The 112,576-nt window shown below is 66.4% G+C and carries 102 protein-coding genes and 1 other RNA gene (1 of these 103 cut by a window edge); 62 read left to right on the forward strand and 41 right to left on the reverse strand.

Annotated elements, in window-relative coordinates; genetic code table 11:
- Window positions 1-15 precede the first annotated feature (15 nt).
- A complete protein-coding gene (gene htpG / locus D7Y61_RS00005) occupies window positions 16-1,908 on the reverse strand; it encodes a molecular chaperone HtpG (protein WP_180864440.1) in 1,893 nt (630 codons plus the stop codon).
- Between the two features lie 606 nt (window positions 1,909-2,514).
- Here htpG and rsmD point away from each other — a divergent pair.
- The 6 genes from rsmD to D7Y61_RS00035 all read left to right on the forward strand — a co-directional run bounded on the left by rsmD (window position 2,515) and on the right by D7Y61_RS00035 (window position 7,327).
- Window positions 2,515-3,093: a 16S rRNA (guanine(966)-N(2))-methyltransferase RsmD gene (gene rsmD, locus D7Y61_RS00010; RefSeq protein ID WP_180864441.1), complete on the forward strand. Its 579-nt coding sequence runs from the start codon at window positions 2,515-2,517 to the stop codon at window positions 3,091-3,093.
- A gap of 26 nt (window positions 3,094-3,119) precedes the next feature.
- Entirely contained in the window at window positions 3,120-3,629 is a 510-nt protein-coding gene (gene coaD, locus D7Y61_RS00015) for a pantetheine-phosphate adenylyltransferase (protein WP_180864442.1), read from the forward strand.
- A gap of 59 nt (window positions 3,630-3,688) precedes the next feature.
- A complete protein-coding gene (locus D7Y61_RS00020) occupies window positions 3,689-4,180 on the forward strand; it encodes a hypothetical protein (protein ID WP_004153167.1) in 492 nt (163 codons plus the stop codon).
- A 132-nt stretch (window positions 4,181-4,312) separates the two neighbouring features.
- Window positions 4,313-4,594 carry a YfhL family 4Fe-4S dicluster ferredoxin gene (locus tag D7Y61_RS00025; RefSeq protein ID WP_004153175.1) on the forward strand — a complete coding sequence of 94 codons (282 nt, stop codon included), beginning with the start codon at window positions 4,313-4,315 and terminating at the stop codon, window positions 4,592-4,594.
- Window positions 4,591-6,321 (forward strand): gamma-glutamyltransferase, encoded by a 1,731-nt coding sequence (ggt, locus tag D7Y61_RS00030; RefSeq protein ID WP_180864443.1) that lies wholly within the window; start codon window positions 4,591-4,593, stop codon window positions 6,319-6,321. The genes D7Y61_RS00025 and ggt overlap by 4 nt, the downstream gene beginning before the upstream one ends.
- A 118-nt stretch (window positions 6,322-6,439) precedes the next feature.
- The gene (locus D7Y61_RS00035; protein ID WP_019338337.1) at window positions 6,440-7,327 is read left to right on the forward strand and encodes an MBL fold metallo-hydrolase; all 888 of its coding nucleotides are present in this window, start codon (window positions 6,440-6,442) and stop codon (window positions 7,325-7,327) included.
- An 85-nt stretch (window positions 7,328-7,412) separates the two neighbouring features.
- Here D7Y61_RS00035 and D7Y61_RS00040 read toward each other — a convergent pair whose 3' ends face one another.
- The gene (locus D7Y61_RS00040) at window positions 7,413-7,706 is read right to left on the reverse strand and encodes a PsiF family protein (protein WP_180864444.1); all 294 of its coding nucleotides are present in this window, start codon (window positions 7,704-7,706) and stop codon (window positions 7,413-7,415) included.
- Window positions 7,707-7,763: 57 nt separating this feature from the next.
- On the opposite strand from D7Y61_RS00040, the gene D7Y61_RS00045 reads away from it, so the two are divergent.
- On the forward strand, window positions 7,764-8,198 hold the full coding sequence (locus D7Y61_RS00045; protein WP_430543685.1) for an ArsR/SmtB family transcription factor: 435 nt from the start codon (window positions 7,764-7,766) through the stop codon (window positions 8,196-8,198).
- Entirely contained in the window at window positions 8,170-8,649 is a 480-nt protein-coding gene (locus D7Y61_RS00050) for an SRPBCC family protein (RefSeq protein ID WP_180864445.1), read from the forward strand. The genes D7Y61_RS00045 and D7Y61_RS00050 overlap by 29 nt, the downstream gene beginning before the upstream one ends.
- A 62-nt stretch (window positions 8,650-8,711) precedes the next feature.
- Here the strand turns inward: D7Y61_RS00050 and upp are convergent, their stop codons facing one another.
- Entirely contained in the window at window positions 8,712-9,344 is a 633-nt protein-coding gene (gene upp / locus D7Y61_RS00055; protein WP_005409099.1) for a uracil phosphoribosyltransferase, read from the reverse strand.
- Between the two features lie 216 nt (window positions 9,345-9,560).
- On the opposite strand from upp, the gene D7Y61_RS00060 reads away from it, so the two are divergent.
- Genes D7Y61_RS00060 through D7Y61_RS00075 form a run of 4 tightly spaced genes read left to right on the forward strand, consistent with a single transcriptional unit; the run spans window position 9,561 to window position 15,196 of the window.
- A complete protein-coding gene (locus D7Y61_RS00060; RefSeq protein ID WP_219627747.1) occupies window positions 9,561-12,092 on the forward strand; it encodes a TonB-dependent receptor in 2,532 nt (843 codons plus the stop codon).
- A complete protein-coding gene (locus D7Y61_RS00065) occupies window positions 12,092-13,207 on the forward strand; it encodes a phytase (RefSeq protein ID WP_180864447.1) in 1,116 nt (371 codons plus the stop codon). Before D7Y61_RS00060 ends, D7Y61_RS00065 begins: the two co-directional genes overlap by 1 nt.
- A 14-nt stretch (window positions 13,208-13,221) precedes the next feature.
- Window positions 13,222-14,571 carry a purple acid phosphatase family protein gene (locus D7Y61_RS00070; protein WP_258010166.1) on the forward strand — a complete coding sequence of 450 codons (1,350 nt, stop codon included), beginning with the start codon at window positions 13,222-13,224 and terminating at the stop codon, window positions 14,569-14,571.
- Window positions 14,572-14,581: 10 nt separating this feature from the next.
- Window positions 14,582-15,196 carry an inorganic diphosphatase gene (locus tag D7Y61_RS00075; protein ID WP_180864449.1) on the forward strand — a complete coding sequence of 205 codons (615 nt, stop codon included), beginning with the start codon at window positions 14,582-14,584 and terminating at the stop codon, window positions 15,194-15,196.
- Window positions 15,197-15,215: 19 nt separating this feature from the next.
- On the opposite strand, the gene D7Y61_RS00080 is transcribed toward D7Y61_RS00075, so the two are convergent.
- Window positions 15,216-15,800: a hypothetical protein gene (locus D7Y61_RS00080; RefSeq protein WP_180864450.1), complete on the reverse strand. Its 585-nt coding sequence runs from the start codon at window positions 15,798-15,800 to the stop codon at window positions 15,216-15,218.
- A gap of 109 nt (window positions 15,801-15,909) precedes the next feature.
- On the opposite strand from D7Y61_RS00080, the gene D7Y61_RS00085 reads away from it, so the two are divergent.
- Both D7Y61_RS00085 and D7Y61_RS00090 read left to right on the forward strand, forming a co-directional pair.
- Window positions 15,910-17,325, forward strand: a complete 1,416-nt coding sequence (locus tag D7Y61_RS00085; protein WP_180864621.1) for an FAD-binding domain-containing protein — start codon at window positions 15,910-15,912, stop codon at window positions 17,323-17,325.
- A gap of 139 nt (window positions 17,326-17,464) precedes the next feature.
- Window positions 17,465-18,160, forward strand: a complete 696-nt coding sequence (locus D7Y61_RS00090; protein WP_010484399.1) for an OmpA family lipoprotein — start codon at window positions 17,465-17,467, stop codon at window positions 18,158-18,160.
- A gap of 177 nt (window positions 18,161-18,337) precedes the next feature.
- On the opposite strand, the gene D7Y61_RS00095 is transcribed toward D7Y61_RS00090, so the two are convergent.
- A complete protein-coding gene (locus D7Y61_RS00095; protein ID WP_005409107.1) occupies window positions 18,338-19,369 on the reverse strand; it encodes a LysR family transcriptional regulator in 1,032 nt (343 codons plus the stop codon).
- 147 nt (window positions 19,370-19,516) lie between these two features.
- On the opposite strand from D7Y61_RS00095, the gene D7Y61_RS00100 reads away from it, so the two are divergent.
- The 6 genes from D7Y61_RS00100 to D7Y61_RS00125 all read left to right on the forward strand — a co-directional run bounded on the left by D7Y61_RS00100 (window position 19,517) and on the right by D7Y61_RS00125 (window position 27,326).
- On the forward strand, window positions 19,517-19,744 hold the full coding sequence (locus D7Y61_RS00100; RefSeq protein ID WP_049414419.1) for a hypothetical protein: 228 nt from the start codon (window positions 19,517-19,519) through the stop codon (window positions 19,742-19,744).
- A complete protein-coding gene (locus tag D7Y61_RS00105) occupies window positions 19,741-20,511 on the forward strand; it encodes an SDR family NAD(P)-dependent oxidoreductase (protein ID WP_180864451.1) in 771 nt (256 codons plus the stop codon). The genes D7Y61_RS00100 and D7Y61_RS00105 overlap by 4 nt, the downstream gene beginning before the upstream one ends.
- Window positions 20,512-20,602: 91 nt before the next feature.
- The gene (locus D7Y61_RS00110; RefSeq protein WP_180864452.1) at window positions 20,603-21,826 is read left to right on the forward strand and encodes an efflux RND transporter periplasmic adaptor subunit; all 1,224 of its coding nucleotides are present in this window, start codon (window positions 20,603-20,605) and stop codon (window positions 21,824-21,826) included.
- A 112-nt stretch (window positions 21,827-21,938) separates the two neighbouring features.
- A complete protein-coding gene (locus tag D7Y61_RS00115; protein ID WP_180864453.1) occupies window positions 21,939-25,109 on the forward strand; it encodes an efflux RND transporter permease subunit in 3,171 nt (1,056 codons plus the stop codon).
- A gap of 64 nt (window positions 25,110-25,173) precedes the next feature.
- On the forward strand, window positions 25,174-25,911 hold the full coding sequence (locus D7Y61_RS00120; protein ID WP_008265682.1) for an SDR family oxidoreductase: 738 nt from the start codon (window positions 25,174-25,176) through the stop codon (window positions 25,909-25,911).
- Window positions 25,905-27,326, forward strand: coding sequence for an efflux transporter outer membrane subunit (locus D7Y61_RS00125; RefSeq protein ID WP_180864454.1), 1,422 nt, complete (start codon window positions 25,905-25,907; stop codon window positions 27,324-27,326). The genes D7Y61_RS00120 and D7Y61_RS00125 overlap by 7 nt, the downstream gene beginning before the upstream one ends.
- An 81-nt stretch (window positions 27,327-27,407) precedes the next feature.
- Here the strand turns inward: D7Y61_RS00125 and D7Y61_RS00130 are convergent, their stop codons facing one another.
- Entirely contained in the window at window positions 27,408-27,884 is a 477-nt protein-coding gene (locus tag D7Y61_RS00130) for a hypothetical protein (RefSeq protein WP_180864455.1), read from the reverse strand.
- 5 nt (window positions 27,885-27,889) lie between these two features.
- Window positions 27,890-29,095, reverse strand: coding sequence for a PAAR domain-containing protein (locus D7Y61_RS00135; RefSeq protein WP_180864456.1), 1,206 nt, complete (start codon window positions 29,093-29,095; stop codon window positions 27,890-27,892).
- 246 nt (window positions 29,096-29,341) lie between these two features.
- Here D7Y61_RS00135 and D7Y61_RS00140 point away from each other — a divergent pair, with 246 nt between their 5' ends.
- Window positions 29,342-29,605, forward strand: coding sequence for a hypothetical protein (locus D7Y61_RS00140; protein ID WP_180864457.1), 264 nt, complete (start codon window positions 29,342-29,344; stop codon window positions 29,603-29,605).
- Between the two features lie 19 nt (window positions 29,606-29,624).
- Here D7Y61_RS00140 and D7Y61_RS00145 read toward each other — a convergent pair whose 3' ends face one another.
- The 6 genes from D7Y61_RS00145 to D7Y61_RS00170 all read right to left on the reverse strand — a co-directional run bounded on the left by D7Y61_RS00145 (window position 29,625) and on the right by D7Y61_RS00170 (window position 33,577).
- Entirely contained in the window at window positions 29,625-30,479 is an 855-nt protein-coding gene (locus tag D7Y61_RS00145) for an endonuclease/exonuclease/phosphatase family protein (RefSeq protein WP_180864458.1), read from the reverse strand.
- 137 nt (window positions 30,480-30,616) lie between these two features.
- Window positions 30,617-30,862 (reverse strand): hypothetical protein, encoded by a 246-nt coding sequence (locus D7Y61_RS00150; protein WP_180864459.1) that lies wholly within the window; start codon window positions 30,860-30,862, stop codon window positions 30,617-30,619.
- Window positions 30,863-30,886: 24 nt separating this feature from the next.
- Window positions 30,887-31,126 (reverse strand): hypothetical protein, encoded by a 240-nt coding sequence (locus D7Y61_RS00155; RefSeq protein ID WP_258010158.1) that lies wholly within the window; start codon window positions 31,124-31,126, stop codon window positions 30,887-30,889.
- A gap of 87 nt (window positions 31,127-31,213) precedes the next feature.
- Window positions 31,214-31,918, reverse strand: a complete 705-nt coding sequence (locus tag D7Y61_RS00160) for a PA1136 family autoinducer-binding transcriptional regulator (protein WP_180864461.1) — start codon at window positions 31,916-31,918, stop codon at window positions 31,214-31,216.
- Window positions 31,919-31,923: 5 nt separating this feature from the next.
- Window positions 31,924-32,796, reverse strand: coding sequence for a glyoxalase III HchA (gene hchA, locus D7Y61_RS00165; protein WP_180864462.1), 873 nt, complete (start codon window positions 32,794-32,796; stop codon window positions 31,924-31,926).
- Between the two features lie 70 nt (window positions 32,797-32,866).
- A complete protein-coding gene (locus D7Y61_RS00170; protein ID WP_345776211.1) occupies window positions 32,867-33,577 on the reverse strand; it encodes an AraC family transcriptional regulator in 711 nt (236 codons plus the stop codon).
- Window positions 33,578-33,671: 94 nt separating this feature from the next.
- Between D7Y61_RS00170 and D7Y61_RS00175 the strand changes: the two genes are divergently transcribed.
- Window positions 33,672-34,364, forward strand: a complete 693-nt coding sequence (locus D7Y61_RS00175; protein WP_180864463.1) for an alpha/beta hydrolase — start codon at window positions 33,672-33,674, stop codon at window positions 34,362-34,364.
- A gap of 99 nt (window positions 34,365-34,463) precedes the next feature.
- Here D7Y61_RS00175 and D7Y61_RS00180 read toward each other — a convergent pair whose 3' ends face one another.
- Window positions 34,464-36,476: an esterase/lipase family protein gene (locus D7Y61_RS00180; protein WP_180864464.1), complete on the reverse strand. Its 2,013-nt coding sequence runs from the start codon at window positions 36,474-36,476 to the stop codon at window positions 34,464-34,466.
- Between the two features lie 153 nt (window positions 36,477-36,629).
- Here D7Y61_RS00180 and D7Y61_RS00185 point away from each other — a divergent pair, with 153 nt between their 5' ends.
- The gene (locus D7Y61_RS00185; protein WP_180864465.1) at window positions 36,630-37,091 is read left to right on the forward strand and encodes a methyltransferase family protein; all 462 of its coding nucleotides are present in this window, start codon (window positions 36,630-36,632) and stop codon (window positions 37,089-37,091) included.
- Between the two features lie 278 nt (window positions 37,092-37,369).
- Complete coding sequence (locus D7Y61_RS00190) at window positions 37,370-39,388, forward strand: hypothetical protein (RefSeq protein ID WP_180864466.1); 2,019 nt, start codon at window positions 37,370-37,372, stop codon at window positions 39,386-39,388.
- A gap of 549 nt (window positions 39,389-39,937) precedes the next feature.
- Here D7Y61_RS00190 and ssrA read toward each other — a convergent pair.
- Window positions 39,938-40,291: a transfer-messenger RNA gene (gene ssrA / locus D7Y61_RS00195) on the reverse strand.
- Between the two features lie 345 nt (window positions 40,292-40,636).
- Between ssrA and D7Y61_RS00200 the strand changes: the two genes are divergently transcribed.
- Window positions 40,637-41,068, forward strand: coding sequence for a GNAT family N-acetyltransferase (locus D7Y61_RS00200; RefSeq protein ID WP_180864467.1), 432 nt, complete (start codon window positions 40,637-40,639; stop codon window positions 41,066-41,068).
- 141 nt (window positions 41,069-41,209) lie between these two features.
- Window positions 41,210-41,782, forward strand: a complete 573-nt coding sequence (locus D7Y61_RS00205) for a hypothetical protein (RefSeq protein ID WP_180864468.1) — start codon at window positions 41,210-41,212, stop codon at window positions 41,780-41,782.
- 92 nt (window positions 41,783-41,874) lie between these two features.
- On the opposite strand, the gene smpB is transcribed toward D7Y61_RS00205, so the two are convergent.
- Window positions 41,875-42,378, reverse strand: a complete 504-nt coding sequence (smpB, locus tag D7Y61_RS00210) for an SsrA-binding protein SmpB (RefSeq protein WP_180864469.1) — start codon at window positions 42,376-42,378, stop codon at window positions 41,875-41,877.
- Window positions 42,379-42,435: 57 nt separating this feature from the next.
- Between smpB and D7Y61_RS00215 the strand changes: the two genes are divergently transcribed.
- Window positions 42,436-42,861 (forward strand): type II toxin-antitoxin system RatA family toxin, encoded by a 426-nt coding sequence (locus tag D7Y61_RS00215; RefSeq protein WP_180864470.1) that lies wholly within the window; start codon window positions 42,436-42,438, stop codon window positions 42,859-42,861.
- 3 nt (window positions 42,862-42,864) lie between these two features.
- Window positions 42,865-43,122, forward strand: a complete 258-nt coding sequence (locus D7Y61_RS00220; RefSeq protein WP_180864471.1) for an RnfH family protein — start codon at window positions 42,865-42,867, stop codon at window positions 43,120-43,122.
- Window positions 43,123-43,158: 36 nt separating this feature from the next.
- Here D7Y61_RS00220 and D7Y61_RS00225 read toward each other — a convergent pair whose 3' ends face one another.
- Complete coding sequence (locus D7Y61_RS00225) at window positions 43,159-43,551, reverse strand: outer membrane protein assembly factor BamE (protein WP_057496829.1); 393 nt, start codon at window positions 43,549-43,551, stop codon at window positions 43,159-43,161.
- A gap of 103 nt (window positions 43,552-43,654) precedes the next feature.
- On the opposite strand from D7Y61_RS00225, the gene fur reads away from it, so the two are divergent.
- A complete protein-coding gene (fur, locus tag D7Y61_RS00230; RefSeq protein WP_108749330.1) occupies window positions 43,655-44,062 on the forward strand; it encodes a ferric iron uptake transcriptional regulator in 408 nt (135 codons plus the stop codon).
- A 58-nt stretch (window positions 44,063-44,120) separates the two neighbouring features.
- Here the strand turns inward: fur and D7Y61_RS00235 are convergent, their stop codons facing one another.
- On the reverse strand, window positions 44,121-45,365 hold the full coding sequence (locus tag D7Y61_RS00235; protein ID WP_180864472.1) for an SGNH/GDSL hydrolase family protein: 1,245 nt from the start codon (window positions 45,363-45,365) through the stop codon (window positions 44,121-44,123).
- A 97-nt stretch (window positions 45,366-45,462) separates the two neighbouring features.
- On the opposite strand from D7Y61_RS00235, the gene D7Y61_RS00240 reads away from it, so the two are divergent.
- Entirely contained in the window at window positions 45,463-46,380 is a 918-nt protein-coding gene (locus tag D7Y61_RS00240; RefSeq protein WP_180864473.1) for a LysR family transcriptional regulator, read from the forward strand.
- Window positions 46,381-46,458: 78 nt separating this feature from the next.
- On the opposite strand, the gene recN is transcribed toward D7Y61_RS00240, so the two are convergent.
- Window positions 46,459-48,120: a DNA repair protein RecN gene (gene recN, locus D7Y61_RS00245; RefSeq protein WP_180864474.1), complete on the reverse strand. Its 1,662-nt coding sequence runs from the start codon at window positions 48,118-48,120 to the stop codon at window positions 46,459-46,461.
- A gap of 115 nt (window positions 48,121-48,235) precedes the next feature.
- Here recN and hrcA point away from each other — a divergent pair, with 115 nt between their 5' ends.
- From hrcA to dnaJ, 4 genes are all read left to right on the forward strand, one after another.
- A complete protein-coding gene (gene hrcA / locus D7Y61_RS00250; protein WP_008266321.1) occupies window positions 48,236-49,300 on the forward strand; it encodes a heat-inducible transcriptional repressor HrcA in 1,065 nt (354 codons plus the stop codon).
- A 63-nt stretch (window positions 49,301-49,363) separates the two neighbouring features.
- Entirely contained in the window at window positions 49,364-49,879 is a 516-nt protein-coding gene (gene grpE, locus D7Y61_RS00255; RefSeq protein ID WP_180864475.1) for a nucleotide exchange factor GrpE, read from the forward strand.
- Window positions 49,880-50,061: 182 nt separating this feature from the next.
- The gene (gene dnaK, locus D7Y61_RS00260) at window positions 50,062-51,984 is read left to right on the forward strand and encodes a molecular chaperone DnaK (protein WP_049446494.1); all 1,923 of its coding nucleotides are present in this window, start codon (window positions 50,062-50,064) and stop codon (window positions 51,982-51,984) included.
- Between the two features lie 154 nt (window positions 51,985-52,138).
- Entirely contained in the window at window positions 52,139-53,263 is a 1,125-nt protein-coding gene (gene dnaJ, locus D7Y61_RS00265; protein WP_180864476.1) for a molecular chaperone DnaJ, read from the forward strand.
- 106 nt (window positions 53,264-53,369) lie between these two features.
- On the opposite strand, the gene D7Y61_RS00270 is transcribed toward dnaJ, so the two are convergent.
- Window positions 53,370-54,167 (reverse strand): AraC family transcriptional regulator, encoded by a 798-nt coding sequence (locus tag D7Y61_RS00270; RefSeq protein WP_180864477.1) that lies wholly within the window; start codon window positions 54,165-54,167, stop codon window positions 53,370-53,372.
- A 72-nt stretch (window positions 54,168-54,239) separates the two neighbouring features.
- On the opposite strand from D7Y61_RS00270, the gene D7Y61_RS00275 reads away from it, so the two are divergent.
- The 3 genes from D7Y61_RS00275 (at window position 54,240) to D7Y61_RS00285 (ending at window position 58,043) form a co-directional block, all read left to right on the forward strand.
- On the forward strand, window positions 54,240-55,439 hold the full coding sequence (locus D7Y61_RS00275; protein WP_180864478.1) for an MFS transporter: 1,200 nt from the start codon (window positions 54,240-54,242) through the stop codon (window positions 55,437-55,439).
- 574 nt (window positions 55,440-56,013) lie between these two features.
- Window positions 56,014-56,922: a pyridoxal kinase gene (pdxY, locus tag D7Y61_RS00280; protein WP_180864479.1), complete on the forward strand. Its 909-nt coding sequence runs from the start codon at window positions 56,014-56,016 to the stop codon at window positions 56,920-56,922.
- Window positions 56,919-58,043 (forward strand): prephenate dehydrogenase, encoded by a 1,125-nt coding sequence (locus D7Y61_RS00285; RefSeq protein WP_180864480.1) that lies wholly within the window; start codon window positions 56,919-56,921, stop codon window positions 58,041-58,043. The genes pdxY and D7Y61_RS00285 overlap by 4 nt, the downstream gene beginning before the upstream one ends.
- A 272-nt stretch (window positions 58,044-58,315) precedes the next feature.
- Here D7Y61_RS00285 and D7Y61_RS00290 read toward each other — a convergent pair whose 3' ends face one another.
- The 5 genes from D7Y61_RS00290 to D7Y61_RS00310 form a co-directional block, all read right to left on the reverse strand.
- A complete protein-coding gene (locus tag D7Y61_RS00290) occupies window positions 58,316-58,510 on the reverse strand; it encodes a hypothetical protein (protein ID WP_100441541.1) in 195 nt (64 codons plus the stop codon).
- 70 nt (window positions 58,511-58,580) lie between these two features.
- On the reverse strand, window positions 58,581-60,353 hold the full coding sequence (locus D7Y61_RS00295) for an ABC transporter transmembrane domain-containing protein (RefSeq protein WP_180864481.1): 1,773 nt from the start codon (window positions 60,351-60,353) through the stop codon (window positions 58,581-58,583).
- Entirely contained in the window at window positions 60,346-60,942 is a 597-nt protein-coding gene (locus tag D7Y61_RS00300) for an IMPACT family protein (RefSeq protein ID WP_180864482.1), read from the reverse strand. Before D7Y61_RS00300 ends, D7Y61_RS00295 begins: the two co-directional genes overlap by 8 nt.
- Window positions 60,943-60,982: 40 nt before the next feature.
- A complete protein-coding gene (locus tag D7Y61_RS00305; protein WP_180864483.1) occupies window positions 60,983-61,984 on the reverse strand; it encodes a hypothetical protein in 1,002 nt (333 codons plus the stop codon).
- Window positions 61,981-62,499: an RNA polymerase sigma factor gene (locus tag D7Y61_RS00310; protein WP_258010168.1), complete on the reverse strand. Its 519-nt coding sequence runs from the start codon at window positions 62,497-62,499 to the stop codon at window positions 61,981-61,983. Before D7Y61_RS00310 ends, D7Y61_RS00305 begins: the two co-directional genes overlap by 4 nt.
- Window positions 62,500-62,746: 247 nt before the next feature.
- On the opposite strand from D7Y61_RS00310, the gene D7Y61_RS00315 reads away from it, so the two are divergent.
- Window positions 62,747-65,587, forward strand: coding sequence for a bifunctional diguanylate cyclase/phosphodiesterase (locus tag D7Y61_RS00315; protein ID WP_180864485.1), 2,841 nt, complete (start codon window positions 62,747-62,749; stop codon window positions 65,585-65,587).
- 19 nt (window positions 65,588-65,606) lie between these two features.
- Here the strand turns inward: D7Y61_RS00315 and D7Y61_RS00320 are convergent, their stop codons facing one another.
- Entirely contained in the window at window positions 65,607-66,200 is a 594-nt protein-coding gene (locus D7Y61_RS00320; protein WP_180864486.1) for a TIGR00730 family Rossman fold protein, read from the reverse strand.
- 183 nt (window positions 66,201-66,383) lie between these two features.
- On the reverse strand, window positions 66,384-67,880 hold the full coding sequence (locus tag D7Y61_RS00325) for an aminotransferase class III-fold pyridoxal phosphate-dependent enzyme (protein WP_180864487.1): 1,497 nt from the start codon (window positions 67,878-67,880) through the stop codon (window positions 66,384-66,386).
- Between the two features lie 210 nt (window positions 67,881-68,090).
- Between D7Y61_RS00325 and queA the strand changes: the two genes are divergently transcribed.
- The 6 genes from queA (at window position 68,091) to fabV (ending at window position 75,725) form a co-directional block, all read left to right on the forward strand.
- A complete protein-coding gene (gene queA / locus D7Y61_RS00330) occupies window positions 68,091-69,158 on the forward strand; it encodes a tRNA preQ1(34) S-adenosylmethionine ribosyltransferase-isomerase QueA (protein ID WP_258010159.1) in 1,068 nt (355 codons plus the stop codon).
- Window positions 69,159-69,261: 103 nt separating this feature from the next.
- Window positions 69,262-70,392: a tRNA guanosine(34) transglycosylase Tgt gene (tgt, locus tag D7Y61_RS00335; RefSeq protein ID WP_180864488.1), complete on the forward strand. Its 1,131-nt coding sequence runs from the start codon at window positions 69,262-69,264 to the stop codon at window positions 70,390-70,392.
- 133 nt (window positions 70,393-70,525) lie between these two features.
- A complete protein-coding gene (gene yajC, locus D7Y61_RS00340) occupies window positions 70,526-70,870 on the forward strand; it encodes a preprotein translocase subunit YajC (protein ID WP_180864489.1) in 345 nt (114 codons plus the stop codon).
- 61 nt (window positions 70,871-70,931) lie between these two features.
- Window positions 70,932-72,788 carry a protein translocase subunit SecD gene (gene secD / locus D7Y61_RS00345; RefSeq protein WP_180864490.1) on the forward strand — a complete coding sequence of 619 codons (1,857 nt, stop codon included), beginning with the start codon at window positions 70,932-70,934 and terminating at the stop codon, window positions 72,786-72,788.
- Between the two features lie 16 nt (window positions 72,789-72,804).
- Window positions 72,805-73,785 carry a protein translocase subunit SecF gene (secF, locus tag D7Y61_RS00350; protein WP_071305791.1) on the forward strand — a complete coding sequence of 327 codons (981 nt, stop codon included), beginning with the start codon at window positions 72,805-72,807 and terminating at the stop codon, window positions 73,783-73,785.
- A gap of 680 nt (window positions 73,786-74,465) precedes the next feature.
- Window positions 74,466-75,725, forward strand: a complete 1,260-nt coding sequence (fabV, locus tag D7Y61_RS00355) for an enoyl-ACP reductase FabV (protein ID WP_180864491.1) — start codon at window positions 74,466-74,468, stop codon at window positions 75,723-75,725.
- 114 nt (window positions 75,726-75,839) lie between these two features.
- Here fabV and D7Y61_RS00360 read toward each other — a convergent pair whose 3' ends face one another.
- From D7Y61_RS00360 to D7Y61_RS00370, 3 genes are all read right to left on the reverse strand, one after another.
- Window positions 75,840-77,909 (reverse strand): EAL domain-containing response regulator, encoded by a 2,070-nt coding sequence (locus tag D7Y61_RS00360; RefSeq protein ID WP_180864492.1) that lies wholly within the window; start codon window positions 77,907-77,909, stop codon window positions 75,840-75,842.
- Window positions 77,910-78,000: 91 nt separating this feature from the next.
- On the reverse strand, window positions 78,001-79,185 hold the full coding sequence (locus D7Y61_RS00365) for an NAD(P)/FAD-dependent oxidoreductase (protein ID WP_154263250.1): 1,185 nt from the start codon (window positions 79,183-79,185) through the stop codon (window positions 78,001-78,003).
- Window positions 79,182-79,730 carry a YaeQ family protein gene (locus D7Y61_RS00370; protein WP_180864493.1) on the reverse strand — a complete coding sequence of 183 codons (549 nt, stop codon included), beginning with the start codon at window positions 79,728-79,730 and terminating at the stop codon, window positions 79,182-79,184. The genes D7Y61_RS00365 and D7Y61_RS00370 overlap by 4 nt, the downstream gene beginning before the upstream one ends.
- A 122-nt stretch (window positions 79,731-79,852) precedes the next feature.
- Between D7Y61_RS00370 and D7Y61_RS00375 the strand changes: the two genes are divergently transcribed.
- Window positions 79,853-80,731 (forward strand): pseudouridine synthase, encoded by an 879-nt coding sequence (locus D7Y61_RS00375; protein ID WP_180864494.1) that lies wholly within the window; start codon window positions 79,853-79,855, stop codon window positions 80,729-80,731.
- A gap of 6 nt (window positions 80,732-80,737) precedes the next feature.
- On the opposite strand, the gene D7Y61_RS00380 is transcribed toward D7Y61_RS00375, so the two are convergent.
- The gene (locus D7Y61_RS00380; RefSeq protein WP_180864495.1) at window positions 80,738-81,226 is read right to left on the reverse strand and encodes a YaiI/YqxD family protein; all 489 of its coding nucleotides are present in this window, start codon (window positions 81,224-81,226) and stop codon (window positions 80,738-80,740) included.
- Between the two features lie 301 nt (window positions 81,227-81,527).
- Between D7Y61_RS00380 and D7Y61_RS00385 the strand changes: the two genes are divergently transcribed.
- From D7Y61_RS00385 to D7Y61_RS00400, 4 genes are all read left to right on the forward strand, one after another.
- Window positions 81,528-81,737, forward strand: a complete 210-nt coding sequence (locus D7Y61_RS00385) for a cold-shock protein (RefSeq protein ID WP_004153307.1) — start codon at window positions 81,528-81,530, stop codon at window positions 81,735-81,737.
- A gap of 186 nt (window positions 81,738-81,923) precedes the next feature.
- Window positions 81,924-82,613, forward strand: a complete 690-nt coding sequence (locus tag D7Y61_RS00390) for a glutathione S-transferase family protein (protein WP_180864496.1) — start codon at window positions 81,924-81,926, stop codon at window positions 82,611-82,613.
- A 32-nt stretch (window positions 82,614-82,645) separates the two neighbouring features.
- Window positions 82,646-84,211 carry a protein adenylyltransferase SelO gene (locus D7Y61_RS00395; RefSeq protein ID WP_180864497.1) on the forward strand — a complete coding sequence of 522 codons (1,566 nt, stop codon included), beginning with the start codon at window positions 82,646-82,648 and terminating at the stop codon, window positions 84,209-84,211.
- A 350-nt stretch (window positions 84,212-84,561) separates the two neighbouring features.
- Complete coding sequence (locus tag D7Y61_RS00400; protein WP_180864498.1) at window positions 84,562-85,098, forward strand: adenine phosphoribosyltransferase; 537 nt, start codon at window positions 84,562-84,564, stop codon at window positions 85,096-85,098.
- 92 nt (window positions 85,099-85,190) lie between these two features.
- Here the strand turns inward: D7Y61_RS00400 and dbpA are convergent, their stop codons facing one another.
- A complete protein-coding gene (gene dbpA, locus D7Y61_RS00405; protein WP_180864499.1) occupies window positions 85,191-86,567 on the reverse strand; it encodes an ATP-dependent RNA helicase DbpA in 1,377 nt (458 codons plus the stop codon).
- An 85-nt stretch (window positions 86,568-86,652) separates the two neighbouring features.
- Complete coding sequence (locus tag D7Y61_RS00410) at window positions 86,653-87,732, reverse strand: YeiH family protein (RefSeq protein ID WP_180864500.1); 1,080 nt, start codon at window positions 87,730-87,732, stop codon at window positions 86,653-86,655.
- A 102-nt stretch (window positions 87,733-87,834) separates the two neighbouring features.
- Between D7Y61_RS00410 and D7Y61_RS00415 the strand changes: the two genes are divergently transcribed.
- Both D7Y61_RS00415 and D7Y61_RS00420 read left to right on the forward strand, forming a co-directional pair.
- Complete coding sequence (locus D7Y61_RS00415; protein ID WP_180864501.1) at window positions 87,835-88,713, forward strand: LysR family transcriptional regulator; 879 nt, start codon at window positions 87,835-87,837, stop codon at window positions 88,711-88,713.
- A 268-nt stretch (window positions 88,714-88,981) separates the two neighbouring features.
- Window positions 88,982-90,865 carry an ATP-binding cassette domain-containing protein gene (locus D7Y61_RS00420; RefSeq protein WP_180864502.1) on the forward strand — a complete coding sequence of 628 codons (1,884 nt, stop codon included), beginning with the start codon at window positions 88,982-88,984 and terminating at the stop codon, window positions 90,863-90,865.
- Between the two features lie 237 nt (window positions 90,866-91,102).
- Here D7Y61_RS00420 and D7Y61_RS00425 read toward each other — a convergent pair whose 3' ends face one another.
- Both D7Y61_RS00425 and D7Y61_RS00430 read right to left on the reverse strand, forming a co-directional pair.
- Entirely contained in the window at window positions 91,103-91,564 is a 462-nt protein-coding gene (locus tag D7Y61_RS00425; protein ID WP_019661289.1) for a c-type cytochrome, read from the reverse strand.
- Window positions 91,565-91,573: 9 nt separating this feature from the next.
- Window positions 91,574-91,963, reverse strand: a complete 390-nt coding sequence (locus D7Y61_RS00430) for a c-type cytochrome (protein ID WP_180864503.1) — start codon at window positions 91,961-91,963, stop codon at window positions 91,574-91,576.
- A gap of 205 nt (window positions 91,964-92,168) precedes the next feature.
- Here D7Y61_RS00430 and D7Y61_RS00435 point away from each other — a divergent pair, with 205 nt between their 5' ends.
- The 3 genes from D7Y61_RS00435 to D7Y61_RS00445 are packed head-to-tail and all read left to right on the forward strand — an operon-like array spanning window position 92,169 to window position 99,921.
- A complete protein-coding gene (locus D7Y61_RS00435) occupies window positions 92,169-93,320 on the forward strand; it encodes an efflux RND transporter periplasmic adaptor subunit (RefSeq protein WP_180864504.1) in 1,152 nt (383 codons plus the stop codon).
- A gap of 56 nt (window positions 93,321-93,376) precedes the next feature.
- Window positions 93,377-96,838 carry an efflux RND transporter permease subunit gene (locus D7Y61_RS00440; RefSeq protein WP_258010169.1) on the forward strand — a complete coding sequence of 1,154 codons (3,462 nt, stop codon included), beginning with the start codon at window positions 93,377-93,379 and terminating at the stop codon, window positions 96,836-96,838.
- Window positions 96,835-99,921 carry an efflux RND transporter permease subunit gene (locus tag D7Y61_RS00445; protein ID WP_180864506.1) on the forward strand — a complete coding sequence of 1,029 codons (3,087 nt, stop codon included), beginning with the start codon at window positions 96,835-96,837 and terminating at the stop codon, window positions 99,919-99,921. Before D7Y61_RS00440 ends, D7Y61_RS00445 begins: the two co-directional genes overlap by 4 nt.
- Before the next feature lie 182 nt (window positions 99,922-100,103).
- Here the strand turns inward: D7Y61_RS00445 and D7Y61_RS00450 are convergent, their stop codons facing one another.
- The 6 genes from D7Y61_RS00450 to ykgO all read right to left on the reverse strand — a co-directional run bounded on the left by D7Y61_RS00450 (window position 100,104) and on the right by ykgO (window position 104,664).
- On the reverse strand, window positions 100,104-101,324 hold the full coding sequence (locus D7Y61_RS00450) for a TraB/GumN family protein (protein ID WP_005409278.1): 1,221 nt from the start codon (window positions 101,322-101,324) through the stop codon (window positions 100,104-100,106).
- 4 nt (window positions 101,325-101,328) lie between these two features.
- The gene (locus tag D7Y61_RS00455; protein ID WP_180864507.1) at window positions 101,329-101,859 is read right to left on the reverse strand and encodes a GNAT family N-acetyltransferase; all 531 of its coding nucleotides are present in this window, start codon (window positions 101,857-101,859) and stop codon (window positions 101,329-101,331) included.
- Between the two features lie 13 nt (window positions 101,860-101,872).
- Window positions 101,873-102,760, reverse strand: a complete 888-nt coding sequence (locus D7Y61_RS00460) for a carbon-nitrogen hydrolase (RefSeq protein WP_180864508.1) — start codon at window positions 102,758-102,760, stop codon at window positions 101,873-101,875.
- A gap of 225 nt (window positions 102,761-102,985) precedes the next feature.
- Window positions 102,986-104,023: an agmatine deiminase family protein gene (locus tag D7Y61_RS00465; protein WP_180864509.1), complete on the reverse strand. Its 1,038-nt coding sequence runs from the start codon at window positions 104,021-104,023 to the stop codon at window positions 102,986-102,988.
- A gap of 39 nt (window positions 104,024-104,062) precedes the next feature.
- A complete protein-coding gene (locus D7Y61_RS00470; RefSeq protein ID WP_227837998.1) occupies window positions 104,063-104,362 on the reverse strand; it encodes a hypothetical protein in 300 nt (99 codons plus the stop codon).
- A gap of 176 nt (window positions 104,363-104,538) precedes the next feature.
- Window positions 104,539-104,664 (reverse strand): type B 50S ribosomal protein L36, encoded by a 126-nt coding sequence (gene ykgO, locus D7Y61_RS00475; protein ID WP_005409283.1) that lies wholly within the window; start codon window positions 104,662-104,664, stop codon window positions 104,539-104,541.
- A gap of 197 nt (window positions 104,665-104,861) precedes the next feature.
- Here ykgO and cmk point away from each other — a divergent pair, with 197 nt between their 5' ends.
- The 8 genes from cmk to galU all read left to right on the forward strand — a co-directional run.
- Window positions 104,862-105,539: a (d)CMP kinase gene (gene cmk / locus D7Y61_RS00480; protein WP_180864510.1), complete on the forward strand. Its 678-nt coding sequence runs from the start codon at window positions 104,862-104,864 to the stop codon at window positions 105,537-105,539.
- 198 nt (window positions 105,540-105,737) lie between these two features.
- On the forward strand, window positions 105,738-107,423 hold the full coding sequence (gene rpsA / locus D7Y61_RS00485; protein ID WP_180864511.1) for a 30S ribosomal protein S1: 1,686 nt from the start codon (window positions 105,738-105,740) through the stop codon (window positions 107,421-107,423).
- A gap of 87 nt (window positions 107,424-107,510) precedes the next feature.
- On the forward strand, window positions 107,511-107,816 hold the full coding sequence (locus D7Y61_RS00490) for an integration host factor subunit beta (protein WP_005409286.1): 306 nt from the start codon (window positions 107,511-107,513) through the stop codon (window positions 107,814-107,816).
- 77 nt (window positions 107,817-107,893) lie between these two features.
- Window positions 107,894-108,178 carry a lipopolysaccharide assembly protein LapA domain-containing protein gene (locus D7Y61_RS00495; RefSeq protein ID WP_180864512.1) on the forward strand — a complete coding sequence of 95 codons (285 nt, stop codon included), beginning with the start codon at window positions 107,894-107,896 and terminating at the stop codon, window positions 108,176-108,178.
- 6 nt (window positions 108,179-108,184) lie between these two features.
- On the forward strand, window positions 108,185-109,363 hold the full coding sequence (gene lapB, locus D7Y61_RS00500; protein ID WP_180864513.1) for a lipopolysaccharide assembly protein LapB: 1,179 nt from the start codon (window positions 108,185-108,187) through the stop codon (window positions 109,361-109,363).
- A gap of 3 nt (window positions 109,364-109,366) precedes the next feature.
- Complete coding sequence (locus D7Y61_RS00505; RefSeq protein WP_180864514.1) at window positions 109,367-110,356, forward strand: MraY family glycosyltransferase; 990 nt, start codon at window positions 109,367-109,369, stop codon at window positions 110,354-110,356.
- Between the two features lie 3 nt (window positions 110,357-110,359).
- Complete coding sequence (locus tag D7Y61_RS00510; protein ID WP_180864515.1) at window positions 110,360-112,273, forward strand: polysaccharide biosynthesis protein; 1,914 nt, start codon at window positions 110,360-110,362, stop codon at window positions 112,271-112,273.
- Window positions 112,270-112,576, forward strand: partial view of a UTP--glucose-1-phosphate uridylyltransferase GalU gene (gene galU / locus D7Y61_RS00515; protein ID WP_135273268.1) — the 5' portion only. It continues 572 nt past the right edge of the window; 307 of the gene's 879 nt are visible here — the first part of the coding sequence; its start codon is at window positions 112,270-112,272; its stop codon lies beyond the right edge, outside the window. The genes D7Y61_RS00510 and galU overlap by 4 nt, the downstream gene beginning before the upstream one ends.

The following is a 112,576-nucleotide window of genomic DNA, read 5'->3' on the forward strand; positions in this document are numbered from 1 at the left end:
CCGCTACCGGGTCGATCAGGCCGACAGCTCCAGCAACAGCTTGTTCAGGCGCGCCACGTAGGCACCCGGGTCCTTCAGGCTGTCACCGGCGGCCAGTGCGGCCTGGTCGAACAGCACCCGGCCCAGGTCGTCGAAACGTGCGCCGTCGGCCTCGGCATCCAGCTTGGCGATCAGCGGATGGCCCGGATTGATCTCCAGCACCGGCTTGCTGTCCGGCACCTTCTGCCCGCTGGCTTCCAGGATCTGGCGCATCTGCAGGCCCAGATCCTGCTCGCCGATGGCCAGCACCGCCGGCGAATCGGTCAGGCGGTGCGACACGCGCACTTCGGCCACGTCATCGCCCAGCACCGTCTTCAGGCGCTCGACCAGGCCCTGCTTGTCCTTCGCCGCCGCTTCCTGCTCCTGCTTGTCGGCCTCGCTTTCCAGTGCGCCCAGGTCGAGGTCGCCACGGGCGATGTCAACGAAGCCCTTGCCGTCGAAATCGGTCAGGTAGCCCATCAGCCACTCGTCGATGCGGTCGGTCAGCAGCAGCACTTCCACGCCCTTCTTGCGGAACACTTCCAGGTGCGGGCTGTTGCGCACCTGGCTGTAGCTCTCGCCGGTCAGGTAGTAGATCTTGTCCTGGCCTTCGGCCATGCGGCCGATGTAATCGGTGAGCGACACGCTCTGCGCATCGGCCTCGCCCCGGGTGGAGGCGAAGCGCAGCAGGCCGGCCACCTTCTCGCGGTTGTTGTAGTCCTCGGCCGGACCTTCCTTCAGTACCTGGCCGAATTCCTTCCAGAAGCTGGCGTACTGCTCGGGCTTGTCGGTGGCCAGCTTGTCCAGCATGTCCAGCGAGCGCTTGGTCAGCGCAGCCTTCATCGAATCGATGACCGGGCCGGACTGCAGGATTTCGCGCGACACGTTCAGCGAGAGATCGTTGGAATCGACCACGCCCTTGATGAAGCGCAGGTACAGCGGCAGGAACTGCTCGGCCTGGTCCATCACGAACACGCGCTGCACGTAAAGCTTCAGGCCCTTGGGCGCATCGCGGTGGTACAGGTCGAACGGCGCGCGGCCGGGCACGTACAGCAGCGAGGTGTATTCCAGCTTGCCTTCGACCTTGTTGTGGCTCCACGCCAGCGGGTCGCTGTGGTCGTGCGCCACGTGCTTGTAGAACTCGGTGTACTCGGCTTCGCTGATTTCGGTGCGCGGGCGGGTCCACAGCGCGCTGGCACGGTTGACGGTTTCCCATTCGACCGCAGCGCCTTCTTCGCCACCTTCCTTCGGCATCTGGATCGGCAGGCCGATGTGGTCCGAGTACTTCTTGAGGATGCTGCGCAGGCGCCAGCCATCGGCGAAGTCGTGCTCGCCGTCCTTCAGGTGCAGCACGATGCGGGTGCCGCGGTCGGCCTTGTCGACGGTGGCCACTTCGAAATCGCCTTCGCCGCGCGAGGTCCAGCGCACGCCTTCGCCTGCAGCCAGGCCGGCGCGGCGCGAGGTCACTTCCACTTCGTCGGCAACGATGAAGGCGCTGTAGAAGCCGACGCCGAACTGGCCGATCAGCTGCGAATCCTTCTTCTGGTCGCCGGACAGCTGGCGCAGGAAGTCGCCGGTGCCGGATTTTGCGATCGTGCCGAGATGGGCAATGGCTTCGGCGCGGCTCATGCCGATGCCGTTGTCTTCGATGGTGATGGTGTGGGCGGCGGGGTCGAAGCTGACGCGCACGCGCAGCTCGCTGTCACCTTCCAGCAGGGCAGGTTGGGTCAGGGCCTCGAAGCGCAGCTTGTCGGCGGCATCGGCAGCATTGGAGACCAGCTCGCGGAGGAAGATTTCCTTGTTGGAGTACAGCGAGTGGATCATCAGCTGCAGCAGCTGCTTGACTTCGGTCTGGAAGCCAAGGGTTTCGGTCTGGGTGGTCTCGGTCATCGATAAGGCTCCATGTGCAATGCCGCGCCAGCGCGTGCGGCCTCGCCAAGGGGTATGGCTGATTGTCCCGAAATCAAGGGGTTGGTCGGCCGGGCTGCGCCCGGCACCCGCTCAGTGCAACTGCAACTGCGAAAGCCAGGGCCAGAGCGGCATTCCGTGGGATGGCGGGGCACTGTGGGTTCACGGGGACGGCGCAAGTACGTCCATGTAGCCTTGGTCGCCGCATCCATGCGGCTCACACCCCGCGAACCCACAGTGCCCCGCCTTCGACAGTTGGCCGGTGCCTGTTGGTGGGTGCCGACCGTTGGTCGGCACATCTGTCAGATATCGATACACCAAAAGGGGTCAGATCCTTCTTCCTGCGGAAAACGGATCTGACCCCACCTCCATGACGGGCATCGGATTGCGTCTGGGGCAGAGCCCCCTGAGTCAGGGGGCGGCCGCGAAGCGGCGGGGGTATGGGAGTTGGTAAGGGGGGCCCGCGTTTCGCGCAGCGAAGCGTGGGAGCGGCAGCGCGCATGCGTTGGCGCGTACCCGGGCGCCGCCCGGCCGAACTACAATCCCGCTCATGCTGAATTTCTCGAACAACCCCCGCCGGGGGCGCCGGTGAGCGGCCGTAGTGGCAATGACGGCCAGGTCCGCATCATCGGCGGGCGCTGGCGCAACACTCGCCTGCCGGTGCCGACCCTGCCGGGCCTGCGGCCCAGCAGCGACCGCGTGCGCGAAACCCTGTTCAACTGGCTGATGCCCAGGCTGGCCGGTGCCCGTGTGCTGGACCTGTTCGCCGGCAGCGGCGCGCTGGGCCTGGAGGCCGTCTCGCGCGGCGCCGCCCACGCCACCCTGGTCGAGCGCGATGCCCAGCTGGGGCGCAACCTGTCCGCCGCGGTGACCAAGTTGCAGGCCGCCGACCAGATCACCGTGGTGCAGGCCGATGCCCTGCGCTGGCTGCAGGGCGCACCGGCACAGCAGGCCGATCTGGTCTTCATCGACCCACCGTTTGCCGATGGCCTGTGGCAGGACGTGCTGGCCCAGCTGCCGCGGCACCTGGCCGCCGATACCTGGCTGTACCTGGAATCGCCGGCCGGCCACGCGCCGGTGCTGCCGCCGGACTGGCTGCTGCACCGCGAGGGCGGCACCCGCGAGGTGCGCTTTGCCCTGTACCGCCGCGCCGCTGCTACACTTTGACCTCATCTGAACATCTGCAACCGCCCATGACCGTGGCCAATCGCCGCATCGCCGTTTACCCCGGCACGTTCGACCCCATCACCAACGGTCATATCGACCTGGTGAGCCGGGCCGCGCCGCTGTTCGAAAAGGTCGTGGTGGGTGTGGCGCAGAGCCCGTCCAAGGGCCCGGCGCTGGCGCTGGAGCAGCGCGTGCAGCTGGCGCGCGGTGCGCTGGGGCACCACAGCAACGTCGAGGTCATCGGCTTCGATACGCTGCTGGCCCATTTCGTACGCTCCGTCCAGGGTGGGGTGCTGCTGCGCGGCCTGCGCGCGGTGTCCGACTTCGAGTACGAGTTCCAGATGGCCAGCATGAATCGCCATCTGATCCCGGAAGTCGAGACCCTGTTCCTGACCCCGGCCGAACAGCACAGCTTCATTTCGTCCTCGCTGGTCCGCGAGATCGCGCGCCTGGGCGGCGACGTGTCCGGTTTCGTACCGGCCGCGGTGCTCGAAGCCCTGCGCAAGGTCCGCGAAGCGAAGGCGGCACAGCAGTAAGTCCGCAGTACCTGCACCCCATTACGTACAACACCACGCACCATTCCGGGAGGAAACCCATGAACACCACCATGCGCGCGATGCTGATCGCTTCGTTGGCCCTGGCCTTCACCGCCTGCAAGAAGGAAGAGGCCGCTCCGGTCGACGAGGCCAAGCAGGCCCTGGTCGCGCCGTCCAAGGACGACGATGCAGGCTGGAAGAAGTACCTGCAGGAAGTAGCCATCCAGAACATGGGCAACATCACCAACAGCCCGTTCCTGTACTACCTCTCGCCGGAATCGGACCCGGACTTCCAGGCCAAGTACGAGCGCCAGACCGAGAGCGCGACCCAGGCCGTGGCCCGTGGCGTGCAGCCGGGCAACATGCTGGCCTTCGGTTCGTCGGCCTCGGGCAAGATGGCTGACATGATCCAGGCCGTGTTCAAGGACGTGTCGCCGGATTCGATGAAGGGCGTGCGCGTCGTCTTCATCGGTCAGTCGGCCGACAACGCCCGCGTGCAGGCTGCCATCCAGCCGACCGGTGCCGAGTACATTTTCGTCGAAGCCAAGTAATACCGAGCCATGGCGGCCATGCTCCGGCATGGCCCGGGCGGCACCCTGCAAGGGGGCCGCTGATGACCTGACCGGCCCGCGCGCCCGCGCTGGCCGGTCCTTTGTCCCAGGGCGCGGGCGAGGAGTATCGCCGTGTCGCTGAAAATCAACGAGCTCTGCGTCAACTGCGACGTATGCGAGCCGGCCTGCCCGAACCAGGCCATTGCGATGGGTGAAACCATCTACGTGATCGACCCTGCGCGCTGCACCGAATGCGTGGGTCATTTCGACGAGCCACAGTGCGTGGTCGTCTGCCCGGTCGAGTGCATCGACCCGGATCCGGAGATCGTGGAAACGGAAGACCAGCTGCTGGCCAAGCTGCGCCAGCTGCAGCACGATCACCCCGAACTCTACGCGGAGCCCCCATCCGAATGAAGACGCTGATCGCCCGCCCCCTGTTGCTGCTCGGCCTGCTGCTGAGCCCGATGGCCTGGGCCGACAGCCCGGCCCGTGCCGAGCGCCCCGATGGTGCGGCCATTGCCAGCGGCCACGCGCTGGCCACCCAGGCCGGCATCGACATCCTGGCGCAGGGCGGCAATGCCTTCGACGCCGCGGTGGCGGTATCGTCCACGCTGGCGGTGGTCGAGCCGATCAGTTCCGGTCTGGGTGGTGGCGGCTTCTTTCTGCTGCATGATGCGGCCACCGGCAAGGACGTGATGCTGGACGCGCGCGAGACCGCACCGGCGGCGGCCACGCCGCAGGCCTTCCTCGACAAGCAGGGCAACCTCGACCGTGACCGCTCGGTCAATGGTGCCTGGTCGGCCGGCATCCCGGGCCTGCCTGCAGCGCTGGTCGAACTGTCGGCCAAGCACGGCAAGCTGCCGTTGTCGGCTTCGCTGCAGCCGGCGATCCGCATCGCGCGCGAAGGCTTCCCGGTGTACGACCGCATGGCCAAGGGCTATGCCTCGCGCCGTGAAGTGATGGAGCGCTATCCCGGCACGCGCGAGGTCTACCTGCGCAACGGCAAGCCGATCGCCAGCGGTGACCTGTTCAAGCAGCCGGAGCTGGCACAGACGCTGGAGCGCCTGGCCGCAGGTGGCTTCGATGGCTTCTACAAGGGCCAGACCGGAACGCTGTTGCTGGCCGGCGTGAAGCAGGCCGGCGGCAAGTGGACCGCTGAAGAGCTGGCCGGTTACCGCGTGAAGCAGCGCGAGCCGATCGTGTTCAACTACAACGGCTGGAAGATCACCACCGCGCCGCCGCCGTCGTCCGGTGGCATCGCGCTGGCCAGCATGCTGCAGATCCTGGAAGGCTGGGATATCAAGAAGATGGACCCGGCGCACCGCACCCACCTGGTGGTGGAGTCGATGCGTCGCGCCTACCGTGACCGCACCTTCTTCCTCGGCGATCCGGACTTCGTGCAGATCCCGCAGAAGGTGCTGACCAGCAAGGACTACGCACAGGGCCTGCGGGCGACCATCCATCCGGAGAAGGCCACGCCCAGCGACCTGCTGTCGGGCAACCCGACGCCGCTGGAAGACGACGAGACCACGCACTTCTCGATCATCGACCGTGACGGCAACCGTGTCGGCGCCACCCAGACCGTCAACCTGCTGTACGGCTCGGGGCTGATTCCCAAGGGCACCGGCGTGCTGCTGAACAACGAGATGGACGACTTCGCGCTGAAGCCGGGCACGCCCAATGCATTCGGCGTGATGGGCTATGAAGCCAATGCGCCGAAGGCGGGCAAGCGCATGCTCAGCTCGATGACCCCGACCTTCATGGAGAACGCCGACAAGGTGGTGGTGCTGGGCACCCCGGGGGGCAGCCGCATCATCACCATGGTGCTGCTGGGCATCCTCGGCTACGACGACGGCCTGGATGCGCAGCAGGTTGCCGCGCTGCCGCGCTACCACCACCAGTGGCTGCCGGACCTGATCGAAGCCGAGGACGATGCGTTCGACGCGGCGACAGTGAAGCAGCTGCAGGCGATGGGTCACAAGATCGACCTGCCTGGCAATGTGGCCGCCGGTGGCCGTGGTTCCAGCCATGTGTGGGGCAACCTGCAGACCGTGGAATGGGACCGCAGCACGAACAAGCTGTTCGGCGGCAGCGACCCGCGCAACCCGGTGGGCAGTGCGCAGGTCGTGCCTGCCCGTTGATCTGGTAGTGCCGGCCGCTGGCCGGCAATCTGGCGCATTACCGAAACCCCGCCAACCGGCGGGGTTTTCCGTTTCCCTTCTAGCGATTATTTAACGAGCCGGCGCCGATAATCGACACATGAAACTCTGGTCTATTCGTGGAAACTCGCAGCGCCTCGATGGCGGCGCGATGTTCGGCAACGCGCCGCGCGCGTTGTGGGAAAAATGGGCGGCACCGGACGAGCTCAATCGCATCGAGCTGGCCTGCCGTGCGCTGCTTGCCAGCCCGCTGGAAGGCAAGACCGTGCTGTTTGAAACCGGTATCGGCGCGTTCTTCGACCCGCGCATGCGCGAGCGCTACGGCGTGCAGGAAAGCCAGCACGTGCTGATCGATTCGCTGCGCGAAGCCGGCTTCGAGCACGAGGATATCGACGTGGTGGTGCTCAGCCACCTGCACTTCGATCATGCCGGCGGCCTGCTGGCGGCATGGAGCGAAGGGCGTGAGCCCGAGCTGCTGTTCCCCAACGCAACCTATGTGGTCGGCGCGCAGCATTGGCAGCGCGCCGTGCAGCCACATCCGCGCGACCGGGCCAGCTTCATTCCCGAGCTGCCGGGCCTGTTGCAGGCCAGTGGCCGGCTGGAAGTGGTGGACGGGGAGTACTCGAAGGCGCTCGGCCGTAGCGTACGCTTCAGCTACAGCGACGGGCACACGCCGGGGCTGATGCTGGCCGAGATCGTCGGTCACGCGCATGCCGGCGAAAGTGCGCATGGTGGCGTGGTGTTCTGTGCCGACCTGATTCCGGGGCGCTCATGGGTGCACGTGCCGATCACAATGGGCTACGACCGCAATGCCGAGCTGCTGATCGACGAGAAGCGGCAGTTCCTTGAAGACAAGCTGGCGCGCAACGTGCGGCTGTTCTTCACCCACGATCCGCAGGTGGCGTTGGCGCAGCTGGGCAGGGATGACAAGGGACGTTTCGTGACCCTGCATGAACAGGGCGAGCTGAAGGCACGCGCCCTGGGGTAATGAAAAGGCCGGGCAATGCCCGGCCTTTCACAGACGGCGGTAGCTCCACGCCATGCGTGGATGGCGTTTTATCCGGATGCGACCATTACGACGCCTTCAGGCAGCTGCTCATGAAGGTCTTGCGTGCATCACCCGCCAGTTTCTTCGCGCCGGCCTCGGCGTTGCACTTGCGCATGCGCTCCTGCTGCGGATTGGCCGCCTTGGTCTCGGCGGCGTGGCCGCTGAGGCAGGAGCTCTGTGCAGTCTTGTAGGCATCCCCCTTCAAGCCCTTGTTCTTGGCTGAGCATTCGGCCATGCGCTGCTGCTGCGGCGTGGTGGCATCGGCAGCCAAGGGCAGGCCGACCAGCAGGACGGCGGCCAGCAGGAAAGAGGCTTTCATCGGAAGCTCCAAGGGTGGCGGGTGCGCGGAGCATTCGCTTCCAGCCTGCAAGGCCACGTGAAGAATCACGCCATCGCCGCGCCTGCTTGCCGCAACGTTCAGATTGGCGTATTACTTAGCCATATGGGTAAGTATGATCCAGCCATTCAAGACGTCTTCCAGGCATTGGCCGACCCGACCCGGTGCGCGATCGTGGCTGTGCTGGGGCATGGGCCGCGCACGGTGTCGATGCTGGCCGAGCCCTTCGAGATGGCTTTGCCCTCGCTGATGAAACATCTGGCCGTGCTGGAGCGCAGCGGCGTGGTGCGCAGCCACAAGCGGGGGCGCGTACGCACCTGCGAACTGGTGCCGGCGCGGCTGGGCGAGGCCGAGCGGTGGCTGGCCGAACAACGTGCCGTATGGGAAGCGCGCGCCGACCGCATGGTCGATTTCGTTGAAACCCTTCACCGACAGGAGCAGGCCCATGGCCGTAGACGCAGGCAACAACCCTGACACCGACCTGGTCATCAGCCGTGTGCTGAATGCACCGCGTGCCGCCCTGTGGCGGGCCTGGACCGATCCGGAACTGCTGCGCCAGTGGTGGTGCCCGACGCCATGGACCACCGAGGTACGCGCATTCGACCTGCGCCCCGGTGGGGCCTTCCACACCTTCATGCAGGGCCCCGATGGCGGCAGCAGTGACAATCCGGGCAGTTTCCTGGAGATCGTGCCGCAGCAGCGCCTGGTGTTCACCTCGATGCTGGGCGCAGGCTGGCGACCGCAGTCACCGTGGCTGGGTTTCACCGCCATCATCACGATGGAGGACGAAGGGCAGGGCTGCCGCTATACCGCGCGGGTGATGCACCCGGACAAGGCCCTGCGTGACCTGCATGAGCAGCTGGGCTTCTTCGACGGCTGGAACACGGTCATCGGCCAGCTGGAAGCGTTCGCGGCCGGCCTGTAGTACAGCGCTTGGGGTCAGAGCCCTTTCGGCACGAAAGGGCTCTGACCCCCCGGTTCACCGGATCAGCCGACGCGGGTACCGAAGATGCGGTCACCGGCATCGCCCAGGCCGGGCAGGATGTAGCCCTTGTCGTTGAGCTGGGCATCAATGGCCGCGGTGTAGATCTCCACGTCCGGGTGCACGGCCTTGACCGCCTCGATGCCTTCCGGCGCAGCCACCAGGAAGATGCCCTTGATACGGCGGGCGCCGGCACGCTTGAGCATGTCGATGGTGGCGATCAGCGTGCCACCAGTGGCCAGCATCGGGTCCAGGATCAGCGCATCGCGCTCTTCCAGGCGGCCGGTCAGGCGCTCGAAGTAGGGCACCGGCTGCAGGGTTTCCTCATCGCGCTGCAGGCCGACCACGCTCACGCGGGCGGCCGGGATCAGCGACAGCACGCCGCTGAGCATGCCCAGGCCGGCGCGCAGGATCGGCACCACGGTGATCTTGGCGCCCGCAATGCGCTGCACGGTAACCGGGCCGGCCCAGCCGGGCAGGGTGTGCGGCTCGGTGTCCAGATCGGCGGTGGCCTCGTAGGCCAGCAGCGTGCCCAGTTCGTTGGCCAGTTCGCGGAAATCCTTGGTGCTCAGCGCGGCGTTGCGCATCAGGCCGATCTTGTGCTGCACCAGCGGGTGGCGCACTTCGACGATCTTCATGGTCGGGAAGGGGAGTAAGGAGAGAGGCCGCCATTTTGCCGGATTGCCCGCCCAACCCCAAACCGGCGCCGGGGACGGCCTGCATGGAATGCGCAGGCGCATGTCACGGCCATGCAACCTTGCGGACATACCGTGCAGACCCATTCTTAACAGGAATGGGGATTCCCAGTGCATATCAAGACTCCGTTGGCCGTTGCCATCACCCTGACCCTGGCGATGGGGGTTGCCGCACCGCTGCAGGCCGCCGGGCAGCAGGCGGTCGCCGCCACCGGCGCGGTGGCCACCGATGCGGTGGACCTGGACCGCATCGAGGTGCGCGCCCAGCTCGAATCGCAGATCCGCGCGGTCGACCTCAAGCGCAGCAGCGACGCCATCGAAGACGCGGTGTCCTCCGATGCGCTGGGACAGTACCCGGACAAGAACGTGGCCGAGTCGCTGCAGCGACTGCCGGGCATCAGCGTGACCCGCGACCAGGGCGAGGGCCGCTTCGTGGTGATCCGTGGCCTGGACGCCAATCTCAACAGCGTCAGCGTGGATGGCATTGCCGTGGGCACGCCGGAGGATTCCAGCCGTGCCGCGCCGCTGGACGTGATTCCGTCCGACTCCACCGAGCGTCTGCGCGTGGTGAAGTCGCCGACCCCGGACATGCCCGGCGATGCCATCGGCGGCGCCGTGCTGGTCGAGTCGGCCTCGGCCTTCGACCGTGACGGCCGCAGCCTGCGTGGCAAGATCGAAGGCAGCCACCAGCAGCTGTCCGGTGAAACCAGCCCCAAGGCCGCCTTCAACTACAGCGAAGTGTTCAACGACACCTTCGGCGTGGCACTGGGCGTGAACTACCAGAAGCGCACGTTCGAATCGGACAACACCGAAGTGGAGTACGACGATGTAAGCGGAAACAAGGACCTGACCACTACCCGTCCGGGTGAGATCACCGCGATCAATCTGCAGCACCGCAAGTACGAGATCGAGCGCAAGCGCATCGGTGCCAACCTCAACCTCGACTGGCGCCCGAATGAAGACAGCAAGTACTACCTGCGCACGCTGTACAGCCAGTTCGACGATGCGGAGACCCGCCAGCGCGTGATCTTCAACTTCGATGACGCGAAGATGGTCAAGACGGGCACCGACCAGTACCGCCTGGACGGCATGCCGAAGGATTCGATCGACAAGCGCATGCGCTATCGCACCAAGAAGGAGAACACCTTCGCGGCCAGCCTGGGCGGCGAGAACACGCTGACCAACGCCGTGGTCGACTACAAGGTGGGCTACACCCGTACCGAAGAGCGGGTGAATGACGAGATGGAGGCGCGCTTCAAGCTCAACGGCAAGGCCTTCAATGGCACGCTTGACCAGAGCAGCCGCCTGCCCAGCTACAGCTTCGACAATCCGCAGTGGCTGGACAACAGCAACTACGCGTTTGACCGCTTCGTGCTCTCGCCCAAACAGGTGAACGACAAGGAGCACAGCGCGCAGGTCAACGTGCGCTTTGACGGTGACAGCAGCAGCATCAAGTTCGGCCTGCTGGGCCGCTGGCGCGACCGCGACGTGAATGTGGATGAGCGCGAACTGCGTGTCGGCCCGAAGGTGGCGCTGTCGAGCTGGAGCACCTCCTCGCCCGAACACCGCCACGGCAACCTGGGCGACGGCATGGACTCGGCGGCGATGCGCGCGTTCTGGGCGGCCAATGGCAGCCAGTACAGCGCCCGCCCGCAGGACATTGGCGGCAACGCGATGACATCGCTGGAAGAGGACTACGTGGCCAGCGAAGACATCTTCGCCAGCTATGCGATGGGCACCTGGGATGTGGGCGCGCTGCGCATCATCGGCGGTGTGCGCGTGGAAAACACCCAGTTCAAGGCGGTCGGCAACCAGGTGGACGTGGCCGCCAACGGCCGCAGCTTCACCGTCACCCCTCGGGTGGCCGACAGCAGCTACACCAACGTGCTGCCGGGCCTGCACCTGCGCTATGACGCGGCCGACGACTGGGTGCTGCGCGCCTCGGCCAACAAGACCGTATCGCGTCCCTCGTTCGGTGACATTTCACCGCGCGTGGGCTACGGCCGGGGTGACGAGGAAGTGCGCCTGGGCAACCCGGAACTGGACCCGTACGAGTCGAAGAACATCGACCTGTCGGTGGAGAAGTACATCGGCAGCAGCGGCATCGTCTCGCTGGGCCTGTTCCACAAGTCGATCGATGGCTACATCGTGGAAACCGTGCGTACCAACGACCCGGCTTACGGCGGTTTCGACGTGACCCAGCCGATCAACGGCCGCAAGGCCACCGTGCGTGGTGCCGAGTTCAACTGGCAGCAGCAGCTGGCCTTCCTGCCTTCCGGCCTGGATGGACTGCTGGTCGGTGCCAGTGGCACCTGGCTGGACACCACGTTTGATGCCGGCATCAAGGACCGCCCAGGCGAGGACTTCACCCTGCCGCGCGCTTCCAAGCATGTCTACAGCGCACACATCGGCTATGAAAAATTCGGTGTGAGCACGCGGCTGGCAGCGGTGTACCGCAGCGAATACCTGGACAGCATCGGCAAGGGCCGTGCGTTCGACATCTACGTGGCACCCAACACCCAGCTGGACTTCTCGCTGGACTACAAGTTCACCCCGCGCATCAGCATGTACTTTGAAGCGCAGAACCTGCTGGACAAGCCGCTTGAGCTGTACCAGGGCACGCGCTCGCGCACGCTGCAGATGGAAGAGTATGGCCGCACCTACGCGCTGGGCCTGAAGGTGGCACTGTGATGGGGCGTCGCATCACCGTCATGGCCGCGGCGCTGGTGGCTACCCTGCTGGCTGGCTGCACGCCGGCCACCGGCAACGATCCGTCCGTGGCCAAGCCCGAGGCGAAAGCCACGGCCGAGCGTGCGGTGACCACCATCGCCGAGGCATTCCTTTCGCCGATGACGCCAGCCGACAACATCGATTCGCCCGCCGCCTGGCGTGCACCTGACGGAAAGCTGTGGCTGATCGCCACTGCCAAGGCCACCGACAAACTGGTGGTCTACGACGGCAGCAGCGGCCAGCACCTGCGCGACGTCGGCAGCAGCGGCACCGCACCGGGGCAGTTCGACCGCCCAAACGGCATCGCGGTGATCGACGACCTGCTGTGGATCGTGGAGCGCGACAATCATCGCGTGCAGGTATTGAGCCTGCCGGACTTCGCACCGCTGGCGACGTTCGCTGCGGACGACCTGCGCAAGCCGTACGGGCTGTGGGTCGACCGCCGTGCCGATGGCTACAGCGTCTACGTCACCGACTCCTGGGACAACGGCGAGGATGCGCAGGGCCGTGACATCCTGCCGCCGCTGGCCGAGCTGGACAAGCGCGTGCGCCAGTACCACGTGACCCGCGATGGTGCGAAGGTCGAGGCGAAGCTGGTGGCCAGCATCGGCGATACCACTGATGCGGGAGCACTGCGCGTGGTCGAGTCGATCTGGGGCGACCCGGATAACGATCGCCTGCTGATTGCCGAAGAGGACGAGAGCTACGCCAGCGAGTTCAAGGTCTACACCCTGTCAGGTCGCTTCACCGGTACCACCTTCGGCCGCGACGTGTTCAAGGCCCAGGCCGAAGGCGTGACCCTGCGCACCTGTGGCAAGGACGGCTGGTGGATCACCACCGAACAGGGCAAGCAGCGCAGCGTGTTCCATCTGTTCGACCGGCATACGCTGAAGCCGGTCGGTGCGTTCCAGGGCAATACCGTGGCCAACACCGATGGCATCTGGATGATGCAGCAACCCAGCGCGCGCTTCCCGCACGGTGCGCTGTACGCGGTGCACGACGACCAGGGCGTGGTGGCGTTCGACTGGGAGAGCATCGCCAAGCAGTTGGCGCTGCCGCTGGAGTGTGGCGCATGAGCGGGCCTTGGGTGATGCGCACGCTGGCCATTGGCCTGCTGTTGGCGTTGCCGTCACTGTCGTTCGCGGCGGTCGAGCCGAACACCCAAGTGCCGGTGGGCAGTCGGCACTACGCGGCAACAGCGGTGCCAGACCGCATCGTGGCTTCGCCTGCAGTCGATCCCAGCCACGGTTTCGCCGTGGCCTGGCGCACCGATGGCAGCGTGCAGGCGCCGCTGCTGGAAGTTGCCCCGGCCGCTGATTCACCGGCCATCGAGGGCATCCGCCAGGTGCGCGCAACGACCCGTTCGCTACAGACCGAGAATGGTCTGTCGCATCATCATCGCGCCGACATCAGCGGCCTGCAGCCGGATACCCAGTACGTCTACCGCGTGCAGGGCAACGGCAGCTGGAGCGCCTGGAACCAGCTGCGTACGCTGGCTGCCGCCGACCAGCCGCTGACCCTGCTGTACTTCGGTGATACCCAGAACAAGAACGTCAGCCATGTCAGTCGCGTGGTGCGCGCCGCGCAGAAGGCCGCACCCGAGGCACGCCTGAGCCTGTTCGCCGGCGATCTGGTCAGTGGTGGCGACGGTGTCGATGACAGCGAGTGGGGCGAGTGGTTTGCCGCCACCGGTTGGTTGGCGCAGGAAACGCTGGTCGCGCCGGCGATCGGCAACCACGAGTACTTCGAGGAGTTCGAGGACACGCCGCAGGAGCGGCGCGTGCTGGGCAGGCACTGGCCGGTGACGTTCGCGCTGCCGGGCAATGGTGCTGCCGCCGCACAGCAGACCAGCTACTGGTTCGATGCGCAGGGCGTGCGCGTGGCGGTGGTCGATGGCACTTCGGCACTCGACCTGGGCACGGCCAAGGCGCAGGCACAGTGGCTGGACAAGGTACTGAGCGGCAATCCGCAACCGTGGACCCTCGTGCTGCTGCACCAGCCGTTCTACTCGCCGCGCGAAGGACGCGAGAACGCCGCGTTGCGTGACGTGCTGCTGCCGGTGGTACGCCGCCACAACGTCGATCTGGTGCTGCAGGGCCACGATCACACCTACGGCCGTCGTGGCGAAGGGCAGGCCGCGACGCCACAGTATGTGGTGACCGTGGCCGGACCGAAGCAGTACCGTCTCTCTGACGAGGCACGAAAGACAATGGATCCGGTGGCCGAGGACACCCAGCTGTTCCAGGTGCTGCACATCGACCCGCAGCACCTGCGCTATGAAGCACGCACGGTGACCGGCCGGCTCTACGATGCCTTCGAACTGCGCCGCGACGCCAAGGGCGGCAAGCAGCGCACGGAGCTGACAGAAGGCCGCATCACGCCGCGCGACTGCCCGCGTGCGCAGACCGCCAAGGGTCGTGCCGATCGTTGCTGGGAATGAGGAGACGCCGATGACCACACCCCGCCGCATCCTACCGCTCGCCGCCATCGGCGCTGCCCTGTTGTTGCTGGCCAGTGCGGTGACCGCTGCCGATTCCGTGCTGCATCCGTTCCTTTTGGCGCAGCCGAAGCAGGCACCGCAGGAAGTGAATCTGGCGGTGGAGATTCCGGCCGGCAGCTTCACCAAGTACGAGATCAAGGAAGACGGTCTGGTGCATGTGGATCGCTTCCAGTCGATGCCGGTCGCCTATCCAGCCAACTACGGTTCGATGCCGCGGACGTTGGCTGGCGACAACGATCCGCTGGACGCCTTGGTGCTGACCCGCGAACCCCTGCATCCGGGCGTGATCGTGCGCTTCCGCCCGATCGGCTACCTGAAGATGATCGACGGCGGCGAGCACGACGAGAAGATCATCGGCGTGCCCACCGATAAGGTGGATCCGAGCTACGCCGGCATCCGCGATCTGGACGATCTGCCGGAGATCGAGCGGCAGCGCATCGAGGCCTTCTTCCGGGTCTACAAGGACCTGCCGGCCGGTCACAACCCGGTGCAGCTCAACGGCTGGGGCAATGCTGCCGAGGCGCGTGCGTTGATCAGCGAAGCCATGCAGCGCTTCGAAAAGTAGATCCACGCCATGCGTGGATTCAGCCCAGCAACGTCTCGATGAACGACCCGGCCTGCAGGTGGTCGCCCAGTACCCGGGTCACCGCCTGCACGGCGGCCTGCTGGTGTTCGGTGCGGATGCCGCCATCGTCATCATCGTTGTAGAGATCATCGCCGGCATCAAGGTACACCGTGCCTGCAGCAGCCAGGGCAGCCATCAGGGTCGGCACGTCGGCGGCGATCTCGCCGGCATCCAGCAGTCCGGCACCATGGTGGCTGAACAGCACGCGGCCGTCATCCAGGTCGAGGATGAACGGATCGGCGCCGCGATCGGCAATCACCAGCCAGCTCGATGGCCAGTTGTCGATCGGCTCGCCGCTGATGCCATGCCAGCGATAGCCGGCCTGGTGACTCCACAGGCGCCGCAGCGGCGGTATCCAGACATCGAGGCCCGGAAGGGTGATGCCGGCGTTGCCCACCTTCGCATTGATCTCATGACCCAGTGGTCCGACCTGCGCGTAGAAGCGCCCCAGCACTGGTGGTAGCGGGAAAGGTCCTTGCCAGTCACCTTCGTGCTGGGCCAGTAGCAGGCCGAAGCGGGCGAATGGGGCATGCAGATCATCCATGGCAGGGTCCAACGAGGAGCGACCCGGCAGCCTAGCAGACGGCGTCTGCGTGCAACGCCTTCACCGCCGCTGGCTATCATGTCCGCCTTGAACAACGAAGGCGGTGTCTGTGTCGGTAGCGTTGGTATGGTTCCGCCGTGATCTGCGGCTGCAGGACAATCCGGCCCTGCAGGCCGCTCTGGATGCCGGTCACGACGTGGTGCCGGTCTACATCCATGCGCCGCACGAAGAAGGCGAGTGGGCGCCGGGTGCCGCCTCCGATGCGTGGCGCCACCGTTCACTGGCCGCATTGGATGCGGATCTGCGCGCGCGGGGGTCCTCGCTGGTGCTGCGCAGCGGTGACAGCCTGCCGACGCTGCAGGCCCTGATCGAGCAGACCGGCGCCGAAGCCGTGTACTGGAACCGCAAGTATGAGCCTGCGACCCAGCCACGCGATGCCACCATCAAACGCACACTGCGTGAGCAGGGCATCGACGCGCAGAGCTGCAATGGCAGCCTGCTGTTCGAGCCATGGGACATCGCGACCCAGCAGGGGCAGCCGTACAAGGTATTCACCCCGTACTGGCGCAACGTGCTCAGCCATTGGCGGTTGCCAGCGTTGCAGGCCGCACCGGACGAACTGCCGGCGCATGAGGTCGACAGCCGCGCGCTGGACGCGCTGCAGCTGGCGCCCGCAGTGGACTGGGATATCGGCTTCTGGGAGCACTGGCAGCCGGGCGAAGCGGGTGCGCTGGAAGCACTGTCCGTCTTTGAAGACGGTGCCCTGCGTGGGTACCGCGAGCAGCGCGACCTGCCGGACCGGGTCGGCACCTCGCGGCTGTCGCCGCACCTGCATTTCGGCGAAATCGCACCCTGGCGGGTCGCCCATGTGCTGGAAGGGCTGCGCAGTGCCGGCACCGACGCCGACATCGATGGCTACCTGCGCCAGCTGGGCTGGCGTGACTTCGCCTATCACCTGCTGCATCACTTTCCGAAGACGCCCACCGACAACCTCAATCCGCGCTTCGATCGCTTCCCATGGGCAACGCCCAGTGACGCGCAGCTGCACGACTGGCAACGCGGCAACACAGGCGTGCCCATCGTCGATGCAGGCCTGCGCGAGCTGTGGCACACCGGCTACATGCACAACCGGGTGCGGATGATTGTTGCCAGTTACCTGTGCAAGCATCTGCGTGCGCACTGGCTGCATGGCGCGCGCTGGTTCTGGGATACCCTGGTCGATGCCGACCTGGCCAACAACACGATGGGCTGGCAGTGGGTGGCGGGAACCGGTGCCGACGCCGCACCGTATTTCCGTGTGTTCAACCCCGTGACCCAGGCCGAGAAGTTCGATCCGCAGGCGCGTTACATCAGCCGCTGGGTGCCCGAGCTGGCGGCGTTGCCGGTGAAAGCGCGCTTCGCACCGTGGCAGCATCCGTTGCTGCTGGCAGAGCATGCCCCGGGCTATCCGCGTACTCCGCTGGTGGATCTGGCTGCAGGCCGCGACGCCGCACTGGCGGCTTACCGCCAGTCGGGGGCAGGGTAAAGGGCGGCCTGAGCGATCCGGTCAGTTAGCTGAACGCGGGCCTGTCATCGGGCGGGATCATCATCCCGACATCGCATTGGGCTGTTTATTCTCTTTGCGCCCGCAGGCCGCCGGCCGACCGGAAACCAAGGAGAACCTCATGATCCGCAACACCACCCGCAACGTCGCACTGGCCCTGATGAGCGCGGCCGTCCTGTCGGCCTGCGCCACCGGCGGCTCCTACGTACAGAGCGACCAGTACGGCAACCCGACCGAGCAGCAGAACCGCACCGGCCGCAACGCCCTGATCGGCACCGCCATCGGTGTGGCAGCCGGCCTGCTGACCGGCGACAGCGCCACCGAGCGCCGTCAGCATGCCCTGATTGGTGCCGGTATCGGCGCACTCAGCGGTGCCGCCGTCGGCCAGTACCAGGATCGCCAGGAACGCGCGCTGCGCGAGCGTACTGCCAACACCGGCATTGATGTACAGCGCCAGGGCGACAACATCATGCTGAACCTGCCGGACGGCATCACGTTCGACTTCGGCAAGTCGACCCTGAAGCCGCAGTTCTACGGTTCGCTCAATGGCGTGGCGGGCACCCTGCGTGATTACAACCAGACCATGATCGAAGTGGTCGGCCATACCGACAGCATCGGCAGCGATGCGGTCAACAACCGCCTGTCCAAGGAACGTGCCGACTCGGTCGCGCAGTACCTGATCGGCCAGGGCGTGCAGAGCGTGCGTATCGAAACGCTGGGCGCCGGCAAGTCGTACCCGATTGCCGACAACAGCACCGATGCCGGCCGCGCAAAGAACCGCCGTGTCGAGATTCGTGTGATTCCGCTCAAACAGTAACGTGTAGCGTTACTGTTTGAGCCGGTCCGGCCATCGGCCGGAACGAAAATGCCGCCCTTGCAGGCGGCATTTTTGTGGGTGCCGAGCGTGCTCGGCACACCGATAGCCCATGTGGAGACCCGTGCCGACCAAGGTCGGCATCTACCAGGAGCGGGTTACAGGTGGCATCGCTGCAGCTCACGCCGCCGAAGCGGCCACCTTCTCCAGGATCCGCTTGCCGCTGCTTTCCAGTGCTGCGTCTTCCTTTTCCTTCTGCTGCTGCGCCAGCTTCGCGCCCGGGCACTGCGCCAGCATGTAATTGGCGTCAAAGTTGAGCTTCTCGACCAGGAAGTCGACGAACGCACGCACCTTCGGCGAGACCAGGCGGCCACCGGCGAACACCGCGTTGAAATCCACTTCCGGGCCGGTCCAGCCAGCCAGCACGCGGCGCACCATGCCGGATTCAACGAACGGCTTGGCCATCACGTCGCCCGTCAGCAGCAGGCCTTCGCCGCACACCAGCGCGCCATTCAACGCAGACATGTCGTTGGCGGTCATCAGTGGAGTGACCGGGAAGTCGCGCAGTTCGCCGCCGTTCTCGCCCAGCTGCCACGTGAAGCGCGGCGAGTTGCCGGTGTGGTACGGCTTGCGCATCGCCAGGATGCGATGGAACTGCAGCTCTTCGGGGTGCAGCGGTTCGCCGTAGCGTTCGATGTAGGCCGGGCTGGCGAACACCTGCGTACGCAGGCTGCCGAGCTTGCGTGCGACCAGATTGGAATCGGGCAGGGCACCCACACGGAGTGCTAGATCCGCCTCACCGGCAATCAGGTCCAGCTTCTCGTTGCCCATGTGCATGTCCAGGCGGATTTCCGGGTACTGCGCATGGAACTGGCCCAGCAGCGGCGCGATCCAGGTGATGCCGATCGAATAGGGCACGGTGAAGCGCAGCCAGCCGCGCGGGCCGGACTGCAGCTGGCTCACGGCGCTCTCGGCTTCTTCAAGCTCGCGCGCAATGCGCTGGCAGTGCTCGTGGTAGATCGAACCGGCTTCGGTCAGGCCGAGGCGGCGCGTGGTCCGGTGCAGCAGGCGCGCGCCCAGGCGCGTTTCCAGCTCCTGCACTTTGCGGCTGACCGTGGTCTTGGGCAGGCCGAGCGATTTGGCAGCGGCAATGAAGCTGCCTTGCTCGACCACTTTGACGAAGATCAGCGTCTCATTGAGATCGTGGGACATGGTCGGGGATCCTGGACGTCGGGGATGGGACAATCGTGACAGAACGATTGGACCGGGAGCGGGATGATTATTCCCCTTAATCAGGACTAATCAAGTAAAGGTTTGAGGTCTATCGTGGCGCCATTCGTTAATTGGAGCCCGTCCGCCATGAGCCTGCGCAACATTCTTGCCCGACTCCGGAACGCCGGCCAGAACACCCTGGACCTGGCGATGACCGTTGAAGCCCGCCCGAGTTCCTTGGTGCACAAGGACTTCCGTGAGTTTACCGCGCCCATGCGTCAGCAGCGTGGCGGTGCCATCCGCCTGGTCCCGCACAAGGGCGACCGGCTGCGTCGAATCGGGACTATCCCGGATTTGGGAGGAAATGTCCCGTGAATGGGATGCTGACGCCCGAAGTCCTGGTCCTGGGCGGCACCGGTGCGGTAGGCCAGGGCGTGGTCGGTGCGCTGCTGGAGGCCGGCAGCCCGGTGCTGGTGGTCGGCCGCGATCCAGGTCGGCTGGCGGCGCTGCACGAGCAGTTCGCCGATGAGCCGGGCCTGGAGACGCTGCTGGGTTCGCTCAGCGACGACGGCTCGGCACGCGTGCTGGCCGAACGCATCGCGTTGCGCCCGCGTCCGTTGGCAGCGGTCATCGCAGCGATGGGTGGCCCGTATCGCCGCGGCCGGGTGATCGACCGCAATGGCGACGAACTGATGGGCGCGATGCAGGCTGATCTGATGCCGCACGTGCACGCGGTGCGCCATCTGCTGCCGCTGCTGCAGGACAACGTACACGCACGCCGCTACGTGATGATCGGCAGCCCGGCCAACGCCAAACCGTGGGCCGGCTACGGCGAGACCTCGATCACCACCGCTGCATTGCGCATGTACGCGCAGGTGGTGCACCAGGAAGCACAGGCACTGGGCATACGCGCGCAGATGCTGGAAGTCTGCAGCCCGGTGTGCACCCCGGCCAACGCCGCCAATGCCTGCATCGAGTGGCCCAGCTCGCTGCTGGTCGGTCGTCGCGTGGTCTCGCTGCTCGACGGTTGCCGCGACAACCGCGCCATCGTCCGCTGTGACAGCAGCGATGCCGAACTGCCGCGCGGCCTGCTGCACCTGGACGCACCCCCTTTGTGGCGCGATACCGCAGGCGTTGCTTGACCTCGACCTTGGTTGAGGTAGCAGTATTCGCCGCCGATTTTTGCAACACGTTCTCATCTAGCTGTACCACCCCTCCGTACGGATGCATGCCATGACTTCCCCCAACACCCAACCACATCGCTTCGGCCATCGCATTGCGATGGTCGGCGTGTCGATCCTCGCCGCAGCTGTACTCGCGGCCTGCAGCGGCGGCCATGCCGAAGAAGCCGGCGCACCGCCTCCGCCGCAGGTCAGCGCCGCGCCTGTGCTGGTCAAGCAGGTCAGCCAGTGGGACGAATTTAGCGGCCGCGTCGAAGCGGTGCAGAGCGTTGAACTGCGTCCGCGCGTGTCCGGCTACATCGACAAGGTCAACTACGTCGAAGGCCAGGAAGTGAAGAAGGGCGAAGTGCTCTTCACCATCGACGCGCGCAGCTACCAGGCCGAATATGATCGTGCCGCCGCTGAGCTCGCTCGTGCCCGCACCCAGGCTACGCTGGCCCGCAGCGAATCCGAGCGCGCCAAGCGCCTGTCCGAGCAGCAGGCGATCTCCACCGAGACCGCCGAGCAGCGCCGCGCCGCCGCCGACCAGTCCGGCGCCGCCGTGCAGGCGGCGCAGGCTGCACTGGATGCGGCCCGCCTCAACCTGGAGTTCACCAAGGTGCGCGCACCGATCGACGGCCGTGCCGGCCGCGCGATGGTCACCGCCGGCAACCTGGTCACCGCTGGCGACAGCGCCAGCGTACTGACCACGCTGGTCTCGCTGGACACGGTGTTCGTCTACTTCGATGCCGACGAAAGCACCTTCCTGCGCTACGCCCAGATGGCACGCAAGGGCGAGCGTCCGAGCGAGCGTGACAGCGAGCTGCCGGTGAAGGTCGGCCTGTCCGGTGAGGAGGGCTACCCGCATGCGGGCAAGGTCGACTTCCTCGACAACCAGGTCGCCCGCAGCACCGGCACCATCCGCGTCCGCGCACTGCTGGACAACGCCGACCGCCAGTTCACGCCGGGCCTGTTCGCCCGCGTGCAGCTGCTCGGCAGTGGCCAGTTCCAGGCCCTGCTGATCGACGAGAAGGCCGTGCTGACCGACCAGGACCGCAAGTACGTGTACGTGGTCGACAAGGATGGCAAGGCCCAGCGTCGTGACATCCAGCTCGGCCGCAGTGCTGACGGCCTGCGTATTGTCGAACACGGCCTGGCCGCCGGTGACAAGGTGATCATCGACGGCGTGCAGAAGGTCTTCATGCCGGGCATGCCGGTGCAGGCCAAGGCAGTGGCGATGCAGCCACAGGCCGTGCCGGCACCGGGCCGCGATGCCACTGCCGCGCTGAACCACTGATCCGCGTCCCCGCTTAGCTGCCGGCGCCAGCGGCGGCCTTCCCTGCCTTCGTCATCCCGGCGAGGGGCAGGGAGGCTGTTGCCCGCTGTCAGCCTTTCCCAGGAATTCCTCCATGGACTTTTCCCGTTTCTTCATCGACAGGCCGATCTTCGCGGCGGTGCTGTCGATCGTGATCTTCGCCGCAGGCCTGATCACGATTCCGATCCTGCCGATCAGCGAGTACCCGGAAGTGGTGCCGCCGTCGGTGGTCGTGCGTACGGTCTATCCGGGCGCCAACCCCAAGGTCATCGCCGAGACCGTTGCCACGCCGCTTGAAGAGGCCATCAACGGCGTCGAAGGCATGATGTACCTGAAGTCGGTCGCCGGTTCCGATGGCGTGCTGCAGATGACCGTTACCTTCCGTCCGGGTACCGACCCGGACGCGGCGGCGGTGAAGGTGCAGAACCGCGTGGCGCAGGCGCAGGCGCGCCTGCCCGAGGACGTGCGCCGCCAGGGCGTGACCACGCAGAAGCAGTCGCCGACCTTCCTGATGGTGGTGCACCTGACCTCGCCGCAAGGCAAGTACGACACCCTGTACCTGCGCAACTACGCGCGCCTGCACGTCAAGGATGCGCTGGCGCGTATTCCGGGCGTGGGTGACGCGCAGATCTTCGGCGGCGGCGACTACGCCATGCGTGCCTGGCTGGACCCGGACAAGGTGGCTTCGCGCGGCCTGACCGCCAGCGACGTGGTGCGCGCCATGCGTGAGCAGAACGTGCAGGTGTCGGCCGGCCAGCTCGGCGCTGAACCGCTGCCGGACAGCAAGTTCCTGACCCTGATCAATGCCCAGGGCCGCCTGAAGACCGAAAAGGAATTCGGCGACATCGTGCTCAAGAGCGGCACCGATGGCGAGATCGTCCGCCTGGCCGACGTGGCGCGCCTGGAGCTGGGTGCGGGTGACTACACCCTGCGCTCGCAGCTGGACGGCAAGAACGCGGTCGGTATCGGTATCTTCCAGTCGCCGGGTGCCAACGCGCTGGAAATCCGCGACCAGGTCATCTCGACGATGGACGAGATGCAGAAGGCCATGCCGGCCGACGTGAAGTATGAAGCGGTGTATGACACCACCATCTTCGTGCGCGACTCGATCAAGGCTGTGGTCTCCACGCTGCTGGAAGCCATCGCGCTGGTGGTGCTGGTGGTGATCCTGTTCCTGCAGACCTGGCGTGCCTCGATCATCCCGTTGATCGCGGTGCCGGTGTCGGTGGTGGGTACCTTCGCCGCGCTGTACCTGCTGGGCTTCTCGATCAATACGCTGAGCCTGTTCGGGCTGGTGCTGGCGATCGGCATCGTGGTCGACGACGCGATCGTGGTGGTGGAGAACGTCGAACGCAACATCGAAGAGGGCCTGTCGCCCACCGCGGCGGCACACCAGGCCATGCGTGAAGTGTCCGGCCCGATCGTGGCGATCGCGCTGGTGCTGTGCGCCGTGTTCGTGCCGATGGCGTTCCTGTCCGGTGTCACCGGCCAGTTCTACAAGCAGTTCGCGGTCACCATCGCCATCTCCACGGTGATCTCGGCGATCAACTCGCTGACCCTGTCGCCGGCCCTGGCCGCGCGCCTGCTGAAGGCCCATGGTGCGCCGAAGGACGGCCCGAGCCGCCTGATCGACCGCCTGTTCGGCTGGGTGTTCCGTCCGTTCAACCGCTTCTTCAAGTCCAGCTCGGAGAAGTACGAGCGTGGCGTGGCCCGTATCCTTGGCCGTCGTGGTGCGGTGTTCGTGGTCTACGCGGTCCTGCTGGTGGGTACCGGCGTCATCTTCAAGCTGGTGCCGCCGGGCTTCATTCCGACGCAGGACAAGCTGTACCTGATCGCCGGCGTGAAGCTGCCGGAAGGTTCGTCGATCGCACGTACCGATGAAATGCTGCGCAAGGTCGCCAAGATCGCCCAGGAAACCGACGGTGTGGCTCACACCATTTCGTTCCCGGGCCTGAATGCGCTGCAGTTCACCAATACGCCGAACACCGGTGTGGCGTTCATTCCGCTCAAGCCGTTCGCCGAGCGCCATGGCCGTACCGCCGCCCAGATCAACGCCGAGATCAACCAGAAGATCGCCGGGCTGCAGGAAGGCTTCGCGTTCTCGATGATGCCGCCGCCGATCCTCGGCCTGGGCAACGGCAACGGCTACCAGATGTTCATCGAGGACCGCGGCAACCTGGGCTACGGCGCACTGCAGAATGCCGTGCAGGCGATGCAGGGCACCGTTGCGCAGACGCCGGGCATGGCCTTCCCGATCTCCAGCTACCAGGCCAACGTGCCGCAGCTGGATGCCGAGGTGGACCGCGTCAAGGCCAAGGCGCAGGGCGTGCAGCTCACCGAACTGTTCGACACGCTGCAGACCTACCTGGGTTCGGCCTACGTCAACGACTTCAACCAGTTCGGCCGTACCTGGCAGGTGATCGCGCAGGCTGACGGTCCGTTCCGCGAGACCGTCGAGGACATCGGCAAGCTGCGTACCCGCAATGATCGCGGCGAGATGGTGCCGATCGGTTCGATGGTCACCATCAAGCAGACCTTCGGCCCGGACCCGGTGCTGCGCTTCAACGGCTACCCGGCAGCGGACCTGGCCGGTGAAGCCGACCCGCGCCTGCTGTCTTCGGCCGAGGCGATGACCAAGCTGACCGAGATCGCCGGCAAGGTGTTGCCGGTGGGCATGACCACCGAATGGACCGACCTGAGCTACCAGCAGGCCACGCAGGGCAAGGCCGCCTTCATCGTGTTCCCGGTGGCGATCATGCTGGCCTTCCTGGTGCTGGCCGCACTGTACGAGAGCTGGTCGCTGCCGTTGGCGGTGATCCTGATCGTGCCGATGACCCTGCTGTCCGCGCTGTTCGGCGTGTGGCTGACCGGTGGTGACAACAACGTGTTCGTGCAGGTCGGCCTGGTGGTGCTGATGGGCCTGGCGTGCAAGAACGCGATCCTGATCGTCGAATTCGCCAGAGAGCTGGAGATGGGTGGCAAGGGCATCGTTGAAGCTGCACTGGAAGCCTGCCGCCTGCGTCTGCGCCCGATCGTGATGACCTCCATCGCGTTCATCGCCGGCACCGTACCGCTGGTGCTCTCGCACGGTGCAGGCGCCGAAGTGCGCTCGGTGACCGGTATCACCGTGTTCGCCGGCATGCTGGGCGTGACCCTGTTCGGCCTGTTCCTTACCCCGGTGTTCTACGTGGCCCTGCGCAAGTTCGTCACCCGCAATGGTGGTGGTCAGCTGGTGCAGCACGGCGAGCCGACCATCCACCACTGACATGGAACCCCACCGCCGCCGGTCGCTGGCCGGCGGCGGCTTTCCCCTCACAAGGCATGAATCCATGAACTCCCATCAGAACAAGATCGCGCTGGTCACCGGCGCTACCCGTGGCATCGGCGCCGAGACCGTGCGCCAGCTGGCCCAGGCCGGCGTGCACACGCTGCTGGCCGGGCGCAAGCGCGAGACCGCCGTGGAGCAGGCGCTGAAGCTGCAGGCCGAGGGCCTGCCGGTGGAAGCCATCCAGCTGGACGTGACCGATGCCGCCAGCATCGCCGAAGCGGTCGAACAGGTACGCCAGCGCCATGGCCGCCTCGACATCCTGGTCAACAACGCCGGCATCATGATCGAGAACCCCGCGCAGGCGCCGTCGGAACAGTCGCTGGATACCTGGAAGCGCACCTTCGACACCAACGTGTATGCGCTGGTGGCCGTGACCCAGGCCTTCCTGCCGCTGGTCAAGCAGGCCAAGTCCGGCCGCATCGTCAACGTATCGAGCATGCTCGGCTCGCAGACCCTGCACGCCGACCCGGCGTCGGGCATCTACGATTTCAAGATCCCGGCCTACAACGCCTCCAAGGCAGCGGTGAACAGCTGGACGCTGAGTCTGGCCTACGAACTGCGCAACACCCCGATCAAGGTCAACACCGTGCATCCGGGTTACGTGAAGACCGATATGAACGGCGGCAACGGCGAAATCGAAATCAGTGAAGGCGCACGTTCCAGCGTGGAAATGGCGCTGATCGGTGAATCCGGCGCCAGTGGCAGCTTCACCTACCTGGGCGAGGTGCTGCCATGGTGATCCGCACGTTGGCGATGGCCGTCTCCAGCCTGGTGCTGGCAGGCTGTGTCAGCGTCGGCCCCAATTACAAGGCGCCGGTACAGGAGCCCGTGGTGCTGCAGGGCGCGCAGCAGCCGGTGTTCAGCACCACCTCGCCGGTTGCGAGCTGGTGGGCGCAGTTCGATGACCCGGTGCTGGAAGAACTGGTGCACGGCGCATTGTCGGACAACCTGGATCTGCGCGTGGCCGTGGCCCGCGTCAGCCAGGCCCGTGCGGTGTTCGTCGAAAGCCGTTTCGACCAGGCGCCGCACGTCACCGCAGGCGGCAGCTACGACCGCCGCAAGCAACCCGATCCGCAGCTGGGTGGGCAGCGGGTGTTCAGTGAAAGCTACCAGCTCGGCTTCGACGCCGGCTGGGAGCTGGATCTGTTCGGCCGCAAGCGCCGTGCTGCAGAAGCCGCGCGCGCCGACCTGGATGCCGAGCAGGCCAACCTGGCCGATGCACAGGTGCTGGTCGCCGCCGAAGTGGCGCGCAACTACTTCGAGCTGCGCGGTACGCAGAAGCGCATCGCGGTGGCCCAGCACACCCTGGTCAACCTGCGCGATACGCAGAAGCTGACCGAGGCGCGCTGGGAGCTGGGCGCTGGCAGCGAACTGGACGTGCAGAGCAGCCGTGCACGGCTGAAGGCGATCGAGGCGGACATTCCGCTTCTGGAAGTATCCGAGACGCAGTCGCGCAACCGGCTGGCGGTGCTGCTGGGCCAGCGCCCGGAAATGCTGACCGCGATGCTGGCACCACATGAAGTGCCGGCGTTCGCCAAGGCGTTGCCGCTGGGCGATACCCGCGAACTGCTGCGCCAGCGCGCCGACGTGCGTGTGGCCGAGCGTCGCCTGGCGGCGGCGACCGCGCGCGTGGGCGTAGCGACCGCAGACCTGTTCCCGCGGCTGTCGTTGTCCGGTTTCGTCGGCTTCCTCGGTGGCGAAGCCAGTGGCCTGGTCAATGGCAACAACAAGGCCTGGTCGCTGACCCCGTCGCTGAGCTGGGCCGCGTTCGACTTCGGCACCGTGCGTGCACGCCTGCGTGCCAGCAAGGCTGAGGCCGAGGGTGTGGCTGCGCAGTATGAGCAGGCCGTGCTGTTGGCGCTGGAAGACACCGAGAACGCGCTGACCCGCTATTCCAAGCAGCAGGCACGGTTGGCCATCGTGGTCGAGCAGGCGCAAGCGGCACGACGCGCCGAATCGCTGGCGCAGATCCGCTATCGTGAGGGCTCGGAGGACTTCCTGACCCTGTTGGATGCGCAGCGCACACAGCTGGCGGCGGATGATGCATTGGCGGCCGCCGAGGCCGAAGTCAACGTCAGCGTGGTTGGCGTGTACAAGGCGCTGGGCGGCTGGGGCCAGTCGCCGCAGCCCCCCAGCGTGGCGGCCGCGCGCTGAGTCAGGCGCTCTACGCCTGAGGGCATCGGGGCCGGTACGGGCGCTGCGCCCGTGCCGGCCTTTCCGCCGTGACCGTGCCGGTCACGGCGCCTGCCGCAGCTGGCAGGCGGCCAGGTCCTTCTGCCGCTCGCGTGGCGTATCCCGCAGGGGCAGCACACGGCGTTCAGCGCCTTGCCCCACGACGCAGAACAGGCCGCGGTACCAGCGCCGCGACGGACCGTCGCGGCCGGGTACGGATGACACCAGCACCACGCCATAGGCCTTGCCGGGTGTCAGGGCGACGCCGCGCAGCGCAGGTTGCTCATCCAGGCGCAGGCAGTGGCCCGGCGCCAGTGCCTGGCTGGTGCCATCAAGCTCGGCGGTGGCCAGCGGTTGCTCACGGCCACCACTGCGCTCGAACAGCTGGACGTGGTCCACGGTCACCGGCGCACGCTCATCGCCCGCCGATACGCAAGGCGTCCCTTGCTGATCCTTCACCTGTGCCGGTGCATGGCGCGTGGTTGCCGCACCTGCCAGGGCAGGCATGCACAACAGGGCAAGCAGGGGCAGGGTACGCATTGTGCTCATTCCTTGGTGTTGGGCAGGTTGGACACTGCGGTGGGATCGGCCAGGAAATCGGACAGCATCGGGGCCAGCGCTGAGGCTACGTTGGAGGCTCCCACCCGCGTGGCGATGGTGGCCTGGTAGGCCTCGCTGGTGAACGCTGCCACGAAGTAGTCGGCCAGGATGTCGCCCTGCTGCTCCATGTTGAAATCACACAGGCGCTTGTCGTTCGACGGCACGTAGTCGTATTTCATGTTGGGGCGGAACATGCGGACCCATTTGATGGAATAGCCCAGCTGGTATTGCCACACATGCACCATCTCGTGGATGAACCAGTGCTGCTTGTCCACGCCCAGTGCCGAATAGTCGTCTTCGTGAACGCCCTTCGGGAAGTACATCTCGCCATTGGGCGTGACGGCGGTGTTCTTGTCCTGGAATCCGAAGAACAGCCAATATCCATGGTTGTGCACCTTTACCCGGGCATAGTCGACGCTGCTGCCGAATACCTTGCGTGCGATGTCGATCTCGCCGGCAGTCAGGCTGCGCTCGTGCCCCTTGGCCTCGACCTCCACCACGGATTCGCCGAAGGCTTCTTCGGTCGTTCCGGCGCCGTCCACCGCGAAGCTGACCGTATCCTCGGCACCGTTGACGGTGCTGCAGCAGGTGGCTGAACCACTGGGCTCGCTCAGCGTTGCGCGTACGATGCGCACCGCAGTGTCAGTCTGCACGCGGGCGGTGGCACCGTTGCTGTCGGTGGTCCCGCGCACCTGCTCGCCGTTGTCCAGTTCCAGGGTGTAAGGCACGTTGGGCAGCGGTTCCCTCGACGGGGTCAGGAAGCGCAGGGCCTGATCGAACCGGCCGCTGCCGAGCTTGCCTGCCAGGCCCGTGGCGATGCCGGCCACGCTCGCCACCTTGCCCGCAACCGCCGCCGCCGAGCCTCCCGCCGAGCCGCCGCCGCCGCCCTGTTCGAGGAACACGTGGGACTGCTGGCTGGACATCAACGAGCATCCGCATGCGCAGAGATCGCCATGGCGCGCGACGGGCTGCCCGTCAATGATCACCGTGCTGTCGCCGGACACGATGCGCGTGGGGCCATGGCGCTTGCACAGGGCTGGATCGCCGATGCGCGCCACCGGTTTGCCGTCGATATCCGTCATCGGAGACCCCTGCAGCACCTGGCCACCGCTGCTCAGGGGATCACCCAGCACAATCCAGTTTCTTGCCATCGAGCACGCTCCCTGTGAATGAGGCGGGGGTTCCTTGCCGGGCTCATGCTATCGCGCAAACCACGAACTGACATTCATGAACAGGCCGCTATCCTGAGGCCCGGCGGCTCGCGGCGTGCAGCTGACGGTCCACGACATCGCTGCACCTTGAGATGTGGTGCCCGTCACGGTTATGACGCATCTGACTCTGCCTTATTCCGGGCCCGCCCTGTAATTAGTGGAGGCAGTCTCTTGGGAGGGCGGGCGATGAGCGATGACAAACGCGATACCCAGCGCATGCTGTTCGGTGATCCGGGCCCGCCCGGCGCGGGGCTGTCGGTGGCGGTCGTGGTCCTGATGGTGCTGGCGACGATGGCTGCCGCCGTTGGCTTCATGCGCCTGCAGGATCCGATGCTGGGGCTGGGCCTGATCGGCATCGCCGTGTTTCTCGCCGTCGGCGCCCGCATCTGCCAGGCGCGCGACCAGCATCAGGCGCTGTACAGGCTGTTGTCGCGGCAGCCGCGGCCCTAACCACGGCTGCCGTGCAGGTTCAGTGCTTCGGCCAGTCCAGTTCGACCACAAGCGGGAAGTGATCCGAAGGCAGCACACCGCCGATGCGGCGGTCATCGGTCAGGAAGCTGCGCGCGTGGAAGCCGCGCACCAGCACCCAGTCCAGCTGTGAGGTGGCGTTGCCGGTGAAATCATGGAAGGTGAGCCGCGGCCCCTGCGGAGCCTTCACCTGGGTGCGGGTGTCCTGCAGCAGGCCGGTGAATGCCTTGTACGTGTCGCCGCCTGGCTCGCTGTTGAAGTCACCGGTCAGCACCACCGGCAGGCCCGCCGGAAGCGTGGCCAGATGCCTGCCGATCAGTTTGGCGCCCTTTACCCGCCGCGGCTCATCCTCGTCGCGGTAGGGCAGGTGGGTATCCATGAAATAGAAGCGGCGGCCATCATCGATGCGCCGGAACAGGGCCCAGGTAACCATGCGCGGATAGAGGTTGCCCCAGGTGATGCTGCCGGGTACGTCGGGCGTGTCGGACAACCAGAAGTTGCCAGATGCCTCGATGGCCAGCACCTTGCTGTCGTAGAACACACCCATGTGCTCGTCGCCGCTGCCACCGCGTCGGCCTTCGCCGAACCAGCGGTAGCCGGGCAGATGCTCGGACAGGTAGTCGGCCTGTTCCTTCACCAGTTCCTGGGTGCCGATCACCGCCGGATGCGCATCAAGGATGACCTTGACCATCGCCGCGCGGCGGTCGGGCCAGCGCTTGCCCGGCTCGGTGTCGGCCGGGGTGCGGACATTGAACGACATCACTTTCAGTGGCGCCGGTGCAGCAGCCCAGGCGACGGCAGGCAGAGCAAGCGCCAGCAGCGCGCACAGTGCAGGGCGACGGAAACGCGACAACATCGTGGAATCCCTCCATTCCATGAAAACGGTTTCACGCAGCATGCCATGGAAGGCGAGGGCAGCGGTATGCCCGGATGGGCGGCTGGAGATGCCGGGCGGACCGTGGAGATTCCGCCCGGCAGACCGCGCAGGTGCGATCAGGGATCGTAGATCATCCCGTTTTCGTCACGGTTGTAATGCCCTGTGACTTCGCGGGTGCCATCGTCGTAGATCACGTACGACGTGCAGCGCTGGTGGAATACGTTGCCAGCAATGCGGAAGGGCACGCATTCCTCCTGGACCTCGACGACTTCGGCCGCCATCGTGGTGCCGACCGCGGCCAGTGCAGCCACGGCCAGCACGGCGGCAAACGCACATGCCGGAAAACCTTGATGCAGTCTCATCCTCACGCTCCTTGTCGATGGGGCTTACATCAGATAGGGATTGCCGTACTCGTCGACCCAGTACTCGCTGAGGAAGATCTCACCGTCCGCGTCGGGCATGGTCACGATGCAATGCTGGTGGAAGCGATAGCGCTCCACTTCAAACGGTTCGCAGCGGGTTATGCTGCCGGGCGGGGTCGGCACCCCCGCGCTCGCCGTGCCGGACGACATCATTCCAGCGAACGTCACAATCAGTGCAGCCATCGAAGCCAGTTGCAGTTTCATCAGCATCATCCTTGCTTTCTGCAATCGCGCACATGCGCATGGCGTGTGTAGCACGCGGGCCGTATCGTCGGAAGTGCCTCGCCCCGATCAGTCTTCGATCTCGCCTCGGCGACCGGCAGCGCGCACCGCCTGGGCGGTGGTTGCGACGCCCWGGCGCTGGCGCGCACGACGCAGGTGGTTTTCCACGGTACGTGCCGACAGCCCCAGCGTGGCCGCGATGTCTGCCTGGCGACGTCCGGCAGCGACCCAGCGCAGCACTTCCCGCTCGCGTGCGCTCAACCTACTTCCAGCAATCCCGGCGGGAGCTTCAGCCAGCCGGCGCGCGGCCCGGAATGCTGCAGTTGCAGCAGCTTCCAGTAGAAGGCGAGCACTGCCTGAGGCATCGATCGACGTACCGGCAAAGCTGATCGCACCTTCCAGGCCAGTGATGCCGAACACGGGCACCTGCAGGCCATGCAGGCCTTCGCCACGCGGCTGTTTCACCACCTGGTAGCGCTCGCCGCGTGTGCCCTGGCGCTTGCTCCAGAAGAACGGCGCATCGCTGTCCAGCACATGCCGATTGACCGGGCAGGCGTGCAGGTAGCGCGCAAGGTCGGTATCGCTGCCATCGCCGAACCAGTCGCCCTCGATCCAGTACACCCGTTGCGTGCCGCGCTCCAGGCCGGTGCCGGTGGCGAACACCAGCACGCGATCATAGCCGAGCGGTGCAGAGATGCTGCGCAATCCCGCACCCACCGCACTCAGTGCGCGGGCGCGTTCCAGTTCCAGCAACGCCTGCACCAGATCGCTCATCCCGGTCAGCGCCCGGCCAGCACGTCGAGCAGTGTTCGTGCGGCCAGCTTGCCCAGCGCATTGCCGGCCAGCGGGCTGTCGCCGGTCAGCAGCAGTCGGTCCTGCAGCACGCTGCCATCGATGCCGTCGTTGACGATCTGCACGCCCTGCTGTGCCAGGCGCTCACCGAAGAACCACGGCAACTGTCCAGGCATGTAGCCGATCTCCGGCGTCTGCCGGTCCATCGCATCGGGGAAGGCGCAGATGCGATAGCCGCGGAACAGCGAACCACCATCGGCCTCGTCGACGCCCGCAGCGAGCAGTGCGGCCGGGCCGTGGCACAGGGTGATGATGTGGCGTTGCTGGGCCATCGCCCAGTGCAGGACGGCCTTCACCGCGCGGCTCTGCGGCAGTCCGATCAGGGCGCCATGGCCGCCGGGGATGAACACCGCGGCATAGTCCGAATCCGCATCGAGTCCGGCGACCACTTCGTACAGCGGCAGCGGCTGGCGGAAGCGCGATGCGTAGCGCTCGTACAGACCGGAAATTTCCTTGTCCTCGCGCGGGAAGGCCCACCACTCGAACTTGGCGGGGTTGCCCGACAGCGTGGCCACGTCGATGTCGAAACCGGCCTTGTCGAGGTGGTACATCGGCAGTAGGGTCTCCACCGGGTGATTGCCGGTGGAGAAAAGATGGCCATTGGCGGTGGGCAGGTAGCGCTCGTCCGCCGCGATCATCAGCACCTTCCAGCGGCCGTCACGGCGCGCGTCGGGATAGTCGGCGCCGGACAGATTGCTCTTCGCTGAAGTGAACTGCGACAGCGAGTACGGCGACGGGAAGAAGGCGTCGCGCTCGGCCGGATCGGGGCTGGGCTGGCGGCTGGGCTCTGGCGTGTTCATGAGGACCTCCTGCGGGGAATGTGAGGCCAGCATAGGAGGGTGGGTGCGCACGCGCGATGAGGGATTTCCCTCAGTCGGATGTCACCGGTGCCTGCTGGCGCCAGGCATTCGGACTCATGCCGAACGCCCGGCGGAACGCACGGCTGAATGCGGGTTCGGACAGATACCCGACGTCTCCGGCAATCTGCGACACCCGCCGATTACCACTGCGCAGCATCTGTGCGGCCAGCTGCAGTCGTGATTCAGCGAGATAGCGCATCGGTGACATGCCAGTTGCGAGGCTGAATCGTTGCGCGAAATTCGAGCGGGACTGATTCAGGCACGCTGCGAGTGACTCGACGGTCCATGCGTGTGCGGGCCGGGCCTGCATCAACGCCAATGCTCGTCCGATCACCGGGTCAGCCAAGGCGTGCAGACGCTGGCAGTTGTGTGGACCGGACGTTCCCAGCCAGTAGCGCAGGGTCCAGACAAACAACAGGTCGAGCAGGCGTGACAGCATCAAGCCGCTGCCGAGCGTAGGCCGGGACGCTTCAGCCTGGATCGCGGCCAGGGTTACCGCCATCCAGTCGGCCGAGTTGGCAGGAAATCCATTTGGCATCCGGTCCACCCCTGGGACATGCAACCAACCGGGCAGGGCATCGAGCAGCAGACGGCTGCCCGGGCCATCGAACCCGAACGATGCTGTGGTCAGGCGAGCCGGCCCCTGCGCGTCGGCGGCGCAGGCGATGCGATGCGTCCGGCCATGCGGCATCAGCAGCAGCTCGCCTGTCTGCAGCGGCACGACGGCGGGTGCGATCCGTAGTCTGGTCGGGTGGCTTCAGGCAGCGCGGGCTGCTGCCAGCCAACCATCCCATCCAAGTGAGGAGTCCTGCAAGATGAGCAAGCCAAGCATCATTCTGGTCCATGGTGTCTGGGGCAGCGCCGCGCATTGGGCCAAGGTGATCCTGGAGCTTGATTGCCGAGGCTTCCACGACCTGCATGCCGTGGAACTACCCCTGACATCGCTGGCCGACGACGCGGAACGCACCCGCCGCATGATCCGCCAGGTGCAGGGGCCGGTGGTGCTGGTCGGCCATTCCTATGGTGGAGCCGTGATCTCCGAGGCCGGAAACGAACCCAACGTGATGGGGCTGGTCTTCATCGCCGCGTTCGCGCCGGATGCGGGCGAGAGCCCCGGCGGCATTACCCAGCAACAGTTGCCGCAGGCGGCAGCCAATCTGGCACCGGACAGCGACGGCTACCTGTGGCTGCAGCCCGACAGATTCCACGAGAGCTTCTGCCAGGACCTGCCGGCCGACGAGGCGCGGGTAATGGCGGTCACGCAGAAGGCGCCGCTGGCGAGCACGTTCGGCGATGCCATCAGCGATCCGGCGTGGCGGCACAAGCCTGGCTGGTACCAGGTCTCCAGCGCTGACCACATGATCCACCCTGACAACCAGCGGCGGATGGCGGCGCGCATGCAGCCGCGTGCCACCATCACGCTGGATGCCAGCCACGCGTCGCTGGCATCGCAGCCGGTCGCGGTGGCTGACCTGATCGCCGAAGCTGCGGCCGGCGGAGAAGACTGAGGAATTTGCGCCCGCCGCATTTCCGGCAAGCCCGTGCGCCGCCGCTGTGATGCGGCCGCGCGGGATACGCAGCGGCCGTGAGGATGTGGGTTACTTGTTCTAGCGGTCGTGCTCCTGCATGTCCTTATGCAGGATGCGGCGCAGCTCGACGATGGAAGGGGTGGCTTCCTGCACGCTGTGCCCGGACACGATCACCTTCTCCGAGTCCGCATGCGGCAGGTGCGAGCTCCAGTACGGCACCAGCCCATCGTCGGTCTTCTCCAGCGGGCCGTCGGTCTTGGCGCGCGCGATGATGGAGTGGTAGTGGACCTTCGGTGACATTGGCAGGTCGGCCACGGCACGGACGAACGGATCATCCTTGTCCAGGTTCTGGATGCTGTTCATCTGGTAGCCGTGCTTGCCATCATTGCGATCGATCTGGCCATCCTTGGCGATGGTCGCCACATCCTCCAGCACGGTCAGCGGCAGCCGCACCAGGCGGCCGATCCAGCGGCCCAGCCGGGTGCCGGCGACATCGGTGCCGCGGTGCGGCGTGGCGATGAACACTACGCGTGATACCTCCGGTTCCGGCAGGAAGGTCAGTACCGGCGCGCCCTTGGTGCGCAGCAGTTCGCGCTGTGCGGGTGTCATCTGCGCGGTAGCCAGCAGGGTCTCGACCAGATGGTCGCCAGAGGAGGAGACCATCAACCGTGCGATCACGCCCCCCATGCTGTGCCCGACCAGCACCATGTCATGCGACGCCTGCGCCTTGCCGCTGGGGTCGAAATGCTTGAACACCTCATCCAGCGTGTGGCGCATCGCATCGTGGCTCATCGCGATGGGCATGTTGGTCGGGTAGTAGAACTGCCAGACCTGGAAGTCCTGGCGGATCTCGTCGTCGCGCATCAGCTCGTTGGCCACGTTGACCCAGGCTTCAGGGCTGCTGGCCAGGCCATGGATCATCAGCAGCACGCGGCGATTCGGATCATAGGGCTGCATCATGTACAGGTGCGGCGAGTCGATGCCGCCCTTGCTCCCGAACAGCGACCGCAGCGACTGGTGGCTGAAGTTGGAGCGGGCCAGCCACAGCGCGTAGCCCGCAGTGAAGTTCGCCGCCAGCGGTACCTGTTGCCCGTGCAGGGTGACCTCGGTGACCTGGTAAGGGTCATGGATCTCCAGTTCCGGCTCGTCGTCGTGCAGCACTTCCCACAGATTCTTTCCGGAGAAGCGCAGCAGCACCGTCATCGACGGCGACGGCATCTCGCTCCAGCGCTGTGTGGCCGAAGCGCTGGCCTTCGCCGCAGGCGTCTCCGCCGGCGTAGTGCTGGCCGTGGCGCCGGCGGGGTCAGTCATCACCGCCACCAGTTCAGCGCCGAAGCCATCGCGGCGGTGCACGCTGCGCAGCGTGCCGGTGAACGACAGCGACGCCGCAGGCACCAGCTCGCTGGGGGTGCGCGTGTCCAGGGGTGAGGGCTCACCAGAGGGCGCCAGCACGAAGGTCCAGCGCCCCAGCTGGAAGTGGCTGGTTTCGCTGTGCACGCGGCCAGTGGCATACGCGTTGTACAGCTGCACGGAGGCTTCCTGCACGGCCAGGTTGTAGTAGTCGCGCACCTGTGTCTGGCGGTCTTCGAAGCCGCGCTGGTTGGCGGTGCGCTCGGTGAAGAACAGATAGCCGTAGGCCTGCCGCGCGACCTGCATCCATGCGTCCAGGCGCGGTTGGAAGTCGGCATCCAGCTCGGTGATCGTGGTCTTCGCCCGGCCGGAGGCGGAGTACTCGCGCTTGGGCGCCGGCAAGGTCATCGCGTACTGCAGCCACAGCTCGGCCAGGCTCGACCGCTTGTCTTCCTCGCGCACCACGATGCTGGCTTCCATCGCTTCGATGCAGGGCAGGCCAGGCTTGGCGCAGACGCTTTCATCGAGGCCAGCCACACGCAGGGTTTCCATCGTCGCCGAGCTGAGCTTGCCGGTGGTGAGGATGTCGCCGCGCTTGAGCGCGATGTACTGGCCGGGCGTGACCGAGGCCACCTGCACCGATGGCCCGAACTGGCGCAACGTGGCGCAACCGCCCAGGGTGAGCAGCACGGTGATGATGAGGGTCGTGCGGCCGATGAAGCCCAAGCCCGTGGTTGCCATACGATCCTCCTGCGCGGTGGCGCCACTCTAGCGGCCGGCATGTCAAAGCGGAAGATACCGGGCGGTCGGTTTGTGCCGCGGAAGCACTGCCAGCCGGGCGATTCAGGCATTCCCATGTGACACTGGAGTGAATGGACGCATGCCGGAATCGCGATGACGTGGCTTGAGACCCGTGTTCCACCGCCGCTGGTGATGCTGCTGTGCGGGGCGACAGGCTACCTGGCCAGCCGCTACTGTCCGGGCACGGCGTTGCCGCTACCGATGCCCGCGCTGCTGGCGGGAGGGGTGATGGCCGTCGGCGTGGCACTGAACCTTCTGCCGAAGCTGGCGTTTCAGCGCGCTCGAACCACGGTGAACCCGTTGCGTCCCTCCGCGTCGAGCGCGCTGGTCACGCACGGCGTGTACCGCTATTCGCGCAATCCAATGTATCTGGGCCAGGCGATTGTCCTGGCCGGCGGCATGCTGTACCTGCGGAATTTCGTCGCACTGCTGGCCGTACCGTTGTTTGTGCTGTACATCACCCGGTTGCAGATCGTGCCGGAAGAGCGGGCATTGTCGATCCGCTTTCCGGAGGCGTACCGGCGGTTCCGCCAGCGTGTCCGGCGCTGGCTGTAGTGCGGGCCGGGCTGGCATGAAGTGGTCTGGCGTTCGCTGGGGTGTGTTCCCGGCGCCCTTGCGTTCCAGGGATGACGCCCGCAGCAGCAGCCAGTAATCTGCGCCCTCCCATCCAACCTCCGAGTGCAAGCGTGAAACCACCCGTCGGGAGGCTTGTACTCGCAAGCGCACTGGTACTGGTTTTCATCCTGGTTCCCATCTGGTCCCTGGTCGGTCCCGGCGTGTGGGGCTGGCATGTAAGGCAGCCAGCAGCCTGGCAGGGCGCCCTGGAGTCATCCGTGCTCTTTTTCGCGTTGTATGGAGCGCTGAAGCTGATCCGGGGTGCTGCTCTCTGGATAGGTCTTGCCGCTGTTTCCGCCCTCTATGCCAGGCACCATGGTGTGGATGTGGCAATGCTGGCCAGCTACATCTATCTGGAGGGCATCTTCGCCTTGGGTGGATGCCTTGTTGCCCTGGCTGGAGGGGTCTCCCAGCGCGATCCGGCCCAACAGGTCATTGTCGGCATGACCGGCCTTGTGGCCTGCTCGCTTCTGCTGTGGGTGGCTTCATTGTCTGGCGCGGGGAGCATGCAGGCACTCGCTGGGATCGCCGCCGTGGTACTTGGGGGCATGTTGATCCTGCGGCGTGGTCCGTGGCTGGGAGGGATGCTGCTGTCGGGCATCCGGCATGGGGCTGAGCGCACACCGGCAGTCACGGCCTTGATTGCGACGCTGATGCTGGTGCTTTTTGCGAAGGCCTCTGTTTCCTCGGATTTCGATTCCAACTGGTATGGCCTGGCGGCCGACCGCGCATTGATCGCAAGTGGCAACATATTCCGCAGCGAAGGTCTTGTAGCCCCCGTTCACTACTATCCCAAACTGATTGAGCTGCTCCAGGTTCCCTTGGCGGCCATCGGCAGCATTCCCGCCATCATCGGCTTGAGCATAGGCTGCTGGCTGGCCACCCTGGGGGTTGCGTCACAGGTCCTGCGCGAGCTGCGCGTGGGCCGCGTCTTGCGCTCTCATGTTGTTGCGCTGCTTGCAACGCTTCCTGCGTTCGCCAACATTTCAATCACGGCCAAGGGAGACGCCTTGGCGGCCTTGCTGCTTGCTGTCGCACTGTTGGCCGTGCTTCGGCTTGGCAACAGGGGCGGTGTTGGTTGGTTCTGGATCGCGGTGGCTGCGTCGTTGTTGGCGAGCCAGGCCCGGCTGTCCAACATTCCCTACACGTTGGCCATCGGCGTGTTGGCGATTCCCGCGCTCGTCCGCTGGCGGCGCCAGCGACTTCGCCGGAGGCAGCCTGCCGCTGCGATTGCCACAGGGGTGCTGCTTGGCGCGATCGTGCTGGTGGGATTGATCACCGCGCGTACATGGTGGCTGGCGGGAGTGCCTGTTGTTGCGCCCAATGCCGCGCTCGATCTCTTTGCCGCCTGGGGCATGCCGCTGCAGTCCCCGGTGGGCCGCCTCCCGACCAGTGACCTGCTTGTCTATCTGCCTCCGGGAAAGGCCCTGTTGGCGTACCTGTTCGATCCACGGCAGTACCCGCTGCTGCAGATCCTGTGGACGGGCAATGCATGGCTTGGACTGCCATTGGTGGCGATGATCCTCGGCTGGCGGCGACCTGTTGCCTGGCAGCGCGCCGTTCCTGTATTTCTGCTGGGACTGCTGTTCTTCCCGATGCTGCTGGGGAATCGCTACATCGAAGCATCGGGTGCGGATGGAAATTACTTCATCACGCCCTTGCTGAGCCTGATGATGTTTGCCGGCTTCCTTCTCCAGCAGACAGCGTGGAAGTGGCGGGCCTGCCCCGGCGTGAGCAGGACCATGCGTGCCTTGATCTTCTCGATCGCGGTAGCGTCGGCATTGATGTGCCTGGTGACCGGCGCCTGGGGTCCAGGCACCCGGGCCTTCGATACACGTCTTGATCGCCCCATGCTGGACACGGCCTCGCGGCGTGCGGCAGCCTGGCGCGACATCGGCCTGGAAGCGATGGCCCAGCGGCTCTCCCAGGAAGCGCCGCGCACGCGCGCTGTGGGGGATGTAGGAGGGGAGGCTTTCTGGCTGCCAGTTCGGTACGAGCCCATCGACATCATCGCGCTGACACGTCCCTCTCTGGTGGATACCCCGGAGCACACGCTGGAATTCCTGGGGGACATCGCTGCTGAGTACCTTATCGTCCGCTCACCCGGTTCGGCAGGTGGCCAGGAGCGGGATCGGATTCTGCGCACTGCGGTTGATGCACTTGCTGCGGACGGGCGGGCAACGCGCATCATGACCGAAGGTCCGTACGAGCTCTGGAAGGTGAGCCCGGGGCGATGAGCGCCAGGGCTGTCCGCGGCTGGCACGGATTCCGGGGCCGGGATGTTGAATTCACACCGCATTGGCCTATGCTCCGCCTCAGGAGCATAGGCGTTCGGATGTCCGCATTCCTGATCACGCCATCCGCAGACTTTCTGCACTTCAAAGGAATGAATCGAATGAACCAGACCGGCCCCGACGCTCAGACTCCGCCCGCCATAAGTACTGTTCGCGCTGGGCGGCGCCTTCATCCTCTTTGCCATCATCGCGTTTGCGATGATGGATCTCGGCCCCGTTGGGGGCGTCATGATGTTCCTCATCATCCTGGCTGGTGCAGGAATGATCTGGCAGGGGACAAAGAACCTGAAGCGCGACAAGGTGTAGCGCCGTTCAAGCATGTTTTCCCGGCCGGCGCCGCACGGGTCGCGGCGGGCCTCTTGCGCTGTTCCAGTTCGGCGGACATGCCGTTGCCCTGGCTTCCCGGCGTGTGCCGGCGAAGAGAGGAAACAAAAAAGCCGGAACTCCTTTACGGGAGATCCGGCTTCTTGCGGCCTCGACAGGCCATACAGATGGTGGAGGTGGGCGGAATTGAACCGCCGTCCGAAGGCACTCCATCCCCAGCACTACATGCTTAGCTCACCGTTGGATCTCGTTCCCGAACAGCACGGTGTGCAAAGCGCATCCGGGAACCAGCCTGTTGTGTTCTAGTGCCGGACTGACAGGCAGCCGTCCAGCGCGATTCCATGATAGTGACTCTACACCGCGAGCATGGACACAAGCGGTTTCGAGGCTTAGGCCTTAAGCGGCCAGAGCGTAGTTGTCGTCGTTGGCAACTAGAGTTTTGCAGCTGGATTTACGAGGAAAGCTACCCCCTCGGCATGCGCCAGGCGACTTCACAACCCCCGTCGAAACCAATGCACCCCCGGTTTCTTCAAGCATTGCAAGGCGTGTGGGCCGGTACCGGCGAAAAACGCTGGAACTGGCCCTGCCCAACGTCGGCAACAGTACAGCATCCTGCCTGAACAGTCACGTCCTCTTCGCCGTGGTTCCTTGACGTGTCAGGGATTGCCCTGGAAGGGTCGCGGTCACGACCTTGCTTCCACACGGCCGGATGCATGGGGGGCAAGTGTCGCTCTGTTCCGATCATTCGCGGTGATCATCTGTGTTGGAGCCAGACCCGAACAGCCTCTGGGAACGCAGCGGGCCGGCAGGGCCGGGGGCCAGGTCGATACCATCCGAGTTCTGATGCGCAGCCAATGGAGGGGCGCCATGAAGCTTGAAATCGTAGTCACGGATGTGCCTGGCACCGAGGTGCTGGAAATGATTGGCACAGGCCTGGATCAGTTCAATCTGGACGCAGCGGGCTACGCAGACCGTCGCACGCTGGCGGTGCTGGTCACGGACCCGGTCACAGGTAAAGTGGTCGGAGGCCTTACCGGACGGACCTCGCTGGGGCTTTGGTTCGTGGACCTGTTCCATCTACCGCAGGCATATCGCGGCAGCGGCATCGGGTCGCGTGTACTGAAGGCTGCGGAGGATGAGGCCCGGCGCCGCGGGTGTCGCTCCGGCGTGTTGTACACCATCAGCTTCCAGGCGCCGGACTTCTATGTAAAGCATGGGTGGACCGTGTTCGGCGAAGTGCCATGTGACCCGCCGGGCACCTCCAGGGTGTTCCTCAGCAAGGACCTGTCGATGGCCTGAGGGCCTTGGTCACGATGTGCGTGCTGTCAATCCACAACTTGTTGTAGAGCCGCCGTCATAGCGGATTGCTAACTTCGTCGGCGCGAATTTGCGACACACTGGCGACGACCATCCGAGCCAGGACAGACACGGAGACCATGGGTGACTGATGCAAGCCAACAACGCAGCCTGCGACAGCTGGTCGGGCCGGTCGGTGCCGACTACCAGCGGCGCGCGTTGCCGCCCGGCTGGGTCTGGGCGGTGCTGGCAGTGTTGCTGGCGGCCACCTGGCTGACCGAGCTGCCGGCCACGGCAGCTGCGGCGCTCGTCGCCAGCGCGGTGGTGGTGCATTGGGCGCAGCGCGGCCGCATCCACTGGCTGGGGTGGCGCCTGCCGGGCCTGGCAGTGCTGGCGGCCCTGCTGTGGGGGCCGGAAGTGCTCTCGCAATGGTTCGAGCATGGGCTGGCCCTGGTCCTGATGTCCTTGGCCAGCCTCAGCATCGGCGTGCATGTGTGGCAGTCGCGACAGATGGCGCGCCAGCTGCAGGGTGCGGCCGATGCACTGGATGATGCCCAGTTGCTGTCGTTGCTGCCGGATGATGCTGCCGAACTGGCCCGCAGGTGGCGGGCGGGTGATGATCGCCATGCACCGGAACTGGCGGTCGTGATGCATCTGGCGGTGATGCACGCGGCGTTGGCGCCGCGGATGCGCAGGCAGGGCATTCTGGCGGGGTGACCCGCCTTTTGTAGAGCCCGGCATGGCTCGGCTCTACAAAAGGCCAAGGCAGCCGAGCATGGCTCGGCTCTGCAGGATGATGCGCAGACGCCTTACGCGTCGCGGTTGCCGCGACGCATCACGCGCTGCTTCTCGATCGCCCAGTCGCGGTCCTTGGCGGCATCACGCTTGTCGTGGGTCTGCTTGCCCTTGGCCAGCGCCACTTCCAGCTTGATCTTGTTCTTGCTCCAGTACATCGCCGTGGGCACGATGGTGTAACCATCGCGTTCGACCTTGCCGACCAGCTTGTCGATCTCGCTCCGGTGCAGCAGCAGCTTGCGCTCACGCCGGTCGTTGGCCACCACATGAGTGGAGGCCTGGATCAACGGGGTGATCTGTGCGCCGATCAGGAAGATCTCGCCGCGCTTCACGTAGGCGTACGCGTCGATGATGTTGCCGCGCCCAGCGCGGATCGACTTCACCTCCCAGCCCTGCAGGGCCAGGCCCGCCTCGAAGCGCTCTTCGATGTGGTACTCGTGGCGGGCACGCTTGTTCAACGCGATGGTTTTGTTGGCCGTCGCGTTCTTTGCTTTATCCTTGCCGCTGTTCTTGCTCATTTCCGTATTGTCTCCGATTCGGGCCCGCCCGGTCGATTGCCGAAACGTCCTGTATTCATGCCTACTATCCGCCGCAGCGCCCTGGTCGAACACTCGGCCGCGCGCATGTTCGACCTGGTCAACGACGTCCAGGCCTATCCGCGCCGCTTCCGCTGGTGCTCGGCCGCCCAGATCCTGGAGCAGGGCGAGGACCGCCTGGTGGCACGCCTGGACCTGGGCCTGGGTTCGTTCAGCACCTGGTTCCAGACCGAGAACACCCTGCAGCGCCCGCACAGCATCGACATGCAGCTGCGCGATGGTCCGTTCAAGCGGCTGCACGGCCGCTGGGAATTCCATGTCCTGGCCGAGGATGCCTGCAAGGTCACCCTCACCCTGGAATTCGAACCCAGCTCGCGCCTGCTGGGCCCTGCTTTGGCGATCGGCTTCCAGGGGCTGGCCGATCGCATGGTCAACGATTTCGTCCGCGTCGCCGACGAGGCCTGAGCGATGATCGAGGTCGAGGTGGTGCTGGCCTGGCCGCAGCAGGTGCTGTCGCGCCGGCTGCAGCTGGATGAGGGCGCGACCGTGGCCGATGCCATCGCTGCTGCTGGGCTGGAGGGCAGTGCAGACTGTCCAGCGGTGGCCGTGCATGGCGTACTGGCGCGCCCGCAGCAGACGCTTCTGGATGGCGACCGCATCGAGCTGTTGCGCCCGCTGCTGGCCGATCCCAAGGACAACCGCCGGCGGCGCGCGCGCGGCGGTTGATGCCCGCAACCCGTACCTGGGGACGGGCAGGGAGCCTCAGCGGCCCTTCTTCTTCTTGTCCTTCGGCAGGTTGCGGCCGAACTGGCGCACGGTCTGCTGGGCCAGGGCCTTGTCGTTGCCGGGGAAGTAGTCGCCTTCCCAGCGGGTCACGTTGTCATTCTCGAAGAACACGGTGAAGTTCTTCACTTCGGTACGGCCCAGGCGGTTCACGCGCTGGCTGGACGTGTAGTCCCAGCGCTGGGCGTGGAACGGGTCCGGAATGGACGGGGTGCCCAGCAGTGCGGTGACCTGCTGCTTGCTCTGCCCGACCTGCAGCTTGGCCACGGCATCTTCCCGGATCAGGTTGCCCTGATAGATGGGTTGCTTGTAGATGATGCCGCAGCCCGTGGTGGACAGGGCGACGGCGGCGACCAGCAGGAGATTGCGCATCGGGAATGGCGGTTGGGGAAATCGATCCGATGATACACTCCCGGCGTGCCACCGCGACCCAATCCGAGGCAGCTGGCGCTAAATCGCCAATGAACGGAGACCTATGGAAACCCACGACCTGCGAAAAGTCGGCCTGAAGGTGACCCATCCACGGATGCGGATCCTGGCGCTGCTCGAACAGCGCAATGCCCAACACCACATGACCGCCGAAGACATCTACCGCCAGCTGCTGGAGCATGGCGATGAAATCGGCCTGGCCACGGTCTACCGGGTGCTGACCCAGTTCGAGGCCGCCGGCCTCGTGCTCAAGCACAACTTCGAAGGCGGCCAGGCCGTCTACGAGCTGGACCGCGGCGGTCACCACGACCACATGGTGGATGTGGACAGCGGCAAGATCATCGAGTTTGAAAGCCACGAAATCGAAGAGCTGCAGCGCAAGATCGCGGCCGAGCATGGCTACGAACTGGAAGAGCATTCGCTGGTGCTGTACGTGCGCAAGAAGCGCAAGTAAGCCGATCCGACCAGCCGGATGCGACGAAACCCCGGGCCTGCCCGGGGTTTTTCGTTGCTTACGGTCGATCCACGCCATGCGTGGATGTCCCCAACAGGACTTCCAGGTCCACCGCTTCTGCCATCGCCCAGTTCCCCACATCCCCCGGATGCAGGTGGTCGCCGGAATCGTAGGCAGCGGCCAACCGCGAGGGATCGGCGGGGTCGCGCAGCGCGGCATCCAGATCGATCATCGCGTCGAACGGGCTGTCCGAACGCAGCCAGGCATTGAGCTGCCAGCGCAGGGTGTCCTTCTCCGGCCGGTAGTAGTTTTCCAGCGGCGTACCGGGCAGGGCGCCGGCGAACGGCGGCAGGGTGGCACCGACGATCCGGACGCCACGGCGATGGGCCTGCTCGGCCAGGGCCCGATAGCCCGCCTGCAGCTCAGCCAGCGTGGGCCGGGCCTGGTTCCGGGCGAACGCGGTGCCCGGCCAGCTGATGTCGTTGATGCCGATCAGCGCGATCACGCTGGCCACGCCAGGCCGATCCAGCGCATCGCGCTGGAAGCGGGCCAGTGCGGATTCCCCCATGCCGTCGCGCAAGAGGCGGCCACCGGAAATCCCGGCATTGACCACCGCCACCCCGTGTGGAACCAGGCGTGCGGCCAGGTGGTCGGTCCAGCGCTGGTCCCGGTCGAGACTGGCACCGGCGCCGTCGGTGATCGAATCACCGATCACCACTACGCTGCGCGCACTGGCCGGTGCCTCCACCTCGATACCGGTAAGGAACAGGCGGGCGGTCGTGTCGCTGGCCCCTTCAAGACCGGGGGCCAGGATCTGGTTGCCGGGGGCGATCCAACTGGTCTGGCGACCGTCCCAGTGAAAGGTCTGCAATGACGTCTGTTCCGGCACGAAGATGCTGACCATCAGGGCCTGCCGGTTGCTCGTGGCCAGTGCCAGCGGGTCACTCAGCCGTTCCTGGCCGGGTTGGATCAGCACACCGGGCTGGCCACCGAAGCTGAGGGCTTGCGGGGCCGCATCTGCCCGCGCTGCCACGCTGGCCGCGCCGATCCGCAGCGGTCGGGTGCCATGGGCATTGCTCAGCCGCACCCGCAGGCGCGGGCCGCCCAGGCTGATGCGCGCGGTCTGGCGGAAGGTCTGGTCGTGCAGCGACGCCGGTATCAGTGGCGGGAACAGGAAGTCCGCTCCCCAGACCGGTTGTGGGCTGGCCTGCCAGCTCGCCACCCAGTGCGGGGCAGGGGCGGCGCTGGCCGCGCTGGACAGGGCAATCAATGCGGTGGTGGCGAGCTGGCTGAAGCGGTTCATCGGGCAATCCCGGGTGGAGGGAAGGCCATGGTGATTCCGCACTCATCTGTGAACTAGACTGCGCATGGATAATCATCTGTGAGCTGGATTCATCAATATGGCGCGATCCGACATCAACCGATCCGGCGAACTGGAAGTGTTCGTACGGGTGATCGAGACCGGGGGCTTCTCGGCGGCAGCGCGCACGTTGGACATGACCCCCTCGGCGGTCAGCAAGCTGGTGGCGCGCCTGGAGCAACGGCTGGGCACCCGCCTGCTGCAGCGTTCCACCCGCCAGCTGCAGCTGACGCCCGAAGGCTGCGCGTTCTACGAGCGCGGCCTGCGCGTGCTGGCCGACCTGGACGAAGCCGAGCGCTGCGCCAGTGCTCACGCCGAGCCGCGCGGGCGGCTGCGGGTCAATTCCAACGTACCGTTTGGTCAGCATTTCCTGCTGCCGCTGCTGCCTGCGTTCCTCGAGCGCAACCCTCAGGTGGGCGTGGACCTGACCCTCAACGACGAGGTGATCGACCTGCTCGAGCAGCGCACCGACGTGGCGGTACGGGCCGGCCCGCTGAAGAGTTCCAGCCTGGTGGCGCGGCGCTTGGGCGCGACGCGGATGATGATCGTGGTCGCACCGGCCTATGCGCAGCGGCACGGCCTGCCGGCCGATGTCGAGGCACTGCAGTCGCACAACCGTCTGGATATTGGCCATGCGCGGGCGATGCAGGGCTGGCCGTTGTTGCAGGATGGCCGCGAACGGATGGTGCTGCCCAGCGGTAACGCCCGCGCCAGCAACGGTGATGCGCTGCGCCAGCTGGTGCTGGGTGGGCTGGGCATGGCGCGGCTGGCAGCGTTCCAGGTGCAGGCCGACATTGCGGCCGGGCGCCTGCTGCCGGTGCTGGAAGACGCCAACCCGGGTGACCTGGAAGAGGTGCACGCGGTGTTCCTGGGGCAGGGCGGCTACCTGCCGCTGCGCGTGCGCGCGTTCCTGGATTACCTGGTGGAAAGCGTGGATCTGGCGCGGCCGTTGGGGTGAAACGGGTTGCCGGCCAGCGGCCGGCACTACCGCGCGCGGTGTAGATCCACGCCATGCGTGGATAACCGCGAACAGGCCTCAGACCTGCAGCAGCTTGCGCGCAGCGGCGCGCGCCTCCTTGCTTACTTCCACGCCGCCGAGCATGCGCGCCAGCTCTTCTTCGCGCGCCTTGCTGTCCAGCTTCTCCACGGCGCTCTGTGTCATGCCCTCCACCGGGGCCTTGCTGACGCGGTAGTGCGCGTGGCCCTTGGAAGCGACCTGCGGTAGGTGGGTCACGCACAGCACCTGGCGCTTCTCGCCCAGCGCGCGCAGCTTCTGCCCAACGATGTCGGCCACCGCGCCGCCGATGCCGGAATCGACTTCGTCGAACACCATGGTCGGCACGGCATCCAGATCCAGTGCGGCCACTTCGATGGCCAGCGAGATACGCGACAGTTCACCGCCCGAAGCGACCTTGCGCAGGGCGCGTGGCGGCTGCCCGGCGTTGGCCGCGACCAGGAATTCCACGCGCTCGGCACCCTGCGGGTCGGGCTTGCCGCTGTCCTGCGGTTCCAGGTCGATCAGGAACTGGCCGCCGCCCATGCCGAGCTCGGCGATGATGCCGGTGGTGGTGGCCGACAGTTCGGCAGCGGCGCTGCGACGGCTGGCGGTCAGCAGCTCGGCCTGCACGCGCCAGGCCGCAGCGGCTTTGTCGATCTCGCCGGCCAGGCGCTGCAGGCGCTCGTCGGCGCCGCGCAGCTGTTCCACTTCGGCATGCATGCGCTCGCGCTGCGCGCCCAGCTCATCCATCGGCACGCGGTGCTTGCGCGCCAGGTCGTGCAGGCGGCCAAGGCGGCGCTCGTTCTCTTCGAACTGCTCCGGGTCGGCATCGAGGTCGTCGTGCACCCGGTCCAGCAGCGACAAGGCCTCGTGCAGCTGGATCGAGGCGTTCTCGATCAGGCCGTCCACCTCGCCCAGGCGTGGGTCGTGTTCGATCAGGCGCGACAGCTCGTGGCGCACCTGCTGCAGCAGGTCCAGCGCGGAACTGCCGTCGTCGCCGTTGAGCTGGTTGCTGGCCGTCTGGCAGGCGCTCAGCAGGGCGCTGGCGTGGGCCTGGCGGCGGTGGCTGGCGCCGAGTGCGGCAATCGACTCCGGCTCCAGGTCCTCGCGGTCCAGCTCGCGCAGCTGGTGCTCCAGGAAGCCGATCCGGTCACTGACGTCGCCCTGTTGCGACAGCGCCAGCGATTCATCGACCAGTGCCTGCCAGGCCGCGGCGGCGCGGCGTACCTGGCGGCGTTCGTTCTCGTTGCGTGCATAGGCGTCGAGCAGGGCCAGCTGCGACGGGCGCGTCAGCAGGGCCTGCTGTTCGTGCTGGCCGTGGATCTCCACCAGCAGCGCGGCCAGGTCGGCCAGCTGCGCCAGGGTCACCGGGCGGCCGTTGATCCAGGCCCGCGAGCCGCCGTCGGCGCGGATCACCCGGCGCAGCTGGCATTGCTCCTCATCGTCCAGCTCATTGTCGGCCAGCCACTGGCGCGCGGCCTGCAGCTGCTCCAGTGCGAACTCGGCCGAAAGCTCGGCGCGCGCGGCGCCATGCCGGACCACGCCGCTGTCGGCGCGCAGGCCGGACAGGAAGCCCAGCGCGTCGACCATCAGCGACTTGCCGGCGCCGGTCTCGCCTGAAACGACGGTCATACCGGGCCCGAACTCCAGTTCGGTGGCGCGGACAACGGCGAAATCCTTGATCGAAAGATGTCTGAGCATGGGTAAGGGGGTATCAGCAGCCGCGCAACGCTAGCACGCGGGCGAGGGACGTCCAATGACTTGCCAAGGTGATGCGCCGCCATTATCTAGTGTCCGTGTCTCACAGGTTGATTCCATGCACGGTTCTCCCGACCAGCTTGCCCCGCGTGCGCGCCATCTGCTGCGCACGCTGATCGCGCGCTACATCCAGGACGGTGAGCCGGTCGGCTCGCAGACACTGGCGCGCGTGGCCGGGCTGGAGGTCAGCCCGGCCACCATCCGCAACATCCTCGGCGATCTGGAAGACCTGGGGCTGCTGGCGTCTCCGCACACCTCGGCCGGGCGCATCCCGACCGCACATGGCTACCGGGTATTCGTCGACAGCCTGCTGCAGATGCAGCCGCCGGGCGAGGGCGAGCTGGCCCGGTTGCGCCAGGAGCTGGCTGGCGGCGGCAGCACCCAGGCCCTGCTCGGCAGCGCCTCGGAGCTGCTGTCGGCGATGAGCCACTTCGTCGGCGTGGTCAGCGCGCCGCGGCGCGAGCAGTTCGCCTTCCGCCAGATCGATTTCGTGGCGCTGGACGGGCGCCGCGTGCTGGCGATCCTGGTGTTTGCCGACAACGAGGTGCAGAACAGGGTCATCGAGACCCGCCAGGAGTTCGCGCCGGGCCAGCTGGAGCAGGTCGCCAACTACCTCAATGCCCATTTCGCCGGCCTGCCGATGGCCGAGATCCGTACCCGCCTGCTGCTGGAGCTGCGCGACGCCCGCTCCGAGCTGGAACAGCTGCTGGCGCACAGCATCGAGCTGGCCGAGCAGGCCCTGCAGCCAGCGGCCGACGACATGCTGGTGGCCGGCCAGACCCGTCTGATGGGGGTGCAGGACCTGTCCGACCTGGAGCGCCTGCGCGAGCTGTTCGAGCTGTTCTCCAGCAAGCGCGAGATCCTGCAGCTGCTGGAGCGGACCATCCAGGCCCCGGGCGTGCGCATCTTCATCGGCGAGGAGACCGGGATGATGCCGCTGCAGGGGGTCTCGCTGGTCACTGCGCCTTACACCGCCAACGGCCAGGTGCTGGGCGTGCTGGGGGTGATCGGTCCCAAGCGCATGGCCTACGACCGCATGATCCCGCTGGTCCAGGCCACCGCCGATGTGCTCGGCGCGGCCTTTTCGCCGGCCGGCCGCACGCCGGGAACATCCGACGCTTGAAACGCAGCATCCCGCCCACACTAGGGTGGGTGGAGGCGGAGATTGACCGCCAGGGACCCAGACATGAACCACGAACATCCAGATATCGAATCCCAGCAGAGTGCCGCCGATGCGGCCGCCGCCGCCGGCGTCAGCGACGAAGTGGAGCGCCTGCGCGCCGAAGTTGAACAGGTCAGGGCCGATGCGCTGCGTGAGCGCGCCGACCTGGAGAACCAGCGCAAGCGCGTTGCCCGTGACATCGAGCAGGCCCGCAAGTTCGCCAACGAGAAGCTGCTCGGCGAGCTGCTGCCGGTATTCGACAGCCTGGATGCCGGCCTGAAGGCGGCTGGCGACGACGCCCACCCGTTGCGCGAAGGCCTGGAGCTGACCTACAAGCAGCTGCTGAAGGTTGCCGGTGACAATGGCCTGGTCCTGCTGGACCCGACCGGCCAGCCGTTCAACCCGGAACACCACCAGGCCATCAGCCAGGTGCCGGCCCCGGGCGCGGCCCCCGGCACCGTCGTGACCGTGTTCCAGAAGGGCTACCTGCTCAACGAGCGCCTGCTGCGGCCGGCGCTGGTGGTGGTGGCCGCCGATTGATTGACCGGGCCGGGTGATGCCCGGCCCCGGTCGTGCCAGGCCGTGCCTGGCAAGGTTTTCCAGGCGCTGAACACAGCGTTCGGGAGATGGCTTGAATGTTCCACGAGCCTCCCCCACATCGTATTCATCCACCGGCCGAGCGGCCGGACTGACCCCAACAAGCATCCTCAGGAGTCTCCCCCATGGGCAAGATCATTGGTATCGACCTCGGCACCACCAACTCGTGCGTGGCGATCATGGACGGCGGCAAGGCCCGCGTCATCGAGAATTCGGAAGGCGATCGCACCACCCCGTCGATCGTCGCCTACACCAAGGACGGCGAAGTCCTGGTGGGCGCCTCGGCCAAGCGCCAGGCCGTGACCAACCCGAAGAACACCTTCTACGCGGTGAAGCGCCTGATCGGCCGCAAGTTCACCGACGCCGAAGTGCAGAAGGACATCGCCCACGTCCCGTACGGCATCCTCGCCCATGACAATGGCGATGCCTGGGTGTCGACCAGCGACGGCAAGAAGATGGCCCCGCAGGAAATCTCGGCCAAGGTGCTGGAAAAGATGAAGAAGACCGCCGAGGACTTCCTCGGTGAGAAGGTCACCGAAGCGGTCATCACCGTGCCGGCCTACTTCAACGACAGCCAGCGCCAGGCGACCAAGGACGCCGGTCGCATTGCAGGCCTGGACGTCAAGCGCATCATCAACGAGCCGACCGCGGCTGCGCTGGCCTATGGCCTGGACAAGGGCGACAACAAGGATCGCAAGATCGTGGTGTACGACCTGGGCGGCGGCACCTTCGACGTCTCGGTGATCGAGATCGCCAACGTCGACGGCGAGAAGCAGTTCGAAGTGCTGGCCACCAACGGCGACACCTTCCTGGGCGGCGAAGACTTCGACAACCGCGTCATCGAGTACCTGGTTGAAGAGTTCAACAAGGACCAGGGCATCGACCTGCGCAAGGATCCGCTGGCCCTGCAGCGCCTGAAGGACGCCGCCGAGCGCGCCAAGATCGAGCTGTCCAGCGCCCAGCAGACCGAAGTGAACCTGCCCTACGTCACCGCCGACGCGTCGGGTCCGAAGCACCTGAACATCAAGCTGACCCGCGCCAAGCTGGAAGCGCTGGTGGAAGACCTGATCAAGAAGTCGATCGAGCCGTGCCGCGTCGCCCTGAACGATGCCGGCCTGCGTTCGAGCGACATCAGCGAAGTGATTCTGGTCGGTGGCCAGACCCGCATGCCGAAGGTGCAGCAGGCAGTGACCGAGTTCTTCGGCAAGGAACCGCGCAAGGACGTCAACCCGGACGAAGCCGTGGCACTGGGTGCGGCGATCCAGGGCGGCGTGCTGGGCGGCGACGTCAAGGACGTGCTGCTGCTGGACGTGACCCCGCTGTCGCTGGGCATCGAGACCATGGGCGGCGTGTTCACCAAGATCATCGAGAAGAACACCACCATTCCGACCAAGGCCTCGCAGGTGTTCTCCACCGCCGAGGACAACCAGTCGGCCGTGACCGTGCACGTGCTGCAGGGTGAGCGCGAACAGGCCCGCTTCAACAAGTCGCTGGCCAAGTTCGACCTGTCCGGCATCGAGCCGGCCCCGCGCGGCCTGCCGCAGGTGGAAGTGTCCTTCGACATTGACGCCAACGGCATCCTGCACGTGTCGGCCAAGGACAAGAAGACCAACAAGGAACAGAAGGTCGAGATCAAGGCCGGTTCGGGCCTGTCCGAGGAAGAGATCGCACGCATGGTCGCCGACGCGGAAGCCAACCGCGAGGAAGACAAGAAGTTCCAGGAGCTGGTGCAGGCCCGCAACCAGGCCGACGCCCTGATCCACGGCACCCGCAGCGCCATCACTGAGCACGGCAGCAAGGTCGGCGGCGAAGTGATCGGCAAGGTCGAAGCGGCGCTGGCCGATCTGGAAACCGCGATGAAGGGTGACGACAAGGCACAGATCGAAGCCAAGTCGAAGGTGCTGGAAGAAGCCGGCCAGTCGCTGTTCGCCGCCGCTTCGGCCGACCAGGGCGGTGCCCCGGGTGCCGACGCCGGCAACGCAGGCAAGGCGCAGGATGACGTGGTCGACGCCGAGTTCACCGAAGTCAAGGACGACAAGAAGTCCTGATCCGGACCGACGCGGGACGCTGGCCACCAGCGTCCCGTTGTCGCATCAGGGTCCTGACCGCCACCCGGCGTGTCGGGGCGCCCGACGCAAGAGCGGACCTGGTTCCGCTCTTCCGCTTTGACGAATCCCGACTTTCCGGAATGCGATCCACGATATGAGCAAGCGCGATTACTACGAAGTGCTGGGCGTTGCCCGCACCGCCACCGACGAAGAGCTGAAGAAGGCCTATCGTCGCTGTGCGATGAAGTTCCACCCGGACCGCAACCCGGGTGATGCGGCGGCCGAAGCCTCCTTCAAGGAGTGCAAGGAAGCCTACGAAGTGCTGTCCGACGGCGGCAAGCGCCGCATGTACGACAGCCATGGCCACGCCGCGTTCGAGCACGGCATGGGCGGTGGTGGCCCGGGCGGCCCGGACATGAACGATATCTTCGGCGATATCTTCGGCAACATCTTCGGTGGTGCCGGCGGTGGTCCGCGCCAGGCGCGTCGCGGTGCCGACATCGGCTACGTGATGGAGCTGGACCTGGAAGAAGCCGTGCGCGGCGTCGAGCGCCGCATCGAGATTCCGACCCTGGCCGAGTGCGGCGACTGCGATGGCAGTGGCTCCGAAGACGGCAAGGTCGAGACCTGCAACGTCTGCCATGGTCGTGGCCAGGTGCGCATCCAGCGCGGCATCTTTGCCATGCAGCAGGCCTGCCACAACTGCGGCGGCCGTGGCCAGATCATCGCCAAGCCCTGCAAGACCTGCCACGGCAACGGCCGTGTCGAGGAAGACAAGGTGCTGTCGGTGAAGGTGCCGGCCGGCGTCGACACCGGCGACCGCATCCGCCTGCAGGGCGAGGGCGAGGCCGGTCCGGCCGGTACGCCGCCGGGCGACCTGTACGTGGAAGTGCGCGTGCGCGAGCACGCCATCTTCCAGCGCGATGGCGACGATCTGCACTGCGAAGTGCCGATCCGCATCTCGCAGGCCGCGCTGGGCGACACCGTGCGCGTGGCCACTCTGGGCGGTGAAGCGGAAATCCGCATTCCGGCCGAGACCCAGACCGGCAAGCTGTTCCGCCTGCGCGGCAAGGGCGTGCGTTCGGTGCGCAGCCGCAGCGAAGGCGACCTATACTGCCGCGTGGTGGTGGAGACCCCGGTCAACCTCACCAACGAGCAGCGCAAGCTGCTGGAGCAGTTCGAAGCCACCTTCGTCGGCGAGGAAGCGCGCAAGCATTCGCCGAAGTCGGCCACCTTCATGGATGGCGTGAAGGGCTTCTGGGACCGGATGACGTCCTGAGTTGTCAACGCAAGCGTTGAACGGTAGCGCCGGGCCATGCCCGGCGTTTTCGTTTGCGGGCGCCGGCTGCATTCCGCCGGCATGGCCCGGCGCTATCGGGAAATGCTCACCGGAAGAATGCCGCCGGCGTCTGCCCCAGCTGCCGCTTGAACATGCTGGTGAACGCGCTGGGGCTGTCGTAGCCCATCGCCAGCGCGACATCGATGACCTTGTCACCGACCGCCAGCCGCTCCAGTGCCGCCAGCAACCGTGCCTGCTGCCGCCACTGGCCGAAGGTCATGCCAAGTTCGCCGGCGAAATGGCGCTGGATGGTTTTCACGTCCACCTCCAGTGCCTGCGCCCAATCCTGCAGCGTGGCGTCATCGCCGGGGTGCTTCTGCAGATGCTGGCAGATCCGCTGCAGGCGCGGATCGGTGGGAGCGGGCAGGTGCAGCGGCAATACGTCCATGCGATGCAGCTCGTCCAGCAGCAGGCGCACCACGCGGCCATCGCGGCTGTCTTCGATGTGCTCGCCCTTGATGAGCGTGGCCGCCTGCAGCAGTTCGCGCAGCAGTGGTGCCACCTGTACCGCGAACGGTTCGGCCGGCAGTTGCGGCGCGAATGACGGGTCGATGTACAGGCTGCGCATGTGCACGGCGGCAATGCAGTCCACCGCGTGCACCATGCCTGCCGGCATCCAGATCGCACGGGTGGAGGGCACCACCCAGCGACCGACTTCCGAGCGCACCACCATCAACCCGGAGATGGCATAGACCAGCTGGTGGCGCTGGTGCTTGTGGCCTGCGATATGGGTGCCGGCCGGGTACTGGGTAACCCGGTAGGTGACCGGGCGGTGCAGCGGCACATCGCGCCAGGGCGCAGCCGGGTCGACGTCGCCGGCAATGTCCTTTTTGCGATAGGCCATGACCCGAACGCGGCAGAAGGGAAGGGAGGGCAACCGTAGCATGCGTGGCTCGCCCCCAACCTGACTGCGTCCATGTCCGCCTTGGCTTCTCCCGCAACGACCTCACGCCCGGTGGCTCCCGGTGTGCTGGCTGCCATTTCCACCTCGCATGTCGTCAACGACATGATGCAGTCGCTGATCCTGGCGATCTATCCGGTGATCAAGGGCGGCTTCAACCTCAGCTTCACCCAGATCGGCCTGATTACGCTGACGTACCAGCTCACCGCATCGATCTTCCAGCCGCTGATCGGCGCAGCGACCGACCGCCGCCCGGCGCCGTACTCGCTGCCGATCGGCATGGCCTCGACCCTGTGCGGCATGCTGCTGCTCGGCTTCGCACCGAACTATGCGGTGGTGCTGATGGCCGCAGCGATGGTCGGCATTGGTTCGGCCATCTTCCACCCGGAAGCCTCGCGCATCGCGCGCCTGGCCTCGGGGGGGCGCCATGGCTTCGCGCAGTCGGTGTTCCAGGTGGGCGGCAACTTCGGTACCGCGCTCGGCCCGCTGATCGCTGCGGCGGTGATCGTGCCCTATGGCCAGCATGCCGCGTCGTGGTTTGCCGGCGCCGCCCTGATCGGCATCGCACTGCTGACCTATGTCGGCCGCTGGTACGCGTTGCATCTGGGCGCGCCACGCCCCGCCAGCACGGCTGCGATGGCACCGCGACACCCGCCTCGCACCGTGGCCAAGGTGCTGGCGATCCTGCTGGTGCTGATCTTCAGCAAGTACTTCTACATGGCCAGCATCGGCAGCTACTTCACCTTCTACCTGATCCACCATTTCGGCATTCCGGTGGCGCAGGCGCAGCTGCACCTGTTCGCGTTCCTGGTCGCATCCGCAGCCGGTGGCTTCCTGGGTGGGCCGCTGGGCGACCGCATCGGCCGCAAGCCGATCATCTGGACCTCGATCCTGGGCGTGGCACCGTTCGCACTGATGCTGCCGCATGCCGATCTGTTCTGGACCACGGTGCTGGCGGTGCTGATCGGCTTCGTGTTGTCCTCGGCGTTCTCGGCGATCGTGGTGTATGCACAGGAAATGATGCCGCACCGCATCGGCATGGTGTCGGGGCTGTTCTTCGGTTTCGCGTTCGGCATGGGCGGGCTGGGCGCAGCAGTGCTCGGCCTGCTGGCGGACAAGACCAGCATTGAGTATGTCTACCAGTTGACTGCGTTCCTGCCGTTGCTCGGCATCGTGGCGGCGTGGCTGCCGCCGTCGCGACCTGCTGTTCACTGAGGGAGGGCGGGTTTGCAGGGCTTGCAGCCCTGCACCTGCTGAATCAACGTCAACGTCAAAAGCCCGCATTCCGTGGGATGGCGGGGTGGGTCCGGTTGCGGGGGACGCCGTAAACCCGTCCATGGGGGCTTGGCCGCGGCATCCATGCCGCGGACACCCCCGCAACCGGACCCAACCCGCCTTCGACGGTTTCTTGCGATCTGTTGGAACAGCCATCTGCTCTGGTGGGTGTCGACCTTGGTCGACACGGTAGATCTGACCCCTTTTTTGTCTATCGATACCTGACAGATGTCTCGACCAAGGTCGACACCTACCAACAGCCGTGCGGAACAACAGCCGCAGTTGCCAACAGCCGCATGAACCTGTCGAAGGTGGGGCGGTGTCGGAGTGCGGGGTGTCAGCCGCATGGATGCGGCTGCCAAGCCCCCATGGACGGGTTCACGGCGTCCCCGCACTCCGACACCGCCCCGCCATCCCACGGATTGCTCGCTTTGGCTTTTGCCGTTGCCGTTGCATTGAGCAGGTGCAGGGCTGCAAGCCCTGCCGAAAACCCCCTTGGGCGTAGAATGCGGTCATGAGCGAATCCCTTGATAACCACCTGGTCCACGGCCGCCGCCAGCGGCCGGATGGCCCGTCGCCGATCGATGTCATCTCGGTCCAGTCGCAACTCGTCTACGGCCACGCCGGCAACAGCGCCGCCATACCGCCAATGCGCGCCCTCGGTGTGCGCGTAGCCGAAATTCCGACCGTGCTGCTCAGCAACGCGCCGTTCTACGACACCACCCGCGGCCGCGTGCTGCCCGCCGACTGGTTCGCCGACCTGCTGCTCGGCACCCATGAGCGTGGCCTGCCGCAGCGGGCGAAGATGCTGGTCTCCGGCTATTTCGGCAGCACCGCCAACGGCGCCGCGTTTGCCGATTGGCTGGACGAGATCCTGCCGGCCTGTCCGCAGCTGCGCTACTGCCTGGATCCGGTCATTGGCGATACCCACACCGGCCCTTACGTGGAGCCGGGCCTGGAAGCGATCTTCGCCGAGCGCCTGCTGCCGCATGCGTGGCTGGTGACGCCGAACGCGTTCGAACTGAACCGATTGACCGGCATGCCGGCATTGGCCGAAGCCGATGCCATGGCGGCGGCGCGCACGCTGCTGGACCGTGGCCCGCACTGGGTGATCGCGCACAGCGTCGGGGGTACTCCTGGCGAACTGGTGACGCTGGCCGTCGGCCGTGACGAGACCTGGCGCTGGACTTCGCCGCTGCTGCCGGTGGACGTTGCGGGCACTGGCGATGTGCTGATGTCGCTGGTGGTGTCGTTCCTGCTGCGTGGCGAATCCATGCAGCAGGCCATCTCGCGTGCGATTGCCGGTACCCATGCCGCATTGGAAGCGACCTTGGACAACGGATTCGAGGAGTTCGATGTGATCGCTGCGGCGCCTGCGGCGTTGGCCGAAGGCACGCGCTTCCGCGCCGAACGCGTGGCATGAGCGGCCCGCAGGAACGCACGCCGCGCACAGTCGGCATTGTCGGTAGTGCTGGCGCCTACGGGCGTTGGCTGCGCCGTTTCTTCCAGCAGGACATGCAATTGCAGGTGATTGGCCATGACCCGGCCGATGCCACCTCGCATACGCCGGAACAGCTGCTGGCGCAGGCTGACGTGCTGGTGTTCTCGGCACCGATCAGGCACACGCCCGCGTTGATCGCGCAGTACGTGCAGCAGTCGGCCGGGCGCGAGCGCGACCGGCTGTGGCTGGATGTGACTTCGGTAAAGGATGCGCCGGTGCAGGCGATGCTGGCTTCGCAGGCCGAAGTGGTCGGCCTGCATCCGATGACTGCGCCTCCCAAGGCGCCGACCCTGAAGGGCCGGGTGATGGTGGTCTGCGAAGCGCGCCTGCAGCACTGGCAGCCGTGGGTTGATGCGCTGTGCACTGCCCTGCAGGCCGAATGCGTGCGCGCCACGCCGCAGCATCACGACCAGATGATGGCGCTGGTGCAGGCGATGGTGCATGCCACCCACCTGGCCCAGGCCGGTGTGCTGCGCCAGTACCAGCCGCAGCTGGGCGCTCTGGCCGCGATGATGCCGTACCGCTCGGCGTCATTCGAACTGGATACCGCGATCATCTCGCGCATCCTGTCGCTGAACCCGGCGATCTATGAAGACATCCAGTTCGGCAATCCATACGTTGCGCCGATGCTGGAACGGTTGGTCGGTCAACTGCAGGACCTGCAGGCCCAGGTCGGGCAGGGCGACGATGCTGCGCGGGGTGCATTCCGCGAGCAGCTGCTGTCGGCCAACCGCAGCGCCTTCGGCGAACAGGCACTGGCCGAGGGCAACTACACCTTCGAGCGGGTGGGGTATCTGCTGGCCGACCTGACCGAGCGCAACGCGCTGTCGGTACATTTGCCGGAGGACCGGCCGGGTTCGCTGCGTGAACTGCTGAACGTCTTCGAGCAGCACCGCATCAGCCTGGCGTCAATCCATTCCTCGCGCACGCCCGGCGGCGAAGTGCATTTCCGTATCGGATTCGTTGCAGGCAGCGACCCGATGTCGATCGCTGCGGCGGCAGCGGAAGTCGATGCCAGCGGCATCGGACGCGTGCTCGGCTGAGCACATTCATCCACAGGCGGTGTGGATGATTTCTGAGCAAACATGTGGATAACCACGTGGAGCCCTTGGCAGCCAAGGCTGTCAAGATGGTTGATCAAAAAATGATCACGCATTTTTGTAGAGGCGAGCCATGCTCGACTGCCCTTGGCGAAAAGTGTGTCGACCAAGGTCGACACCTACCAGCCTTGGCGAAAAGTGTGCCGACCAGGGGCGACACCTGCCAGAGCAAGGCGATGCGAACTCCGGTAGCGCCGGGCCATGCCCGGCGAACCTCAGATCGTCAGCCTCAGCTCTCCACCACTGGTGGTGAACTCGCGGCCATTGCGCACCAGCAGGCGACCGTCGTCCAGCTCATAGCGGGGCGTCGCTTCGGAATGATGCCCGCTGCCATTCGCCTCGGGCTTGAACTCGATGATGATGTGGCTTTCGCCTTGACTGTCGACGGCGGGGAACTGACGGAACGACATCTGGCACCTCCTTCAACGGTTGCTGTTGATGCGTCGCCAGCTTCGCCCCGCCGATGTTAGCCGGCCGTCATCAATCGATGAACTGCAGGCGTGCCAGTTCAGCGTACAGACCGCCTTCGGCCAGCAGCTGTGCATGCGTACCTTCGGCTACGATGCGCCCCTGGTCCATCACCACGATGCGGTCGGCCTTGAGCACGGTGGCCAGCCGGTGTGCGATGACCAGCGTGGTACGGCCGGCCATCAGCCGCTCCAGCGCCTGCTGCACGCTGTACTCGCTCTGCGCATCCAGCGCACTGGTGGCTTCGTCCAGCAGCAGGATCGGTGCGTCCTTCAGCAGTGCACGCGCGATCGCCACGCGCTGCTGCTGGCCGCCGGACAGGCGCGCGCCGCGCTCGCCCAGTTCACTGTCGTAGCCCTGTGGCAATGCGCGCAGGAAGCCGTCGGCCTCGGCGGCGCGAGCGGCATCCTCGACCTCGGCGTCGCTGGCCTGCAGGCGGCCATAGCGGATGTTGTCGCGGGCGCTGGCAGCGAACAGCGTCGGTTGCTGCGGCACCAGCGCAAGCTGGGCGCGCAGCGCGGCCGGATCGACCCTGCGGATGTCAGTACCGTCCACGCAGATGGTGCCAGCGGCCGGATCGTGGAAGCGCAGCAGCATCGACAGTACCGTGCTCTTGCCCGCGCCCGACGGGCCGACCAGGGCCACGGTCTCACCCGGACGCACATGCAGGTTGAAGTGGTCCAGTGCAGCCTGGTCCGGCCGTTGCGGGTAATGGAACACCACGTCGTCGAACAGGATCTCGCCGCGCAGCGGCTGTGGCAGCGCCTGCGGTTGCGCCGGCGCGCGGATCTCGATGTCTTCCTGCAGCAGCTCGCCGATGCGGCCCATGCCGCCGGCCGCACGCTGCAGTTCGTTCCATACTTCAGCCAGCGCGCCGACCGAGCCGCCGCCGATCAGTGCGTACAGCACGAACTGGCCAAGCGTACCGGCGCTGAGGCGTCCGTCGATGACATCATGCGCACCCAGCCAGAGCACGCCGACGATGGCGCCGAACACCAGCAGGATGGCGCTGGCGGTGACCAGTGACTGTGCACCGATGCGACGGCGGGCGGCCTTGATGGCATCGCCCAGTGCGTGGTCGAAGCGGCCACGTTCGTACGGCTCGCGTGCGTGGGCCTGTACCGTGCGCACCGCACCCAGCGTCTCGCTGGCCAGGCTGTTGGCATCGGCGATGCGGTCCTGGCTGTTGCGCGCGACCGTACGCAGCTTGCGAGCGCCGATGATGATCGGCAGCACCGCCAGCGGAATGCCCAGCAGCGACCACGCCGCCAGCCGCGGGCTGGTGACGAACAGCATCGCCAGGCTGCCGATGACGGTGACGGTGCTGCGCAGGGCCACCGACATGGTCGAGCCGACCACGCTGCGAAGCAGCTCGGTATCGGCAGTCAGGCGCGAAACCAGTTCACCGCTGCGGCTGCGGTCATGGAAGCCGGCGCCGAGATGGATCAGGTGCGCATACAGCTGGCTGCGCAGATCAGCCACGACCTTTTCGCCCAGCAGCGAGACGAAGTAGAAGCGCGCGGCGGTACCCAGCGCCATGACCACCGCCACCAGCATCAGCAGGGCGAAGGCACGGTTGATCTGGCCGCCGCTGCTGAAGCCGTGGTCGATCATCTGCTTCACGGCTGGAGGCAGGCTCAGTGTGGCGGCCGAGGACACCGCCAGCGCCAGCAGCCAGGCGATGAACAGCCCGCTGTGCCGGCGCACGAAGGGCCACAGAGTACGCAGGCTGCCGAGGCGGCGCAGCGGCGGGGTCGAGGCGGGAGCGTCGTCCTTGTCAGTCATCCTGGTCGTCGTCTTGTATGCGGATACGGTCACGAGTGGCGTCGCGCAGTCGGATTTTCAATGCGTGGACCTGATCGGCCGGCAGTTCGATCCGTAGGCACACGCCATTGGCATCGAACTGCTCATCGCGCTTCTCTGCGGAGAAGGCGGTCAGGGTGGCGTGCAGGGTGCCCAGGTCCTCGAAGCCGGCCAGCAGTTGCAGGCGGGCCATGGCAACCAGTGGCAGGCGCGGCGCGGTGCGCAGGCACTCGGCGGCGGCACCGCCATAGGCACGTACAAGGCCACCGGCACCGAGCTTGATGCCGCCGAACCAGCGTGTCACCACCACCACCACCCGGTCGAAGCCCTGGCCATCGATCGCTGCCAGGATCGGCCGCCCGGCGGTACCGGCAGGCTCGCCATCGTCGCTGGAACGGTAGTCCTGCCCATGGCGGTAAGCCCAGCAGTTGTGGGTGGCGTCGGCTACCGCGACCTGCTGCAGGAACATCATCGCGGCTGCAGCGCCGTCGACCGGCGCGGCATGGGCGATGAAGCGGCTGTGTTTGACTTCCAGCGTATGGCTGACAGGCTGGGCGAGGGTATCGAGCATTGCCGCCATTCTACGGGGTTGCCGGGCATCCCCGTCGGCTTCAGTCGTCCAGCAGCGGGCGCAGGTCGTGCGGCAGGCGTGCTTCCGGATACTGCTGCATGTAGCGCTCCAGGCTGGCGCGGGCAAGATCACGCTGGCCGTCGTCGCGGCGTGCGCGGATCTTCTGCAGCCACTGCCGGCGTGGCAGCCGCGCATCGGTCTCCACTTCGGCCTGCACTGCATCCGCACTCAGTCCTGCATCGCTGCGGCGCATGACGCCGGGTGCGGAGCGGACCGAGGGGGCAACGCGCTTGCTCGCTGTCATTTCGATGCGATCGAGCACCGGGGCCTGTTCTGCGTCGGCTGCGCTGGCCAGTGGCGCTGCAGCGCTGCGTGCCTTCATCGTCCCGGTCACGGCCGGGGCGGATGAAGGCGCTGGCGCCGAATACGCCGCGGGTGCCGGTGGTGCGGGCGGCGCAGGCGGCGGCATTGCCGCAAAGGATGTATCGGTGGCAGGTTCCGCGACGCGTGCGCGGGCGGCGTCTGCCTGTTCCTTCTGCGGTGCCGATGCTGGCGCTGGGATGGCTTGTGCGGGAGTGGGTCTGGCCGCGCGGGCGACGGCTGCTGCCGGTGCCGCAACAGGCGCCGCCTCGGCGGCTGCCGGTGCAGCGGCCGACGGATCGGGGGGCGGCAGTGCGGCGTCCGCAGCGCTGTTCCCGGCGGTCTGATCGGCGGCGGCGATGTCGGCAGCAGCAGGTGCCGCCGCGACGGCGGCTTCACCAGCAGGAACCGTTGGCGGCTCCGGACGCAGCTGCCAGGCGATGCCGATGGCGAACACCATCGAGGCGGCGATGCCGAACACCGCCGGCCAACGCGGACGCGTGCGACGCGTGCGTGGTGCGTCCACCAGGATATCGGCACCTTTGGCCGGAGCATCCACAGCGGCCCGGGCCGCTGCCAGGATGGCGGCGTCCAGCGCGGCTGGCGGTGCCTGTTCGGTGCGGCGGCCGAGCAGGTGGGCCAGCTCGCGTTCTTCCGGCGTCAGGGGTTCGTCTCGGTTCATGCGTTCAGTCCCGCACGCAGCTTGTCCATTGCATAGCGCAGCCGCGATTTCACGGTTTCCCGGCCAACGCCGGTGATCTGGCCGATCTCCTCCAGGCTCAGTTCCTGATCCAGCCGCAGCTGCAGCACTTCGCGCTGCTCGGGCGGCAGTTGCTCCATCGCCCGCTGAATGCGGCGACGTTGTTCGAATTCGGAAAGCTCCGCTTCCGGGGTCTGCCCATCCTCGATCGCCGCCAGGCGCAGATCGGCGTCAGCCGGAGCGGCAGGGCGGTGCCGCGCTGCACGCCAATGGTCGTTCAGGCGGTTGTGGGCGATGCGGAACAGCCAGGTGCTGAAGGCCGCTTCAGGCTGCCAGCCAGCGCGCGCGCTGATCACCCGTTGCCACACGTCCTGGAAGATCTCCTCGGCCAGCGCGGTGTCGCGCAGTTGCCGCAGCAGGAAGCCGAACAGGCGCTTGCGATGGCGCGCATACAGGCTTTCGAACGCGCGCAGGTCGCCGGCGGCCCAGGCCAGCATCAAGGCTTCATCGGTTGGCAGTGCGCTGGCTTCCACGGCGTACAGGGTAAGGCCTGCAGGCGGTGGCGCATAGCCGGTGGCGGTGGCGGGCAAGGCGAGGCTCATGGCTTGGAAGGGGCGACGGACAGCAGGAAAAACGCACCGGCGCACGATTCGGGGTTGATGGGCTTCCATTGCCCCCCGGGTGGCGCGCTATGCTCGGCGGCTCAGGGGAGGTGCTGCACAGACGGCGCCAAGAGACGGTCATTTGTCCACGCATGCTGAACCGGCGGAAAAGCCACCACACGAGGTCGTGCTGAGCACGGCGCTGGTGCGCGCGTTGCATGCGCTGCTGCCGGAAACGGCAGTGGTCCGCGTTGGCTGGGACGACCCGCAGCTGGGCGCGGGGCAGGGCGGTTGGCCAACGGTGGCCGATGGTTGCGGGGCTGTGGAACCGGGTATCGGTGATGGCCAGCACGGCTGGGAGTACGACGGCGCACGGCTGCTGCTGTCGGTGACGGGTGCGGTGCCGCCACCGGCATGGTGGGGGCTGGCCCGGCAGGCGATGGAGCTGGCCCTGCAGCGAGGCCGCCAGGCCGGGCAGATCAAGGCGCTGGAAGAAGCCGAGAGGCTGCAGCAGGCGCTGTTCCAGATTGCCGATCTGGCCGGTGCCGACCTGGAAATGCCCGAGATGCTGCGTCACGTGCATGGCGTGCTGGGGACCCTGATGTACGCGGAGAACTGCTACATCGTCGAGTACGACGACGTGCGCGACCAGATCCGCTTCCTGTACTTCGCCGACCAGGTGGACGACTTCATCGCCGATCCATCGCAGGCCCATGACGCGGGCGAGATGCCGCGCAGCCTCACCGTGGCGCTGCTGCGTCACGGCAAGCCGCTCAGCGGCCCGTCGCGTGAGCTGCTGGCGCGGGTGGTCGAGCAGGAACATGACCCGCAGCGCGGCCCGGAAAGCCTGGACTGGCTGGGCGTACCGATGCTGCGCGATGGCCGCGTATGCGGCGCCATCGTGGTGCAGAGCTACGAACAGGCGGCCCGTTATGGCGAGGCTGAACGTGCGTTGCTGGGCTTTGTGGCCCAGCACGTGCAGACCGCGATGGATCGGCGCCAGGCGCAGGTGCGGCTTGAGCAGCAGGTGGAGCGGCGCACCCAGGAACTGCAGCGTGCCAATCGCAGCCTGCAGGATGAGGTGGCCGAACGCCGCCGCGCCGAACAGCTGCAGACCGCGCTCTACAACATCGCCGAAATGGCAATGTCGGCCGACAGCCTCGCCCAGTTCTACGGCCAGGTGCACGGGGTGGTCGGGCGCCTGCTCGACGCGCGCAATTTCTACATCGCGCTGGTCAACCCGGCTGGCAATGGCCTGGACTTCGTGTACTCGGTGGACGAACACAACGCCAGCCGTGCTCCGCGTCCGTTCAGCCGGGGCCTGACCGAATACGTGGTGCGCAACCGGCGTCCGTTGCTGGCTTCGCGGGAGCAGATCGATGCGCTGCTGGCCAGTGGCGAGGTGCGCGAATCCGGAGCACGCTCCCACTGCTGGCTGGGTGTGCCGCTGCTGCGCGACGACGAGGTGGTCGGCGCGATCGTGGTGCAGAGTTACAGCGAAAACAGCACCTTCAGCGTGCATGACCAGCGCCTGCTGACCTTCGTCGCGCAGAACATTGGTACCGGCCTTGCCCGCCAGCGTGACCAGCAACGGCTGCGCTCGGCGCATGCCGAGCTGGAAAAGCGCGTGGAAGAGCGCACCCGCGAGCTGGCCGAGGTGAACGAGAAGCTGCTGGGCCAGATCGGCGAACGCCTGCGCGCCGAGCAGCGCCTGACCCACCAGGCCATGCACGATGCCCTGACCGGCCTGCCCAACCGCCTGCACCTGCTGGATCGGCTGCAGGATGCGCTGGCCCAGGCCCGGCGCGAGGGTGGCCCGGTGTTCGCCGTGCTGTTCCTTGACCTGGACCGCTTCAAGCTGGTCAACGACAGCATTGGTCATGCTGCGGGCGACCGCATGCTGGTGGAAGTGGCCAAGCGCATCGTCTCCATGGCTGGCACCGAGGATGTCGTCGCGCGGCTGGGAGGCGATGAATTCGCTGTGCTGCTGCAGTGCCCGCAGGGCCTGGCGCAGGCCCTGGACTTCGGCCAGCGGCTGTTGCTGGCGCTCCAGGAATCGATGTGGGTTGCAGGGCGCGAACTGTTCCCGTCCGGCAGCCTCGGCATCGCCTTGTGGAATCCGCGCTACCGCACCGGTGAGGAGTTGCTGCGTGATGCCGACGCCGCGATGTACCGGGCCAAGGCGCAGGGCCATGATCGCTGCGCGATCTTCGACGAGGACATGCGCGAAGAGGCCATGCGCAGCCTCGACCTGGAGGCCGATCTGCGCCGCGCCATCAACAATCGCGATTTCGTGCCGTTCTACCAGCCGATCGTGCGCCTGTCCGATGGCGAGGTGATCGGGCACGAGGCACTGCTGCGGTGGCAGCATGAGCGCCGCGGCCTGCTGCTGCCGGGGGCGTTCCTGGAGCTGGGCGAGGAGAGCGGCCTGATCGAGCAGGTCGACTGGCTGATCTACGAACAGGTCATCGCAGGCCTGGGCGAAGGCGGCCAGGGCTATGTCTCGGTGAACGTGTCACCCCGCCACTTCCGTTCGGCCGAGTTCAGTGACCGTTTGTTCGGCCTGCTCGATTCCTGCGGCGCCGATCCACACAGGCTGCGCCTGGAAATCACCGAAGTGGCGCTGCTGGATGACGGTCCGCATACGCTGCGCATCCTGCAGGGGCTGCGCGAGCGCGGCATCCAGGTGCAGCTGGATGATTTCGGCACCGGCTTCTCCGCGTTGTCCTACCTGCATCGCTTCCCCATCAGCACGCTGAAGATCGACCAGAGTTTCATTGCCGGCCTGCATGGGCCGGAAATGCAGAGCACCCGCGCGCTGGTGGAAGGCGTGCTGTCGCTGGCGCGCACCCTGGGCATTGAAACCACCGGCGAAGGCATCGAGACCGAGGCGCAGCGGCAGACCCTGCGCGAACTGGGCTGTGATTACGGCCAGGGCTATCTGCTGGGGCGGCCTGCACCCTGGGTGCACGCGGCGGCCTGAGCCACCGCGTGCAGCGGTATCAGCGCAGGGCGGCGCGACGCTTCTCGTCGATCCACTTCGACGCCTGTGCCGGCTGGTAGTTCTGCATCCAGGCCAGCATCTCTTCGATGTCCGATCCGTACCACAGGTCCAGGCGCTGGTCCGGATGCAGGAAGCGCTCCTCCACCATGCGATCGATCATGCCGATCAACGGGGCGTAGAAACCCTCCACATCCAGGAACGCACACGGCTTGTTGCCGATGCCCAGCTGGCGCCAGGTCAGCATCTCGAAGATCTCTTCCATGGTGCCGAAGCCGCCGGGCAGGGCGACGAAACCATCGGCCAGGTCGAACATGCGCGACTTGCGCTCATGCATCGAACCGACGATTTCCAGTTCGGTCAGGCCGCGGTGGGCCACTTCCCAGTCGGCCAGCTGGCGCGGGATCACGCCGGTAACCTCGCCGCCAGCGGCGAGCACCGCGTTGGCCACGGTGCCCATCAGGCCGACGTTGCCGCCGCCGTAGACCAGGCGCAGGCCGTCGCGGGCGATGCGGTCACCCAGCGCAATGGCGCGTTCGGTGTAGGCCGGCTTGCTGCCAGCATTGGAGCCACAGTAGACGCAGATGGACTTCATGGGGGTTCCTGTCTCTTGATGCGGAAACGAAAACGCCCCGCCGGCAACCGTGTTGGCGGTTGCGGGCGGGGTGTCGGCGGATTATGGGGCCTTCCGTAGAGCCGAGCCATGCTCGGCTGCGCTTCGTTCAGATCGCGGTAAAACCCCAGCCGAGCATGGGCTCGGCTCTACAAAAGCTGGGGCTTACGCCGCCGCAGCCTGCTCGCGGCGCGGGCCTTCACGCAGGGCGCGTCCAACCATGCCCACCAGCAGGTCCAGCTCCTCGCTGTCCATGCCGAAGTGCGGGGTGAAGCGCAGCGAGTTCTCGCCACCGTGGATCACGTTGATGCCGTGCTGGCGCAGCCATTCCTCGGTGGAATTGGCGCCATAGCACTTGAACTGCGGGGCCAGCTCGCAGGAGAACAGCAGGCCGGTGCCCTGCACCTTGGTGATCAGGCCACCCAGCTCGCTCTTGAGCTGTTCCAGCTTGCGCACGGCCTCGGCACCACGCTCGGCGATGTTGGCACGCACCTGCGGGGTCAGCTGGGCCAGGGTGGCGCAGGCCACGTCCAGCGCACGCGGATTGCTGGTCATGGTGTTGCCGTAGATGCCCTTGCGGTACAGCTGCGCGGCATGCTCGGTCACCGCCAGCACCGACAGCGGGTACTGCGCCGCGTTGAGCGCCTTGGAGTAGGTCTCCATGTCCGGCGGATCCAGGCCCTCGAAGCCCGGGTAGTCGACCACCGACAGCACACCATGCGCGCGAAGGCCGGCCTGGATCGAGTCGAGCAGCAGCAGGCTGCCGTGCGCACGGGTCAGTTCGCGGGCAACGGCATAGAACGACGGCGGTACCGAACGGCCCGGGTCGCCTTCGCCCATCACCGGCTCCAGGAACACCGCTTCGATGAACCACTGGTTGCGTGCGGCATCCTCGAACACCTTGCGCAGGCCGGCCTCGTCATAAGGCGCCACGGTGATCACCGAATCCTCGCCACGGTAGCTGGCCAGGTGCTGCATGTAGCTCTTGCGGCTGGAATCGGAATACAGGGCCGGGCGGTCGGTGCGGCCATGGAAGCTGCCTTTGACCACCACGCGCTTGATCGCGGCGCCGGCGTGGCGCGCGCCCGGGTCGGTCTGCAGCTTGGCGTTGACATCGGCGATGCGCGCAGCCAGGCCGACCGCTTCGGAACCGGAATTCAGGCACATGAAACGGGCGAACGGGCAGCCGCCACGGCGGTGGCCGATCTCGGCGCGCAGGGCGGTGATGAAGCGCTGCTGCGACAGACTGGGGGTCATGATGTTGGCCATCACCTGCGGGCGTGCCATCGCCTCCAGTACCGCGTCCGGGGTGTGCCCGAAACCGAGCATGCCGTAACCGCCGGCGTCATACAGCACCGCGCCCTTCAAGGTCACGACCCACGGGCCGCGCGCGGCCAGCGCCACATACGGCGTAACTGCGTCATCGGCGTAGAAATTGACGAAACCGTCCTGCATCGCGTCGATCTGCGCCTGTTCGTCCTGCGCCAGCAGCGGCCCCAGGTCGGCCTGCACGCGCGCGAATTCCTCAGCGGCGGCGTCCACGGCGGCGATCAGCTGCGGATGGTTGGCGGACAGCGCGGTCAGGGTAGCGTCGTCCAGGCCGGTGGTGAGGCGGGTGCCGGGCTGGCTGCGCAGTGGGGCGAGGCGTTCGATGAAGCTCATTGCAGATCTCCTGAAACAATGGGTCGCACGGGTCTTCAAAAGCAAAACGCGCGTCATCACGCGCGCTTGGGGCAGGCTCGTGCAGCGGACTTCCGGCTCGATGCTAGCACTTGTTTTTTTGCGCGATAACCCCGCAAGAACCTGCTGCATAGCAGCATTTTGCGCGACGTTCGCCGCGAAGCGCGCCGGCTCGCAGACGCTGGACGTACAATGCGCGCCATTGTCGACCTGTTGCCGCCCACCGCCTTGAAGAAGTCCGATTTCCATTACGACCTGCCGGCCGAACTGATCGCGCAGGCTCCCCTGGCCGAACGTTCCGCCAGCCGACTGATGCTGGTGCCACCGGCACCGGTCGCCTTCACCGATCTGCAGGTGCGCGACCTGCCGTCGCTGCTGCAGCCGGGCGACCTGCTGGTGTTCAACGACACCCGGGTGATCCCGGCGCGCCTGTTCGGGCAGAAGGCCAGCGGTGGCCGCGTGGAGATCCTGATCGAGCGCCTGCTCGGTGGCCGGCAGGCCCGAGCGCAGGTCGGCGCCAGCAAGTCGCCGAAGGCCGGCAGTCGCATCGCCCTGGACGCCGGTGGCGAAGCCGAGGTGCTGGGCCGCGACGGCGAGTTCTACGTGCTGCAGTTCCACGTGCCGGAGTCGCTGGAGCAGTGGCTGCTGCACGCCGGCCGCCTGCCGCTGCCGCCCTACATCCAGCGCGAGCCGGGCGTGGACGACCGCGAGCGCTACCAGACCGTGTTCGCGCGCGAAGTGGGCGCGGTGGCCGCGCCGACCGCCGGCCTGCATTTCGACGAACCGCTGCTGGCCGCATTGAAGGAGAAGGGCGTGGAGTTCGGCCACGTCACCCTGCACGTTGGCGCGGGCACCTTCCAGCCGGTGCGCGCCGATGACCTGAAGGACCACGTGATGCACCGCGAGTGGCTGAACGTCGGCGCTGAGCTGGTGCAGCAGGTACGGCGCACGCGCGCGGCCGGCGGCCGGGTGATCGGCGTGGGCACCACCGTGGTGCGCGCGCTGGAAAGCGCGATGCGTGACGGTGAGCTGCTGCCGTTCGCCGGCGAGACCCAGATCTTCATCACCCCGGGCTACCGCATCCGCAGCGTCGACGCGATGGTGACCAACTTCCATCTGCCGGAAAGCACGCTGCTGATGATGATTTCCGCGTTCGCCGGCAAGGAAAGGGTGTTCGAGGCGTACCGGCACGCGATCGAGCAGCGCTACCGCTTCTTCAGCTATGGCGACGCGATGCTGCTGTTCCCGCAGGCGGGCTGAGGAGGCAGGGCGCCTTGGGAGGGCAGGCCCCTGTGGGGGCGCACCTTGGTGCGCACGCCGTCTTGGGAGACAATAGGCAACTATTTGCCTGAACGACCGCTCCATGTCCCGACTGCAGTTCCAGCTCAAGACCCGCGACGGCCGTGCCCGCCGTGGCCGCCTGACCTTCCCGCGTGGCACGGTGGAAACGCCGGCCTTCATGCCGGTGGGTACCTATGGCTCGGTCAAGGGCATCCTGCCGGACCAGGTGCGCGCGCTGGGTGCGGAAATCATCCTGGGCAACACCTTCCATCTGTACCTGCGCCCGGGCCTGGACATCATCGCTGACCACGGCGGCCTGCACGGCTTCTGCCGCTGGGACGGCCCGATCCTGACCGATTCGGGTGGCTTCCAGGTGTTCTCGCTGGCCCATCGCCGCAAGATCACCGAGCAGGGTGTGACCTTCGCCTCGCCCACCGACGGCGCCCGCGTGTTCCTGGGCCCGGAAGAGAGCATGAAGATCCAGAAGGTGCTCGATTCGGACGTAGTGATGATCTTCGACGAGTGCACCCCGTACCCGGCCACCGAGGAGGTCGCGCGCCGTTCGATGGAGCTGAGCCTGCGCTGGGCCCAGCGCAGCCGCAACGCGCATGACGAGCTGGGCAACGACGCGGCGCTGTTCGGCATCGTGCAGGGCGGGGTGCATACCGACCTGCGCAGCCGCTCGGCCGACGCCCTGCAGGCCATCGGCTTCGACGGCTACGCCATTGGCGGCCTGGCCGTGGGCGAGCCGGAAGACGAACGCAACGCCATGCTGGACCACCTGGACCCGGAGCTGCCCAGCGACCGCCCGCGCTACCTGATGGGTGTGGGCCGGCCGGAGGACCTGGTCGAGGGTGTCGCACGTGGCGTGGACATGTTCGATTGCGTGATGCCGACCCGCAACGCCCGCAACGGTCACTATTTCACCTCGTTCGGTACCGTCCGCATCCGCAACTCCCAGTACGCGCGGGACATGGACCCGATCGAGCCGGGCTGCGGCTGCGTGGCCTGCACCGGCGGCTACACCCGGTCCTACCTGCGCCACCTGGACCGCTGCAACGAGATGCTGGCGCCGATGCTGGGCACGCTGCACAACCTGTTCTATTACGAAAAGCTGATGGCCGACATCCGCGCGGCGATCGAGGCGGGAACCTTCCTGGCCTTCCGTGAGTCTTTCTACGCGGCACGCGGGGCGGTCGCGCCGGCCCTGTAACCCGGACGCCCCCTGCCAAACGGCCCAAGGACGAATGCCCGGGGCCGTGGCATACTTCAAGGCTGACCCAGATCCGCGGTCGCGACCGTGGCACCTGATGGTGCCGGGGCGCCGCCCAACCAAAGGACCAACGATGAACCTGCTTGCCTTCCTGATTCCCGCCGCCCACGCCCAGGCCGCCGGCGGCCAACCGCAGGGCATGGGCCTGACCACCCTGCTGTTCCCGATCATCCTGATTGCCATCATGTACTTCCTGATGATCCGCCCGCAGATGAAGCGGCAGAAGGAGCACAAGTCCATGCTGGAGAAGATCAAGCGTGGCGACGAAGTGCTGACCAACGGCGGCATCGCCGGCATCGTCACCGACATCGGCGACAACTTCATCACCATCGAAGTGGCTGACAACGTGCGCATCCGCGTGCAGAAGGGCGCTGTCGGCAACGTGCTGCCGGCCGGTACCCTGAAGTCGGCCCAGTAAGCCACTCCCTTTCCGATGCACAACCGCGGCGCCGGGGATGGCGCCGCGCGGGACCCAAGCAATGCTCGAATTTCCACGCTGGAAGTACGTCGTCATCCTGATCGTACTGGCGCTCAGCGCGCTGTACGCGCTGCCCAACATCTACCAGAAGGACCCGGCCCTCCAGATCACCGCCAACCGTGGCGGCCAGATCGACGATGCGCTGCGCGACCGTGTGCTGGCCGACCTGAAGACGGCCGGTGTCACTACCATCGGTGCCGAGAAGGAAGGGGAGAGCCTGATCGTCCGCCTGCCGGACCTGAAGGCGCAGTCCGCCGCCAGCGATGCCCTGCGTGACACCGTCGGCGAACAGTACACCGTGGCCCTGAACCTGGCCTCGACCGTGCCGGACTGGCTGGCCAACCTCGGCGGTCGTCCGATGGTGCTTGGCCTGGACCTGCAGGGTGGCGTGCACTTCGTGCTGCAGGTTGACCAGAAGGCCGCCCTGGACAAGCGCCTGGACGCCTATACCGAAGACGTGCGCAGCACCCTGCGCGATGCCCGCATCGCCTACCAGTCGGTGGAGCGCCGCGCGGACAACAGCATCGTGGCCAACCTGAGCCCGTCCGCCGGTGACGACGCTGCGCAGCGTGCCCGTACGGCCCTGGTCAAGGCGCAGCCGACGCTCGGCTACGACGTCAGCGGCAACCGCATCACGGTGAGCATCCCGGAAACCGAGATCGCCCAGATCGCCAACGGCGCCATCGAGCAGAACATCAACACCCTGCGCAACCGCGTGAACCAGCTCGGCGTGGCCGAGCCGATCATCCAGCGCCAGGGTGCCGACCGCGTGGTCGTGCAGCTGCCCGGCGTGCAGGACACGGCCGAAGCCAAGCGCATGATCGGTGCCACCGCCACCCTGGAGTACCGTGCGGTGGTCGAGGGCAACGCGCAGGACGCCATCAACTCCGGCCGCATCCCGCCGGAGGCGAAGGTCTACCAGCGTCGTGACGGCCTGGGCCCGGTGCTGCTGAACAAGCGCGTGATCGTCACCGGCGACCAGATGGTCGGCGCGCAGGCGGTGACCGACCCGACCAGCGGTTCCCCGGCGGTCAGCGTGACGCTGAACAACGTCGGCGGCCAGCGCATGTTCGACTTCACCAGCGCCAACGTGAACAAGCCGATGGCGGTGGTCTACACCGAGCGCGTGCCGACCGTGACCGTCGTTGACGGCCAGGAAGTGCGTGGCTTCAAGGTCAACGAGGAAGTGATCTCGGTGGCCAACATCAACGGCGTGTTCGGCAAGAACTTCCAGACCACCGGCCTGCAGAAGAAGGAAGCCGAGGACCTGGCCAAGCTGCTGAAGTCCGGCTCGCTGGCCGCGCCGATGGACTTCGTCGAAGAGCGTGTGGTCGGCCCGAGCCTGGGTGCCGAGAACGTCAAGAACGGTATGCGCGCGGTGGTGTTCGCATTCCTGTTCACCCTGGTGTTCTTCAGTGTCTACTACCGCATGTTCGGCGTGATCACCTCGATCGCGATGCTGTTCAACCTGCTGATCGTGGTGGCGGTGATGTCGCTGTTCGGCGCGACCATGACCCTGCCGGGCTTCGCCGGCCTGGCGTTGTCGGTCGGCCTGTCGGTGGACGCCAACGTGCTGATCAACGAGCGTATCCGTGAAGAGCTGCGTGCCGGCGTGCCGGGCAAGACCGCGATCGTGACCGGTTACGAGCGTGCCTCGGGCACCATCCTCGACGCCAACCTGACCGGCCTGATCGTCGGCGTGGCGCTGTTCGCATTCGGTACCGGTCCGCTGAAGGGCTTCGCGCTGACCATGATCATCGGTATTTTCGCCTCCATGTTCACTGCGATCACCGTGTCGCGTGCGCTGGCGACGCTGATCTACGGCCGTCGCAAGAAGCTCCAGAACGTGGCCATCTGACGGGACGACACGCACAATGAAACTGTTTCCGCTGCACATCCTCCCGAACGACACCAAGATCGACTTCATGCGCTGGCGCCATGTCGCCATGGCAGTCACCATCGTGGTGTTCCTGGCCTCGATCAGCATCATCGCGTTCAAGGGCTTCAACTACGCGCTGGACTTCACTGGCGGTACGCTGATCGAAGCCCGCTTCGACAAGCCGGTGGACGTCGAGCAGGTCCGTACCAAGCTTGAGCAGAACGGCTTTGACGGCGCCCAGGTGCAGAGCGTCGGTGGCAACACCGATCTACTGATCCGCCTGGCGCCGCACGGCGAGCATGCTCCGGGCACGGGTGCTGCCGCCACCGAAGACAAGGCTACCGCTGCCGCTGTAGTGAAGGCCCTGTCCACGGCTGACAATCAGGCAACCGTGCTGCGCAACGAGTTTGTTGGCCCGCAGATCGGCAAGGACCTGGCGATGAATGGCCTGTACGCCACCATCTTCATGCTGGCCGGCTTCCTGATCTACATCGCGGTGCGCTTCGAATGGAAGTTCGCGGTCACCGCCAGCATCGTGGCCATGTTCGATCTGATCGTGACGGTGGCTTACGTGTCCCTGCTGGGCCGTGAGTTCGACCTGACCGTGCTGGCCGGCCTGCTGTCGGTGATGGGCTTTGCGATCAACGACATCATCGTGGTCTTCGACCGCGTCCGCGAGAACTTCCGCAGCCTGCGCGTGGACTCGATGGAAGTGCTGAACCGTTCGATCAACCAGACGCTGTCGCGTACGGTGATCACCGCGGTGATGTTCTTCCTGTCGGCGCTTGCCCTGTACATGTACGGTGGCAGTTCGATGGAAGGCCTGGCCGAGACGCACATGATCGGTGCGGTGATCGTGGTGCTGTCCTCGATCCTGGTGGCGGTGCCGATGCTGACGATCGGCTTCCTGCGCGTCAGCAAGCAGGACCTGCTGCCCAAGGCCAAGGACGTCGAGGCCCTGGCCCGTCGCCCGTAAGCACCTGCTGCATGCAGCACGCAAAGAACCCCGCGCAAGCGGGGTTTTTTGTTGGCAGGGCTTGCAGCCCTGCACCTGCTCAATGCAACGGCAACGGCAACGGCAAAAGCCAGAGCGGCATTCCGTGGGATGGCGGGGCACTGTGGGTTTGCGGGGACGCCGTAAACCCATCCATGGGGGCTTGGTCGCCGCATCCATGCGGCTCACACCCCGCAAACCCACWGTGCCCCGCCTTCGACAGGTTCATGTGGCTGTCGGTAGGTGTCGACCTTGGTCGACACATCTGTCAGATTTCGAATGAATTCAATCGTGTCGACCAAGGTCGACACCCACCAGAGCAGAATGCGGTTCCGACAGATCGCAGAGAACTGTCGAAGGCGGGGTGGGTCCGGTTGCGGGGGTGTCCGCGGCATGGATGCCGCGGCCAAGCCCCCAGGGATGGGTTTACGGCGTCCCCCGCAATCGGATCCACCCCGCCAACTCACAGGAACCGAGCTTCTGCCGTTGACGTTGCCGCTGCGGGTGCAGGGTGCAACCCTGCAAAACAAACACCACCCTACGCCAGCGTCGGTTGTGCATTCGGCCCCCGCGCACTACGATCCTGCGGTTCGCGCGCGCAGGCGCGCGCCCGTATTCCTGCTGAGCGCCCCGTGCGCCGCATCTGCCAACCCGAGGTATCCATGGTCATCAAACCGCGCGTCCGCGGCTTCATCTGCGTCACCACCCACCCGACCGGCTGCGAAGCCGCGGTCAAGCAGCAGATCGACTACATCCGCGCGCGTCCGCCGATCCAGAACGGCCCCAAGCGCGTGCTGGTGATCGGCGCCTCCACCGGCTACGGTCTGGCTGCGCGTATCACCGCTGCCTTTGGCAGTGGTGCCGCAACCCTGGGCATCTTCTTCGAGCGCCCGGGCAGCGAGACCAAGCCGGGTACGGCGGGTTGGTACAACTCGGCGGCGTTCCACAAGTACGCCGACGAAGCCGGCCTGTACGCCAAGAGCATCAACGGCGATGCCTTCTCCGATGAAGTGAAGGCCAGGACGATCGAGATGATCAAGGCCGATCTCGGCCAGGTCGACCAGGTCGTCTACAGCCTGGCTGCGCCGCGTCGAAAGCATCCGAAGACCGGCGAGATCATCAGCTCCACGTTGAAGCCGATCGGTGAGCCGATCACCCTGCGTGGCCTGGATACCGACAAGGAAGTGCTGACCGAGACGCACCTGCAGCCAGCCACCCCGGAAGAAATCGCCGGCACCGTTGCGGTGATGGGCGGTGAGGACTGGCAGATGTGGATCGATGCGCTGGCCGACGCCGGCGTGCTGGCCAACGGCTGCACCACCACGGCCTTCACCTACGTGGGCGAAGAAATCACCCAGGCCATCTACTGGAACGGCTCCATCGGTGCCGCCAAGAAGGATCTGGACAACAAGGTGCTGGGGCTGCGCGAAAAACTGGCGAAGATCGGCGGCGACGCGCGCGTGTCGGTGCTGAAGGCCGTGGTCACCCAGGCCAGTTCGGCCATTCCGACCATGCCGCTGTACCTGTCGCTGCTGTTCAAGGTGATGAAGGAAAAGGGCACCCACGAAGGCTGCATCGAACAGCTGGACGTGCTGTATGACATTCTCTACGGCGGCAAGGCCGACGGCGTGGCGATCGATCGCCTGCGCCACGACCTGGTCGATGGCGAGGGCCATACCGTTGCGCTGGTCGATGAGGAAGGCCGCCTGCGTGCCGACTACAAGGAAATGGCGGCGGACGTGCAGGGCAAGGTGGTTGCGCTGTGGCCACAGGTCACCAACGAGAACCTGTACGAGATCAGCGACCTGGCCGGCTACAAGGCCGACTTCCTGCGCCTGTTCGGCTTTGGCGTGGAGGGCGTCGACTACGAGGCCGACGTCAACCCGGACGTGAAGATCAGCAACCTGGTCGATCTGACCTGATCAATGAAAAGGCCGGCKAAAGCCGGCCTTCTCGTTTGTGTAGAGCCGAGCCATGCTCGGCTGCACTTCGCTTGAGTCCCGCAGCCGAGCATGGCTCGGCTCTACAGAGAGGCATCACCCAAACTCGAAGCCCATCTCCGGCAGTGCCGGGCCGACGAAGTCGCCCTGCACGTAATCCACGCCGGCACTGAACAGCAGGGTCATCGAATTAGCGTCGCTGACGAACTCGGCGATGGTGCGGATGCCGGCTTCCTGCGCTCGCGCGGTGATCTGGCTGATGCGGTCGATGTTCTCGCGGGTGGCCGCCAGATCGCTGGTGAAGCCGCGGTCCAGCTTGAGGAACTGCGGCTGGAAGTGGGCCAGCAGCTGGAACGAATCCAGCCCCGATCCGAACTGCTCCAGGCCGATGCGGCATCCCAGGGGCGCCACTTCGGCAAGGAACTGCTGCGCACTGCGCAGGTGGGTGAACACCTTCGCTTCCGGTGCATGCAGCCACAGCCGTTCTCCGGGCACGCCCTGCGCCTGCAGCTCGCGGCGCAGGGTGGCGATCATCTTCGGGTCGTCAAACGATTCCGGCGTCACCTTCACCAGCACCTGGGTGGCATGGCCTTCACGGGCTCGCTGCCCCAGCACGGTAATGGCCCGCGAGACCACCCAGCGGTTGATGTCAGCCAGCAGGCCGTGCTCCTCGGCGATGCCCAGGAACGCGGTGGGGCTCAACAGCTCGCCGTTGTGTTCCAGGCGCAGGTAGGCCTCGTACAGTTCCAGCGGCTCGCCCTGCAGGTTCAGTACCGGCTGGTAGTGCAGCTGGAAGCCGTCGCCGGCCAGTGCCTCGCGGATACGCGCGACCCAGCGCAGCACGCGTTCTTCCTCCACGCGGTCGGCGGCGGCCGGGTCGAAGATGCGGCAGGTATTGCCCAGTTCGGCAGCGGCCTGCGTGCATTCGCTGGCGCGTGCCAGCACCTGGCCGATGCTGGCGATCTTCTCGCCCACCTGCACGCCACCGATGCTCACCGTTACCGTGGCCGAACGCGCGCCGATGCTGAAAACGTGCGCGGCATAGGCTTCGCGGATGCGCTCGGCCAGTGCCACGGTCTGCGCGTAGGGCCCGGCCTGCAGCACAGCGAAATTGTGCTCACCGAAGCGGGCCAGCTGGGCGTCCTCGCCAACCACCTCGGCCAGCAGGGCGGCGAGGGCGCCGATCAGGATGTCGGCCGAGGCCAGACCGATGTCCGGCAGCAGGCGCGCGTAGTGGTCCGGCTCGATCAGCAGCAGGCCGAACTGGCCTTCGCTGCGCCCGGCCTGGGCCACCGCGCTTTCCAGCTGCAGCATGAAGGTCGGGCGGTTGAGCAGGCCGGTGACCTGGTCGCGTTGGCGCAGGTCCTCCACTTCGCGTGCCAGCTCAGGGTCGAATTCCATGCGGCGGCGGAGCACCACCTGCAGGCAGGATTCGCCCTCGTAGGTGGCGGCTGTGAATTCCATCGTCGCCGGGAAAGCGCTGCCGTCCTCGCGGCGCGCGTCGAGCTGGTACTGCGGCGGCGGCGCCTCGCCACGGCTCAGGCCCTTCAGCAGCTGCTTGAAGCCTTCCACATGCTGGGCGGCAACCATGTCCAGCAGCGAGATGCCTTCGATGTCGTCGAACTGCTCGTAGCCGAACATTTCCAGGTAGGCATCGTTGGCGCGGATGTGCATGCCCTCATGCACGTAGGCGATGGGGTCGCGCGAGGAGGCGATCAGTGCATCGCAGCGGCGCTCGGTCTCGCGCATCTGCGCCTCGATGCGGCGCAGGCCGCGCCGCGCCTGCAGGTCCACCCACTGGTCGCGGACCACGGCCAGTAGGTGCTCGGCACGCTGGCGCAGGGCGAGGGCACGGATGCCGTGGCTGCTGGCCTGCACCAGTTCGTCTTCGTCGATGCGTTCGGCCAGCAGCACCAGCGGAATGTCCTTGCCGCTGGCGGCGATGTGCTGGGCTATCAGTGGCAGCGGGATCCCCTGCGAGGGCGACGCCAGCACCAGGTCGATGGCCTGGCTGGACAGCACCTGGGCCAGTTCGGCTGCATCCTGCGGGCGCCACGGCCGTACCGCGATGCCGCTGTTGCGCAGGGTGCTGACGATGGCCTCGGCATTCTCGCCGCTGTCATCGACAATCAGCAGGCGGATGGTGATGTCGTTCGCGTTCTGCATGCACTGCTCCCCAATCTGCAAATCTAGATACACGATGCGCGGCGAACCGTCCATGCGCCCACCCCTTGCGCGCATCGAACGGCGATGTGGTTCACACCACGCCACCGGCCGCGTGGCCGCTGGCCCAGGCCCACTGGAAGTTGTAGCCGCCCAGCCAGCCGGTCACATCCAGCACCTCGCCAACGAAATGCAGGCCGGGCACGCGCTTGGATTCCATCGTCGAGGACGAGACCTCGGCGGTGTCCACGCCGCCCAGAGTGACCTCGGCGGTACGGTAGCCCTCGGTGCCGCTGGCCACCAGCGGAAACGCGCCCAGCAACTGCGCGGCCTGGCGCAGCACCGGCTCGTCCAGCTGGCGCACGGGCCGGTCGGGCAGCCAGTGCTCGCACAGGCGCTGCGCCAGCCGCTTCGGCAGTACCTCGCCCAGTACCGTGCGCAGCTCGGCGGCCGGGCGCTCGCGCTTCATCTGGCGCAGCCACTCGCCGGCATCGTGGCCGGGCAGCAGGTCCAGCTCCAGTGCATCGCCGGGTTGCCAGAACGAGGAGATCTGCAGGATCGCTGGGCCGCTCACGCCGCGATGGGTCAGCAGCATGAAGTTCTGGAAGCTCTTGCCGTTGCAACGCGCCTCGATCGGCAGGGCGACACCGCTCAGATCGGCCAGCCGCTCCTGGTGCTTGCCGCTGAGCGTGAGCGGCACCAGGCCGGCGCGGGTCGGCAATACCTGGTGGCCGAACTGGCGGGCCACTTCATAACCAAAGCCGGTGGCACCCATGCTCGGAATGGACAGGCCGCCGGTGGCCACCACCAGCGAGGCGCAGTGGAACAGGCCATGGGTGGTGTGTACGCGGAAACCGTCGCTGCCGTGCTCGATGCGCTGCACACTGCACTCGGTGCGGATCTGCGCGCCGGCGGCCTGGCATTCGTCCACCAGCATCTTCACGATCTGCTTGGACGAGATGTCGCAGAACAGCTGGCCCAGCTCCTTTTCGTGATAGGCAATGCCGTGCTTGCTGACCAGCTCGATGAAGTGCCAGGGCGTGTAGCGCGCCAGTGCCGACTTGCAGAAGTGCGGGTTTGCCGACAGGAAGTTGGCGGGGGTGGTGCCGGTGTTGGTGAAGTTGCAGCGGCCGCCGCCGGACATCAGGATCTTCTTGCCGACCTTGTTGGCATGGTCGATCACCTGCACCTGTCGGCCGCGCTGGCCGGCGGTGATCGCGGTCATCAGCCCGGCTGCGCCGGCGCCGATGACCACCACATCACAGCGGATCGTGCTCATGCCTTGGCGCGCTTGCGCCAGTTCGGGATCACGTCGAGCTGCATCTGATCGTTGAGCAGCTGCACTTCACCGTCCTGGATCAGCACGCTCCAGCGCATCGCACGCTGGACCTGCTGGCCCCAGCGTTCGACGAACTCACCGTCCAGATCCACCACCGACAGGTTGTCGAAGCGCGTCAGGCCCTTGCCCTGCTTGCCCCACCAGATGTCCGAGGCGTTGCCGCCGTAGTTGATCACCTGCACTTGGCGGCTGCGGTTGCTGGCCTTGCGGATGCGGGATTCGTCGGGGTGACCCAGGTCGATCCACTGCAGGATGTCGCCGGTGTAGTCGTGTTCCCACAGGTCCGGCTCATCGTCGGTGCTCAGACCGCGGCCGAACTCCAGGCGGTCTCCCGCGTTGAGGGCGAAGGCGAGCAGGCGCACCATCAGGCGTTCGTCGGTCTCGGACGGGTGCTGGGCCAGGGTCAGGTTATGGGTCGCGTAGTAGCCGCGATCCATGTCGCTGATCTGCAGTTCGGCCTTGCGGATGGTGGCGGTAAGAGCCATGGGGGATCCGTGGACTAAAGACGACAATGATAGAGGTTTGCTCCAGGGGTGTCCGTTGCCGGGCTGTCTGCGGGACGTCAACGTGGCACGCTTGCATGCTTTCCCCCGCAGGAATGGATCCGATGACCCTGCCCAGCCGGCTGCAGCTGCCGCCCGGCCACTGGCCCAGCCTGCTCGAAGGCCTGTGCGCACGTTTCCCGCGTATCGACCGTGCGCAGTGGCAGGATCGCTTCGCGCGTGGTCGCGTGCAGGACGTGAAGGGCAGGGCGCTGTCGCCGGACATGCCCTGGCAGGCGGGGCTGGAGATCCAGTACTTCCGTGAGGTGGCGGACGAACCGGTGATTCCCTTCGCCGAGACCATCCTGCATCTGGATGAACACCTACTGGTGGCCGACAAGCCGCACTTCCTGCCGGTGACGCCGGCCGGCAGCTACGTGCGCGAAACACTGCTGGCGCGCCTGGTCGCGCGCACGGGCAATACCGGGCTGGTGCCCCTGCACCGGCTGGACCGGCTCACGGCCGGCCTGGTGATGTTCTCGACACAGCCCGCTTCGCGCGATGCCTACCAGCGGCTGTTCCGCGAGCGCCGCATTGAAAAGACCTATGAGGCGCTCGCACCGGCGCTGCCAGGGCAGGTTTTCCCGTTGCAGCGGCACAGTCGGCTGGTGCCGGGCGAGCCGTTCTTCCGCATGGATGAGGTGCCCGGCGAGCCCAATGCGCGCAGCCGGATCGAGCTGATCGACGCCAGCGGGCCGGTCTGGCGCTACCGGTTGCTGCCGGAGACCGGCCGCAAACACCAGTTGCGCGTGCATATGGCCGCGCTGGGCGCGCCGATCGAGGGCGATGACCTTTACCCGCAGCTGCAGTCGCGACCGGAGGGTCGTGTCGAGCGGCCGCTGCAGCTGCTGGCGCAGGGGCTGGCCTTTGACGATCCGTTGAGCGGGGAACCGCGGCGGTTCAGCAGCAAGCGCCGGCTGTGCCTGCCCGGCCAGGGTGACTAGGGCTGTTCAGCGAGCAGGGCGCCGCGCCAGCCACCGGTCCAGTTCGGCGGCGAACAGCTGCCGGTCGCGCGGTCCGAGTGGCGGCGGTCCGCCGGTCTGCACCCCGGCACCGCGCAGCTCTTCCATGAAATTGCGCATCGACAGCCGCTCGGCCATGTTGTCGGGGGTGTACAGCTGGCCGCGCGGGTTCAGCGCCACCGCCTTCTTCTCCAGCACCAGCGCGGCCAGCGGGATGTCCTGGGTGACCACCAGGTCGCCGGCGGAGACCCGTTCGACGATGGCGCTGTCGGCCACGTCCAGGCCCTGCGGTACCTGGATCGAACGCAGCCAGCGCGAGGGCGGGGTGCGGATCCACTGGTTGGCGACCAGGGTCAGCTCGATCCCGACCCGTTCAGCGGCCCGGAACAGGATGTCGCGAATGACGGTGGGGCAAGCGTCCGCGTCCACCCAGATGCGGGGGAGGGCAGGTTCAGCTTGGGTTTCAGCTTCAGTCATTTACCCAGTGTAGGGTAGGAAAAACCTGAATGGGGACTCGGGTTTAGCCTCGATCGGGTGCCAGCCCTTGCCACGCCTAGCGGGCGGGGCCTGCCCATGAACGTCCGGGCTATCGCTTTTTGCAGAAAACACGCGTATCGTTGGTCCCACTGTGTTTGCTAGGGTCACCGTGAATCGTGGCCTGGTGCAGTTGATCTCACGATCCGCTCATCGATCCGCTTTACCAACGCCTGCAACTCAGTCTCGGCCCCGATACCCGGTGGCTGCGATTTTTTCAACATGTGTTTCAGGAGTTAGTCAAATGTCTGATCGTCAGACCGGCACCGTCAAGTGGTTCAACGACGCCAAGGGCTTCGGCTTCATCACCCCGGAAAGCGGCCCGGACCTGTTTGTGCACTTCCGTGCCATCCAGGGCACCGGCTTCAAGACCCTGCAGGAAGGCCAGAAGGTTACCTTCATCGCCGTCCAGGGTCAGAAGGGTATGCAGGCTGACCAGGTGCAGGCGGTCTAATCCGTCTGCTACCGTTTGGTAGCCAGAACGCCGGAAGCGAAAGCTTCCGGCGTTTTTTATTGCCCGCTGTTTTTTGTAGAGTCGAGCCACGCTCGATTGTTCTCAAAGCCAGTCGAGCATCGCTCGACTCTACAAAGGGCATGCACTGCGCGCGGTACGATGTGCGCCTCCCCTAGGATCGTCCCCATGCGCATTGTCCATCACCTCGAAAACTCCCGTTCCCTGCGTGTGCTGTGGATGCTGGAGGAACTGGGGCTGGACTACGAACTGCGCCGCTATCCGCGCGATCCGAAGACGCTGCTGGCACCGCCCGAGCTGCGCAACGTGCATCCGCTCGGCAAGTCGCCGGTGCTGCAGGATGGGGAGCTGGTGCTGGCAGAGTCCGGCGCAATCCTGGACTACCTTGCCGACCGTTACGACACCCAGCGCCAGCTGTCGCCGTCACCGATGCCGGCCGATGGTGTCGAGCGCATCGCCTACCGCTATTGGTTGCACTACGCCGAAGGCTCGGCAATGCCGCCGCTGCTGCTGACCCTGGTGATGGGCCGCATCCGCAATGCGCCGATGCCGTTCTTCGCGCGCCCGATCGCGCGCAGCATCGCCGACAAGGCCGAGCGCGGCTTCATCGGTCCCCAGCGGCGCCTGCATCTGGATTGGATGGAGCGCCGGCTGGCCGAAAGCCCGTGGTTCGCTGGCGAGCGGTTCAGCGCAGCCGACATCCAGATGAGCTTCCCGATCCAGGCGGCGGCCGCCCGTGGTGGTGGCCTGGATGACAAGCCGGCGCTGCGCGAATTCCTCAAGCGCATCGGCGAGCGGCCGGCCTACCAGCGTGCCGAAGCCCACGGCGGGCACCTGCAGGCGCTCAGCGGCAATTGAGGCGGGCGGCGGTCGCCCCCATCTTCAACGCCATGGATACCCACACTCCCCGTTTCGACAACCGCCTGCTGCATGCCCTGCCAGGCGACCCCGAATCCGGCCCACACCGCCGCGAAGTGCGGGGCGCAGCCTGGTCAGCGGTGATGCCGACACCGGTGGCCGCGCCCGCGCTGCTGGCCTGGTCGCCGGACGTTGCCGCAACGCTGGGTTTCGATGCTGCGGAAGTCGAGAGCGAAGGCTTTGCCCAGGTATTCGGCGGCAATGCGCTGTATGCCGGCATGCAGCCGTGGGCGGCGAACTATGGTGGGCATCAGTTCGGCCACTGGGCGGGCCAGCTCGGCGATGGTCGCGCGATTTCGCTGGGCGAGCTGGTTGCACCGGATGGCCGTCATTGGGAGCTGCAGCTGAAGGGCGCGGGTCCGACGCCGTACTCGCGAGGCGCCGACGGTCGCGCGGTGCTGCGCTCGTCCATCCGCGAATTCCTGTGCAGCGAAGCGATGCATCACCTGGGCGTGCCGACCACGCGTGCGCTGTCACTGGTCGGCACCGGCGAGGAGGTGGTGCGTGACATGTTCTACGACGGCCACCCGCGCGCCGAGCCGGGCGCCATTCTGTGCCGGGTATCGCCCTCGTTCCTGCGCTTTGGTTCATTCGAGCTGCCAGCGTCACGCGGCGAAACCGCGTTGCTGCAGCAGCTGGTTGACGCCTGCATCGCCCGCGACTTTCCGGAGCTCGAAGGGCAGGGCGAGGCGCTGTATGGCGACTGGTTCGCGCAGATCGCGGTGCGCACCGCCGAGATGATCGCGCACTGGATGCGCGTCGGCTTCGTGCATGGCGTGATGAACACCGACAACCTGTCCGTACTCGGTCTCACGCTGGATTACGGTCCCTATGGCTGGGTCGAGGACTTCGATCCGGACTGGACGCCGAACACCACCGATGCCCAAGGCCGACGCTATCGTTTCGGTACCCAGCCGCAGGTGGCGTACTGGAACCTGAGCCGCTTGGCGCAGGCGCTGTCGCCGTTGTTTGCCGATGTCGAACCGTTGCAGGCGGGGCTGGCGGCGTACCAGTCCACGTTCGTGGCGTGCACCCGTCGCGATGCTGCGGCCAAGCTTGGCCTGGCTGCGGCGGATGATGAAGACCTGCAGCTCTACCTGCGCTGGCAGCAGTTGATGCAGGACGGCAGCATGGACATGACGCTGGCCTGGCGCGCGCTGATGCGCGTTGATCCAGCGTCGCCCGATGTGGGCGTGCTGGACGCGGTGTACTACGACGAGGCGCGCCAGCAGTCGGTGCAGGCGCCGTTGCAGCAGTGGCTGCGGGACTACGCGGCGCGGTTGCAGGCCGATCCGCTGTCGGCCAGCGAGCGTACCGCGAAGATGGCTGCGGCCAATCCGCTGTACGTGCTGCGCAACTGGCTGGCGCAGGAAGCCATCGACCGCGCGGAGCTGGGCGACCTCGGCGGTGTTCATGCGCTGCAGGATGTACTGCGCGATCCGTACACCGAGCGTGCGGGGCTGGAGCATTTCGCCGGCAAGCGCCCGGCGTGGGCCGACAACCGCGCCGGCTGCTCGATGCTGTCCTGCAGTTCCTGAGGGTGGGTTTCGGCAGGGCTGCGCCCTGCACCTGCAGAGGCCACCGCGCAAGCAAAGCCAAAGCCAAAGCGGCTCTGGATTATTGATGGTCTGGCGGGGCGGTGTGGGGCTGCAGGACACGCCGTGAACCCGTCCCTGGGGGCTCGATGGCGCCATCCATGGCGCCAACGGTCCTGCAGCCCCACACCGCCCCACCTCCGACACCGCCCCGCCAACCCACGGAATCCGCTTTTGCTCTGGCGTTTGATCTGGCCTCTGCAGGTGCCGGGCGCAGCCCGGCCGAACACCCCCAACAGGCAGCCGGCGCCCGGAACAGGTACCCTATGCCGCCATCAGATAGCCAACGTGACATGACCGACGCCCTCGTCGCTCCGCAGTGGGCCTCCCGCCTGCGCGACATCGCCGACTTCCCCAAGCCCGGCATCCTCTTCAAGGACATCATGCCGCTGCTCGCCCATGGCGAGGACTTCCGCGGCGCGATCACTGCGATGGCCGACCGTTGGCGCGACCAGAAGCTGGACGCGGTCATCGGCATCGAATCGCGTGGTTTCATCCTTGGCGCCGCGATGGCGCTGGAGCTGGGCGTGGGCTTCGTGCCGGTGCGCAAGCCGGGCAAGCTGCCGGGCCAGGTGCTGCGCGAGGAATACACGCTGGAGTACCGCAGCGACTGCATCGAAGTGCACGCCGATGCGCTGCACGCCGGTGCGCGTGTGGCGATCATCGATGACGTGCTGGCCACCGGCGGTACGTTGGTCGCGGCGCTGTCGCTGGTGCGCCGCCTGGGCGTTGACGTGGTTGGCGCTGGTGTACTGGTCGAGCTGGACGGTCTTGGCGGGCGCGCGCGCTGGGAAGCGGACCTGCCGCTTCACACCGAACTGGTGTTCTGATCGTAGGGTGAGTGCCAACCAGGGTTGGCACCTACCAGAGCGAATGGCCAGGTGCCGGTCGTTGCCAACCGTGGTTGGCAACGCTGCTTCAATCACATCATCCGCACGCGGAAGCGACGGCCCTTGATCTTGCCGGCTTCCAGCTTGGCTACGGCCTTGTTGGCCTGCTCACGCGCGATCGCCACGTAGGAGCGGGTCGGGAAGATCGCGATCTTCCCGATGAACTTGCTCGACAGGCCGGCGTCGCCGGTCAGTGCGCCAAGGATGTCGCCCGGGCGCAGCTTGTCGGTCTTGCCACCGTCGATGCGCAGCGTGCGCATCGCTGCCTGCGGCAGCTCGGCTGGGCGTGCGGTCGCCAGCGGCGTCTTCTGCCAGTCCAGCGGCTGACCCATCTGCGCTTCGATGGCTTCGGCGCGGGTCTTTTCACGACCGGCCACCAGGCTGATCGCCAGCCCGCTGGCACCGGCACGGCCGGTACGGCCCACGCGGTGCTGGTAGCTCTCCACGTCGGTGGGCAGCTCGTAATTGATCACCGCCGCCAGCTCTTCCACGTCCAGGCCACGTGCGGCCACGTCGCTGGCGACCAGTACGTTGCAGCTGCGGTTGGCCAGCAATAGCAAGACTTCCTCGCGGTCACGCTGCTCCATGTCGCCGTGCAGGGCGAGTGCGGAGAAGCCGAACTGCTGCAGGGAATTCGCAACCTCGTCCACGTCCTTGCGGGTGTTGCAGAACACCACCGCCGACTCCGGCGTGTACTTCAGCAGCAGGCCGGCCAATGCCTTCTGGCGGTGCGCCGGTTCCACCTCACAGAACATGTGGCGGATGGCCGGGGCCTGGTCGGCACCTTCCACGGTCACTTCCACCGCGTCGCGCAGCAGGTCACGCGCCATGGCGCGGATGCTGTCGGGGAAGGTGGCGGAGAACAGCAGGCTCTGGCGGTCCTTGTGGGTGCGGCCGGCGATCTCGCGGATCGGCTCCTCGAAGCCCATGTCGAGCATGCGGTCGGCTTCGTCCAGCACCAGTGTGCGCACCGCACCCAGGTTCAGCGCGCGCTTGCGCGCCAGCTTCTGCACGCGGCCGGGCGTACCGACCACCACGTGCGGATCGTGGCCTTCCAACGAGGCCAGCTGCGGGCCCAGCGGCACGCCACCGACCAGCAGCAGCAACTTCAGGTTGGGAATGCCGGTGGCCAGCTTGCGGATCTGCTTGCCGACCTGGTCGGCCAGTTCGCGGGTCGGGCACAGCACCAGCGACTGCACGCGGATCAGGCTGGGGTCGATGGACTGCAGCAGGCCCAGGCCGAAGGCGGCGGTCTTGCCGCTGCCGGTGGGTGCCTGTGCGATTACATCGCGGCCATCCAGGATGGCCGGCAGGCTCTGCGCCTGCACGGGGGTGAGAGTGGTGTAGCCGAGGGCATCCAGGCCGGGCTGCAGGGCCGGGCTCAGCGGCAGGGTCGAGAAGTCAGTCATGGCGCATTGTACCTGCCTGCGCGGCCGGTCCCTGCCACAGGGCCTTCATCCATGTGGGTGCCGACCTTGGTCGGCACGCTCTTCCTCAGCCCATCACCGCCAGCACGCCCTGATGAATCGCCAACCCCCCGAACAGCAGCCAGGCGAACAGGATCAGCGCCAGCAGCAGCGGCTTCAGGCCCGCCTGGCGCAGCGCCGAGACGTGGGTGGTCAAGCCCAGCGCGGCCATCGCCATCGCCAGCAGCACGGTGTCCAGCTGCACCAGCCCCGCCTGCAGGCCAGCCGGCAGCAGGTGCAGCGAGTTGAAACCGGCCACTGCCACGAAACCGAACGCGAACCACGGCACCACGATGCGCGCCTTGCTGCCGTCGGCGCTGGCCTTGCCGCCACGCGCCAGCCACAGTGACAGCGCGACCAGGAACGGCGCCAGCAGCATCACCCGCACCATCTTGGTGATCACCGCGGTATCGGCGGCGGCTTCGTTGACCGCACGGCCGGCCGCCACCACCTGTGCCACTTCATGCACGGTTGCACCCGTGAACAGGCCATACTGCCGCGCGTCCATCGCCAGCCAGCCGTGCGACTGCACCAGCGCATACAGCGCGGGGTACAGGAACATCGCCAGCGTGCCGAACACCACCACCGTAGAGACCGCCACCGTGACCTGCGCCGCACGGCCGCGCACCACCGGTTCGGCGGCCATCACCGCCGCGGCGCCGCAGATCGCGCTGCCGGCGCCGATCAGCATGGCCGCCTCGCGTTCCATCTTGAACACACGCACGCCCAGCCAGCAGGCCAGGCCGAAGGTGCTGGCGACCACCAACACGTCCATCAGCACGCCAGTGACGCCGACATGGCCGATGTCCTGGAAGGTCAGGCGCAGGCCGTACAGCACGATGCCGGCGCGCAGCAGCCAGTGCTTGGAGAACCCGACGCCGGCCGCACTGCTCGGCGCCAGCCGCGGGTAGAAGGTGTTGCCGACCACGATGCCGGCAACGATGGCCACGGTCAGCGCGCTCAAGCCGTGCGCCTGCAGCCACGGCAGCTCGGCCAGGTACAGCGACGCCGCCGCGATCAGGCCCACCAGCAGAAGGCCGGGCAGGCGCGGCAGCCAGCGCTGGCGCAGGGCGGGCAGGGACCAGGGGGAGAGAGCGGGGGCGTTCATGGCAAGGGCAGGGCTGAAGTGATGATGCAAGCGTGCGCCCGCGCTGCTGACCTGTAAAACGAATAATATGGGTGAAAACTACCTATCAAGCGGGTAATTGCCATGCGCCTGACCTTGCGGCAGCTGCAGGTTTTCGTCGCCATTGCCGATCACGGCAGCACCACCGCCGCCGGCCAGGCCATCGCGCTCTCGCAATCGGCCAGCAGCGCCGCCCTGCAGGAGTTGGAGGCACACTTCGGGACCCCGCTGTTCGACCGCATCGGCCGCCGCCTGGCGCTGAACGGGCACGGCCGCGCGCTACTGGAGCCAGCGCGCACCCTGCTGGTCAACGCCGCTGATCTGGAGCGGCAGCTGGCCGCTGGCGGCGACCCGGCGCAGGGCGCACCGCTGCGGCTGGTGCTGGCCGCCAGCACCACCATCGGCAATTACCTGCTGCCACCGCGCATCGCCGACCTGTTGCGCCAGGCACCGCAGGCTGAGGTCGACCTGCGCATCGATAACAGTGCCGGCGTGGTCGCCGCCGTGCAGCGCCTGGACGTCGACGCCGGCCTGATCGAAGGCCCGTGCCACGAGCGTGGCCTGCAGGTCACGGCCTGGCAGCAGGACCCGCTGGTGATCGTGGCCGCTGCCGATGCCCCCGCACGATGGTCGCTGGATGAACTGCGAGGTGCACGCTGGCTGCTGCGCGAGCCCGGCTCGGGCACCCGCGAGGCGGTGGAGCAGGCATTGCTGCCGCATCTGCGTGGCTTCGCGCAGACCCTGCAGCTGGGCAATACCGAAGCGATCAAGCAGGCCGCCATCGCCGGCCTCGGCCTGGCCTGCCTCTCCCGTCATGCCCTGGAAGAACCCTTGGCCCTCGGCCGCCTGCGCGTGCTCGAGACCCCTCTGCCGCCCCTGCAGCGCACCCTCTGGCTGGTACGCCACCCGGGCAAGCAATGGCTGCCGGGGCTGCAGGCGTTGTTGGGGGACGTCGAGCGGTAGGTGTGCCCCTGTAGAGTCGACCGTTGGTCGACTATCGCGCGCAGCGCGGGCTTCTCGTGGGCGTCAGGGAAGAGCAGTCGACTGACAGTCGACTCTACCGGGAGGCATCTGGGGGGCGGAGAGAGGTGCCCTTGTAGAGTCGACCGTTGGTCGGCTATCGCGCGCAGCGCGGGCGTTTCGCGGGCGTGGGGGGCAAGAGCAGTCGACTGACAGTCGACTCTACAGCGGGTGCAACCCGGCCGACGCCCCCAACCCGTACAATACCCGGATGCCTCTGATTACTCTGCAGAACGTCGACTTCAGCGTCGGCGGCCCGTTGTTGCTGGAAAAGGCCGAACTGTCGATCGAGCCGGGCGAACGCATCGCCCTGATCGGCCGCAACGGCGCCGGCAAATCCACCCTGCTCAAGCTGCTGTCTGGCGACCACAAGCCCGATGACGGCGAAGTACGCGTGCAGCAGGGCGTGCGCGTCACCCGCCTGGAGCAGGAGGTGCCTCACGGCGCCGCTGGCTCGGTGTTCGACGTCGTCGCCGATGGCCTGGGCGAACTGGGCCAGTGGCTGGCCGAATTCCACCACCTCAGCCATGCCGAGGTGTTCGATGGCGAAGCCCTCGGCAACGTGCAGGCCAAGATCGACGCCGCCAACGGCTGGGGCCTGGACCAGCGCGTCAGCGAAACCCTGACCAAGCTCGACCTGGACGGCGAGGCCGAGTTCGGCCGCCTGTCCGGCGGCATGAAGCGCCGCGTGCTGCTGGCGCGTGCACTGGTCTCCAGCCCGGACGTGCTGCTGCTGGACGAACCGACCAACCACCTGGACATCGAAGCCATCGACTGGCTCGAAGCGTTCCTGAAGGGCTGGAGCGGCAGCGTGGTGTTCGTCACCCATGACCGCCGCTTCCTGCGTGCGCTGGCCACCCGCATCGTCGAGATCGATCGCGGCCAGGTCACCAGCTGGCCGGGCGACTGGGCCAACTACGAGCGCCGCCGCGAGGAACGCCTCAACGCACAGGCGCAGGAAAACGCGCGCTTCGACAAGCTGCTGGCGCAGGAAGAAGTATGGATCCGCCAAGGCATCAAGGCCCGTCGTACCCGCGATGAAGGCCGCGTGCGCCGCCTGAAGGCGATGCGCGTGGAGCGGTCGCAGCGCCGCGATCTCAGCGGCAACGTCAAGATGGAAGCCGCGCAGGGCGTCAGCTCCGGCAAGAAGGTCATCGACGTCAAGGACATTTCGTTCGCCTTCGGCGAGCGCACCATGGTCCGTGACTTCACCACCACCATCATGCGCGGTGACCGCATCGGCCTGATCGGCCCCAACGGCAGTGGCAAGACCACGCTGCTGAAGCTGCTGCTGGGCGAACTGCAGCCGGCCAAGGGCGAGGTCAATGCGGGTACCAACCTGCAGATTGCCTATTTCGACCAGTACCGCGCGGTGCTGCGCGAAGACTGGAGCGCGATCGAGAACGTGGCCGAAGGCCGCGATTTCCTCGAGTTCAACGGCAAGCGCAAGCACGTGCATGCCTACCTGCAGGACTTCATGTTCACCCCGGAACGCGCGCGTGCACCGATCACCCGCCTGTCCGGTGGCGAGCGCAACCGCCTGCTGCTGGCCAAGCTGTTCGCGCAGCCGTCCAACCTGCTGGTGATGGACGAACCGACCAACGACCTGGACGTGGAAACCCTGGAGCTGCTGGAAGAGCTGCTGGGCGAGTACACCGGCACGCTGCTGCTGGTCAGCCATGATCGTGATTTCATCGACAACGTGGTGACGTCCACGCTGGTGATGGAAGGCGACGGCCTGATCGGCGAGTACGTGGGCGGTTACAGCGACTGGCAGCGTTATGCGGCCAGCATCGCGGCGCCTGCCGCAGCCCCCGCCGCCAAGCCTGCGGCCGCCGCACCGGCCACCCCGACTGCCGCTGCTCCGGCCGCACCCAAGCGCAAGCTGGCCTACAAGGAAGCACGCGAACTGGAGCAGCTGCCGAAGACCATCGAGAAGCTGGAAGGCGATGTCGAAGGACTGACCTCTGCGATGAACGACCCGTCGTTCTACACCCGCAGCAGCGCGGAAGTGACCGCGCACACCCAGCAGCTGGCCAAGGTGCAGGCCGAGCTGGATGCGGCCTACGCGCGCTGGGAAGAGCTGGAAGGCTGAGCGACGGTCGGCGCCAGCGGCGCGCCGATTGATGTAGAGCCGAGTCCACGCTCGGCTCATCGCGATCTGGCCGGAGAGCAGCCGAGCGTAGGCTCGGCTCTACCGAGGCATGCCAGCAGACGCTGTAGAGCCGAGCCCACGCCCGGCTGATGGATCCACGCTATGCGTGGATGGTGGCATCAGTGCGGACCAAGGTCCGCACCCACCAAAGCGGATTCCGCACCCACCGGGGGTCGGTCATTTCACCCCGTGCAGGTCCCGCAGCTGGCTGGGCCGGCTGCCGAAGTACGCCGCCAGATCGGCGATGTCCTGATCACTCAGGTCCTTCGCCTGCGGCGTCATCAGCATGTGCTGGCGGTCACCGGCGCGGTAGGCCTGCAGGGCGTGCGCCAGGTAGTCGCCATACTGCCCACCCAGCTTCGGATAGGTTGGGTCGATCGGCGCATTGCCGTCGGCCCCGTGGCAGTCGATGCAGCTCTGGTTGGTGGCCTTGCCCTTCACCTTGGCGCGGGCTTCGCCGGCGGCCTCGCGGCCCGCGGGCAGGCCGGCCGAAGAAGAAGAACCGTGTTCGCCGCTGGCATGGCCCGGGTCGGCGGCAGATTTCTCGCTGTTTTCCACCTGCGACTGCGAACAGGCGGCCAGCAGCAGGGCAACGGACAGGGCGATGGCATGACGCATCGGATGCGCGGCTTTCGACATGGGCGGGCCTTACTTGACGGTGGACAGGTAAACAGAGAGATCGGCGATCTCCTGTTCGCTGAAGCTCATCGACTGCGCCTGCATCGTTGGATGCCGGCGCTTGCCCTGGCGGTACTCGGTCAGGGCCTGGGCCAGGTACTGCTGGGTTTGGCCGCCGATCTTCGGCACGCGGTAGCTGGGATAGGCGTTCTTGTAGCCGGTGATGCCGTGGCACCCCTGGCAGGTGTAGGCCAGCACGCGGCCATTGTCGAAGTTGCCGGTGGGGGCGGCAGGCGCCGGCGCAGCGGCAGGAGCCGGGGCCGGAGCGGGTGTGGCAGAAGCAGGAGCGGGCTGTGCGGCGGCCCCAAGGGGCAGGAGGACGGCCAGAGCGAGACAAGCGGCGAGCGGCTGCGGGCGCATGGTGTCGTTTCCGGGGATTCGGGTCTGGTCGTTCCGGCGTGGGGTACGGAACGACCCGAGTATAGCCTCAGGTTTCATCTAGCTGAAATGGGGGTGCGCCGACCAGCGGCGTGAAGGCACCATGACCTTTGGGATATGGTGTGGCCGTGAAGTGGTGCATTACTTTGCTACCACACCTGTCCACGCATCCTCCAGGGACCTGACGATGTCGCACCCAATCTTCCTGTCCGGCCGTCGCAGCGGAATCTGCGCTGCCGCACTGCTGATCTCCACCTCCCTGCTGCTGGGCGGTTGCGCCGCAGGGCCCAATTCCGAAGCCAAGGCCGCCGAGACCAAGGAGGAGAAGAAGGTCGACGCGGTACCGGTCGAGGTGGCAGTGGCCAGCCACCGTGCGGTCGCGGCCAGCTACACCGGAACCGCTGCGCTGGAGCCGCGCGCCGAATCGCAGGTGGTCGCCAAGACCTCCGGCGTGGCGCTGGCGGTGCTGGTCGAGGAAGGCCAGCGTGTCAGCGCCGGCCAGCCGCTGGTGCGGCTGGACCCGGACCGCGCACGCCTGGCCGTTGCCCAGAGCGAAGCACAGATGCGCAAACTTGAAAACGACTATCAGCGTGCACAGAAGCTGGTCGTCCAGCAGCTGGTCAGTGCGGCCAGTGTCGACCAGCTGCGCTTCGACCTGGAAAACGTCCGCGCGCAGTACCGCCTGGCCACGCTGGAGCTGTCCTACACCACGGTGGTGGCACCGATCTCCGGCGTGATCGCCTCGCGCTCGATCAAGACCGGCAACTTCGTGCAGATCAACACGCCGATCTTCCGCATCGTCGACAACTCGCGCCTGGAAGCCACCCTCAACGTGCCCGAGCGCGAACTGGCCACGCTGCGTGCCGGCCAGCCGGTAACGTTGGCCGCCGATGCGCTGCCGGGCCAGAGCTTCACCGGCACCGTCGATCGCATCGCGCCGGTGGTGGATTCGGGCAGCGGCACGTTTCGCGTGGTCAGTGCCTTTGATGGCGCCGCCCATGCGCTGCAGCCCGGCATGTTCGGGCGCATCCGCATCGATTACGACCAGCGTGCCGATGCGCTGGTGGTGCCGCGCCTGGCGCTGCTCGACGACGGTGAGCCGGCGGTGTTCCGGGTGCGCGAAGGCAAGGTTGCACGCGTTCCGGTCAAGCTGGGTTACGCCGAGGGCCCGTGGGTGGAGATCCGTGATGGCCTGGCGGCCGGTGATCAGGTGGTCACCGCCGGCAAGGTCGCGCTGCGCGACGGTACCGCGGTGCAGGTGATCGCCGATCCGAAGGCAAAGGCGAAGACGGTCGCAGCGGCCGCCAAGCCGGCAGACAAGGCCGGGAGCACGCAATGACCGCCCCGGGCCACGACCACGGCGCCTCGCCGGCGTGCGACGGCGCCGCCGCCGGCATGCGCGGCGGCCTGGTGGAGTTTGCCACCCGCCGCCGCGTGACCATCGCCATGTGCACGGTCACCCTGCTGCTGTTCGGCCTGATCGCGCTGGGCAACCTCAAGGTCAACCTGCTGCCTGACCTGAGCTACCCGACACTGACCGTGCGCACCGAGTACACCGGTGCGGCGCCGACCGAAATCGAAACCCTGATCACCCAGCCGGTCGAAGAAGCGGTGGGCGTGGTCAAGAACCTGCGCAAGCTGAAGTCGGTCTCGCGCACCGGCCAGAGCGATGTGGTGCTGGAGTTCGCCTGGGGCACCAACATGGACCAGGCCAGCCTGGAGGTGCGCGACAAGATGGAAGCGCTGAACCTGCCACTGGAGGCCAAGGCCCCGGTGCTGCTGCGCTTCAATCCGTCCACCGAGCCGATCATGCGCCTGGTGCTGTCGAACAAGTCGGCACCGACCAGCGATGCCGATGCGATCCGCGAGCTGACCGGCCTGCGCCGCTATGCCGATGAAGACCTGAAGAAGAAGCTGGAGCCGGTCACCGGCGTCGCAGCGGTCAAGGTCGGCGGTGGCCTGGAGGACGAGATCCAGGTCGACATCGACCAGCAGAAGCTGGCGCAGCTGAACCTGCCGATCGACACCGTCATCAAGCGCCTGAAGGACGAGAACATCAACATCTCCGGCGGTCGCCTGGAGGAGGGTTCGCAGCGCTTCCTGGTGCGTACCGTCAACCAGTTCGCCGACCTGGAGGAGATCCGCAACCTGCTGGTCACCACCCAGGCGTCGAACGGCAGTGCGGCCGACTCGGCACTGCAGCAGATGTTCAACATCGCCGCATCGACCGGTTCGGCGGCCGCCATCGCGGCGGCGTCGGCGGCGCAGAGCGCGTCATCCGGCGGTGGTTCCAGCGTGGTCGCCAACGGTGTGCCGGTGCGCCTGAAGGATGTGGCTACCGTGCGCCAGGGCTACAAGGAACGCGAAGCGGTGATCCGCCTGGGCGGCAAGGAATCGGTTGAACTGGCCATCTACAAGGAAGGCGATGCCAACACCGTGTCCACCGCCGAAGCGCTGCGCAAGCGCCTGGAGCAGATCAAGGGCACGTTCCCGTCCGATGTCGAGATGACCACCATCGAGGACCAGTCGCGCTTCATCGAGCACGCCATCGCCGACGTCAAGAAGGATGCGGTGATCGGTGGCCTGCTGGCGATCCTGATCATCTTCCTGTTCCTGCGTGATGGCTGGAGCACCTTCGTGATCAGCCTGTCGCTGCCGGTCTCGATCATCGCCACGTTCTTCTTCATGGGCCAGCTGGGCCTGAGCCTGAACGTGATGTCGCTGGGCGGACTGGCGCTGGCTACCGGCCTGGTCGTTGACGACTCGATCGTGGTGCTGGAGAGCATCGCCAAGGCCCGCGAGCGTGGCCTGGGCATCCTGCAGGCGGCCATCGTCGGTACCCGCGAAGTGAGCATGGCGGTGGTCGCCTCGACCCTGACCACCATCGCGGTGTTCCTGCCGCTGGTGTTCGTCGACGGCATCGCCGGCCAGCTGTTCCGCGACCAGGCGCTGACCGTGGCGATCGCCATAGCGATCTCGCTGCTGGTGTCGATGACGCTGATCCCGATGTTGAGCTCGCTGAAGGGACGGCCGCCGCTGGCCTTCCCGGAAGAAGCACCGAACGAGCCGTGGCAGCCGCAGAACCGCTGGCAGAAGCCGGTGGCGCTGGGCCGTCGTGGCGCCGTCGCAACCGCGCGCTGGAGCTTCTATGCACTGGCCTGGCTGGTCGTGCGTGCATGGCGTGGCGTGGTGGCGGTGGTCGGCCCGGTGATGCGCAAGGCGAGCGACCTGGCGATGAAGCCCTATGCCGGTGCCGAGCGCGGCTACCTGCGCCTGCTGCCGAGCGCGCTGGCCCATCCAGGCAAGGTGCTGGGTGTGGCCACGATCATCTTCGTGGCGACCATGGCGCTGGTGCCAATGCTCGGTGCCGACCTGATCCCGCAGCTGGCACAGGACCGTTTCGAAATGACGGTGAAGCTGCCCGCCGGCACGCCGCTGAAGCAGACCGATGCACTGGTGCGCGAGCTGCAGCTGGCGCATGGCAAGGGTGAAGGCGTGGCCTCGCTGTATGGCGTCAGCGGCAGCGGCACGCGCCTGGATGCCAGCCCGACCGAAAGCGGCGAGAACATCGGCAAGCTGACCGTGGTGATGGAAGGCGGTGGCAACGCGCGAACCGAAGCGGAGATCACCGAGCGCCTGCGTGACACCATGACCCAGCATCCAGGTGCCCAGGTCGACTTCGCGCGACCGGCGTTGTTCAGTTTCTCCACGCCGCTGGAGATCGAGCTGCGCGGGCAGGACATGGCAACGCTGGAAGTGGCTGGCCAACGCCTGGCGGCGATGCTGCGCGGCAACGCGCACTACGCCGACGTGAAGTCGACGGTGGAGGAAGGCTTCCCGGAAATCCAGATCCGCTTCGACCAGGAGCGTGCCGGTGCACTGGGCCTGACCACCCGCCAGATCGCCGACGTGGTGGTGAAGAAGGTGCGTGGCGACGTGGCCACCCGCTACAGCTTCCGCGACCGCAAGATCGACGTGCTGGTGCGGGCGCAGGAGGGCGACCGTGCCAGCGTGGAGAGCATCCGCCGGCTGATCGTCAATCCGGGCAGCACCCGTCCGGTCACGCTGGACGCGGTAGCCGACGTGGTCGCTACCACCGGCCCCAGCGAGATCCATCGCGCGGACCAGACCCGCGTCGCCGTGGTCTCGGCCAACCTGCGCGACATCGATCTGGGCGCGGCCATGCGTGAAGTGCAGCAGATGGTGGCCGAACAGCCGCTGGGCGCGGGCGTCGGCCTGCACATCGGCGGCCAGGGCGAGGAGCTGGCGCAGGCGGCGAAGTCGCTGATCTTCGCCTTCGGCCTGGCGATCTTCCTGGTCTACCTGGTGATGGCCTCGCAGTTCGAATCGCTGCTGCATCCGTTCGTCATCCTGTTCACCATCCCGCTGGCGCTGGTCGGCGCGATCCTGGCACTGATGCTGACCGGCAAGCCCATCTCGGTGGTGGTGTTCATCGGCCTGATCCTGCTGGTGGGCCTGGTCACCAAGAACGCGATCATCCTGATCGACAAGGTCAACCAGCTGCGCGAGGCGGGCGTGGCCAAGCGCGAAGCACTGGTGGAAGGTGCGCGCTCGCGCCTGCGGCCGATCATCATGACCACGCTGTGCACGCTGTTCGGCTTCCTGCCGCTGGCGGTCGCGATGGGCGAGGGCGCCGAAGTACGCGCGCCGATGGCGATCACCGTGATCGGTGGCCTGCTGGTGTCGACCCTGCTGACCCTGCTGGTGATCCCGGTGGTGTACGACCTGATGGATCGCCGCGGTGATGCCTATTACCGCGAGCGTGGCCGCAAGCACGCCGGTGAGATCGAGCCGGGTTCCGCAGGCAACGCGGCGGGTGCGGAGGAACCGGCATGAGTGTTGCCGAGTTCTCCATCCGCCGCCCGGTCACCACCATCATGTGTTTCGTGTCACTGGTGGTGATCGGCCTGATCGCCTCGTTCCGGCTGCCGCTGGAAGCGCTGCCGGACATCTCCGCGCCGTTCCTGTTCGTGCAGATTCCGTACACCGGTTCAACCCCGGAGGAAGTGGAGCGGACCATCATCCGCCCGGTGGAGGAATCGCTGGCGACGATGACCGGCATCAAGCGCATGCGCTCGTCGGCCACCTCCGAAGCGGCGCTGATCTTCATCGAGTTCAGCGACTGGGACCGCGACATCGCCATCGCCGCGTCCGATGCACGCGAACGCATCGACGCGATCCGCAGCGACCTGCCTGACGACCTGCAGCGCTACAACGTGTTCAAGTGGTCCAGCAGCGACCAGCCGGTGCTGAAGGTGCGGCTGGCGAGCACCACCGACCTGACCACCGCGTACGACATGCTCGACCGCGAGTTCAAGCGGCGCATCGAGCGCATCCCTGGCGTGGCCCGCGTCGACATCACCGGCGCGCCGCCGAACGAAGTCGAGATTGCCATCGACCCGAACCGGCTCAACGCGCATGGCCTGAGCATCAATGAGCTGAGCGAGCGCCTGCGCACGCTGAACTTCTCGATCTCGGCCGGGCAGATCGACGACAACGGCCAGCGCGTGCGCGTGCAGCCGGTGGGCGAGATCACCGACCTGCAGGAAATGCGCGACCTGGTGATCAACGCCAAGGGCCTGCGCCTGGGCGACATCGCCGACGTGCGCCTGAAGCCGGCGCGGATGAACTACGGGCGCCGCCTGGACGGCAACCCGGCGGTCGGCCTGGACATCTTCAAGGAGCGCAGCGCCAACCTGGTGGAGGTGTCGCGCGCGGCGCTGGCCGAGGTCGAATCGATCCGCGCCGAAGCGTCGATGCGCGACGTCCAGATCAAGGTGATCGACAACCAGGGCAAGGCGGTGACCTCCTCGCTGCTGGAGCTGGCCGAGGCCGGCGCGGTGGGCCTGATCCTGTCGATCACGGTGCTGTTCTTCTTCCTGCGCCATTGGCCGTCCACGCTGATGGTGACCCTGGCCATTCCGATCTGCTTCACCATCACCCTGGGTTTCATGTACTTCGTCGGGGTGACGCTGAACATCCTGACCATGATGGGCCTGCTGCTGGCGGTGGGCATGCTGGTCGACAACGCCGTGGTGGTGGTGGAGAGCATCTACCAGGAGCGCGAGCGCATGCCCGGGCAGCCGCGGCTGGCCTCGATCATCGGCACCCGCAACGTGGCCATCGCGCTCAGCGCCGGCACCCTGTGCCACTGCATCGTGTTCGTGCCCAACCTGTTCGGCGAGACCAACAACATCAGCATCTTCATGGCGCAGATCGCGATCACCATCTCGGTCTCGCTGCTGGCCTCGTGGCTGGTGGCGGTCAGCCTGATCCCGATGCTGTCCGCGCGCATGGCCACGCCCAAGCTGGTGCACTCGCAGACCGGCGTGATCGCGCGCCTGCAGCGCCGCTACGCGCAGCTGCTGGACTGGTCACTGCGCCATCGTGGCTGGAGCCTGCTTGGCATCGTGCTGGTGGTGCTGGTCAGCCTGGTGCCGATGAAGCTGACCAAGGTCGACATGTTCGGTGGCGAAGGTGGCAAGGACATCTTCATCGGCTACATGTGGAAGGGCGCCTACACCTACCGGCAGATGTCCGAGGAAGTGGCGCGGGTGGAGAACTGGATCGACGCCAACCGTGAACGCCTGCACGTCAAGCAGGTCTACTCCTGGTACAGCGAGCAGGAAGGCAGCTCGACCGTGGTCACCCTGGACGAGAAGTACGCCAAGGACATCAAGGCGCTGCAGGAAGAGCTGCGCAAGGGGCTGCCGAAGTCCGCGCGTACCGACTACTTCGTCGGCAACCAGGGCGGTGACGGCGGCGGCGGTGGCAACCAGGGCGTGCAGGTGCAGCTGGTTGGTGATTCCAGTTCGATGCTGCAGGAGATCGGCCTGGAAGTGGTGCCGCTGCTGGCCCAGCGCGCCGAGCTGCGCGACGTGCGCATCGACAACGGCGAGAAGGGCGGCGAACTGAAGGTGCGCGTTGACCGCGAACGTGCGGCGGCGTTCGGCTTCAACGCCGAACAGGTGGCCAGCTTCGTCGGCCTGGCGCTGCGCGGTGCGCCGATGCGCGAGTTCCGCCGTGGCGACAACGAAGTGCCGGTGTGGGTGCGTTTCGCCGGTGCCGAGCAGAGCAGCCCGGAAGACCTGGCCGGTTTCAGCGTGCGTACCGGCGATGGCCGCAGCGTGCCGCTGCTGAGCCTGGTCACCGTTGACGTCGGCTCGTCAGCCACCCAGATCGGCCGCACCAACCGCCAGACCACGCTGACCATCAAGGCCAACCTGGCTGAGAAGGTCACCGCGCCGGATGGCCGCAAGGCGATGGAGTCGGTGCTCAAGCCGATGAACTTCCCGGCCGGCTATGGCTTCACCTTCGACGGCGGCGACTACGGCAACGATGACGAGGCGATGCAGCAGATGGTGTTCAACCTGCTGATCGCGCTGGTGATGATCTACGTGGTGATGGCGGCGGTGTTCGAGTCGCTGCTGTTCCCGGCGGCGATCATGAGCGGTGTGCTGTTCTCGATCTTCGGCGTGTTCTGGCTGTTCTGGATCACCGGCACCTCGTTCGGGATCATGTCCTTCATCGGCATCCTGGTGCTGATGGGCGTGGTGGTGAACAACGGCATCGTGATGATCGAGCACATCAACAACCTGCGGCGCGGTGGCATGGGCCGCACCCAGGCACTGGTGGAAGGCTCACGCGAGCGATTGCGCCCGATCATGATGACGATGGGCACGGCGATCCTGGCGATGGTGCCGATCTCGTTGACCAATACGCAGATGTTCGGCAACGGCCCGGAGTACGCACCGATGGCACGCGCGATTGCCGGCGGCCTGGCGTTCTCGACCGTGGTCAGCCTGCTGTTCCTGCCGACGATCTACGCTGTGCTCGATGACCTGCGCAATGCCGTGACGCGGCTGATCCGCCGTGCGCGCGGAATGGAAATGGTAGAGCCGGGTGCTGCCCGGCTGTAATGCACATCAACGTGTTGTGGTGTGGGGGAGGCCGGTCGTAGTGGGGCGGCCTCCCCCTTTTTTTGCTCGCCGGGTCTGTTTTCCTCTGTAGAGCCGAGCCATGCTCGGCTGCTGCTCACCGCGTCGCGGCGTCGCCCGAGCATGGGCTCGGGCGCTACGGATTCCGTGGCCGGTTGAAAGGCCTACCCTGCGACCTTGCCCCACACCTTGAAGGTCGTCAGCCACAGGCCGAGCATGCTGCCGATGTTGGTCAGCATGAAGGTCAGCACCACGCGGGTGACGCGGTTGCGGTACCAGCCCTTCAGGCTCTGCGCATCGTCACGCAGCTTGAGGAAATCCTCGTAGGCCGGCTTGCGCAGGCGCGCTTCCACCAGCGCCGAGAACGCGCCGGTGGGGATGCTCAGGCGGAACGGCTTGAACGGGGCCACCGCGATTGCAGTGAGGATGCTCAGCGGATGGCCGCCGGCCAGCAGGCAGCCCAGGCCCGCCAGGCCGCCGGTGTACATCGCCCAGGTCGCCAGCAGTTCGGTACCCACGCCGAGGCCGCCGCGGTAGAAGCCCACGCCGATGCCAGTCGCTACGATCGCCAGGATACCCAGCGTGAACCACGGGATGTTGCGCTTCTTCGGTACCGCTTCCAGCTCGGCACGCAGCGGCGCCGGTGCTTCGGTGTCGGTTTCCAGGTAGCGTGCGAGACCCGCAAGATGACCTGCACCGACAACCGCCAGCACTTCACGCTGCTGCGGGTTGTGTTCCTCGCGCAGGCGCGTGGCCATGTAGCGGTCACGCTCGCCGATGATGGTTTCGTACAGCGCCGGGCTCTCGCTGGCGAACTCGCCGAAGCTCGATTCCAGCATGTCGCCCTGCTTGAGCTTCTCGATCTCGTTTTCGCCCACTTCCTCGGACGAGAACAGGCCGGCACCAAGGCCGGCGACCAGCTTCAGCTTGCCAAAGAAACCCAGCCGCTGCGAGGCGCGGCGGAAGGTCAGGCCGACTTCGCGGTCGATCAGGTGCACCGGCAGGTCGCGTTCGCGCGCCAGTTCCACCGCGCGCTTCAATTCGGCGCCCGGCTCGATGTCCAGCTGTTCGGCCAGGCGGCGCTGGTAGGCCGACAAGGCCAGGTTGGCGGCGAACAGGGCCACGCGGCCCTTGCGGATCACCTCGACCAGGTCGAGCTTGGCCAGCGTGTCCGGATCACTCAGTGCCTGCAGGCGCTGTGGGTCCAGTTCAACGGCAACGGCATCGAAACGGCCGCTGTCGATGGCTTTCTCCACGGCTTCAACGCTGGCGCGCGAAACATGGGCGGTGCCCAGCAGGGTGTAGCGCACGCCATCGCGTTCAACGACGCGCACCGGCTGGCCGGCGAACAGATCGTCGCCGGTTTCGGGAAGGGTTTCGGTCATGGGTTCATTCATTTGAAGGTGCGGTGTCGGCGCCATCGCCGAGCGCGCGCTGCATCTGCACGGTATCCAGCCAACGGCCGTGCTTGCGGCCGAGGCCACGGAACACGCCCACCAGCTTGAAGCCGAAGCGTTCGTGCAGCTTGATTGAAGCGGTATTGGTCGGCTCGCCAATCACCGCCACCATCTGCCGGTAGCCGCGCGCCACGCAGGCGTCGATCAGGGCCTGCAGCAGGCCGGTGCCGACGCCCTTGCCCTGGAAGCCGGCATCGACGTAGACCGAGTTTTCCACGGTCCACTGGTAGGCGACGCGGGTGCGGTAGGTGTTGGCATAGGCATAGCCGGCCACCTGGCCGTCGATCTCGGCGACCAGGTAGGGGAAGCCGCGATCGATGATGTCGCGCATGCGGCGCAGCATCTCGCTCGCGTCCGGGATGTCGTACTCGTAGGTGTTGACGAAGTCGGTCACTTCCACCGCATAGATCGCGGTGATCGCGTCGATGTCGGCCGGGCCGGCATCACGGATGAGGACGGCCATGCGCGGCTCCGGCTCAGTCGATGTAGCGCTTGAGCAGGTCACCGTACGCGTCGATGCGACGGTCGCGCAGGAACGGCCAGATGCGGCGCACGTGCTCGCTGCGCTGCAGGTCGACGTCGCACATCAGAACCGTGGCATCGGTGCCGGCTTCGGCCAGGAACTCGCCCTGCGGGCCCAGCACGTGGCTGTTGCCCCAGAACTGGATGCCCGATGCGCCCAGCGGCGACGCTTCATGGCCCACGCGGTTGCAGCTCAGCACCGGCAGGCCGTTGGCCACGGCATGGCCGCGGTGGCTCAGCACCCAGGCGTCGCGCTGGCGGGTCTTTTCATCCTGCACGTCGTCCGGGTCCCAGCCGATCGCAGTGGGGTACAGCAGCAGCTCGGCACCGGCCAGCGCCATCAGGCGCGCCGCTTCCGGGTACCACTGGTCCCAGCACACCAGCACGCCAAGGCGACCCACCGAGGTGTCGATCGGCGTGAAGCCGATGTCGCCGGGGGTGAAGTAGAACTTCTCGTAGAAGCCCGGATCGTCCGGGATATGCATCTTGCGGTACTTGCCGAGCAGCGTGCCGTCCTTCTCGAACACCACGGCGGTGTTGTGGTACAGGCCGGCGGCGCGGCGTTCGAACAGCGAGCCGACCAGCACCACGCCATGCTTCTTCGCCAGCGCGCCCAGGCGCTCAGTGCTCGGGCCCGGAATCGGCTCGGCCAGGTCGAACTCGTCCACCGATTCGTGCTGGCAGAAGTACGGGCCGTTGTGCAGTTCCTGCAGCAGCACCAGTTTCGCGCCCTGCGCAGCCGCCTCGGCCACGCGTGCTTCGATCACCGCCAGGTTGGCGGCGGCATCGCCGTGGTTGCGCTCCTGGATCAGGGCGACGGTAAGGGGGCTGCGCGAGTTCATGCGGGGCGTTCCTGCGGGGGAAAACCAGCATGTTAGCGCGGATGGGCGGCGACGGCGTGTCGCGCGCTGAATGGGCCGGTGTTGTAGAGCCGAGCCCATGCTCGGCTGCGTTCTGCTCCGGTTGCGCGAGTGCGCCAGCCGAGCGTGGGCTCGGCTCTACAAAAAGCCAGTCGAGCATGGCTCGGCTCTACAAAAGCGGTGCCGGGCGGGGCCCGGCGTCACCCATCAGACCTTCAACAGCCCTGCCGGCAGCTGCATGGTGATGCAGTGCAGGCTGCCGTTCTGCCAGATCAGCGAGCGGCAGGGCACCTGCACGATCTCGCGGCCCGGGTGCGCCTGCGCCAGCACGTCGCGGGCCAGGTCGTCGGCCGGATCACCGTAGGCCGGCATCAGCACCGCGCCATTGACGATCAGGTAGTTGGCGTACGACGCGGCCAGGCGGCGGCCTTCGTCGATCACCGGCTGTGCCCACGGCAGCGGGAACAGGCGGTACGGCTTGCCATCCTTGGTGCGCAGCGCGGCCAGCTCGTCGCCCATCGCCTGCAGTTCGGCGTAGTGCGAATCGCTCTCGTCGTCGCAGGCCTGGTAGACGATGCTGTCAGCCGAAGCGAAGCGGGCGAGGGTGTCGATATGCGCGTCGGTGTCGTCGCCTTCCAGGTAGCCGTGGTCCAGCCACAGCACGCGGTCCTGGTGCAGCCAGTCGGCCAGGTCGGCGCTCAGGCTGGCGCGGTCGCGGTCCGGGTGGCGCTCGTGCAGGCACTTCCAGGTGGTCAGCAGGGTGCCTTCGCCATCGGTCTCGATGCCGCCGCCTTCCAGCGCGAACGGGATGCTGCGCACCGGCGCATCGTTGAACACGCCGGCCTGGTCCAGCACGCCTACCAGCTGGTCATCCAGGGTGGCGTCGAACTTGCCGCCCCAGCCGGTGAAGCGGAAATCCAGCAGCTGGAAGCCGCCTTCGGCGCGGCGCAGGGTGATCGGGCCGGAGTCGCGCAGCCAGGTATCGTCGTAGGCCGCCGTGGTGAAGTGGACCTTGTCCATGTCGATGCGGTTGGAGCGCAGCCGCATCTCGGCATAGGTCTCCACATCGTCGTCGGCCACGCAGATCAGCACCGGCTGGAAGCGGGTGATGGCCGCGACCAGGGCGATGTAGGTCTCTTCCACCTGGCCCAGGCGGTCGGCCCAGTCGGTGTCGGCGGTGGGCCAGGCAATCAGGACGCCGCTCTGGGCTTCCCACTCGGCAGGAAAACGAAGGGTCTGGTTCATGGTCTCGCTACACAGGCCCGCCCACGGCGGGTAAAGGGATCAACGGATCGGCGGTTTCGGGCCGATTTCGTTCGGGTCCGCCTGGTTGGCCACCACGTCGATCACCTTCTGCTTCTCGAAGTAGACGGTGAACTGCGGGTACACCCAGCGGTTGATGGTCGGCCATTGCCGCTTCTGCCCGCCGCGCGGCTGCAGCTGTTCGCTTGGCGCGCCGAACTGCGCCTGCACCTGCTGCATGCTCTGGCCGCGCACGGGCAGGGCACCGGCCGGCTTCTCGCGCGCGCGGTCGACAAGCAGGGTATCGGCCAGCGCCGGCGTGGCGGCGGCCAGGGTGGCCATCACGGCCAGAGCGGACAGGTAACGCTTCATCTCGATCTACTCCCCAGTGGTCAAGAAAGGCGATTACAGCAAAAACGGCAGGAAAAAGCCGCATAAACAAAAAACCGCCCGAAGGCGGTTTCTTGCATCGGGTCGGCCCCGCGTAGGGCCAGCCGCAGCCGCGAGGGCTGTTGGGCTTAGCGCTGACGCGCCTTGAAACGCGGGTTCGACTTGCAGATGACGAAGATCTTGCCGCGACGACGGACGACCTTGCAGTCGCGGTGACGGGCCTTCGCCGACTTCAGGGAGGACAGGACTTTCATGGCATACCTCGGCGTAAACAGTAGTTGTTCGGGTGGAGCGTGGCCGCGATATGCGAAAGACAATCGGCAGTTGACGCTCGTTCAAGCCCGCCATTCTACCGGGCTTTTTGTCGTTGTTTCAAGTGGTTGCGCGAAAGTCGCCGCGCGGGGCCCCGGGCAGGGGCTAGAATGACCCCTTCACACGCTCTGGGAACCCCATGAATCCACTCGCTCCCGTCCTGACCATCGACGGCCCTTCCGGGGCTGGCAAGGGTACCATCAGCCGCATCATCGCGCGCCGGATGGGCTGGCATTACCTGGATTCGGGCGCGCTCTACCGCGCAGTGGGCGTGGCCGCGAGCTGGGCCGACATCGACACCTCCGACGCCTCGGCGCTGGTGCGCTGCACCTTCGATACGCACGTTCAGTTTGTTGAACAGGGCGATTCGATGCGAGTCATGGTCAACGGCACCGATGCCACCGACGAGCTGCGCCTGGAAACCACTGGCGCCCTGGCATCGGCCATTGCTGCCATTCCCGAGGTCCGCGCGGCCCTGAAGGAGCGCCAGCGCGCATTCAGGGAGCTGCCCGGCCTGGTTGCCGACGGCCGCGACATGGGCACCGTGATCTTCAAGGACGCCCCCTACAAGGTCTTCCTGACCGCCAGTGCCGAGGAGCGCGCCGAGCGCCGGCATAAGCAGTTGAAAGACAAGGGGGTTTCTGTTAGCTTTGATGACCTCCTGCGCGAGATCATGGCCCGCGACGCCCGTGATGCTCAGCGTACCGTGGCGCCCCTGAAGCCGGCAGACGATGCTGTCCTCATCGACACCACAGGCATCGGCATCGATGATGTCGTTGCCCGAGTGATGGATCTGCTTCCGGTTCCGGCTGCCTGATCCGTTCGCGCGGGAGCACTGCCAGCAACATCGGTGGTGGTCGCGCAAAGCAGTGCTGTACCAGCTCCGTCGCGCAATGATGCGTGGCGGTTTTCCTACTACACACGACCTGCGTTTCCGGGGTCGACCAACAGGCGGGCGGTCGCCATTCCCCTGAAGGGGACGCCACCGACCCATGTGTCCAACAGAGTAAATCTAATGACCGAATCATTTGCCGAACTGTTTGAAGCCAGCCAGGCCAACCTGGCCAAGCTGAAGCCGGGCGCCATCGTCAGCGGTACCGTTGTTGAAGTCCGCGGCGACGTCGTGGTGATCAACGCTGGCCTGAAGTCCGAAGGCATCGTGCCGATCGAACAGTTCCGTAACGACGCTGGCGAAATCGACGTCGCCGAAGGCGACATCGTCAAGGTCGCCCTCGACTCGATCGAGAACGGCTTCGGCGAAACCGTCCTGTCGCGCGAGAAGGCCAAGCGCGCGATGGTGTGGGACGAGCTGGAAGAAGCGTTGGAAAAGAACGAAACCATCACCGGCCGCATCAGCGGCAAGGTCAAGGGTGGTTTCACCGTGGACATCAAGGATGTCCGCGCCTTCCTGCCGGGTTCCCTGGTCGATGTGCGCCCGGTGCGCGATCCGGCCTACCTGGAAGGCAAGGAACTCGAGTTCAAGCTCATCAAGCTGGACCGCAAGCGTAACAACGTCGTGGTCTCGCGCCGCGCTGTCGTCGAAAGCGAGCACTCGGAAGAGCGCGAGCAGCTGATGGACAAGCTGCAGGAAGGCGCGATCCTGAAGGGTGTCGTCAAGAACCTGACCGACTACGGCGCGTTCGTGGACCTGGGCGGTATCGACGGCCTGCTGCACATCACCGACATGGCATGGAAGCGCGTGCGCCATCCGTCCGAAGTCGTCAACGTCGGCGACGAGCTGGACGTGCGCGTGCTGAAGTTCGACCGCGAGCGCAACCGCGTTTCGCTGGGCCTGAAGCAGCTGGGCGAAGATCCGTGGGATAACATCGCCCGTCGTTACCCGGCCAACAGCCGCGTCTTCGGCAAGGTCTCCAACGTCACCGATTACGGCGCGTTCGTCGAGATCGAGCCGGGCGTCGAAGGCCTGGTGCACGTCTCCGAGATGGATTGGACCAACAAGAACGTCAACCCGTCCAAGGTTGTGCAGGTTGGTGATGAAGTCGAAGTGATGGTGCTGGACGTCGATGAAGAGCGTCGCCGCATCTCGCTGGGCATGAAGCAGGTTGCCGCCAATCCGTGGGAAACCTTCGCTGCCACCCACAAGAAGGGTGACAAGGTGTCGGGCCAGATCAAGTCGATCACCGACTTCGGCATCTTCATCGGCCTGGACGGCGGCATCGACGGCCTGGTCCACCTGTCCGACATCAGCTGGAACACCACCGGCGAAGACGTCGTTCGCAACTTCAAGAAGGGCGATACCCTGGACGCTGTCGTCCTGGCCGTCGATCCGGAGCGCGAGCGCATCTCCCTGGGCGTGAAGCAGCTGGAGCAGGATCCGTTCGGCCAGTACATGGCTGCCAATCCGAAGGGCTCCAAGGTTGAAGGCGTGGTGAAGGAAGTCGACGCCAAGGGCGCGATCATCGAGCTGGCTGACGGCATCGAAGGTTACGTCTCGGCCCGCGACATCGCCAACGAGCGCGTTGACGACGCCACCCAGCACCTGAAGGTCGGCGACAAGATCGAAGCCAAGTTCGTGGGCATGGACCGCAAGGGCCGTACCCTGCAGCTGTCGATCAAGGCCAAGGACGACGCTGAAATGCGCGAAGTGCTGGAAGAATACCAGTCCTCTTCGGCTTCCAGCGGCACCACCCAGCTGGGCGCGCTGCTGCGTGCACAGCTGAACGGTGGCAAGTCCGAGTAATCGGCCTTTACGCTGTTTGTGTTTCCTGGACGGCCCGGGCTTTGCCCGGGCCGTTTCAGGCTGAGATGCCCCTGATGTGAGCCGGTAATGACCAAATCCGAACTGATCGAAATCCTTGCGCGCCGCCAGGCGCACCTGAAGGCCGATGATGTCGATCTGGCGGTGAAGTCGTTGCTGGAAATGATGGGCGGTTCCCTCTCTGCCGGGGATCGCATCGAAATCCGTGGTTTTGGCAGCTTCTCGCTGCACTACCGTCCGCCGCGCCTGGGTCGCAACCCGAAGACCGGCGAATCGGTTGCCCTGCCGGGCAAGCACGTCCCCCATTTCAAGCCGGGCAAGGAACTGCGCGAGCGGGTCAGCAGTGTGCTGCCGCTGGACGCCGATCCGGCCTGAGTCTCCCGTCGCGCCACCGCGTGCGAATCCAGCCGCGAGTCGGATAAGCTACGGACTCCTGCCACTGGAGCTGTCGCATGAAGGTTTTTCGTCTGCTGGTCCTGCTGGCGGTGCTGATCCTTGGGCTGATCATCGGTGCGGTCAACATGACCGCGATGTCGATCAACCTGCTTTTCACTCAATTGCACACCTCGGTGGGCGTGGCCCTGATCGCCGCGCTGCTGGTCGGTGTCGTGGTCGGTGCCGGCCTGGTGCTGGTGAGCGTGGTCATTCCGCTCTACAGCCAGCTGCGCCGCGCCAACAAGTCCGCAGCCGCTACGCCGGCCGCAGGTGTTTCCCCCCAATCTTTTGATGGACGCTGATCGAAGATGGATTTCGTCACCGAGTGGTTCTGGTTCTTCCTGTTCGTTCCGCTGGCCGCCCTGGCCGGGTGGGTGATCGGACGGCGTGGTGGTCAACGCCACGGAGACAACCAGGTCAGCCGCCTGTCCAGCACCTACTTCCGCGGCCTGAACTACCTGCTCAACGAACAGCCGGACAAGGCCATCGAGCTGTTCCTGCACATCGCCGAGCTGGACAAGGAAACCTTCGAGACCCAGGTCGCGCTGGGCCATCTGTTCCGCCGCCGCGGCGAAGTCGACCGCGCCATCCGCCTGCATCAGGGCCTGGTCAACCGTCATGACCTGAGTGATGCGCAGCGTGTGCAGGCCCTGCTGGCGCTGGGCGAGGACTACATGAAGTCCGGTCTGCTGGATCGTGCCGAGACGGTGTTCACCGAACTGGCGCAGCTGGACCAGCGCGCTCCGCAGGCGCTCAAGCACCTGATCGGCATCTATCAGGCCGAGCGTGACTGGGAAAAGGCGATCGACAACGCCACCCGTTTCGAGGACGTCACCGGCGAGCCGATGGGCAAGCTGATCGGGCAGTTCGAGTGCGAACTGGCCGAACGCTTCCGTGGTGCCGGCAAGCTGGAAGAGGCGAGGGCGGCGATTGCCCGCGCCTACCAGGCCGACGCGATGTCGGTGCGTGCCGGCATCATTGAAGGCCGCCTGGAAACCGATGCAGGCAATGCAGAAGCGGCCGTGCGCGCCTTCGAGCGCGCCGCGCGCAACGACCCGGAATACCTGCCGGAACTGCTGCCGGCGTTGATGGAAAACTACCGCAAGGTCGGCGACCTCGGCGGCGCGCGTGCGTTCCTGTCGGAAATGACCGAGCACTACCGTGGCATCGCCCCGGTGCTGGCGCTGACCCGCCTGATGGAAGAGCAGGAAGGCGTGGCGCCGGCCCGCGCTTACCTTGGCCGCCAGCTCAAGGATCGTCCGTCGGTGCGTGGCGAGTCGGCGCTGATCGACCTGACCCTGGCCGAAGGTGCCGATTCCACCGCAACCCTGCACGACCTCAAGCACATCACCGACCAGCTGCTGGTGCGCAACCCGGCCTACCGCTGCACCCGCTGCGGCTTCGGCGCGCGTACCCACCACTGGCAGTGCCCGAGCTGCAAGGAGTGGGGCACGGTCAAGCCGCTGCTGAACTACGCGGTGCTCTGATCCATGCCGTGGCTCGTGATGGCCGCGCTGCTGGGCCTGGCCCTGCTGAGTGCCGCACTGACCTGGGCGGCGCGTGGCTACGCGTTGCGCCAGCAACTGTTCGATCAGCCGGGCGAGCGCCGCAGCCATAGTGTGGCAACCCCGCGCGGTGGCGGCATCGCCATCGTGATCAGCCTTCTGGTGACCGCCGGCGTGGCGATGTGGGCCTGGCCCGACGCGCTGCCGAGCCTGCTGGTCGCCAGCCTGGGCCTGGTGCTGGTGGCGGGGATCGGCTGGTGGGATGACCACCGGCCGCTTCCGGCCATGCGCCGGTTGCTGGTGCACTTCGTCGCCGCCGCGCTGCTGGCCGCCCTGGTCAAGGTGCATGGCGGCAGCTGGGTGCTGGCGGTGCTGGTGCTGGTGTTCACGGCCTCGTTGATCAACATCTGGAACTTCATGGATGGGATCAACGGCATCGCTGCCAGCCAGGCGGTGGTGGTCGCGCTGGGCCTGGCCCCGCTGCTGCCCTGGCCGTACTCGCTGGTGGCCGTTGCGTTGGGGCTGTCCTGTCTCGGATTCCTGCCGTTCAACTTCCCGCGGGCCCGGATCTTCATGGGGGATGTCGGAAGTGGCGCGCTGGGGTACGCCGTGGCGGCCGTCCTGGCCCTGGCCAGCGTTAAGACCGACATCAACTGGATCCTGCTGCTGGTACCGGCGTCGGCGTTCCTTGTGGACGCGGGCTTCACACTGTTGACGCGCATCATTTCAGGACAACGCTGGATGGAACCCCATACCCAGCACGTCTACCAGCGCGCGGTGCAGGCAGGAGCCAGTCACCCCCAGGTGACAGGGATGTACTTTGCTTTGGGCCTGTTCAGTATTACAGTGCTTAATGTCTGCTCCAATTTGCAGCCGAGGTGGGAGGCTGCCGTGGCGATCGCGTGGTTCACTGCGCTGAGCGTCCTCTGGCTCCTCCTGCGCAATGGATTGCGCCACCCAAAAGGAAATACCTGACTTATGGCTTCACCCTGGCGGGACAGAATTCTCGGCCTGATGCCGCGTTCGGCCATTGTCTGCCACGACCTGTTCATGGTCTGGGCATGCTGGCAGCTGCTCCATGCGGGGCGGTACTCGATCCTGGCCAACGCCCCCGAGCTGCCTCTCTGGAATGTCGACACCACGCTGGTACTGCTGCTGCAGGGCCTGGTGTTCTGGCGTGTCGGGCTCTATCGCGGCCTGTGGCGGTTCGCCAGCGTCAGCGACCTGCTGAACATCTTCAAGGCCAGCTTCATCGGCATGGTGGCCATCGTGCTGGTGCTGATGTGGAAGCGCTTCGACGGCGTGCCGATGTCGGTACTGGTGATCTATCCGTTCGCGCTGTCGGCACTGCTTGGCGCGCCGCGCCTGTTGTACCGGGCCTGGAAGGACTACCAGGCGCTGCAGTCCGACTCGTCCGCGCGCCGCGTGCTGATCCTGGGCGCCGGCCAGGCCGCCGAGACCCTGGTGCGTGACCTGCGCCGGTCCGGCAATTTCGAGCCGGTCGGCCTGCTCGATGACGCGCCGCACCTGCGTGGTGCCAAGCTGCAGGGCCTGCCGATTCTCGGCACCCTGGACGATGCGCCGACCGTGGTGCGCGAGACCGCGGCCAAGCTGCTGGTCATCGCCATTCCTTCGCTTGATGCCGCCGGCATGCAGCGGATCGTTGCCATCTGCGAAAGCACCGGCGTGCCGTTCCGTACCGTGCCCAAGCTCAGCGACATCCTGCAGGGCCAGTCGCTGCCCGGTCAGTTGAAGGAAGTGGCGATCGAGGACCTGCTTGGCCGCAAGCCGATCATGCCGGACTGGAACCTGATCCGTGGCTGGCTGGGCGGGCGTACCGTGATGGTCACCGGCGCCGGTGGCTCGATCGGCTCGGAGCTGTGCCGCCAGTGTGCGCGTCATGGTGCCGGCCGCATCATCCTGCTCGAGATCAGCGAACTGCTGCTGCTGACCATCGAAGGCGAGCTGCGGCGCAGTTTCCCGGATGTCGAGATCGAAGCCGTGCTGGGCGACTGCGGCGACCCGGCGGTGATCCGCCATGCACTGTCGCTGCATCCGGTCGACACCGCCTTCCATGCCGCCGCCTACAAGCACGTGCCGGTTCTGGAGCGGCAGCTGCGCGAAGCCGTGCGCAACAACATCCTGGCCACCGAGAACGTGGCCCGCGCCTGCCTGGAAGCGCGCGTTGAGCATTTCGTGTTCATCTCCACCGACAAGGCGGTCGACCCGGTCAATGCGCTGGGCGCCAGCAAGCGCTATGCGGAGATGATCTGCCAGAGCCTGGACCAGAAATCCACGCATACCCGCTTCGTCACCGTGCGCTTCGGCAACGTGCTGGCCTCGGCCGGCAGCGTGGTGCCGCTGTTCCGCGAACAGATCCTGCGCGGTGGGCCGGTGACCGTCACCGACCCGGAAGTCAGCCGTTACTTCATGACCATTCCGGAGGCCTGCCAGCTGATCCTGCAGGCGGCCGCGTCGGCGTCGCACGGCGCGATCTACACGCTGGACATGGGCGAGCCGGTGCCGATCCGCGTGCTGGCCGAGCAGATGATCCGCCTGGCCGGCAAGCAGCCGTACAAGGACATCCAGATCATCTACACCGGACTGCGCCCGGGCGAGAAACTGCACGAGACGTTGTTCTATTCGGATGAGGACTACCGCTCCACCGCGCATCCGAAAATCCTCGAGGCCGGTGTGCGCACTTTCGCGCGCGAAGTGGTGCTGGGCAATGTGCCGCGCCTGCGCGACGCCGTGGCTGATTACGACACCACCAGCATCCAGGAGATCCTGTTCGCGACGATGCCGGAGTTCTCGCCGATCGAACAGGATGCTTACATTTCATCCGCTAAAGTTGTGCCCTTTCCGGCACGTGAGGCCAACAGGCACCAATGAGCAAGCGAATTCGCAAGGCAGTTTTTCCAGTGGCAGGGCTCGGGACGCGCTTTTTGCCGGCAACCAAGACGGTTCCGAAGGAAATGTTGCCGATCATTGATCGTCCGCTGATCCAGTACGCGGTTGATGAAGCGATCGAAGCGGGTTGCGACACGCTGGTGTTCATCACCAACCGCTACAAGCACGCGGTGGCCGACTACTTCGACAAGGCCTATGAGCTGGAGCAGAAGCTCGAGCGCGCCGGCAAGCAGGAGCAGCTGGAGATGATCCGCCACGTGCTGCCCAACGGCGTGCGCGCGGTCT

Origin of the sequence: Stenotrophomonas maltophilia, from assembly GCF_013464485.1 — a bacterium.
Taxonomy (GTDB): domain Bacteria; phylum Pseudomonadota; class Gammaproteobacteria; order Xanthomonadales; family Xanthomonadaceae; genus Stenotrophomonas; species Stenotrophomonas maltophilia_AW.

What these genes read in the sequence shown, in the direction of transcription:
- D7Y61_RS00510 (WP_180864515.1), top strand. Translation starts at nt 110,360, where the DNA reads ATGGCTTCACCCTGGCGGGACAGAATTCTCGGCCTGATGCCGCGTTCG.
- D7Y61_RS00360 (WP_180864492.1), bottom strand. Translation starts at nt 77,909, where the DNA reads ATGCAGAACGCGAACGACATCACCATCCGCCTGCTGATTGTCGATGAC.
- pdxY (WP_180864479.1), top strand. Translation starts at nt 56,014, where the DNA reads ATGAGCGAATCCCTTGATAACCACCTGGTCCACGGCCGCCGCCAGCGG.
- D7Y61_RS00410 (WP_180864500.1), bottom strand. Translation starts at nt 87,732, where the DNA reads ATGAACGCCCCCGCTCTCTCCCCCTGGTCCCTGCCCGCCCTGCGCCAG.
- D7Y61_RS00135 (WP_180864456.1), bottom strand. Translation starts at nt 29,095, where the DNA reads ATGGCAAGAAACTGGATTGTGCTGGGTGATCCCCTGAGCAGCGGTGGC.
- D7Y61_RS00200 (WP_180864467.1), top strand. Translation starts at nt 40,637, where the DNA reads ATGAAGCTTGAAATCGTAGTCACGGATGTGCCTGGCACCGAGGTGCTG.
- secF (WP_071305791.1), top strand. Translation starts at nt 72,805, where the DNA reads ATGAAACTGTTTCCGCTGCACATCCTCCCGAACGACACCAAGATCGAC.
- D7Y61_RS00275 (WP_180864478.1), top strand. Translation starts at nt 54,240, where the DNA reads ATGTCCGCCTTGGCTTCTCCCGCAACGACCTCACGCCCGGTGGCTCCC.
- D7Y61_RS00490 (WP_005409286.1), top strand. Translation starts at nt 107,511, where the DNA reads ATGACCAAATCCGAACTGATCGAAATCCTTGCGCGCCGCCAGGCGCAC.
- D7Y61_RS00150 (WP_180864459.1), bottom strand. Translation starts at nt 30,862, where the DNA reads ATGAGACTGCATCAAGGTTTTCCGGCATGTGCGTTTGCCGCCGTGCTG.
- D7Y61_RS00505 (WP_180864514.1), top strand. Translation starts at nt 109,367, where the DNA reads ATGCCGTGGCTCGTGATGGCCGCGCTGCTGGGCCTGGCCCTGCTGAGT.
- D7Y61_RS00285 (WP_180864480.1), top strand. Translation starts at nt 56,919, where the DNA reads ATGAGCGGCCCGCAGGAACGCACGCCGCGCACAGTCGGCATTGTCGGT.
- D7Y61_RS00090 (WP_010484399.1), top strand. Translation starts at nt 17,465, where the DNA reads ATGATCCGCAACACCACCCGCAACGTCGCACTGGCCCTGATGAGCGCG.
- D7Y61_RS00065 (WP_180864447.1), top strand. Translation starts at nt 12,092, where the DNA reads ATGGGGCGTCGCATCACCGTCATGGCCGCGGCGCTGGTGGCTACCCTG.
- D7Y61_RS00415 (WP_180864501.1), top strand. Translation starts at nt 87,835, where the DNA reads ATGCGCCTGACCTTGCGGCAGCTGCAGGTTTTCGTCGCCATTGCCGAT.
- D7Y61_RS00400 (WP_180864498.1), top strand. Translation starts at nt 84,562, where the DNA reads ATGACCGACGCCCTCGTCGCTCCGCAGTGGGCCTCCCGCCTGCGCGAC.
- D7Y61_RS00445 (WP_180864506.1), top strand. Translation starts at nt 96,835, where the DNA reads ATGAGTGTTGCCGAGTTCTCCATCCGCCGCCCGGTCACCACCATCATG.
- cmk (WP_180864510.1), top strand. Translation starts at nt 104,862, where the DNA reads ATGAATCCACTCGCTCCCGTCCTGACCATCGACGGCCCTTCCGGGGCT.
- yajC (WP_180864489.1), top strand. Translation starts at nt 70,526, where the DNA reads ATGAACCTGCTTGCCTTCCTGATTCCCGCCGCCCACGCCCAGGCCGCC.
- fabV (WP_180864491.1), top strand. Translation starts at nt 74,466, where the DNA reads ATGGTCATCAAACCGCGCGTCCGCGGCTTCATCTGCGTCACCACCCAC.
- D7Y61_RS00235 (WP_180864472.1), bottom strand. Translation starts at nt 45,365, where the DNA reads ATGAACCGCTTCAGCCAGCTCGCCACCACCGCATTGATTGCCCTGTCC.
- D7Y61_RS00395 (WP_180864497.1), top strand. Translation starts at nt 82,646, where the DNA reads ATGGATACCCACACTCCCCGTTTCGACAACCGCCTGCTGCATGCCCTG.
- D7Y61_RS00120 (WP_008265682.1), top strand. Translation starts at nt 25,174, where the DNA reads ATGAACTCCCATCAGAACAAGATCGCGCTGGTCACCGGCGCTACCCGT.
- ggt (WP_180864443.1), top strand. Translation starts at nt 4,591, where the DNA reads ATGAAGACGCTGATCGCCCGCCCCCTGTTGCTGCTCGGCCTGCTGCTG.
- D7Y61_RS00110 (WP_180864452.1), top strand. Translation starts at nt 20,603, where the DNA reads ATGACTTCCCCCAACACCCAACCACATCGCTTCGGCCATCGCATTGCG.
- D7Y61_RS00365 (WP_154263250.1), bottom strand. Translation starts at nt 79,185, where the DNA reads ATGAGCACGATCCGCTGTGATGTGGTGGTCATCGGCGCCGGCGCAGCC.
- D7Y61_RS00430 (WP_180864503.1), bottom strand. Translation starts at nt 91,963, where the DNA reads ATGCGCCCGCAGCCGCTCGCCGCTTGTCTCGCTCTGGCCGTCCTCCTG.
- D7Y61_RS00225 (WP_057496829.1), bottom strand. Translation starts at nt 43,551, where the DNA reads ATGCGCAATCTCCTGCTGGTCGCCGCCGTCGCCCTGTCCACCACGGGC.
- D7Y61_RS00465 (WP_180864509.1), bottom strand. Translation starts at nt 104,023, where the DNA reads ATGAACCAGACCCTTCGTTTTCCTGCCGAGTGGGAAGCCCAGAGCGGC.
- D7Y61_RS00450 (WP_005409278.1), bottom strand. Translation starts at nt 101,324, where the DNA reads ATGACCGAAACCCTTCCCGAAACCGGCGACGATCTGTTCGCCGGCCAG.
- D7Y61_RS00075 (WP_180864449.1), top strand. Translation starts at nt 14,582, where the DNA reads ATGACCACACCCCGCCGCATCCTACCGCTCGCCGCCATCGGCGCTGCC.
- D7Y61_RS00380 (WP_180864495.1), bottom strand. Translation starts at nt 81,226, where the DNA reads ATGACTGAAGCTGAAACCCAAGCTGAACCTGCCCTCCCCCGCATCTGG.
- D7Y61_RS00060 (WP_219627747.1), top strand. Translation starts at nt 9,561, where the DNA reads ATGGGGGTTGCCGCACCGCTGCAGGCCGCCGGGCAGCAGGCGGTCGCC.
- D7Y61_RS00385 (WP_004153307.1), top strand. Translation starts at nt 81,528, where the DNA reads ATGTCTGATCGTCAGACCGGCACCGTCAAGTGGTTCAACGACGCCAAG.
- D7Y61_RS00320 (WP_180864486.1), bottom strand. Translation starts at nt 66,200, where the DNA reads ATGAAGTCCATCTGCGTCTACTGTGGCTCCAATGCTGGCAGCAAGCCG.
- D7Y61_RS00020 (WP_004153167.1), top strand. Translation starts at nt 3,689, where the DNA reads ATGAACACCACCATGCGCGCGATGCTGATCGCTTCGTTGGCCCTGGCC.
- D7Y61_RS00080 (WP_180864450.1), bottom strand. Translation starts at nt 15,800, where the DNA reads ATGGATGATCTGCATGCCCCATTCGCCCGCTTCGGCCTGCTACTGGCC.
- D7Y61_RS00130 (WP_180864455.1), bottom strand. Translation starts at nt 27,884, where the DNA reads ATGCGTACCCTGCCCCTGCTTGCCCTGTTGTGCATGCCTGCCCTGGCA.
- secD (WP_180864490.1), top strand. Translation starts at nt 70,932, where the DNA reads ATGCTCGAATTTCCACGCTGGAAGTACGTCGTCATCCTGATCGTACTG.
- D7Y61_RS00220 (WP_180864471.1), top strand. Translation starts at nt 42,865, where the DNA reads ATGATCGAGGTCGAGGTGGTGCTGGCCTGGCCGCAGCAGGTGCTGTCG.
- D7Y61_RS00140 (WP_180864457.1), top strand. Translation starts at nt 29,342, where the DNA reads ATGAGCGATGACAAACGCGATACCCAGCGCATGCTGTTCGGTGATCCG.
- dbpA (WP_180864499.1), bottom strand. Translation starts at nt 86,567, where the DNA reads ATGACTGACTTCTCGACCCTGCCGCTGAGCCCGGCCCTGCAGCCCGGC.
- D7Y61_RS00180 (WP_180864464.1), bottom strand. Translation starts at nt 36,476, where the DNA reads ATGGCAACCACGGGCTTGGGCTTCATCGGCCGCACGACCCTCATCATC.
- D7Y61_RS00185 (WP_180864465.1), top strand. Translation starts at nt 36,630, where the DNA reads ATGACGTGGCTTGAGACCCGTGTTCCACCGCCGCTGGTGATGCTGCTG.
- rpsA (WP_180864511.1), top strand. Translation starts at nt 105,738, where the DNA reads ATGACCGAATCATTTGCCGAACTGTTTGAAGCCAGCCAGGCCAACCTG.
- D7Y61_RS00295 (WP_180864481.1), bottom strand. Translation starts at nt 60,353, where the DNA reads ATGACTGACAAGGACGACGCTCCCGCCTCGACCCCGCCGCTGCGCCGC.
- upp (WP_005409099.1), bottom strand. Translation starts at nt 9,344, where the DNA reads ATGAAGATCGTCGAAGTGCGCCACCCGCTGGTGCAGCACAAGATCGGC.
- D7Y61_RS00215 (WP_180864470.1), top strand. Translation starts at nt 42,436, where the DNA reads ATGCCTACTATCCGCCGCAGCGCCCTGGTCGAACACTCGGCCGCGCGC.
- D7Y61_RS00300 (WP_180864482.1), bottom strand. Translation starts at nt 60,942, where the DNA reads ATGCTCGATACCCTCGCCCAGCCTGTCAGCCATACGCTGGAAGTCAAA.
- D7Y61_RS00070 (WP_258010166.1), top strand. Translation starts at nt 13,222, where the DNA reads ATGCGCACGCTGGCCATTGGCCTGCTGTTGGCGTTGCCGTCACTGTCG.
- D7Y61_RS00390 (WP_180864496.1), top strand. Translation starts at nt 81,924, where the DNA reads ATGCGCATTGTCCATCACCTCGAAAACTCCCGTTCCCTGCGTGTGCTG.
- D7Y61_RS00145 (WP_180864458.1), bottom strand. Translation starts at nt 30,479, where the DNA reads ATGTTGTCGCGTTTCCGTCGCCCTGCACTGTGCGCGCTGCTGGCGCTT.
- D7Y61_RS00440 (WP_258010169.1), top strand. Translation starts at nt 93,377, where the DNA reads ATGCGCGGCGGCCTGGTGGAGTTTGCCACCCGCCGCCGCGTGACCATC.
- D7Y61_RS00370 (WP_180864493.1), bottom strand. Translation starts at nt 79,730, where the DNA reads ATGGCTCTTACCGCCACCATCCGCAAGGCCGAACTGCAGATCAGCGAC.
- hchA (WP_180864462.1), bottom strand. Translation starts at nt 32,796, where the DNA reads ATGAACACGCCAGAGCCCAGCCGCCAGCCCAGCCCCGATCCGGCCGAG.
- D7Y61_RS00460 (WP_180864508.1), bottom strand. Translation starts at nt 102,760, where the DNA reads ATGAACTCGCGCAGCCCCCTTACCGTCGCCCTGATCCAGGAGCGCAAC.
- D7Y61_RS00420 (WP_180864502.1), top strand. Translation starts at nt 88,982, where the DNA reads ATGCCTCTGATTACTCTGCAGAACGTCGACTTCAGCGTCGGCGGCCCG.
- ykgO (WP_005409283.1), bottom strand. Translation starts at nt 104,664, where the DNA reads ATGAAAGTCCTGTCCTCCCTGAAGTCGGCGAAGGCCCGTCACCGCGAC.
- D7Y61_RS00115 (WP_180864453.1), top strand. Translation starts at nt 21,939, where the DNA reads ATGGACTTTTCCCGTTTCTTCATCGACAGGCCGATCTTCGCGGCGGTG.
- D7Y61_RS00310 (WP_258010168.1), bottom strand. Translation starts at nt 62,499, where the DNA reads ATGCTGGCCTGGGCCGCCGGCGACCTGCGCGCGTTCGAAAGCCTGTAT.
- queA (WP_258010159.1), top strand. Translation starts at nt 68,091, where the DNA reads ATGCGCGCCATTGTCGACCTGTTGCCGCCCACCGCCTTGAAGAAGTCC.
- D7Y61_RS00240 (WP_180864473.1), top strand. Translation starts at nt 45,463, where the DNA reads ATGGCGCGATCCGACATCAACCGATCCGGCGAACTGGAAGTGTTCGTA.
- grpE (WP_180864475.1), top strand. Translation starts at nt 49,364, where the DNA reads ATGAACCACGAACATCCAGATATCGAATCCCAGCAGAGTGCCGCCGAT.
- D7Y61_RS00425 (WP_019661289.1), bottom strand. Translation starts at nt 91,564, where the DNA reads ATGTCGAAAGCCGCGCATCCGATGCGTCATGCCATCGCCCTGTCCGTT.
- smpB (WP_180864469.1), bottom strand. Translation starts at nt 42,378, where the DNA reads ATGAGCAAGAACAGCGGCAAGGATAAAGCAAAGAACGCGACGGCCAAC.
- D7Y61_RS00050 (WP_180864445.1), top strand. Translation starts at nt 8,170, where the DNA reads ATGGCCGTAGACGCAGGCAACAACCCTGACACCGACCTGGTCATCAGC.
- D7Y61_RS00305 (WP_180864483.1), bottom strand. Translation starts at nt 61,984, where the DNA reads ATGAACCGAGACGAACCCCTGACGCCGGAAGAACGCGAGCTGGCCCAC.
- D7Y61_RS00435 (WP_180864504.1), top strand. Translation starts at nt 92,169, where the DNA reads ATGTCGCACCCAATCTTCCTGTCCGGCCGTCGCAGCGGAATCTGCGCT.
- D7Y61_RS00325 (WP_180864487.1), bottom strand. Translation starts at nt 67,880, where the DNA reads ATGAGCTTCATCGAACGCCTCGCCCCACTGCGCAGCCAGCCCGGCACC.
- D7Y61_RS00035 (WP_019338337.1), top strand. Translation starts at nt 6,440, where the DNA reads ATGAAACTCTGGTCTATTCGTGGAAACTCGCAGCGCCTCGATGGCGGC.
- hrcA (WP_008266321.1), top strand. Translation starts at nt 48,236, where the DNA reads ATGCACGGTTCTCCCGACCAGCTTGCCCCGCGTGCGCGCCATCTGCTG.
- D7Y61_RS00495 (WP_180864512.1), top strand. Translation starts at nt 107,894, where the DNA reads ATGAAGGTTTTTCGTCTGCTGGTCCTGCTGGCGGTGCTGATCCTTGGG.
- coaD (WP_180864442.1), top strand. Translation starts at nt 3,120, where the DNA reads ATGACCGTGGCCAATCGCCGCATCGCCGTTTACCCCGGCACGTTCGAC.
- D7Y61_RS00470 (WP_227837998.1), bottom strand. Translation starts at nt 104,362, where the DNA reads ATGGCCACCCTGGCCGCCGCCACGCCGGCGCTGGCCGATACCCTGCTT.
- fur (WP_108749330.1), top strand. Translation starts at nt 43,655, where the DNA reads ATGGAAACCCACGACCTGCGAAAAGTCGGCCTGAAGGTGACCCATCCA.
- lapB (WP_180864513.1), top strand. Translation starts at nt 108,185, where the DNA reads ATGGATTTCGTCACCGAGTGGTTCTGGTTCTTCCTGTTCGTTCCGCTG.
- D7Y61_RS00270 (WP_180864477.1), bottom strand. Translation starts at nt 54,167, where the DNA reads ATGGCCTATCGCAAAAAGGACATTGCCGGCGACGTCGACCCGGCTGCG.
- D7Y61_RS00455 (WP_180864507.1), bottom strand. Translation starts at nt 101,859, where the DNA reads ATGGCCGTCCTCATCCGTGATGCCGGCCCGGCCGACATCGACGCGATC.
- D7Y61_RS00040 (WP_180864444.1), bottom strand. Translation starts at nt 7,706, where the DNA reads ATGAAAGCCTCTTTCCTGCTGGCCGCCGTCCTGCTGGTCGGCCTGCCC.
- D7Y61_RS00100 (WP_049414419.1), top strand. Translation starts at nt 19,517, where the DNA reads ATGAGCCTGCGCAACATTCTTGCCCGACTCCGGAACGCCGGCCAGAAC.
- dnaJ (WP_180864476.1), top strand. Translation starts at nt 52,139, where the DNA reads ATGAGCAAGCGCGATTACTACGAAGTGCTGGGCGTTGCCCGCACCGCC.
- D7Y61_RS00095 (WP_005409107.1), bottom strand. Translation starts at nt 19,369, where the DNA reads ATGTCCCACGATCTCAATGAGACGCTGATCTTCGTCAAAGTGGTCGAG.
- htpG (WP_180864440.1), bottom strand. Translation starts at nt 1,908, where the DNA reads ATGACCGAGACCACCCAGACCGAAACCCTTGGCTTCCAGACCGAAGTC.
- dnaK (WP_049446494.1), top strand. Translation starts at nt 50,062, where the DNA reads ATGGGCAAGATCATTGGTATCGACCTCGGCACCACCAACTCGTGCGTG.
- D7Y61_RS00155 (WP_258010158.1), bottom strand. Translation starts at nt 31,126, where the DNA reads ATGAAACTGCAACTGGCTTCGATGGCTGCACTGATTGTGACGTTCGCT.
- D7Y61_RS00125 (WP_180864454.1), top strand. Translation starts at nt 25,905, where the DNA reads ATGGTGATCCGCACGTTGGCGATGGCCGTCTCCAGCCTGGTGCTGGCA.
- D7Y61_RS00375 (WP_180864494.1), top strand. Translation starts at nt 79,853, where the DNA reads ATGACCCTGCCCAGCCGGCTGCAGCTGCCGCCCGGCCACTGGCCCAGC.
- D7Y61_RS00290 (WP_100441541.1), bottom strand. Translation starts at nt 58,510, where the DNA reads ATGTCGTTCCGTCAGTTCCCCGCCGTCGACAGTCAAGGCGAAAGCCAC.
- D7Y61_RS00175 (WP_180864463.1), top strand. Translation starts at nt 33,672, where the DNA reads ATGAGCAAGCCAAGCATCATTCTGGTCCATGGTGTCTGGGGCAGCGCC.
- tgt (WP_180864488.1), top strand. Translation starts at nt 69,262, where the DNA reads ATGTCCCGACTGCAGTTCCAGCTCAAGACCCGCGACGGCCGTGCCCGC.
- recN (WP_180864474.1), bottom strand. Translation starts at nt 48,120, where the DNA reads ATGCTCAGACATCTTTCGATCAAGGATTTCGCCGTTGTCCGCGCCACC.